Consider the following 111,583-nt stretch of genomic DNA (forward strand, 5'->3'; position numbering starts at 1 on the left):
GCCCGACACCCCAGAAATACCACCAGAAGGGCGGGTGGACCAGATCGACGCCATGGTCGGCGACATTACCCCATTTCGACGAGGTGATCGTGCAGCGCGCAAGCTTTCCATCGACGGTGTCGAGCACCATGAAGATGAAGCCCGCGAGCATGCCTTCCCAATAATGCCCATAGGCGAATAGATAAGTGGCATAGATGCACAGCGCCGCGCCGATCGCCGTCACCATATTGGGCGTCATGCCGATACTCGCCGCGCCGCGTGTCAGCCACAGCGCCAGTTCGGGCCACAGATATTTGGTCAGCGCATCGGTGACGCCCTTATAGGCGCCGAAATAGCTCTTCCGCTCGATCTCGCGCCGTGTCTCGGGCGTCAGTTCCCTGACGAAGGGCTGTTCGAGTTTGCGAAGCTGGCGGTTGTAGAGCTTGCGCCCGTCCGAAAGGTCGATGACCGTCGCCGCCATCGGGTCGCTGCCGGCCGGTACCTGTCCGATCACCGGCGCGCGGCCCCAGGCGAAAACCGTGCCCGGCTGCTCGATCACCCAGCGCAGCAACATCGGGTCGAAGACATAGGCGAGGTTGAAGACCAGCTCGTGTCCCGGCGCGAGCGGCTTGCCGTCCTTTTCCGCCATCCGGCGGCAACGCTCGGCGTTGGTCATGCCCCAAATCGGGGTGGCGTTGTCGCCGAGAAGGCGGATGGGCGCGCTCATCGCGCTGCCCGCGCGAAATCGAGGATGATGTCGGCCTGCCGCGTCGAGGCCGGGATCGGGAACTGGTCGATGGAATCGGTCATGGCGGCTTCCTGAGCATCAACAAAGCCCGGTTGCAAGTCCGCAGCCCGTGCCAGCGCGGCGGGAAGGTCGGCGATGTCTTCGATCACCTGGCCCAGGTGCCAATGCGCAAACGCCGGATCGTCGCGCCATGCGCACCGGTTGAGATTGAGGAAGATGCACGGACGCGGACGCAGCAGGAATTCGTAAACCTGGCTCGACACGTCGCCCAGATAGATATCGGAACTCATCGTATAGCTCATGTCGATCGAATGATGGCTTCCCATGTCGACGCGAATATGTGGCGCGGTGGTCGTGATCGGGGGCGTGCGCTGCGCCAGTTTCGTGTGCGGTGCGATGATGACGTTCCATCCCTCCAGCGCCTCGAGCGCGGCCAGAACATTGGGCCCATGCGCCGGCCATGACGATAGTTTCGTGTCGAAATGCGGATTGTAGAACAGCGTCGGCCATTCATTGTCGAAATAACGTTGCCGCTCGGCGCATATCTCGAACTTGGCATAGCCGCCCACGACGACATTGCCCGGCTCGGACAGCTTTTGCTCGATCATGCGCCGCCGGTCCTTTTCGCCCGCGACGAGGGTCAGGTCGATCAGCGCGTGGCGCCGGCGGTAACCGCCCTCGCGGTCGCCCGCGCCATGTTTGATCACAACAATGCGCGACGAGAAGCCAGGGATGTGTTTGAGCCACGCGCTGGAAATCTCGGTCGTAACCAGCACGGGAAATCGACGGATCGCCGGATAGTTGAGCAGCAAGGTCGCGAGCCGCGAGGGTTGGCGGAACAAGGAGTCGGGGCCGCAGGGCGGGCGGCGCAATAGTATAGGTTCGAACCGTTCCTGGGGATCATAACTGAGCGCCAGATCGAGAATCTGGCGCGACGGCGACAAGATCGAAACCCGGACATCGTCGCGACCCGCCAGCTCAAGCGCCGTCGGAAGCCAGTGATAGAGCTGCTGCGCTTCGGCTATGGCAAGGAAGGCGATGGGGGTCGGCAAGGGGGACTCCAGTGGCGGGGGACTGGGAAAAGGATCGAGCGCATTCAGCTCGGCCCTGTAACGATCTCGAAGTCGAGCGTTTGCCAGCCGTGGTGTGCGGCCAGGCGGGCCAGATGGCGGCTGCGCCCGATCAGCCAGGATTCATTCGCCAGCGCAAAGGTAGGCGCGTCGCTCGGGTGATCCGAATAGGCGCGGATATGCGCCGCGCCGCCGGCCGCGTTCTCATCGAGCCACTTGGTTACGCGCCGCGCCTTTTCCGTCCCGTAGCAATTCTCTCCGTCAAGCAGGGGCAGCCAGTTTCCGTCCGCGTCGCGCCGGTGGCGCGTCGCGACAATGGCGTCGAACTCCAGTGCTTCGGCAATCGCACCGGCATAAAATTCAGGCGCCGCTGTGGCCATCAGCAGGCGATATCCCTCGGCGCGGTCGCGCGCGATGCACGCGGCGGCGCCCGGCGGCACGTCGCGCGGCACACGCCACGCGGCGAAGTCGGAAGCAAGTGCTGTGGCACGCGCCGGGGAAATGCTGTCACCGAGCATCAAGCGGATTGCCGCGGGCTTGAACCGGGCGCGTCCGTAAAGGCGCAGCGCATAACCGAACATCAACGCCGCGAGCGCGGGGAGTAGCAGCAGGCGCCAGGGCGCCGCGCGCCATGCCGCCCACAGCAGGAATAAAGTGAAGGTCGGCGTGCGCAGCACGGTACGATCGAGATCGTAAATCGCAACGCGAACGGGGGGCGGCGTATCGGTCATGTGTTTTCGTGCTCGAACAGCCGCAGCTTGCGGCCGGTCTTGCCCAGCGACATGCGATCAGCGAGCGGCAGCGCAAAGCGTAGCGCAAGCCAGATCGCGGCAACCGCGATCAAGCCGAGCAGGGGCAGCGATACGGCGTCGGGCAGCAGGTCCGCGAACACGGCTGCGGTGCCGGCCACCAGAGTGATCGCTATCCCGCGCAAGGCCACCGCCGGAAATTGCGCATCGAAGGGATGCAGCTTCTCGATCATCGCGAGCTGAAGTGTCGGGATCGCGGCCATCACGACGAGCCCGATCGCTGTCGCGAGCGTCACGCCGGTCAGCGGATCGAGGTGCCCCACGACCAGCCACCCCGCACCCACCGCGACGGCAACGCCGAAGATGCTCGCGGTGAGCTGTTGGCGGAAGGCGGCGACAACCTGCAGCACCGGCGCCGAAATACCTAGCACCGCTTCAGCGGCGCGCGCGAACAGCAGGATGACGAGCGCGGCCTGCGCCGCCTGCGCCTGATGCCCGAACAGGCCGAGCAGCGACGCGCTGCCTGCGGCCAGCACGGCGGCAAGCGGCAGCGCGATCGCCGAGATCAGCCGCGTCGCATAGGCATAAATGTCGGCGACCTGCCGCCGGTCCTCGCGTTCGGCGCTCGCGGCCAGCGGCGCCATCACGTAGGTGAACGCAATTCGCACGAGCTGGACGACGCTCGACAGCTTGCGCGCGATCGTGAACAGGCCGGCAGCCGCTGCGCCAGCCGCGCCGGGAAGCAGCATATTGAGGATGAGCGCGGGCGCGTCGCCGAACAGCCGCGTGATGATGTTCGACGGCAGGATCGAAAGTCCCGCCCAGAAGGTGTTGCGCGTCGTCTCGGTGACCCAAGGCCCGGCCCACAAATCGGCAAAACTATAGTGGCGCGCGAGCAGACGCACGCTGAGCGCCGCGGTGATTGCAAGCGAGCAGAGATGCGCGATGAACAGGCCCTTGAGGCCAAGTCCGCCGGCGAAAAACAGCCCCGCGAACACCAGTCGCAGCATCTGTTCCCACACGATCCGCAGCCGGATTTCGGCACCAAACACCATCCGCGCGCGCAAGGCCGACGTCGCGATCTCGACAAAGGCCCATAGCGGCAGCGCCCAGACGAAGATGCGTATCGCGGGGGTGACGAGCTCGCGGTCATGGTCTGCGACATTGAGCAGAGGCCCGAGGTCGGCGGCAAAAGCGGCTATGATCGCCGCGACGATGATGCATGGTCCGACGCCGAAAATCATCGCAGTACGCAGCGCCGCCGCAGCCTCGGCATTGCCCGCCGATTGCGGCACGGTGCGCTGCATCGCGCTCGTCATACCGAGGTCAAAGACATTTTCGAGCAGATTAACCGCGGCCCACAGCACAGCATAGAGGCCATAGCCCGCAAGGCCGAACATCAGCACATAGAGCGGCTGCGCGACAATCTCGACCACTGCGCCGAGACGCGCCAGCACGGTGGTGCCAAGCCCGCGCGCGACGCTGCGGCTGGTAACGGCGGGTTGGGCGACGTCTTCGCTCATCGTTGCCGCACCTAGCGACTCGTTCGCCGCGCCGCCAGCGGCTTTCGCGCTTTGACTTTCTTCACCCTCTTGTCGACTCTGCCATTCGGGTCTAGGCAGCCCGCAATTGTATAGGGAACCCCGCGATATGGCCCAATTCGTCCTGCCCAAGAACAGCCGCCCGCAAAAGACGGGCAAGGTCCACAAGGCCGAAGGCGCCGCGGCGGTAAAGAAATTCAAAGTCTATCGCTACGACCCCGACAGCGGCCAGAATCCGCGTTTCGATACGTTCGAGATCGACACCGAAAAATGTGGCCCGATGGTGCTCGACGCGCTCATCAAGATGAAGAGCGAGCAGGATTCGTCGCTGACCTTCCGCCGCTCGTGCCGCGAGGGCATTTGCGGCAGCTGTTCGATGAACATGAACGGCAAGAACGGCCTCGCCTGCACGACCGCGATCGAGGATCTGAAGGGCGACATCACGATCACCCCGCTGCCGTCGATGGACGTGATCAAGGACCTCGTCCCCGATTTCACCCATTTCTACGCGCAATATGCGTCGATCGAACCGTGGCTGAAGACCAAGACGACGACGCCGAGCGGCAAGGAACGGCTGCAATCGCCCGAGGAGCGCGAGAAGCTCGACGGCCTCTATGAGTGCATTCTCTGCGCTTGCTGCTCGACCAGCTGCCCGAGCTATTGGTGGAACAGCGACAAGTTCCTCGGCCCCGCGATCCTGCTTCAGGCCTATCGCTGGCTCGCCGACAGCCGCGACGAAATGACCGGCGAGCGGCTCGACGAGCTTGAGGATCCGTTCCGCCTCTATCGCTGCCACACGATCATGAACTGCGCCAACGCCTGCCCCAAGGGCCTCAGCCCGGCGCGCGCGATTGCCGAGATCAAGAAACTGGAAGCCGAGCGGCACGTGTGAACGACGGGATCGAGGAGCCGAAGCGCCGCGAATATTTCAGCGCCGAGGAACTGGACGGCGGCTGGATCAGCTGGGACCTCAAGGACGCGACGCGGTTCAACAGCTTCATCGAACCGCTGGCGGTGCGTGTCGAGGCGCCGACATCAGATGGTCGACCGCGCGCAAGGGTGCGGATGCTGCCCGAACGCAAGCACAGCAACCTCGGCGATAATGTCCATGGCGCGGTGACGCTGGCGCTCGTCGACATCGCGCTGTTTGCCGCGTCGCACCAGTTTGGCTCGCTCAACGCGGGGCATTCGGTCACGCTCGACCTGTCGACGCAATTTGTCGGCGCCGGCCGCGTCGGCGAGCCGCTTGACGCTATGGTCGAACTGGTGCGCGAGACGGGGCGGCTGATCTTCCTGCGCGGGCTGGTCGTGCAGGGGGAGGGCGACAGTCATATCGTGTTGAGCTTTGCCGGGACGATCCGGAAGGCGAGCCAAAAGTGACCAGTGTTCTTGCGGCCTATGACGCGCTCGTCGCGGCGGGCGAACTTCGCCCCGATCCCGAACAGCGTGCTGCGGCCGAGCGGCTGAACCGGTTGCAGGCCGAACTTGAAGCGGTGCCGAAGCGCGGCAGCCTGCTGTGGCGTCTCGCGGGGCGCAAGCCCGAGGCGCTGCGCGGCGTCTATCTGTGGGGTGCGGTCGGGCGCGGCAAGTCGATGCTGATGGACCTGTTCTACGATCAGTTGAATATCCAGCGGAAGCGGCGCGTCCATTTCCATGCCTTCATGCTCGACGTCCATGCCCGGATGCGCGAGGTGCGGAAGAGCGAAAGCGGCGATCCGATCCCGCTCGTCGCCGATGCGCTCGCCGAGAACACGCGCTGCCTTGCGTTCGACGAGATGGTCGTGAACAACAGCGCCGATGCGATGATCCTGTCGCGCCTGTTCACCGCGCTGATCGAGCGCGGGGTGACGATGGTCGCGACGTCGAATCGCCCGCCGAAGGATCTCTACAAGGACGGGCTCAACCGCGAGCATTTCCTGCCCTTCATCGCGCTGGTCGAGGAACGGCTCGACGTGATGGGGCTCAACGGTCCGACCGACTATCGTCGTGATAGGCTGGGCGACGGCGCGCGCTGGTTCGTGCCCGCCGACGATGCCGCGAGCGCCGCGCTGTCGGCCGCCTTCTTTCGCCTTACCGACTATCCGCCCGAGGATCGCGCGAACGTTCCGACGCTCGAACTCGACGTCGGAGGCGGGCGGACGCTGCACGTGCCAAAGGCGCTAAAGGGCGTCGCGGTTTTTTCGTTCAAGCGCTTGTGCGGCGAGGCGCGCGGTGCGGCCGATTATCTGGCCGTCGCGCGGTATTTTCACGCCGTCATCATCGTCGGTATCCCGCGCATGGGCCCCGAGAACCGCAACGAGGCTGCCCGCTTCGTCACGCTGATCGACGCGCTTTACGAATATAAGGTCAAGCTGCTCGCGAGCGCGGCCGCGATGCCCGACCAGCTTTACATCGCAGGCGACGGGGCGTTCGAATTCGAGCGCACGGCAAGCCGTCTCGCCGAAATGCAGTCGGACGATTATCTGGCGCTAGGCCACGGCCAGGAAGACGCCACCTAAAATCTTGCCCCAGCGCGACGAGTTGACCGTCACGGTAATCAGGTCACGGACATAGCGTACCTCATGCGCCAGATGGCCATAGGCCTGTTCGATCGTGCGGCGCAGCGTTCGCAAGGGTTTCGGCGCGGCAACGCCGATCCGTGCCGGGCGCTCGGGCGGCCCGGGCAGGGTGGCAAAGCCGCCGCTGGTTACCCGCGTGTCATCGGCGACGGCGCGGCACAAGGCTTCCATCCGCGAAATCGCCAGGCCATTCGGAACCTCGCGGTCGCGGCTCAGCAATTCGAAACTGTGGCTGAACGCCGAAAACTGGATCGCGCCGCTCGCCGCGCTGTGATCGAGCGCGTCGCGCATTTCCTCTTCGGACATCGCGCATAGCTGCGCGGGGCGAAAGCGGCTCGCGCGGTCCATCAGCCCGCTGACGGGTACCTCGACCACGCCATGGTGGGTGCGCATGCCGAGATTGCCGGCGTCGAGCGAGATGTCGCAGCCATGGCCCTGATACGCGCCGTTGAAGCTGCTGTCGAAGCGGAAGCCCAAGGCGGCCAGCGCGCGTAGCGTGTCGTCGTTGGCGCCGAAATTGCCGGCACGAAAGGCGGTCGGCTTCGGCGCGCCGGCACCGACAAGAATGTCGCGGGCAAGCGCGATCAGCTTCTTCTGCGCGCCAAGCGGGAAATCGCCGATATTGCGGCCGGTGAGCCGCCCGACGGGGTTGAAGCGCGCAAAGGCGAGCCATTCGGTGTGGATATGGACCTGTACCTCATGTCCGCGGGCGACGACCGGCCGGACGATCGCGTCGATCACTTCGGGGCCATAAACCAGCGCGGGCATCGGATCGACGAAGAAGGTCCCGGTCAGCCCGTGGCGCTCCAGCATATCCATCTGGAAAATAATGCCGAAATCGCCGTCGCGGCAGCGCCCGAGGATCGAGCTTTCGAAATTGGCGCGCGCGTTGGCGCCGCGCTGGTAGAGGCCGGCCGACAATTCGGTATCGAAACTGATAATTGCCCGGGTCACACCTCGCGCCTAACAATACTGCGATAAGGGAGAGTTAACCGGCCCCTCCGGGATATCCCGTCCGATGCGACATACCCTAATGTGCTGATATATAGCCACCAGGATAGGGCAACCCCGCCAAATATCCATCTATCCTGACGGACAATCCGGTGTCAGCGTTGCGGAAGCGTCATATCCTGTTTGCGCTTTGCAGTCGTCCATAGGACAGCAGGACGAGCGCTCGCACAGTTTATAGTTATTGCGAACTATTAGCAAAAAAAGCCTGTTTTTCGTCCTTTTGGCGGTTGTTTCCTTAAGGGAATCGGCGTAGGGGCGTCGCCAGTCTTGGGACCGGCAAGGGGCTTTAGCCCGTGCCTCCGCCGGTCTGTGAACCAATGCCGGGCTTGCCACGAAGGAGTGCCGCGCACCATGGGACGCAAGAAGATCGCTTTGATCGGAGCCGGAAATATCGGCGGAACGCTGGCGCTGCTCGCCGCGCAGAAGGAACTGGGCGACGTCGTCCTGTTCGACGTGGTCGAAGGCGTGCCGCAGGGCAAGGCGCTCGACCTGTCGCAGGTCGGCCCGATCGCGGGCTTCGATGCGAAGATCACCGGCTCGAACGACTATGCCGACATTGCCGGCGCTGATGTCATCATCGTCACCGCGGGTGTCGCCCGCAAGCCGGGCATGAGCCGCGACGATCTGCTCGGCATCAATTTGAAGGTGATGAAAGCCGTGGGTGAGGGCATCAAGGCCAATGCTCCGGACGCTTTCGTCATCTGCATCACCAATCCCCTCGATGCCATGGTCTGGGCGCTGCGCGAATTCTCGGGGCTGCCGCACAACAAGGTCGTCGGCATGGCCGGCGTGCTTGATTCGGCGCGCTTCAGCCACTTCATCGCTGACGAATTTGCCGTGTCGGTGAAGGATGTGAACACCTTCGTGCTCGGCGGCCATGGCGACACGATGGTCCCCGTTGTCCGCTACTCGACCGTCAACGGCATCCCCGTTCCCGACCTCGTGAAGATGGGCTTGTCGAGCCAGGACAAGATCGACGCGATCGTCAAGCGCACGCGCGGCGGCGGCGGCGAAATCGTCGCGCTGCTCGGCACCGGCTCGGCTTTCTACGCCCCCGCAGCCTCGGGCATCGCGATGGCCGAAGCCTATCTCGGCGACCAGAAGCGCATCCTGCCCTGCGCCGCTTTTGTCGACGGCCAGTATGGCGTCGACGGCCTGTATGTCGGCGTGCCGGTGATGATCGGTGCGGGCGGCGTTGAAAAGATCGTCGAGATCGAACTCGACGCCGAAGACAAGGCGGGCCTGCAGGTGTCGGTCGATGCGGTCAAGGAACTGCTCGACGCGTGCAAGGCGCTGGATTCCAGCCTCGCCTGATGCGCGGGTTCGTTTCGATCTTTTGTGCGGTCGGCTTCAGCATTGCTGGAGCCGACTCCGCACTTGCCCAGAACGGCGCGATGTGGGTCGATGACAAGGGGCGTACGACAATCCTCGGATATGGCGGTCCCGACACAGGATCGCCGATTTCGGCCAATACCCCGGTCGGAGACATGGTGGATTTATTCGATTCGGTCTGCTTGCCCAAGGCGGGGAAGCCTCATGACGCGGCGACCACGTTGGCGGCGGAAAATCGCCTCGAAGCCCGGCCGTTTATCATTGCCGGTACAAAGAAAGAGCCGCCAATAGAGCTTGCGATCTGGCATGCTCCGGGGGCAGTTCTCGCCGCCACAGATGGCTTTTTTGCAGCGCCTCAAGCGCAGTGCAATGCAGTCTTCTATGTGAATGCTTTGCCTGATCGAGCCGAGCTTGTCTCTGCCATGCAGAGCAAATACGGCGCCCCGGTCAACGCCGATGAGGCGACGGACAAGAACGGCAAGCCCCGAAAATATTACACACCCGAATGGTCGATCACGTCCAACGGCAACGCGCTCATGGTGAGCGCAACCCTGATGGCTGCGAGCAGATCTACGCCTGGCAACCGCGTCCACTTGGCCGCACGACTAAATGGAAACGTTAAATGAGCATCCTCATCGACAAGAATACCAAGGTCATCACGCAGGGGATGACCGGTGCCACCGGCACCTTCCACACCGAACAGGCGCTCGCCTATGGAACGCAGATGGTCGGCGGCGTGACGCCGGGCAAGGGCGGCACGACGCACATCGGCCTACCGATGTTCAACACCGTCGAGGAAGCAAAACATGCGACCGGCGCGACCGCGTCGGTCATCTATGTGCCGCCGCCGTTCGCCGCCGACTCGATCCTCGAAGCGATCGACGCCGAGGTCGAACTGATCGTCGCGATCACCGAAGGCATCCCGGTGCTCGATATGGTCAAGGTGAAGCGTGCTCTCAGCGGTTCGAAATCGCGCCTGATCGGCCCGAACTGCCCCGGCGTGCTGACCCCCGGTGAGTGCAAGATCGGCATCATGCCCGGCAGCATCTTTTCGAAGGGCAGCGTCGGCGTCGTCTCGCGCTCGGGCACGCTGACCTATGAGGCGGTGTTCCAGACCACGAACGTGGGCCTTGGCCAGACGACTGCGGTCGGCATCGGCGGCGACCCGGTCAACGGCACCAACTTCATCGACGTGCTCGAACTGTTCCTCGCCGACGAAGCGACCAAGTCGATCATCATGATCGGCGAAATCGGCGGCGACGCCGAGGAACAGGCAGCGCAGTTCCTGATCGACGAAGCCAAGCGCGGCCGCAAAAAACCGATGGCCGGCTTCATCGCGGGCCGCACCGCGCCTCCGGGCCGCCGGATGGGCCATGCCGGCGCGATCGTGTCGGGCGGCAAGGGCGATGCCGAAAGCAAGATCGCGGCGATGGAAGCCGCGGGCATCAAGGTGTCGGCGAGCCCGTCGGAACTCGGCTCGACCCTCGCCGAAGTGCTGAAGGAACGCGTCTGATCGGACGGCCCGCCGGCGCCCTTTGCCGGCGGGCCTTTGATCCCCATATAAAATCCCACCCCTACCTCCCCGTGGAAAAGCAGATGAACCTCGAACGACAAAGCTTCGACATCGACGAGCCGCAGGCCGGCCCGAGCTGGGCGCCGAAGAACTGGCCCCAGATCGATAGCGACGACCTGACCGCCGCGCTCGACCCGCAGCAGATGCAAGTCGCGGTGAAGGCCGCCGCCGCCAAGGCGGGTGCCGCGCTGTCGAGCGCCGAGGTCGAGCGCGCCGCCGACGATTCGATCCGCGCGATGATGCTGATCCGCACCTATCGCGTGCGCGGCCATCTTGCTGCCAATCTCGATCCGCTCGGCCTCAGCACGCGCGAGCTGCCCGCCGACCTCACGCCGGAATTTCACGGCTTTGTCGGCGCCGATCAGGACCGCCCGGTGTTCATCGGCGGCACGCTCGGCCTCGAGCGCGCGACGGTGCGCGAGATCGTCGCCATCCTGCGCGCCAATTATTGCGGCAATGTCGGCCTTGAATATATGCATATCGCCGATCTGAAGGAGCGCCAGTTCCTCCAGGAACGGATGGAAGGCGCCGACAAGATCATCGAATTTTCGGTCGAGGGCAAACGCGCCATCCTGAACAAGGTGATCGAAGCCGAGGAGTGGGAGAAATTCCTCGCGCGCAAATATGTCGGGACGAAGCGTTTCGGCCTCGACGGCGGCGAAAGCATGATCCCCGCAATGGAAGCGATCATCAAATATGGCGGCCAATATGGCGTGCGCGAAATCGTCTATGGCATGGCGCATCGCGGGCGGCTCAACATGCTCGCGAACGTCATGGCCAAGCCGTATAAGGTGATCTTCCACGAATTCGCCGGCGGATCGGCGAACCCCGACGATGTCGGCGGTTCGGGCGACGTCAAATATCACCTCGGCACCTCGACCGACCGCGAATTCGGCGGTGCGTCGGTGCATATGTCGCTAGTTCCCAACCCGTCGCACCTCGAAGCCGCCGACCCCGTCGTGCTCGGCAAGGTGCGCGCGCAGCAGGTGGTGCGCGACGACCTCGAAAAGCATGAGCAGGTGCTGCCCGTGCTGATCCACGGCGACGCGGCGTTCGCGGGGCAGGGAATCGTATGGGAATGCCTCGGCTTCTCGGGCATCCGCGGTTACAACACCGGCGGCTGCATCCACTTCATCGTGAACAACCAGATCGGCTTCACGACCAGCCCGCAGTTCGCGCGCTCGTCGCCCTATCCGTCGGACGTCGCAAAGGGCGTGATGGCGCCGATCCTGCACGTCAACGGCGACGATCCCGAGGCGGTGACCTTTGCGTGCAAGCTCGCGATCGATTTCCGCCAGCAGTTCAAGCGCGACGTCGTGATCGACATGTGGTGTTATCGCCGCTTTGGCCATAACGAGGGCGACGAGCCTTCGTTCACCCAGCCGCTGATGTATGCCGTCATTCGCCAGCATCCGCCGGTGTCGCAGCTTTGCGCCGCAAAGCTGGAAGCCGAAGGCGTGATCGACGCGGGCTGGGCCGATGCCCACCGCGCCGAGTTCGTCGCACGGCTCGAAGGCGATTTCGAAGCGGCGAAAAGCTACAAGCCGAACAAGGCCGACTGGTTTGCGGGTCGCTGGTCGGGGCTGCACGCCCCCGCCGATCCCGAGAATGCGCGCCGCAACATCTCGACCGGGGTTTCGGACAAATTGTTCGACGCGATCGGCCGCACGCTGACGACGATCCCCGACGACGTCGAGGTGCACAAGACGCTCCGCCGCGTGATCGACGCGCGCGGCGCGATGTTCGCCGACAAGGGCGACGGCGAAGTGTTCGACTGGGCGACCGCCGAAAGCCTCGCTTTCGGGACCCTGCTCAGCGAGGGCTATCAGGTCCGCCTGTCGGGCCAGGATTCGGGGCGCGGCACCTTCAGCCAGCGCCACGCGGTCTGGGTCGACCAGAAGACCGAAGCCAAATATGTGCCGCTGACCACCGTGCCGCACGGCCGGTTCGAGGTGCTCGACAGCCCTCTCAGCGAATATGGCGTGCTCGGCTTCGAATATGGCTATGCGATGGCCGATCCGAAGAGCCTCGTGCTCTGGGAAGCGCAGTTCGGCGACTTCGCCAATGGCGCACAGATCATGATCGACCAGTTCATCGCGTCGGGCGAGGCCAAATGGCTGCGCGCCAACGGCCTCGTGCTGTTGCTGCCGCATGGCTATGAAGGGCAGGGGCCGGAACATAGCTCGGCGCGTCTCGAACGCTTCCTGCAACTCTGCGCCGGCGACAATATCCAGGTGTGCAATATTTCGACCCCGTCGAACTATTTCCACGTCTTGCGCCGCCAAATGCTGCGGCCCTTCCGCAAACCGCTGATCATCATGACGCCGAAATCGCTGCTCCGTCACAAGCTGGCGGTGTCGCAGCGTAGCGACTTCCTCGGCGACGCGCATTTCCGGCGCATCATGTCCGACCGCACCCCGCCCGCCGACAAGGACGTCAAGCGCGTCGTGCTCTGCTCGGGCAAGGTCGGTTACGACCTGATGGAAGCCCGCGACGCGGCAGGCCTGACCGACACGACGGTGGTTCGCATCGAGCAGCTCTATCCCTTCCCCGGCGAGGCGCTCAGCGTTCGGCTGAAGCGGATGCCCAACCTCGAAGAGGTGGTTTGGGCGCAGGAAGAACCGCGCAACAACGGCGCCTGGTTCTTCGTCAACGAACTGATCGAGGATGCGCTGACCGATGCGGGCAAGAAGGGCATGCGGCCGCGCTATGCGGGCCGTGCCGCCGCGGCCTCGCCCGCGACGGGCCTGATGAGCCGTCACCAGACCGAACAGTCGGCGCTCGTCGCCGATGCGCTCGGCCTCAGCGTCCGCGCCGAAATCCGCCGTACCAAGAACAAAGCCTGAGCCCAGAGCCTAATCCCCAAGGAACTGCACCTATGAGCACCGAAGTCAAAGTCCCCACGCTGGGCGAAAGCGTTACTGAAGCCACGATCGGCGAATGGCTGAAGAAGCCCGGCGAGGCGGTTGCGCTCGACGAGCCCATCGCGAGCCTTGAAACCGACAAGGTCGCGGTCGAAGTGCCGTCGCCCGTCGCCGGCGTGATGGGCCAGCAACTCGCCGCGGTCGGCGACACCGTCAACGTCGGCGCGGCGATTGCGACGATCGAGGCCGGCGGTGCGGCGGCTGCTCCGGCACCGGCCGCTGCTGCCCCGGCGTCCGCACCGGCTGCGAAGGCCGAAGCCGCTGCGCCGGCTCCCGCCGCGACCGCAGCGCCGGTCAGCGAGAGCGTCGATACGGTCACTACCATGTCGCCCGCCGTCCGTCGTCTCGTGCTGGAGCATGGCGTCGACCCGACGAAGATCCAGGGTAGCGGCAAGGACGGCCGGCTGACCAAGGAAGATGTGCTCGCGGCCGCGAACAACGCGCCTGCCGCCGCTCCGGCTCCGGCCGCTGTTGCTGCCGCGCCCGTCGCGGGTGGCACGCCGGGCCGCAAGGAAGAGCGCGTCAAGATGACGCGCATGCGTCAGACGATCGCGAAGCGGCTGAAGGCGGCGCAGGACACCGCCGCGATGCTGACGACGTTCAACGATGTCGACATGTCGGCGGTGATGGCCACGCGCGACAAATATCGCGAAAGTTTCGAAAAGAAGCATGGCGTGCGCCTCGGCTTCATGAGCTTCTTCACCAAGGCGGTCGCGCTCGCGGCGCACGATATCCCTGCGGTCAATGCGCGCATCGATGGCGACGAGATCGTCTATCACGACTATCTCGATGTCTCTGTCGCGGTCAGCGCCCCGAACGGCTTGGTCGTGCCCGTCGTGCGCAATGCCGACAGCCTGAGCTTTGCCGACATCGAAAAGGCGATCGCCGACCTCGGCAAGCGCGCCAAGGACGGCACGCTGACGATCGACGACATGACCGGCGGCACCTTCACCATCTCGAACGGCGGCGTGTTCGGCGGCCTGATGTCGACCCCGATCATCAACCCGCCGCAGTCGGCGGTGCTCGGCCTCCACCGCATCGAGGATCGCCCGGTCGTGCGGAACGGCGAGATCGTGATCCGCCCGATGATGTATCTGGCGATGAGCTATGACCACCGCCTGATCGATGGCCGCGAGGCGGTGACCTTCCTCAAGACGATCAAGGAAGCGATCGAGGATCCGACGCGGTTGCTGATCGATCTTTAGCGCTATGCGCTCCTGCGAACGCAGGAGCCCAGGGTGGGACAAGCTGCCATTCGGTCTTCACGGAGAATTGAATGAACAAACCCGGATATATCTGCCTGATGGCCAGTGGCCGCAACGGGACGACATATTTGGGTGTTACCAGTGATCTTCTGACGCGGGCTTGGCAGCACCGCAACGAAGTGATCGACAGCTTCAGCAAGAAATATGGCTGCATGCGGTTGGTCTGGTACGAGGCGTTTGACGATATTCAGCAAGCGCGTCAGCGCGAGCTGCAAATGAAGAAATGGAAGCGGGCGTGGAAAGTTGAACTGATCGAACGCGATAATCCACAATGGCTGGATTTGTTCGACAGGCTATCGCTTTGACACCCTGGGTTCCTGCGTTCGCAGGAACACTTATGGAGTGAGTTATGGCTGATTACGACTACGACGTCCTTGTCATCGGTTCTGGCCCCGGCGGTTATGTCGCGGCGATCCGCGCGGCGCAGCTGGGCCTGAAGACTGCGTGCGCCGAAGGGCGCGAGACGCTGGGCGGCACCTGCCTCAACGTCGGCTGCATCCCGTCGAAGGCAATGCTCCACGCCTCGGAATATTTCGACGCCGCCGCCAATGGCGCGATGGCGAAGATGGGGATCGACGTAACCCCCAAGCTGAACCTGCCCGCGATGCACGGCCAGCGGATCGACGCGGTGAAGGGCCTGACCGGCGGCATCGAATTTCTGTTCAAGAAGAACAAGGTCGACTGGCTGAAAGGCTATGCGAACTTCACCTCCGCCGACACGGTCGAGGTTGCAGGCAAGGCCTATCGCGCGAAGAATATCATCATCGCCACCGGCTCGTCGGTGACGCCGCTTCCGGGTGTCGAAGTCGATAACGACAAGCAGGTCATCGTCGATTCGACCGGCGCGCTCGAACTCGCGAAGGTGCCGGGCCATATGGTCGTCATCGGCGGCGGCGTGATCGGGCTCGAACTAGGCAGCGTGTGGCGCCGCCTGGGTGCGAAAGTGACTTGCGTCGAGTTCCTCGACCAGATCCTGCCCGGCATGGACGGCGACGTCCGCAAGGAAGCGAACAAGATATTCAAGAAGCAGGGCATCGAATTCAAGCTCAAGACCAAGGTCATCAAGGCCGAGGTAAAGGGCAAGAAGGCGGTCCTGACGCTCGAACCCGCCGCTGGCGGCGATGCCGAAACGCTCGAAGCCGATGTCGTGCTCGTCTCGATCGGCCGCCGTCCGAACACCGAAGGGCTCGGCCTCGACAAGGCGGGCCTCGCGGTCAACCAGCGCGGCCAGATCGAAACCGACCATGATTTCGCGACGCAGGTCCCCGGCATCTGGGCGATCGGCGACGTCATTCCGGGCCCCATGCTCGCGCACAAGGCGGAGGACGAAGGCATCGCCTGCGCCGAGAATATCGCCGGGCTGACCGGAATCGTGAATCACGACGTCATCCCGTCGGTCGTCTACACTTGGCCCGAAATCGCCGGCGTCGGCCTGACCGAAGAGCAGGCGAAGGAAAAGGGCGAGGTCAAGGTCGGCAAATTCCCGATGCTCGCAAACAGCCGCGCCAAGACCAACCACGAACCCGACGGCTTCGTAAAGGTGATCGCCGATGCCAAGACCGATCGCGTGCTGGGCGTTTGGTGCATCGCGAGCGTGGCGGGCACGATGATCGCGCAGGCGGCGCAGGCGATGGAATTCGGCGCGACGTCCGAAGACATCGCCTATACCTGCCACGCGCATCCGACGCACAGCGAAGCGATCAAGGAAGCCGCGATGGCGGTGACGGGCAAGCCGATCCACATCTGATACGTGACAAGGGGGGAGAGATTATGGCGAAGCATTGGCTCTGGGCAGCGGCTTCGCTCGCTCTCTCCCTTATCGCGACCGGGGCGCAGGCGGCACCCGACCTCAATACCGCGAATGCGCAGCTGACCGCGCTGCTGGACAAGAACTACCCGGCGCTCGATGCGCTTTATCGCGATCTCCACCAGAATCCCGAACTCGGGCTGCAGGAGGTCCGCACCGCGGGCATCCTCGCCCAGCAACTGCGCAAGGCGGGTTTCGCCGTGACCGAGAAGGTCGGCGGGACCGGCGTCGTCGGCGTGCTCAAAAATGGAGAAGGCCCAACCATCCTTATCCGCGCCGATATGGACGCGCTGCCGATGGAGGAAAAGACCGGGCTTGCCTGGGCGAGCAAGGCGCGCGCAACCTACGAGGGCAAGGATGTGCCCGTCATGCACGGGTGCGGGCACGACACGCATGTCGCCTATCTGGTCGGCGTCGCGCAGGCTTTGAGCGCGATGCGCGATAGCTGGTCGGGGACCGTCGTGTTGATCGGCCAGCCCGCCGAAGAGATTTTGAAGGGCGCGAAGGCGATGCTCGACGATGGGCTGCTGACGCGTTTTCCCAAGCCCGATTATGGCTTCGCCGCGCATGTGCTGAACGGCCCCACGGGAACGGTCGGGATCAAGGCGGGCACCGCTTTCTCGGCTTCCGACAGCTATTCGATCATTTTTCACGGCCGCGGCGGGCATGGCTCGATGCCCTCGATGGCGCTCGACCCGATCCCGATTGCGGCGCGCTTCGTCACCGATGTGCAGACGGTGATCAGCCGCGAAAAAGACCCGGCCGCGTTCGGCGTGCTGACGATCGGCGCAATCAACGCGGGCAGCGCGCCGAACATCATCCCCGACAGCGCGGAAGTGAAGGTCAATATTCGCTCGCTGACCCCCGAAGTGCGCCAGCTGCTGCGCTCGGGCGCCGAACGGTCGGCAAAGGCGGCGGCGATGATGGGCAACGCGCCCGAACCGACGATCACTTATCTGACCGGCACTGCCAGCCTTGTGAACGATGAATCGATGGCGGCGAACGGTTTTGCGACGCTGAAACCCGTGTTTGGCGACCGGCTGCTTTTCGCGCCTGCGAGCGCCGCCCCCGTTTCGGCGAGCGAAGATTATTCGGAGTTCGTCGATGCGGGCATACCGTCGCTCTATTTCGCGATCGGCGGTTACGATCCCGCCATGCTCGCCGACCTGAAGGCGAAGGGCCAGCCGGTGCCGACCAATCACTCGCCTTTCTTCGCGCCCAAGGCCGAGCCAGTGATCCGCAATGCCGTCGCCGCGATCGTTCTCTCGGTCATCGGCGGCGTGCGTCCCGACGCGAAATAGAGCCGAGCTTTGTTCGACATCGACAATGCGCTGATCGTCCGGTTGCTCGACCTTGTCGGCATCGGCGTCTTCGCGCTGTCAGGGGCGCTGATGGCTGTGCGGCTGCGGCAAACTTTGGTGACCGCCGCCTTCTTTGCGCTGGTGACGGGCGTCGGCGGCGGCAGCGTGCGCGACCTGTTGATCGGCGCGCCGGTCTTCTGGATTCAGGACGGCGCGATCGCCGCGGTATGCATCGCGATTGCATTAGTCGTCTGGATCACGCCCGAACGTTGGTGGCAGGGCCAATTGCTCGAATGGGCCGACGCGGTGGGGCTCGCCGCCTACGCCGTCTTTGGCACGGCAAAGGCGATCGCGTGGGGCGTGCCCCCGGCTCCGGCGCTGCTGATGGGCGTGATCACCGGATGCGTGGGCGGCACGATCCGCGACATATTGGCCGGCGTGCCCTCGATTATCGTGCGGCCGGAAGTCTATGTGACCGCGGCGGCACTGGCGTCGGGACTGTTCCTGCTGCTGCAATGGCTTGGCGCGGGGACGCCGGTTGCGGCGGTAACCGGCGCAGTCGCCGGGTTCATCCTTCGTGGCGCCGCGATCCGCTGGTCGCTTGCGCTGCCCGCCTATCGCGATCCCAAAAGCGGATAGGCCAAATCGGCTAGACTTGCCAAATCGCGAAACTCTGTCAGTTTCGCCTTATGAACAGTGATGTCAGCACCATCGCCCAACGGGTGCGCGACCAGGCGCGCGCCTTGCCCGACCTGTTCGGCCGCTTCGATTTCGACAAGGCGCCCGAACGCTGGGCGCCCGAAGCCGATGCGGTGAGCGAGCTCGGCCGTGTCCGCAGCATCGACCGTGCGGCCTATCTGGACGATCCCGACCTGCTTGCGCGGATCCGCGAATATACGATGCTCGGCGACCGGACGGGCGATGCCTATGCCGCGCTGATGCCAAGCCTCGGGTTCCAGCAGACCGTCGCGATGCTCGTCGATGCGTGCGACAAGGGAATCGATGCGGTTGCGGACGCGCCGCCCGAACTCGTGGCTCTCATCCGCGAGATGGAACAGAGGCCCGAATGGCTCGACATGCAATTGGTCGAGGAGGGCGCCGCCTATGAGCGCAACGCGACCGCGAACCTGTCGCCCTTCCTGATCCGCGGCGCATTCATCGCGACCTTCCTCAACAAATATTCGGCGCTGCCGATGGCGCTGACCGGGACGCTCGGCCAGGCGACGGCGGCGCGGCGAGTCAAGGAAACAGCGACCTTCTTTGCCACGACCGCGCTTCCCGGCGCGCTCGCCCGCTATGGACCGGGGTTCAAGGCGGCGGCGATGGTGCGGCTGATGCATTCGATGGTGCGTGTCAATGTGTTGTCGCGGCCGGGCATGTGGGACGCCAAAACCTATGGCATGCCGATCCCGCAGCTCGACCAGATGCCCGCGGGGCTGATCCCGGTTTATTTCCTGTCGCAGGAGGTGCTGGCAAAGGGGCGCACGCGCTTCACCCGGCTCGAACGTGCGCGCGTCGAGCTGGCGCGCTATCGTAGCTATCTGCTCGGGCTGCCCGAGGATTTGCTCGCCGACACACCGGAGGAGATCGTCCGCATCTGGCGCACGCGCAGCGCGACCTTGCGCTACGAATATGACGACCAGGTCTGCGGCGGGCTGCTCCGCGCGACGATGGACGCCGAGCTGTCGAAGGACAGGTCGCCAAAGGGGCAGGTCAAGCGCCGCCTCGAACATTCGGTCAGCCGCGTTTTCTTTGTGAAGGCATTTCTGGCCGGCGACGAGGATCGCGCCGCGAATGTCGGCGTGCCGGTGCGCCGCCGCGACCATCTTGTCTATGGCGCGACGATGCTCGGCATCGCGGGGCGCATGGCGGCGTACCGGGTCGCCTCGCGCCTGCCGGTGATCCGCCATCTCGCCGATCGCCGCCTTGTCTATCGGATCGAGCGCCAGCTCGCCGAATATGGCCGCGCCGAATTCATCTCCAACGCCGCGAATTACAAACCCGCGACGGCCAGCTAGGCTTTTCGAACCAAAGGATTTTCATGCAGACAGACCAGGCGGCCGTGAATGGCATCAGCATCACCTATGAAGACAAGGGGCCAAAGGGCGCGCCCGTCATCCTGTTGGTCATGGGGCTTGGCGGCCAATTGACGTTGTGGCCCGACGAGTTCGTCGATGCGCTGAACGAGCGCGGTTTCCGCACCATCCGCTACGACAATAGGGACGTTGGCCTGTCGACGCGCTTCGACGCCGAGGGCGTACCGAATGTCAAATGGATGATCGTGAAATCGGTGATCGGGCTGCCGATCCGGCCGGCTTACACGCTTGCCGATATGGCGGCGGACGGTATCGGCCTGCTCGATCATCTCGGTATCAAACGCGCGCACATCGTCGGTGTGTCGATGGGCGGCATGATCTCGCAGCATATCGCCGCGCGTTATCCGGAGCGCGTGCTGTCGCTGACCTCGGTGATGTCGACGACGGGCAACCGCCGCCTGCCGCGCGCGCAGAAACAGGCGATGCAGGTGCTCGCGAACCGCCCGATGAACGGCGACAAGGAGGCGCTGATCGCTTATTCGGTGGGCGCCGCACGCGTGATCGGCAGTCCCGGCTATCCGGCGGCCGAGGATCGGCTGCAACGCCGCGTGCGCGCCGATTTTGAACGCGGCTGGTATCCGCAGGGCGTTGCGCGGCAGATGGCGGCGATTGTCGCCGATGGCGACCGGCGTCCGATCCTGAAAGATATCAAGGCCCCGACGCTGGTGATCCACGGCGAGGATGATCCGCTGGTGCCGCTTCCGGGCGGGCGCGACACGGCGGCCAATATCGCGGGCGCACGGCTGCTGACGATCCCCGGCATGGGGCATGACCTGCCGCTCGGCCTGGTCGACACGATGGCGGACGCGATTGCCGAGCATGCGAAAGCGGTTGCGGTGCCAGCTTAGATAAAAGTCATGCGCCGCCGCGAAAGCGGGGGCCCATCTCCGGTCGGTGCTATTTCAAAACGGGCAGGAGATGTATCCCCGCCTTCGCGGGGATAGACAGTGGTCATTTCAGAAATAGCGCCATCGTCGCAAAGAACCCCTTCGCTTCGACCTGACCCGGCCGCGGTATGGCGGGCAGGTAGGCGCGGCAGTCGAGGCATGACGCTTGGATCGACCCCGCTTGGGTCAGCATCGTCAGATCCTGCACCAGCCGCCGCTCGGTGAGCTGGCGGTTCATTGCCGCGATGCCGAACCAGCCGCGCGGAAGCGCTGCGGTTTCTTCCTCGGCGCCCGACCAGCTTGCGAGCATTTTCGAAAATTCGCTCGGTTCGTCCTCGAAATATTTGGCGTGGAAATCGCCGTCGACCTTGGCGAGTTTCGCGGCGGCGGCGAGCGCGTCGGGCAGGCCGCCGAACTGGTCGATCAGGCCGATCTGCCGCGCGGTGCCGCCGGCCCAGACGCGCCCTTCGGCAATCGTGCGGACCTTCTCGATCGGCTGCTTGCGGCTTTTGGCGACAAGCCCGGTGAAGCGGCCATAGATGTCCTCGACGCTTGCCTGCGCCAGCGCGTTGAATTCGTCGTTCACGCCGCCAAACACGTCGGGCTGGCCCGACAGCGGCGTCGTCGCGATACCGTCGGCGTTGACCCCGATCTTGGCGAGCGCCTGGTCGAAGCTGGGCAGGATGCCGAAGACGCCGATCGATCCGGTGATCGTCTCGGGCTCGGCGAAGATGCGGTCGGCGGGGGTCGAAACCCAATAGCCGCCCGATGCCGCGACATTCGCCATCGAAACGACGATCGGCAGCTTCTTCGCCTTGGCGGCGAGCAGCGCCTGCCGGATTTCCTCGGACGCCAGCACCGACCCGCCGGGCGAATCGACGCGCAGCACGATCGCCTTGATGCTGCTGTCGGCGGCGGCGTCGAGGATATGCTGCGCCACGGTTTCGCCGCCCGCGACGCCGTTCGGCGCCTCACCATCGACGATCTCGCCGACGACGGGGACGACCGCGATCGCCGAGCCTTTCGTCGCGGGCGGGTTGGCGGCGACCCAGTTTTCGAGCGGGATCGCATTATATTCCCACGGCTTGCTGTCGTCGGCGGCGCCGCTGATCTCGGCGACGCGGCGGTCGAACGCCATGCGGCTGCCGAGCTTGTCGACAAGGCCGGCGTCGACCGACGCTTTCGACAGGTCGTTGCCCGCCGCTTTTACGGCGCCCGCCGTGTCGGCGATGAAGGCGTCGACCTTGGCCGCAGGGCGGGCCTTTTTGACGTCGGTCAGCCAATTGTCCCACAGCACGCTGGCATAGGCGAGGTCGGCTTCCTTCGCTTCGGGCGACTGGTCGCTGCGCAGATAGGGCTCGACCGCGCTTTTGAAGGTGCCGACGCGGTAGATGTGCGCGGTGATACCGAGGCGGTCCATCAGCCCCTTATAATAGAGGCGCGATCCACCCGGCCCTGCGATCGCGACGCCGCCGATGCTGTCCGCCCAGATTTCGCTGGCATGCGATGCGACCTGATAGCTGTCGGTGGTGTAGGCGGTGGCAAAGGCGAGCACGGGCTTTTTCTTCGCGCGCACCTTGTCGACCGCGGCGCCGATTTCGGCGAGCGACACCTGCCCGCCGCCGAGGAAGCGGTCGAGGTCGAGCACGACCGAGGTCACGCGCTTGTCGTCGGCGGCGACTTCCAGCGCATGGACGACGTCGCGGACGCGGATTTCCTTGAGCTGCGCGCTGCCCGACAGCGCGGCGAGCGTATCGACTTCGGCGGGTTGTTCGCTGACGATCCCGTCGAGTTCGACCAGCAATGCGCCCTCGCTGACCGGCAAGCCGGCATTGGGGCGTCCCGCGAGCAGCCCGAACAGCGCGACGAAAAACAACAGCAGAAAGATCAGCGCGAGCGCGTCCTTGATCCCGACGAGTAGGTTCCAGACCTTGCGCGGGAAGCTGGTCGTCGACTTCGGCTTGTCCTCGCCCGGTAGCGGACGACGGACGGGAATGGCCCAGGGGCCGGCGGGATCGTTGGGCGTGTTAGCGGTGCTATCGGTCATGTCCGCGAACCTAGGGATGCGCCCCGCCCTTGGCAATGCACGCTTCGACAGGCGGGCGGTGGCGCCATACCGGCGACGTCAGAGCCAGCCTTCGCGGCGATACCAGCGCACCGTTTCGGCGAGCGCGTCGTCGGTATCCTGCTCGGGCCGCCAGAGATCGGCGGGCGGGCATGCGCCCTCCGTCGCGACCCAGTCGGGATGCGCAATATAGCGCGCGCGGTCGGGGGTCAGCTTGGCGCGGCTGCGCCGCACGAGCTTGTCGAGCTGGCCGCCGGCCTTGAGGAGGAGGGCGGGGGTGGCGACCGTAGACAGCCGCTGCCGCCCCACGGCGCGCGCGACCGCGCGGGCGAAGCTGCGGTGCGACCAGCCGGTGGGCTTGCCATCGTCGGGTTCGTAAATCCGGCCGATGCTTGCCTCGCGGTCGGTCGCGAGCGTGACGAGCAGCCGCGCGAGTTCGTCGACATAGATTGCCGACATGCGCCCGCTCGGCACCAGCGCGATGCCGCGGCGCGCCATGCGAAACAGGTCGAGCATCTCGGTATCGCCGGGGCCAAAGACCGCGGGCGGGCGGACGATCGTCCAGTCGAGCCCGCTCGCCATGACCACCGCTTCGGCGCGTTCCTTCGACCAGCCATAGTTGGAGAGGTTCGGCTCGCGCGCCGCGAGCGACGACACATGGACGAAGCGCGTGATGCCGGCGCCGCGCGCGGCTTCGACGACATTGGCGGTCGCGGTTGCATTGCCGACCTCGAAGGCCGCCCGCGTGGGTACGTTGACCACGCCCGCGATGTGCATGACGACATCGGCGTCCGCCGCCATCTCGGTCAGGCTGGCGCGGTCGTCGAGTGCGCCCATGATCCATGTCACGCCCTCGCGTTCGGGCTGCAGCCGGCGGGTGAGGGCGCGGACATGCCACCCCGCCGCGACGGCATCGCGCATCGTCGCCCCGCCCACGAAGCCGGTCGCCCCGGTCATCGCGAGCACCCGTGTCATAGAAGGACCATATGGTCGCGGTGGACCATCGCGCTGCGCGGTGCATAGCCGAGCGCGGCTTCCTGGGCATCGCGGCCGAGGCCAACGATGCTGGCGGCGTCGGCGCCGGGATATTCGGAGAGGCCGCGCGCGATGACGCGCCCGTCGGGGCCGGCAATGTCGAGGATGTCGCCGCGCGCGAAACTGCCGCTGACTGCGGTCACGCCCGCGGCGAGCAGGCTCGCGCCGCCTTGCAGCGCCTTGGCGGCGCCTGCGTCGATCTCGATCCGGCCCTTCGCAGTCAAGCCGCCCGCGAGCCACGCCTTGCGCGCGCTCGCGCTCTTGTCGGCGACGAACAGGCTGTGCCGCGCTGCGGTCGACAGCGGCCGGTCGATGCGCCCCGATGCGATCGCGAGGTGCGCCCCCGCGGCATTGGCGATGCGCGCCGCCGCGATCTTCGACACCATGCCGCCCGACCCCATGCCCGATGCCGAGCCGGTGTCGGCCATCGCCTCGATGCTCGCGTCGATGCGCTCGACGCGCGCGATATGGACCGCGCCGTCCTGCGCGGGGTTGCGGTCGTAGAGCCCGTCGATGTCAGAGAGCAGGATGACGCCGCCCGCCGCCGCCGCCTGCGCGACGCGCGCGGCGAGGCGGTCGTTGTCGCCGAAGCGGATTTCCTCGGTCGCGACGCTGTCATTCTCATTGATGATCGGCACGACGCCGAGGCTGAGGAGCCGGTCGAGCGTCGCCGCGGCGTTGAGATAGCGGCGGCGATGCTCAAGATCGTCGAGCGTGACGAGCATCTGCGCTGCGGTCAATCCTTCGGCCCCGAGCACCTCGGCCCAGACCTGGCTCAGCGCGATCTGGCCGGTCGCCGCCGCCGCCTGCGCATCTTCGAGCGTCCCGCGCCCCCCCTTGGCCAGCCCCAGCCGCCGCGCCCCGAGCGCAATCGCGCCCGAGGATACGACCGCGACCTGCTGACCCACGCGTGCGCGTTCGGCGATGTCGGCGGCGATCCCGACGAGCCAGTCGCGCCGCACCGCGCCGTCCGGATCGACGAGCAAGGACGATCCGATCTTGACGATCAACCGGGGACAGGAGGCGGGGGCGAACAACATCCCGCCGCCGATAGCGCGCGGGCGCCGTCGCGCCAATGCTATTACGTTATCGCGCGCCGCCGAAGGTGTAGCTGAGCGCGAGCCCCACCGATGGTTGGTCGCGCGATCCAAGCTCGCGTGTCACCGGCGAGTCCGCGGCATCGCCGACGAGCCGGTCGTAGCGGCCATAGACCGCGACGCCCCAGCGCTTGTCGAGCATGCGGTGATAGCCCGCGGTTAAGCCGACTGACTGGATGCCGCTGCCCGGATCATAAGCGGGAAGGCCCGATGTCAGGGAGGCCGCGGGCGTGACGCCGAAATAAGCGCGCGTGTATTTCGCGTCGCCGAGCGTTACGCGCGGGCCGATCGAGAAAAGCCAGTCGTCGCCCTGCCGCGCGACATAGTCGGCGCTGACTTCGCCGGTCCAGCCCTTGTGACCGCTCAGGCCCTTGCGACCCTCGAGGCGGACGCGGAGGGCGGGGGTCAGATGGACCTGCCCGAACGCGCCGGCTTCGATCGACAAGCCGACCTTGGGAAGGTCGGCGCCGATATCGGCGGCGGTGCGCTTGCCGATGAAGCCGAACGCGGGGCCAAAGGCGAAATTGCCCGCGTGGAGCACCGGCGAACCGATACTCTCGTCGGGCGCCTCGAACGCAAACTCGCTAGCGCGGGTGCGCGAGACGTCGATGTACGGGCCGACCGACAAATCTTTCGCTCCCGGCCATGACGGCGACAGTTGCGGCCCGAGGATAATTCGCGTGCGCCGCTCACCGCCATTCTCCGTCTCCTGTGCATGCACGGGAACCGAGGTCAGAATGAGAAAAGGGGAAGCGTAGAGGAGTAGGTTCGGGGTGTTTCGGCGGTTTGCATCCGGAATTCCTTGTTGTTCCCGGATAAAGCGCTCGCCTTGACCCTTTTGTTCCTAAACCGGCGACCAGTCGGCCGGTTCGTCGTCCCCATCGTCATTCTGGGCGACCTTGCGCTTTTCGGGGCCGATGATCTCGAGCAGCTTGTCGAGCACCGCGGGCACCCCTGCGCCGCTTGCGCCCGACAGTGCCATCACCGGATGCCCGCTTTCCTCGGCAAGCTCGGCCGAGAGCGCCGCGATCAGTTCGTCGTCGAGCGTGTCGATCTTGTTGAGCGCGACGATCACGGGCTTGTCGACAAGGTCGGCGCCATAGGCCTCCAACTCGTCGCGGACGATGCGATAGCTGGTTGCGACATCTTTGTCGTTCGCGTCGACAAGGTGGAGCAGCACGCGGCAGCGTTCGATATGACCGAGAAAGCGGTCGCCGACCCCGGCGCCATCGGCGGCGCCCTCGATCAGGCCGGGAATATCGGCGACGACGAACTCATGCCCCTTGTGGCTGACGACGCCGAGCTGCGGGCGCAGCGTCGTAAAGGCATAGGCGCCGACCTTGGCCTGCGCGTTGGTGACGCCGTTGATGAAGGTCGACTTGCCCGCGTTGGGCAGGCCGACGAGGCCCGCGTCGGCGAGCAGCTTGAGCCGCAGCCACACCCACATTTCCTCGCCCGGCCAGCCGGGACCGTGCTGGCGCGGGGCGCGGTTGGTCGAGGTCTTGTAGCTCGCATTGCCGCGTCCGCCATCGCCGCCGCGCAGGAAGACGAGCCGTTCGCCCTCCTTGGTCAGATCGCCGAGCAGGCTGCGTTCCTCATCGTCGGCGAGAATCTGGGTGCCGATCGGGACCTGGATGACGAGGTCGGGGCCGCCCGCGCCGGTGCGGTCGCGGCCCGCGCCCGGCGTGCCGCGCTTCGCCTTGAAATGCTGGGTGTAGCGAAAGTCGATCAGCGTATTTAGGCCGGCGACGGCTTCGAAGATCAGATCGCCGCCCTTGCCGCCATTGCCACCGTCGGGGCCGCCATATTCGACATATTTCTCGCGCCGGAAACTGACGGCGCCGGGGCCGCCGTCGCCGGACTTGATGAAAATCTTGGCTTGGTCGAGGAAATGCATGGCAGGGCCTTCAGGGGCGGGGAAGCGAAACTAAACCTCTAGACCCGCTCGTGTCGAGCGAAGTCGAGACACCCCGCAGCACAGCGTCAAGCCGAGGGGCATCTCGACTTCGCTCGATGCGAACGGAGAGAGGGGATGCGCGCCCTTAATGGGTGCGACACAAAATTACCAGCCCTTAGCCCTGCGGCTTGCCGCCATGCTCGGCCCAGAATTTGGCAATCCGCCCGGTGATCAGTTCGGTCGCGAGCACGCGCGAGGTGTCGCGCGGCAGGTCGAGTGCCTCCGCCATCGGTCCTCCTAGCTGCGCATCGCCGAGAGCCATCAGCACCAAGGCCAGCGTATCTTCGTGCATTAGGCGCTTTTCGTGCGCATCGGGTGCCATGCCGTCGATCAGCCGATGGATCGCATCGACGATCGGGTCGAGCGCATCGTCGTTGCCCGTCGCCGCCATCCAGGTCGCGAGCGCGCCCGCGCCGCCCTCGTTGAAGGCGTCGAAGGCGAGGTCGACGATCTCGCGTACATTGCGCTCCCCCGGGCCCGACTCAGCCATTTTCCGCCCGATCGTCGCGCACACGGTTTCGGCCTGATAGGCAGCGAGCGCCTTTTGCAGCCCCGCGGCGCTGCCGAAATGGTGGAGCAGGTTGGCATGGGTGCGGTCGATGCGCGCCGCGACGGCCTTCAGCGTCACCGCCGCCGGCCCCATTTCGATCAATATATGGCGCGCCGCCTCAAGTGCCGCCGACCGGCTCTCTTCGGGACTCAGGCGCTTCTTCACTATTGACATATATGTAAGTAAACCCTATTTTCTGGCCCCAGCGACCCTTTTCGACGGTATGAGCCATATGTCCAGTCTTTCGCACACGCCGACCCCGCACGATTTGTCGATCACCCCGCGCGACATGCGCTTTGGCCGCGACGATCGGCAAGGCCGCTGGTGGCTCAATGGCGATCCGATCGCATCGGCCTTCCACACCGCGCTGTCGGTGACCTTTCCGCGCGGGGAGGCGATGTTCATCGAAGCGGTGAAGGCGCACCGCGACGGGGTCGACGAGAAATTGGCGAGCGAAATCCGTGCCTTCACCCAGCAGGAAGTGATCCACAGCCGCGAGCATGTCGTCTTCAACAAGAAGGCGGCGGAGGCGGGCTATGACCTCTCCGAACTCGAAGCCGACGTGAATCAGGTCCTTGACCTGATCAAGACGCGCCCGCAGATCGTCAACCTGATGGCGACGATCGCGCTCGAACATTATACCGCGATGATGGCTGCGGTGATGCTGCGCGACGAGAGCATGTACGCGGGTGCTGAACCCGAATGGGCGGCCTTGTGGAAATGGCATGCGATCGAGGAAATCGAGCATAAGGGCGTCGCCTATGACACCTGGCTCCACGCAACGAAGGGCTGGAGCCGCTTCAGGCGCTGGCGCGCCAAGTCGCTGATGATGCTGCTCGTCACCTCGCGTTTCTGGCCGAAGCGGGTGAAGGGCATGAAGGCGCTGTTGAAGCAGGATGGCCTGACCGGTTGGCGCGTCACAGCGCGCATCTGGTGGTACCTGCTCGGCAAGCCTGGCATATTGCGCCGCAGCTTCCTGCCCTGGCTCAGCTATTTTATGCCGGGGTTCCATCCGTGGAACCATGACGACCGCGGGCTGATCAAGAAATATGAAAGCGATTATGCCGACGCGATCATGCCGACGCACTCGTCGAAGCCCGAACTGTCTGTGGCGGCCGCCTGATCCGCCTAGGCGGAAGGCGCAGTCTGGAACGACCGCAAGCGACCAGAAGTGGCCATTCTACTTCTTACTTCGTCATCCCCGCGAAAGCGGGGACCCAGCGAGCTGACGTCGCAACTGGGTTCCCGCTTTCGCGGGAATGACGAAGTTTGAGATGTCCGCTCACCACCCCAAAACCGACGCCCGATCATGTCCATCGGGCTCTGGACGCCGCGACCCTTGTCCCATATCCCTCAACATGTGGAGGGGACCATGCAACCACATATGACCGCCGCCGAGATCACGCAGTTCGAACTGCAGCTCGCCGGGCTCGACTCCTTGCTCGAATTCGGGTGCGGGGGCAGCACGCTGGTTGCGGCGCGGCAGGTGCGCCGGATCGTCAGCGTCGATAGCGACCCCGTCTGGCTGGGCAAGGTCCAGGCCGACGTCGCGCGCGAGGTGGTTGAATTCAACCCCTTTCACGCCGACATCGGCCCGGTCGCCGAATGGGGCTATCCCGCCGACGAAAGCCGGATGCGCGACTGGCCGCGCTATCACACCCAGATATGGCGCCATGTGAACGGCAGCCCCGACGCGGTGCTGATCGACGGGCGCTTTCGCGTCGCTTGTCTGTTGCAATCGATCATCCACTGCAAACCCGACTGCGTTTTCCTGTTCCACGATTTCCACGACCGGCCGCACTATCATGGCGTGCTTCGCCATGTCGACGTGCTGGCGCGCGTCGATACGCTCGCCGTCATGCGCGCGAAGGGGCAGGTCGACGGCACCGCGGTGCTGCACGACCTGTTCGACCATTATCTGATCCCCGATTGACCCGTTCGTCGGGCTTCGGCACATCGGCACGATGTTTACATCGCCTCCCTTAATCGAAACCGACCGTCTGCGCCTGCGGCCGGGGCGCCTGTCCGACAAGGACGTCCATATCACCATGTGGGCTGATGAACGCGTCACGCGCTTTATCGGCGGCGAACCGCGTGCGCCCGACGTCAGCTGGGGCAAGTTTCTGAGCTCGGCGGGACTGTGGCCCGTGATCGGCTTCGGTTATTGGGTCTTCGCCGACCGGGGGAGCGACGCGCTCGTCGGCATGGGCGGCCTCAGCTATTTCTGCCGCGGCATCGCCGAGCTTGAAGGAATGCCCGAAGCGGGTTGGGCGTTCGATGCCGATCATTGGGGGGCAGGCTATGCAACCGAGGCGATGACCGCAGCGCTCGGCTGGGCCGACGCTAACCTCGATGCCAAAGAAGTGCGCTGCATTATCGACCCCGATAACGACGCGTCGGAACGCGTGTCGGCAAAGCTCGGTTTTCGCCGTATCGGCGAAAGCGACACGCTGGGGCATGTGGTCGCGGTTTATTCGCGGCCCAAGGGTGGCTAGGCCGCCTCGACCACCAACACGCCGCCGTCGGCGCTGACGACCCGAACCTTCGTCCCTTCGGCGACATCGGGCCCGCGCACCGGCCATTCGCCGTCGCCGACCCGGGCGCGGCCGCGCCCGTCCTCGATCGCCCTGGTCACCGTCAGCACCTCGCCGACGAGACGGCCGCCGCGCTGGTTGAGATGCGGGTCGGTTGTCGTGATCGGGTTCGCCTTCAGCCAGCGGCGGGCGCCGTAGAGGAAGATGAAGGACAGCACCGCGAAGATGCCGAGCTGAAGCGGAATCGAGATCGGCGCGATCCATGCAATAGCGCCGGTCGCAATCGCCGCCCCGCCCAGCCAGATGAGGAAGAAGCCCGGCGCGACGATCTCGGCGGCGGCGAGCAGCACGCCGAGCGACAGCCATGCCCAATGCGGCCCCATGCTGGTCAGCCAATCGGGCATGTCAGGCTCCCTTGCGTTCGAAGGCGTCCTTCGCGAGTTCGCCGATGCCGCCCAGCGTACCGATCAACTGCGTCGCCTCGACCGGGAACAGGATCGTCTTGCTGTTCGGGCTGGTTGCGAACTGGCTGACGGCTTCGACATATTTTTGCGCAATGAAGTAATTGATCGCCTGTGAGTTGCCGCCCGCGATCGCGTCGCTGACCATCTGCGTCGCCTTCGCCTCGGCCTCGGCTTCGCGCTCGCGCGCTTCGGCGTCGCGGAAGGCGGCTTCGCGGCGGCCCTCGGCTTGCAGGATCTGGCCCTGCTTTTCGCCCTCGGCGCGCAGGATTTCGGACGCCCGCATGCCTTCGGCTTCGAGGATGTTGGCGCGCTTTTCGCGCTCGGCCTTCATCTGCCGCGCCATCGCGTTCGAGATGTCGGCGGGCGGGCGGATGTCCTTGATCTCGACGCGGGTGATCTTGACCCCCCATGGCGTCGTCGCATCGTCGACCACATGCAGCAGCCGCAGGTTGATCTCGTCGCGCTTCGACAGGGTCTCGTCGAGGTCCATCGAGCCCATGACGGTGCGCAGGTTCGTCGTCGTCAGGTTCATGATCGCCAGATACAGGTCGCTGACCTCATAGGCGGCCTTGGCGGCATCGAGCACCTGGAAAAACACGACGCCGTCGACCGCGACCATCGCATTGTCCTTGGTGATGATTTCCTGACCCGGAATATCGAGCACCTGTTCCATCATGTTCACCTTGCGACCGACGCGGTCGAATATCGGCATGATGAAATTCAGCCCCGGCTGCGCGGTGTGCGTGTAACGGCCGAAACGTTCGATCGTATAGGCATAGCCCTGCCGGACGGGTGTCAGCGCCCAGACAAGGAACACCAGCGCCAAGACAACCAGTGCAAGTGCGAATTCCATCGATCATCCCCTTTTGCAAAATTGCGATTTGCAAACCCGCTTCCTTATTGCGGCAATGGCGGGGTTGCGCCACAGAAAAGCGCATGACCCCAAGTGACTATCCGCCGCGCTCGCTGCTCTATGTCCCCGGTTCGAACGCGCGCGCGCTCGACAAGGCGGCGGGGCTCGCCGCCGACATGCTGATCATCGATCTGGAGGATGCGGTGCCTGCGGATCGCAAGGCCGAGGCACGCGAAGCGATGCGTGCGGCGGTGACGGCGGGCTTTCCGGGCAAACGCGTCGCGGTGCGGGTGAATGCGACGGGCGCGGCCGAACAGGCCGACGATATTGCGGCGCTTTCCGGGCTCGCCATCGACGCCGTGGTGCTGCCCAAGGTCGATGCGCCGCTCGATCTCGATCCGCTGCGCGGGCTTGGCCTGCCGATCTTCGCGATGATCGAGACGCCGACGGCGATCTATACTGCGCGCGATATTGCCGCCGATCCGGCAGTGGCCGGGCTTATCGCCGGGCTCAACGATCTGGCGCACGAATTGAAGCTGCCGGATGGAATGGACCGCGGCGCGATGAGCCATGCCATCCAGGCGATCATGCTCGCCGCGCGCGCAGGCGGCGTCTGGGGTTTTGACGGCGTCTACAATGCGATCGACGATGCCGCGGGTTTCGCGGCCGAGGCTGCCGAAGGCCGGCGGCTGGGTTTCGACGGCAAGACGCTGATCCACCCGTCGCAGGTCGATCCCTGTAACACGGCCTTTGCTCCATCCGAGCGCGAGATCGCCGCCGCCGAGGCACTGGTGACCGCAGCGACTGGCGGAGCACAGCGCCACGACGGCCGGATGATCGAGGATATGCATGTCGCGGCGGCGCGGGCGCTGCTCGAACGGGCTGGGCGTGCCTGATGCCGTCGTTCGTCTTTCGACGAACGCGCCTTGCCGGGCCGCAGCGGAAATGCCATGCGGCGGCGCCATGAAAACCACCCGTTTCCACGCCGCCGTCGCGGCCATCGCCCTTCTTGCCATTGCTCCCGCTGCTTCGGCGGCGGCCGCGAAGGGCGACGCGCCGATCACCGAGGCTCAGCTCGCCGATCATATCAAGATCCTCGCGAGCGATGCGTTCGAAGGCCGCGCGCCGGGGACCGAGGGTGAGGATCGTACCATCGCCTATATCGTCGGCGAATGGGCGAAGGCGGGGCTCGAAGCGGTCCCGGGCAGCACAACGCCCTGGCTCCAGCCGGTGCCATTCGTCGAGACCCAGTCGCTCGGCGGCACCGCAAAGTTCAAGGTGGGCGGCCGCGACTTCGCGCTGGAGGATGACGGGATCATCCTGAGCAGCCGCGATGCATCGATCTCGCTTGCCGATCTTCCGGCCGTCTTCGTCGGCTATGGCCTCGACGGCGCGGGCAAGGTCAATGCCGACGTCAAGGGCAAGCTGGCGATCATGTTGTTTGACAATGCGCCTTTCGGCGACAAGCTGCCGCGCTATCGTGAACGGCGCCAGATGCTCGCCGATGCGGGCGCAACAGCCGTACTCGTCATCGCGACCGACGCCGTACCCTGGAAGGCGCTTCGCGAGAGCGCCGGCGCCAAGTCAGTGCGCCTTGCCAGCGCCAAGCCGGGCGCTCCGGTCAGCGGCTTCCTGTCGCTCGAGGCGGCCGACGCGCTGCTCAAAAGGGCGGGGCAGGATGGCGCCGCGCTTCGCGAAGCCGCGAACTCACCCGATTATAAGGGCGCGGTCTTGCCCGTGACCGCCGACATCACCGCGACATCAAGCACGCGCGCTTTCGCTAGCAATAATGTGATCGCGAAGCTTCCCGGCGCGAAACCCGACGGCAAGGCGGTGCTGTTCCTCGGCCACTGGGATCATCTGGGCATTTGCGCGCCCGAAGGTGCGGCGGACCGCATCTGCAACGGCGCGGTCGACAATGCGAGCGGCATCGCCGTGCTGATCGAGGTCGCGAAGCGGCTGGGTTCGGGCGTTCGCCCCGACCGCGACATCTATTTCATGGCGACGACGGCCGAGGAAAAGGGCCTGCTCGGCGCGCATTATTTCGCCGATCATCCGGTCGTGCCGCTCTCCGACATCACCGTCGCGCTCAACATCGACACGATCGCCATTTCGCCGCGCGGTACGCCGGTCGCGACGCTCGGTCGCGGTAAGCCCGCTTATGACGCGGTGGTGCGCGAGGCGGCGACGAAGCTCGGCCGCAAGGTCGATGAGGATGGCGAGGCCGATGCCTTCATCCAGCGGCAGGACGGCTGGGCGCTGGGCGCCAAGGGCGTCACGTCGCTGATGGTCGGCGGCAGCTTTTCGGACATGAAGCTGCTCGAAGCGTTCCTCGGCAGCGATTATCACAGCGCCGCCGACAATTTCTCCGACAAAATCCCGCTCGGCGGCGCGGCTGAGGATGCCGATCTGCATGTCGCGATCGGCCGGGCATTTGCCGATACGAAGCGTTGGGCGGGCAAATAAAACGCTAGATCGTCATTGCTTCGCTTCGCTCGCAATGACGAAAGTGGCCTTTAAGCGGCCTGCTTCGCCCGCTCCGACATTTCCTGATTGAGCATTTCGGCCAGCAGGAACGCCAGCTCCAGACTCTGCCCCGCGTTCAGGCGCGGATCGCAATGCGTGTGGTAGCGGTCGGCCAGATCCATCTGGGTCACGTCCATCGCACCGCCGGTACATTCGGTGACATTCTGGCCGGTCATTTCGATATGGATGCCGCCGCCATGCGTGCCCTCGGCGCGGTGCACAGCGAAGAAGCCGCGCACTTCGGCGAGGATGCGCTCGAACGGACGCGTCTTGTAGCCGTTGGGCGTCTTGATGACATTGCCGTGCATCGGGTCGCACGACCAGACGACGGGGTGGCCCGATTCCTTCACCGCGCGCACCAGCTTGGGCAGATGCGCCTCGATCTTGTCATGGCCGTAACGGGTGATCAGCGTCATGCGCCCCGCGACATGATTGGGGTTCAGCGTGTCGAGCAGGCGCAGCAACACGTCGGGCTCGAGGCTCGGGCCGCACTTCATGCCGACCGGATTGCCAATGCCGCGCAGATATTCGATATGCGCCGAACCTTCGAAGCGGGTGCGGTCGCCGACCCACAGGAAGTGGCCCGACGTGTCGTACCAACCGCCGGTCAAGCTATCCTGACGGGTGAGGGCCTGCTCATAGGGGAGCAGCAGCGCTTCGTGGCTGGTGTAGAAGCTGGTGCCCTTGATCTGCGGCACCGTCTCGGGGGTGACGCCGCACGCTTCCATGAAGGCGAGCGCTTCGGAAATCCGCGCGGCGGTTTCCTGATATTTCTTCGCCCACGGGCTGCGATCCATGAAGTCGTGCGTCCAGGCGTTGACCTGGCGCAGGTTGGCATAGCCGCCGTTCGCGAAGGCGCGCAGCAGGTTCAGCGTCGCCGCCGACTGGTTATACGCCTTGACCATGCGCTGCGGGTCGGGCTCGCGGCCCGCTTCCTCGAACGCGATGTCGTTGATGATGTCGCCGCGATAGCTCGGCAGCGACACGCCATCGATGTCTTCGAGATCGGCCGAACGCGGCTTGGCGAACTGGCCCGCCATGCGGCCGAGCTTCACCACGGGCATTTTCGACGCGAAGGTCAGCACGACCGCCATCTGGAGCAGCACGCGGAACGTGTCGCGGATGTTGTTCGGATGAAATTCGGCAAAGCTTTCGGCGCAGTCGCCACCCTGCAGCAGGAACGCCTTGCCCTCGGCAACCTTGCCCAGTTCGGCGGTCAGATCGCGCGCCTCGCCGGCAAAAACCAGCGGCGGATAATTGCTGAGCTCGCGCTCCGCCGCTGCGAGCGCGTCGGCGTCGCGATAGGTCGGGAGTTGGCGGGCCTCGTGCGAGCGCCAGCTATGCGGTTGCCAGTTTTTCGTCATCTGCCTGTCTTTTCGGTTCGAATCGAGCGCCACATGGCGCCTATGCCGCGCGGAAGCAATGTTTCCGGCACGACCAAACCCGAAAATTAGCATTATCGTGACATTTGCGCACCTATGCTTTTCTTAAGCGGCAAAAACTGGTAGTTTATTACGCGCTGCGGAAATGCGATTACCCTCGCGCTACCAAGGCTTTTGGCTATCGACAACGTTATACACCCGATGACCTGCGGTTGGGTCTCGACGCGAAGCGACTGGCTATGGCGAATTTCGATTCCGCATGGTTCCTCTATGGAGCTTTGGCGCTCCTGTTGGCGACAAGTTTTGTCGTGCGGATCGACTATGTCCGCATCGGCCTCGCCGCTGCGGCATTGGTTGCCTTGCCGCTGGCTCTATTTCGCGGGCCCGGCGTCGGATATAGTCTGCTCGTGCTCGCGATCCTTGTGGTCAATATCGGCATATTGGCGCGGCTGTGGCTGCGCGGCACGAAGATACGGTTTTCGGCTGAGGACGAGGAATTGCGCCGCCAGCATTTTGCGGGACTGGGCGCCGCGGTCGCGCGCGACCTGATCGATCAGGGGCACTGGATTTCGGCAAAGCGCGGCGAGGTGCTGATCCGCGAAAATCAGGCCGCCCCCAGCCTTTTCTATTTGTCCGAGGGTCAGGCGGCGATTTTGCGTGACGGCGTCGAGGTCGGGCGCCTGTCGGACGGCGCGCTGATCGGCGAGGCGACGGTGCTCGACGGCACGCATGCGACGGGCACGGTTACGCTCGGCAGCAATGCGCGGCTGTGGTTCGTTCCTGCCGCGGCCTTGCGTGCCTATCTGGCGGCCAATCCGGGCGTCGCGGGCACACTCCACGAAGGCTTCGCGCGGGCCTTGCGCGTTAAATTGGCGAGCGCGAATACGCGCATCGCCGACCGGTCGGTAATTTCTTGAACCGACGCGTTCTCGGCCTCGAAACTGCAATCCGCCCCTGCTAGTCCTTGGTCCATGACGATGATTCTTTATGGCATTTCGAACTGCGACACGGTGAAAAAGGCGCGGCGCTGGCTCGACGAGCAGGGTGTCGCCTATCGCTTTCATGACGTGCGCAAGGATGGGCTCGACGCGGCACGGCTCCAGAGCTGGATCGACGCACTCGGTTGGGAAAAGCTTCTCAACAAGGCGGGGACGACCTTTCGCAAATTACCCGACGCAGAGAAGGACGGGCTCGACGCCGCGGCCGCGAAGGCCCTGATGCTCGACCAGCCGGCAATGATCCGCCGCCCGGTCGTCGAAGGTGTGGACGGGGTCAGCGTCGGCTTTTCGGCCGCCGACTGGCAGGCGCGTTTTGCAGCATGATCCGGTCGCTTGTGGCCCTGCTGGCCGTCCTGCTGTCCGCCGGCTGCACGGCTGATCCGGTGACCGCGCAGCCCACTCTCGATGGCAAGCCGCCGATCGTGATCGCGCATCGCGGTGCGTCGGGCGAACGCCCCGAACATACGCTGGCGGGCTACAAGCTCGCGATCGACCTTGGCGCCGACTATATCGAGCCCGACCTGGTGCTGACCAAGGACGGTATCCTCGTCGCGCGGCACGAGAATGAGATTTCGGAAACGACCGACGTCGCCGCGCACCCCGAATTCGCGGGCCGTAAGGCGACGAAGACGATCGACGGGCAAACGGTCACCGGCTGGTTCACCGAGGATTTCACGCTCGCCGAACTCAAGACATTGCGCGCGCGCGAGCGTCTGCCGAAGCTGCGCAGCACTGAATATGACGGCCAGTATGAAATCCCGACCTTCGAGGAAATCCTGACCCTGCTCGCCGAAGTGAACAAGGGGCGGCCGAAGCCCGTCGGCGTCTATCCCGAAACCAAGCACCCGAGCTATTTCGTCTCGATCGGCCTGCCGCACGAGGGGCCCTTGCTCAGGGTGCTCGATCGCTTCGGTTATCGCGGCCGCGCCGCGCCGGTGTTCATCCAGAGCTTCGAGGTCGGCAATCTGATGGACCTGCGCGCCAAGAGCGAGCTGCCTTTGATCCAGCTGATGGATGCCGAGGGCGGCCCTGCCGACCGGCCCGGCGCGAGCTATGCCGCCATGACGTCACCCACGGGGCTGAAGATGGTCGCCGGCTATGCCGACGGCATCGGCCCGAACAAGGCGATGGTGATCCCGCGCGGCGCGCTCGGCCGGCTGGGCAAGCCGACCGACCTGGTACGCGATGCGCATGCCGCGGGGCTGAAAGTTCATCCCTGGACCTTCCGCCGCGAAAATTACTTTCTGCCGCTCGGCGACAAGGGCGGGGTCAATCCCGCGGCGCACGGCGACCTCGCGGGGGAAATCACCGCTTATTTGAAGACGGGCATCGACGGCCTGTTCAGCGACAATCCGCGCGAAGCGGTGGCAACGGTGCGGAAGGAGAGCGGGCAATGACCGAAAGAGCATTGGGGAACAGCGGCCTGTCGATCCGGCCCTTCGTCCTCGGCGGTAATGTCTTTGGCATGACCGCGGGGCGCGAGGCGAGCTTTGCCGTGCTCGACCGCTTCGTCGAGCTTGGCGGCGGGATGATCGACACCGCCGACGTCTATTCGGCGTGGGTTCCGGGGCACAAGGGCGGCGAGTCCGAAAGCGTGATGGGCGCGTGGCTGAAGCAAAGCGGTGCGCGCGGTCAAGTGCTGATCGCAACCAAGGTCGGCATGATGCCAGGGGGCCTCAAGCCCGACCGCATTCGCGAAGCGGCGCAGGGCTCGCTTGACCGGCTCGGCACCGACGTCATCGACCTCTATTTCGCGCACAAGGACGATCCCGATGTGCCGCTCGATGAGGTACTCGGCGCCTTTGCCGAACTGGTCGATGCGGGGCTGGTGCGCGCGATCGGGGCGTCGAACTATTCGGCCGAACGTCTGGCCGAGGCGCTGCGCGTGGCGGACGATAAGGGCCTTCCGCGCTACACTGCGATGCAGCCCGAGCTCAACCTGCTCGACCGCGACCAATATGAAGGCGCGCTGCAGCGGCTTTGCGTCGACGAGGGGTTGGGCGTCGTGACCTATTTCAGCCTCGCCTCGGGTTATCTGTCGGGCAAATATCGGAGTGCCGACGACCTCGGTAAAAGCCCGCGCGGGGCACGCGTCAAACCCTATCTCGACGGGAAAGGCCCGGCGGTGCTCGCGGTGATGGACCGGATCGCGGCCGAAGCCGGCGCCACCCTCTCGCAGATCGCGCTGGCGTGGGTCGCCGCGCAACCGGGTGTGACCGCGCCGATCGCCAGCGCAACGACGGTGGAGCAATTGGACGAGTTGATGGGCAGCTTGGACCTCCGCCTCAGCGACGAACAGCTCGCGGCGCTCAGCGCGGCCTGAAATCCGGCCCAACACCCCCGGGGAGAGGCGTGGGCCGGGCCCGCGCGGCCGCGGCGTGTCAATCCTTGGCGTCGTCCCATTGGAACACGGTCTCGAGCGGTTTGCCGAAGGCGCGCGCGATGCGGAACGCGACCTCGAGCGATGGCGAATATTTGCCCTGCTCGATCGCGGCGATCGTCTGACGCGTGACCCCGACGCGGTCGCCAAGATCGCCCTGCGTCATCTCGCCGGCAAGGAAGCGTAGCGTGCGGATATCGTTGGAGAATGGCGGCTTAGCCATGCCAGTCTCGGCGATAGCGTGTCGCGATGATGCTCATTCGCCGGTCCGATAGGCGGCAACCTGGCTTGCCAGCCGGACCAGTTCGGCAACGACCAGCAACAGGCCCCCCTGCGCCGCAAGCGCGGAAACGCCGCGAAGGCTCCAAGGATAGACCAGCGCATACCAGACAAAGGCGAGGGTGATGACCATGATGGTCAACCAGTCGATTTTCTCGCGAAATGTCATCGTCCGATTCTCTCATGTTCGTTATTGATGACGTAATGTTAAAAATATTGAACATAAAGTAAAACGAAATTGCCATTGTCCTTCTTCGACCTTTCGCTCGAGGCCCTGACGGGCTAGACCCCCGCGCCATGTCCACGACCTCCAAAACGCTCACCTTCGACACCTCGACCAGCCGCGCCAATCCGACGCCGCAGCCGATGAAACGTCTGACGGTGCCGCGTATCCGCCAGCGCAAGGGCGGCGAACCGCTCGTGATGCTCACCGCCTACACCGTCCGCATGGCGCAACTGCTCGACCCGCATTGCGACATGCTGCTCGTCGGCGATTCGCTGGCGCAGGTGATCTACGGGCTGCCGCACACCGTCGGCGTGACGATGGAGATGATGGCGCTGCACGGCGCCGCGGTCGTGCGCGGCAGCTATCACGCCGCGGTGATCGTCGACATGCCGTTCGGCAGCTATGAGGGCAGCCCGCAGCAGGCGTTCGACAATGCGGCACGGCTGCTCAAGGAAACCGGCGCCGCTGCGGTGAAGGTCGAGGGCGGCAAGGTGCTCGCTCCGACGATCGAATTCCTCACCCAGCGCGGCATTCCGGTGATGGGGCATGTCGGGCTGACGCCGCAGGCGGTCAACATCCTTGGCGGCTATGGCGTGCGCGGCAAGAGCGAGGAAGAAGCACGCTCGATCGTCGAAGATGCCGTCGCGGTCGCCCAGGCCGGGGCTTTCTCGATCGTGATCGAGGGCGTGCTCGAATCGATCGCGATCGAAATCACGAACAAGGTCGATTGCCCGACGATCGGGATCGGCGCGTCGGCCCAGTGCGACGGCCAGGTACTCGTCACCGACGACATGCTCGGCATGTTCGACCGTGTCCCGAAATTCGTCAAACGCTATCAGGATATGGCGGGCGTCGTCAGCGGGGCGGTCAAGGACTATGCCGACGAAGTCAGGTCTCGTTCATTCCCGACCGAGGATCAGACCTACGCAGGTTGAAGCTTCGGCGATCCGCCAAAGTGAAACGCTTGGCGTTTTTCAGCGCCGTCGCTAAGGAAGCGGCCGGCGCCGTGCGGAAAGCTCGGGCCAATATTGAGTTTATGGAGGTTTGATTGGCCCTGAGCCCGACGAATGATGCCGCGCTGTTGCAAGAAGTCGACGAAGCCGTCCGCAAGGACCGGCTCGATACGATCATGCAACGCTATGGCCGCTGGATCATCGGCGGCGTCCTCGCCGCCTTGCTGGCGTTCGGCGGCTATCTGTTCTGGAACCACCGGCAGGATGCCGCGCGCGGCGAGCAGGCCGAGGAATTGATTGCGGCATTCGAAAAGCTGAGCACCAACCAGCCCCGCGCCGCGACGACCGACCTGCAAAAGCTCGCGGCCGAAGGCAATCCCGCCTATCGCGCCGTCGCGCAGATGCAGGAAGCGAACATCAAGGCGCAGTCGGGCGACCTGAAGGGCGCCGCCGCCCTGATGGCGAAGGTCGCCGCCGATACCAAGCTCGACCAGGCGCTCCGCGACCTGGCGCTGATCCGCCAGACGGCGTTCGAATATGACACGCTGAAGCCCGAAGTGGTGATTGCGCGGATGAAGCCGCTGGTCGATGCGAAGGATCCGGCGTCGAGCTGGTTCGCGAGCGCCGCCGAGCTCTCCGCGACCGCCTATTATCAGCTGGGCCAGTTCGACCAGGCCGGCGCCTTGTACGGCCGCATCGCCAAATTGCCCGACGTCACCAAGTCGCTGCAATCGCGTTCGGTGCAGATGGCGGGCATGCTCGGCGTTGACGCGGTTGCCGATCGGGCGACCGAAAGCGCCGCGAAAGACCAAAAAGGTAGTGCCGCGCCGAAGGCAGCGGCAGCCGCAAAGACTGAGGAAGCCAATTAATATGCGGAATGCGCGTTTCGGAATTTATGCGGCGCTGATCGCGCTGCCGCTCGCGGGCTGTGGTGTGTTCAAGGGCGACGGTGGGCCGAAGACGCCGACCGTTGGCGACCGCGTGTCGATTCTGTCGAACGACAACAGCGTCAAGGTCGATCCGGCCACCGCGTCGATCGCGGTCGTGCTGCCCGAACCGGCAGTCAACGCGGCGTGGGCGCAGTCGGGAGGCAATGCATCGAAATCGATGGGCCATCCGGCACTCGCAGCAACGCGCACCAAGCTGTGGGAAGCCAATATCGCGGGCAGCACCAACAAGCAACGCATCGCGGCATCGCCGGTCATCGCCGACAACCGCCTGTTCGTCGTCGATACCGATGCCGTGGTCACCGCCTTCGCCGCCGATACGGGTGCAAAGCTGTGGAGCGCGTCCATCGGCAGCACGGGCAAGGATTTCAAGGCGTCGCTGTTCGGCGGCGGTGCCGGGGTCGACGGCAATGTCGTCTATGCAACGAGCGGCGTCGGCGACGTCGCGGCGCTCAATGTCGCCGACGGATCGGTAATCTGGAAGGTGAAGCCGGCAGGCCCACTCCGCGGCGCGCCGACGATCGCGTTCGGCGGCGTCTATGTGATCAGCCAGGACAACCAGATTTTCGCCCTCAACGCCGCCGATGGCGCGGTGCAGTGGCAGGCGACGGCGTCGGCAGAGGCCGGCAGCGTGTTCGGCGCCGCATCGCCCGCGGCGGGGCAGGGGACGATCGTCGCCGGCTTCTCGTCGGGCGAGGTCCAGGCCTATCGTTACGAGAATGGCCGCGACCTTTGGGAAGACGCGCTCGCACGCACTTCGATGGCGTTGTCGGTCTCGACGCTGACCGACGTCGACGCCGATCCGGTGGTCGACCGCGGCCGCGTTTTCGCGCTCGGCCAGGGCGGCCGCATGGCGAGCTATGAGCTCGTCACGGGCCAGCGCAGCTGGGAAATCTCGATCGCCGGCATCTCGACGCCCTATGTGGTGGGCGAGTGGGTCTATGCGATGACCGACGACGGCAAGCTGCTGTGCGTCGCGCGCGGGTCGGGCAAGGTTCGCTGGCTCCAGCAGCTCGCACGCTTCCGCGTCGAAACCGAAAAGAAAAAGAAGGATCCGATTCGCTGGAGTGGACCGATCCTAGCGGGCGGTCGGTTGATTTCCGTCAACAGCGAAGGCGTATTGTCGGAATTCTCGCCGACCGACGGATCGCTTTTGGCTTCGACGGAATTCAAATCGCCGCTGTCGCAGACCCCGGTGGTCGCGAACAATATTTTGTATGTCCTCGCGGACGACGGGCAGATCACGGCCTGGCGCTAACCAGCGTCCGGGCCGGGGCGGTCCGGTGGTAAAATAGGGATAAGTTTCATGTCGCGACTCGCGACGATTGCCATTGTCGGCCGACCCAATGTGGGCAAATCGACGCTATTCAACCGGCTGGTCGGCAAGCGCCTCGCGCTCGTCGATGACCAGCCCGGCGTGACGCGCGACCGGCGCGAAGGCGACGGCCATCTCCTCGGGCTCGATTTCCGCATCGTCGATACTGCGGGATTCGAGGATTATGACGCGGCGACGCTGCCGGGGCGAATGCGCGTGCAGACCGAAAAGGCGGTGCGCGAGGCCGACGCGGCTTTGTTCATGATCGATGGCCGTGCCGGCGTGACACCGCTCGACGAGGAAATCGCGCGCTGGCTGCGCAGCGAAGACACGCCGATCATCCTAGTCGTCAACAAGGCCGAAGGGAAACAGGGCGAAAACGGCCTGATGGAGAGCTATTCGCTCGGCTTCGACAATCCGATCGCGCTCAGCGCCGAGCATGGCGAGGGCATCGTCGACCTGTTCGACGCGCTGCGCCCGATCGTCGACGGCTTCGATGCCGCAGCGTTCGAAGCGGTGCCGCCGCGCGGCAGCCTCGGGGAAGATGGGGGCGACGAAGAGGATGAAGACGCGCCGCTCGGCCCGCTGAAGCTCGCGATCGTCGGCCGCCCCAATGCGGGCAAGTCGACGCTGATCAACCGAATGATCGGCGAAGACCGGCTGATCACCGGGCCCGAAGCCGGCATCACGCGTGATTCGATCCGCGTCGACTGGCAATGGGAGAAGGACGGCGAGGTCCATGAGATCCAGCTGTTCGACACCGCGGGCATGCGCAAGCGCGCCAAGGTGGTCGAAAAGCTGGAAAAACTCTCGGTCGCCGATGCGCTTCACGCGGTCGATTTCGCCGAGGTTGTCGTGCTGCTGCTCGACGCCACCAAGGGCTTGGAGTCGCAGGATCTGCACATCGCCGACCGGGTGTTGCAGGAAGGCCGCGCGCTGATCGTCGCGCTCAACAAATGGGACGTTGCCGAAGATCCCTCGTCGCTGTTCAACGGCGTCCGCGGCGCGCTCGAAGACGGGCTCAGCCAGGTCAAGGGCGTCCCGGTGCTCAGCATTTCGGGCGCGACCGGCAAGGGCATCGACACGCTGGTGCGCGTCGCGTTCGAACAGCGCGCGATCTGGACCAACCGCGTCTCCACCGCAAAGCTCAACCGCTGGTTCGAAAACGCCGTCGAAAACAATCCGCCGCCGGCACCGGGCGGCAAGCGGATCAAGCTGCGCTATATCACGCAGGCGCGGACGCGGCCGCCGACCTTCGTCGTTTTCGGCACCCGCACCGACAGCCTGCCTGGGAGCTACACGCGCTATCTGGTCAACGGCATGCGCAAGGAATTGGGGTTTCAAGGCGTGCCGGTGCGCCTCAATTTCCGCAATTCGCGCAATCCCTATGACGAATGAAGCGTCGACGCTGGTCGTCGATGCCCGCGGCATGCGTTGTCCCTGGCCCGCGCTGCGGCTCGCGCGCGCGATGCGCGAGGCGGCCGATGTGCTGCTGATCGCCGACGATCCGCAAGCCGGGCGCGAGGTGACGGCCATGGCGGGCGAACATGGCTGGTCGGTTGAAACCGACTCTGCCTCCGCCGCCGACGAGGGTCGCTGGCGCGTCCGCCGCTGATCCAAAATGGGGCGCCTTACGCCTCAAGCTCCCTGACACCGTAACCTCTTTTTTACCCAACTTCGGCATGGACGGCTTGGGACCACGACCGAATTTGAACACCAAGGGACGAAAGCATTGGACGAAATCTTGGTCGATTGGGATGAATTTCGCGCGACGCGCACCCAGCTGGGCGCGGCGTTCGTACGGATTCTCGGCTATTTTCGCGAAGACGGCACCAAGTCGGTGGCCGCGATCGAAGAGGCGATGCGCGCCCGCGACGCCCGCGGTCTCGTCATGCCCGCGCACACGCTGAAGAGCGAAGCGCGTCAGTTCGGCGGCGAAAAGCTCGGCGCACTCGCCGAGGATATCGAGGTGTTTGCGCGTCACTGCGTCGAAAGCCAGATCAGCCCCGAAGAATATCTGCCGCGCGTCGTCACCCTGCGCCCGCTGTTCGAAGAGACGCTCGCCGCGCTCGAGCGCGAAGCCAACCCGCTCGTCCAACGCCGTCCTGCGGGGTTCGACCGCGCCGTCGGTTATTGACGCATCATTTGCAGTCGGCCGCGCGCCAGGCTGCGCCATAACCATTCGAGCGGGCCATAGCGAAAGCGGTCGAGCCACGGCTTGGACCAGAGCAGCATGATCGCCCACATGCCGATGCAGAAAAGATAGAGCGTCCAGCGGTCGACATCGCCGAACAGTCCCAACCCATAGCCATAGAAGATCGTCGTCATCACGATGCTGGTGCCGAGATAGTTGGAGAAGGCCATCCGGCCCGTCGCCGCGACGCGTGCGAGCCAAGACGCGCCCGCCGCCGCCTTGATCAACACCATGAGCAAGGCCGCATAGGCGATCGTCATCATCAGCCGCCCGGGGCCCGCCCACCCCATGAAGGCATTGACCGCGACGAGATAGTCGAAGCTCGCCCGCCACTGAATCCAGCCGACGAGCAGCGTCAACAGCACGCCGGGGGGCAGCCATCGCAGCGCCGTCTGCCGATAGTCGGCGGCCGACCATGCGCCCGTCAGGAAGCCGTTCCGGAACAGCGCCATGCCGAGCATCATCAGCGGCAGTGTCTCCAATATCGTCATCAGCACGCCGATGAACGGATTGATTGCGGTATCGAGCCGCGAGCCGAGGATCGGAAGATAGGGGCCGCGATAGAGTGCGAGCTCCTCGCTCACTTCGCCGTCGATCCTGGCATATTCGGCGCGGACCTCGCGCCCGGCCTCGGCCATCGGCGATGCGGGGTTGTCGGCCGCATTCCCCACCGCAAGCTGCGCGCCGAAGAACAGCGAGGTCACGACCACGCCGAGTGTGAAGAGGCCGATCGCCCATTTGATCAGCCGACGCGTTTCCCACGCGCGGAAGCGGAAGGCGATGCAGCCGACGGCGGCATAGAGGAACAATATGTCGCCCCACCAGATGAAGAAATAATGGCAGAGCCCGAAGATCGCGAGCCACGCCATACGGCGATAATGTACCGAGCCCGGATCTTGTCCCGACGCCTCTGCCCGGTCGATGATGAGGAGCATGCTCGCCCCGAACAGGATCGAGAACAGCCCGCGCATCTTGCCGTCGAACAGGATGAAGCCGAGCGCCCAGGCGGCGAGGTCGGCGGCGGTCTCGCCGCCATAGGCCTTGGGTGAGACATAGGCCATTTCGGGCATCGCAAAAGCGACGATGTTCATCGCCAGTATGCCCATCACTGCGAAGCCGCGCAGCGCGTCGAGGGTGACGAGGCGTTCGTTCGGAACTTGTCGATCTTCGCGCACATCGCCCTCCACTGTATTATCGACCTATAACGGCTGGCGCACCAATCCGTCCAGTGCTTTAACCTACTATTGACATCTATGTCAGTAATGCTATCTCGACGTCATCACCTGATTCGAACGAGACCAGCCATGATCCCCACCATCTTCTCCCACCCCGACCGCCAGCCGCAGAAGTTCCGCCCGTTCAAGGCGTTCCAGCACTTCCGCAAGCTGATCGCGGACAAGGAAGACACCGAACAGGTGTTCCACATCTTCGAGAATTTGCCGCGCAAGGGGTTCATGGACGATGCGCGCGCCTTTGTGACAAGCGATTTCGGCCGGAAGCTGATGGAACGCGAACCCTATCTGCCCGACCTGCTCGACGACCATAGCTGGATCGACGCACTGCCCGAAGGCACCGTCGGCCACGCCTATGTCACCTTCATGCGCCGCGAAGGCCTGTCGGCTGCGGGCCTTGTTGCCGAAGCCGACAAGATGGGCCGTCCGAAGTTCGACGACCAGGTGCAATGGTATTCGAACCGCCTTCGCGACACGCACGACCTGTTCCACATCCTCACCGGCTATGGCCGCGACGCGCTCGGCGAACAGTGCGTGCTCGGCTTCACCTATGGCCAGACGGGCAATTACGGCAATTTCTTCATCGCCTATGCCGGCGGCTATGAAGTGAAGCGCGGCGTGAAGGCCGACGCCCCGGTGTTCGGCGCGATCCGTCAGGGTCAGCGCCACGGCAAGGCGTCGAAGGCGATCATCGAACAGGACATCCGCTCGCTGCTCGCCGAACCGCTCGAAGCCGCGCGTGCGCGGCTGGGGATCGGCAAGCCGACGCTCTATGAAGAAGCGCACCGCGCCTACCGCAACCGCGGGATCGATCCTTATAATTTCCTTGCGGCCAAGGCTGCGCTGGCCTGAACCAGATCCTCCCTGTCGCGTAGCGATGGGGAGGGGGACGCCCGCATAGCGGGTGGTGAAGGGGCGCGTTAGAGCCCCTCCGTCAGCGCTTCGCGCTGCCACCTCCCCATGGCTTCGCCACAGGGAGGATCGTCATTCCGCCAGCTTCGCGATCAGCGCCTGCGCTGCTGCCGGGTTGCGAACCTTCGCGCCCGATATGAAGAAGAGATAGACGTCGCGGTCCCCCTCTGCCCAGGCCTTGGCGCGCTTGGCCCAATGGTCGAGCGCTTCGGCGTCATAGCCCGTTTCGACATCCTCCTGGCTGCGCTGAAGCCGCGCATAGGTGAAATCGGCGGTCTGTTCGTCGATGCACGGAAATTCGTCGCTGTCGGCATAGACGATCGCCATGTTCCGTTCGCGCACCATGTCGACAAAGGCGGGATCGCGGAAGCTTTCGTCGCGGACCTCGATCGCGTGGCGCAGCTTCAGCCCGTCCTGCGTCTCGGGAAGCAGATCGAGGAAGCCGGCGAAATCGTCGCGATCGAATTTTTTCGTCGCCATGAACTGCCAGTGGATCGGGCCCAGGCGGTCGCCGAGCCGCGTCAGCCCCTGCGTCAAGAATTTCTCGATCGATCCGGCGCCATCGGCCAGAACCTTGCGATTGGTGGTGAAACGTGACGCCTTGACGCTGAATTTGAAGCCGTCGGGGACCGATGCGGCCCAGTTGGCGAAGGTTTCGGGTTTCTGGCTGCCATAATAGGTGCCGTTGATCTCGATCCCGGTCAGATGCTGGCCGGCATATTCGAGCTCGCGTTTGTGCGCGAGCCCGGCGGGGTAGAACGGGCCGCGCCACGGTTCGAAGGTCCAGCCTCCGACTCCGACATAGATGCTCATCGGCCCCCCTCTTTCACAAAGGCGTCAGGCGAGTGCCGCGTCGGCTCCCATCAGCTTCGGGAAGAAACCCTCATGCGCTTCGCGAAGTTCCGCCAGCGTCACCTGATGGTCGCTGCCCTCCAGTTCGAAGACGATGCGGTCCTTGATCGTGCGGCCCACCGGGTCGACCGGCACGTCGGCGCGCCCCGCGGCGTCGAGGAAGTCGGCGAGGCAGGTGTCGCAGACGGTGACGAGATAAAGGCCCTGATCCTCGCCAAAAAAGCTTTCGGCGACGCCGAAGGGCTGTTCTTCGCTGACCAGCACGCCGATGTTCGATTTCAGCGCCATTTCGGCAAGCGTCACCGCCATGCCGCCGTCGGACACGTCGTGGCAGGCGGTGATCCAGCCGGCGTTGATCGCGCCGCGGATGAAGTCGCCAGTGCGCTTTTCGCAGCGGAGGTTCACCTCGGGCGGCGGGCCTTCTTCGCGGCCGTGGATTTCGCGCAGCCACACCGACTGGCCGAGGTGTCCGGCGCGCTCCCCAACGGCTAATATGATGTCGCCGGTGCGCTTGAAGCCGATGCCGACCGCCTTGTTCCAATCCTCGATCACGCCGACGCCGCCGATCGCGGGGGTCGGCAGGATCGCGCTGCCGCCGCCGGTCGCCTTGCTCTCATTATAGAGGCTGACGTTGCCCGAGACGATCGGATAGTCGAGCGCGATGCAGGCCTGCGCCATGCCGTCAAGGCAGCCGACGATCTGGCCCATGATCTCGGGGCGCTGTGGGTTCGCGAAGTTCAGGCAGTTGGTGATCGCGAGCGGGGTGGCGCCGACCGCGCTGATGTTGCGCCAGGTTTCGGCGACCGCCTGCTTGCCGCCCTCGACCGGGTCGGCGTAGCAATAGCGCGGGGTGCAGTCGGTGCTCATCGCGAGCGCGCGATTGGTGCCGTGAATGCGGACGAGCGCGGCGTCGCCGCCGGTCTGCACCGTGTCGGCGCCGACCTGGCTGTCATATTGCTCCCAGATCCAGCGGCGGCTGGCGATGTCGGGGGTGCCCATCAACGTCTTGAGGTCGGCGGCGACGTCCGTCGTCTCGGGGACGTTGGTCAGTTCGGGCTGCTTCGGGGTCGGAACGTGCGGGCGGTCATAGAGCGGCGCATCGTCGGCGAGCGGGGCGAGCGGGATGTCGCAGACGATCTCACCATGATGCTCCAGCACCATGCGCCCCGTATCGGTGACGGTGCCGATGACCGCGAAGTCGAGTTCCCATTTGTGGAAGATCGCGGCGGCGAAATCCTCGCGGCCGGGCTTCAGCACCATCAGCATGCGTTCCTGCGATTCGGACAGCATCATCTCATAGGCGGACATGCCCGTTTCGCGCTGCGGCACATCGTCCATCTTGAGGTGGAGGCCGACGCCGCCCTTCGACGCCATCTCGACCGACGAGCTGGTGAGGCCCGCGGCGCCCATATCCTGAATCGCAACGATCGCGTCCGACGCCATCAGCTCGAGGCACGCCTCGATCAGCAATTTTTCGGTGAAGGGGTCGCCGACCTGCACCGTCGGGCGTTTTTCCTCGGCATCCTCGCCGAAGTCCGCGCTCGCCATCGTCGCCCCGTGGATGCCGTCGCGGCCGGTTTTCGAGCCGACATAGACGATCGGATTGCCGACGCCCGATGCGGCCGAATAGAAAATCTTGTCCTGCTCGGCAACGCCGACGGTCATCGCATTGACCAGGATATTGCCGTCATAGGCCTTGTGGAAATTGACCTCGCCGCCGACGGTGGGGACGCCGACGCAATTGCCGTAACCGCCGATACCGTGGACGACGCCCGAGATGAGATGCTTCATCTTCGGATGGTCGGGGCGGCCGAAACGCAGCGCGTTCAAATTCGCGACCGGACGCGCCCCCATAGTGAACACGTCGCGCAAAATGCCCCCGACCCCAGTTGCCGCACCCTGATAGGGTTCGATGTAGGAGGGGTGGTTGTGGCTCTCCATCTTGAAGATCGCGGCCAGCTTCTTGCCGTCCGGCCCTTCGCCGATGTCGATGACGCCGGCATTCTCGCCGGGACCGCAGATCACCCACGGCGCCTCGGTCGGGAGCTTCTTCAAATGGAGGCGTGAGCTTTTATAACTGCAATGCTCGGACCACATGACCGAAAAGATGCCGAGTTCGACAAGGTTCGGTTCGCGCCCGAGCGCGGCGAGGACGCGATCATATTCTTCCGGAGACAGGCCGTGTTCGGCGACGATCTCGGGGGTGATGACGGAGGCGGGCGCGGGTGCGGTCTGAGTCATGGCGCGCCTTTAGCCTCACACGCTCAAAACGAACAGACCCCATGATGCGAAAACATCATGGGGTCTGCGGTCGGAGAGCGGGATTAGCGCGAGGCGAGCGTGGCCGTCTCGATCTTGAGCGGCTGGACATCGCGGAGCGCGAAGCTGACCTGCTGCGAGCCAACGGTGCCGCGGACGCGATGCTGGCCGACGCGGAGCGTGAACGGCTTGCCGGTGCGTTCCTCGACGCCGCTGATGACGCGCGTGTGGCCAACCTGCGTGACGGTGTAGCTGTAGGTGCTGCCCTCATGCTCGAAGCGATTGGTGGGCGCATCCTTTGCGAGGGCAACAGACGGCGCCAGCGCGAGCAGGCCGAGGGCGGGGAGAATATATTTTTTCATGATGCAAGTCCTTGTCAGATGAACAAAACTTGCCTTTGAGCCCCTCTCTTCTTGTGCGGTGCAACATGGATGGTGACGCGCGCGCCAGCAATTGCAAAAAGCGGAACCGTGATTGCGCGCGGCAAAGGGGGTCAGGCGTTGCGCGGGACTGCAAGCTGCCGGCTTGCGCCAGCCCACGCGGCGGTGCCGGCGAGCAGGATGTAAGCGAAGAGCATCGTGGCCGGGATGGCGAGCGAATAGGTGGGCTCTTTCGGCCCGAACCAGTCGACCACCTGGGCAAAGACGAGCAGCGCCGCGAGTATCCATAGCCGCCCATTGCCCACGGGTGCTGAAGTTCGCCGCATATAATAGATGAACGCCCCGCCAATCAGCAGGATCTCGAGCGGCATCGCGATCAGCGGATGGTTCCACAGGCCCAATCCGAGCTTCGGCGACATGCCATAGAGGGTGAGGTCGGGGATGTGGACGATCAGGTCGATGAACCAGTGCGACACCACGACCAGCGCCGCGCCGATCGCGGCTTCCTTCCTCTTGGTCGCGAACCAGACGATCGCGCCGAAAATCTTCGCCCAGATCAGCGCGCCGAGCAGGCTGTGTGTATAGGGCATGTGATAAAGGTCCATCGGGTTCATCGCGGTGATGCCGGGCGCGATCCGCATCGCCTCGACCCCCGGGACCAGCAATGCGGCAAAGCCGATGTCGACGAGTTGTGCAGCGACGAACAAGGTTCCGAGCCCGGCGGCCTTCGGGCGCGCTGCGGCGATCAGTGCCGGGGCGAAATGGCCGATGAACATGGCGCGAGGCTATAGGGCAAAATCACCACGTCAAGCTTGACCGGACGGGGGAGAAGGGGCCAAAGCAGGGCCATGACGGATACCCCCGAAACCGCTGCCGCCCCCGCTCTTGCGTCCCTGTCGTTCGAGGCTGCGATGGGCGAGCTCGAAACGATCGTGCGGCGGCTGGAGAGCGGCGACGTCAGCCTCGAGGAATCGGTGGCGCTTTACGAGCGCGGCCACGCGCTGCGCGGCCATTGCGAGGCTCGGCTCGCCGCGGCGCAGGCGCGGATCGAACAGGTCAGCCTGGGCGCCGACGGCCGGCCGGCGGGAACCACCCCCTTCGGTGAAAGCTGAGCCCTTATGGCGTCCGTCGACAGCGAAGTTTCGCGCGGCACACAATTGCTTCTGTCCACGCAGGCCGAGGTTGCCACCGGCATCGACCGTCTGTTCGACCAATTGCTGCCCGTACCCCTCGATCCGCGCGGTCCGCTTTATGAAGCGATGCGCCACGCAGCGATTGCGGGCGGCAAGCGGCTGCGTCCGCTGCTGGTACGCGCCGCGGGCGACCTGTTTCACGTCGACCGCGCGCTGACCCTGCGCGTCGGCGCGGCGGTCGAGGCGATGCACGTCTATTCGCTGATCCACGACGATCTGCCGTGCATGGACGATGACGATATGCGCCGCGGCAAGCCGACGGTGCACAAGGCGTATGACGAAGCGACCGCAGTGCTCGCGGGCGATTCACTCCATGCCCTCGCCTTCGAATGGCTGTGTGACCCGGTGACCAGCGCCGATCCCTTCGTGCGCGGCGAACTCTGCTGCGAACTTGCGCGCGCCGCGGGGCCGGCGGGCATGGCGGGCGGGCAGATGATGGATCTTGCCGCCGAGACGTCGAATTTCGACCTGCCGACAGTGACGCGGCTGCAACAGCTCAAGACCGGGGCACTGATCGCCTTTTCGGTCGAGGCTGGCGCGATCCTCGCGCGTATCCCGCCCGAGGGCCGCGCACCGCTGCGCGCATATTCGCGCGACATCGGGCTCGCGTTCCAGATCGCCGACGACATCATGGACGTCGAGGGCGACGAGGCGCTCGCGGGCAAGGCGCTGCACAAGGACGAGGCCGCGGGCAAGGCGACCTTCGTCACATTGATGGGGATCGAACGCGCGCGCGAACAGGCGACGGCGCTCGTCGATCAGGCGATCGGGCATCTGGCGAGTTATGGCGGCGAGGCGGCGCTGCTGCGTGCGATCGCCCGCTATGTGGTGGAGAGGGACCGTTGATGCGTATTGGGGTTTATCCCGGAACCTTCGACCCGATCACGCTCGGGCATATGGATATCATTCGTCGCGGCGCGAAATTCGTCGACCGGCTGATCATCGGGGTGACCACCAATATCGCGAAATCGCCCCTGTTCGACGACGACGAGCGGATCGCGATGGTCAAGGCCGAGGTTGCGGGGATCGACGGCGACATCGAGGTCGTCGGTTTCAATTCGTTGCTGATGGACTTTGCCGACGCCCAGGGCGCGTCGATCATCGTCCGCGGCATTCGCGGTGTCACCGATTTCGAATATGAGTATCAGCTGACGGGCATGAACCGCCAGCTCAACGACCGCGTCGAAACGGTTTTTTTGATGGCCGACGTCAGCCTTCAGCCGATCGCGTCGCGGCTAGTCAAAGAAATCGCGATCTTCGGCGGCGATATCCACAAATTCGTGACGCCTTCGGTGCGCGACGCCGTCGTGGCTCGCATCGCCGAGCGGGGACTGCTTCAGGGCGAGCGCTGATACCGATCATTGAGCGTTCAGCTTTTTGCGGCTAGGGCCCGCCGACCGGGGCGCAAATTCCGATTTTCTTAACGAGGCCGATCCAGCATGAAATCATCCTTCCGCCCCTTGATACTTATGGCGATGGCGTTCGGTCTCGTAGGCGCGGCCGTCGCGCAGGAGGCGCCGCCCGCGCCGGCGCCGAACCCTGAACAGAGCCAGCCCGCGCCGCCGGTGGAAACGCCCGCCCCCGCGCCGGTCGAAACCCCGACCGCGCCCGCCCCGGCTGCGGAGGCTGCGCCTGCAACGGAAGTCCCCGCGGTGCCCGCGATGACGCCCGACCAATATATCAACAACCCCGAATATATGCTCAACATCGACCTTTCGACGGGTGGGCGGGTCGTTGTCCAGCTCTATCCGAATGTCGCGCCGAACCATGTTGAGCGGCTGAAGCAACTTGCGCGCGCGGGCTTCTATGACGGGATCAAGTTCCACCGCGTGATCGACGGCTTCATGGCGCAGACGGGCGATCCGACCGCGACGGGGCAGGGCGGGTCGCAGCTTCCCGACCTCAAGGCCGAATTCAACCCGACCCCGCACCTGCGCGGCACGCTGTCGATGGCGCGCGCGGAGAGCGAGGACAGCGCGAACAGCCAGTTCTTCATCATGCTCCAGCCGCGTTTCTCGCTCGATCGTCGTTACACCGCCTTCGGCCGCGTCGTCTCGGGCATGCAATATATCGACGCGATCCATAAGGGCGAACCGCCCGAAGTGATGTCGCGCATGGTCCAGGTGTCGGTCGCCGCCGATAACAAGCCGATGCCGCCGCCGTCGATGCTGGTCGAAACGGTGCCGCCGCCGGTGGTGCCGGCCCCGGTCGGCGTCGACGAACTCAACGCCCCGATCAAGCAGTAAGCGCGGAAACGCGCGCGAAGACCATGCGCGTCGACGCCTTCGATTTCGATCTGCCGAACGAGCGTATCGCGCTTCGCCCCGCGCGGCCGCGCGATGCCGCGCGGATGCTCGTCGTCGACGACGGCAAGATCGTCGATGCCGGGGTGCGCGACCTGCCCCAATGGCTGCGTCCGGGCGACTGCCTCGTCTTCAACGACACGCGGGTCATCCCGGCGCAGCTCGAAGGGCGTAGAGGCGACGCGAAAATCGGCGCGACCTTGCACAAGCGGATTGACCTGCGCCGCTGGCAGGCCTTCGTCCGCAATGCGAAGCGGCTCCGCGTCGGCGAGACGGTCGATTTCGGCGCGGGGGTCGAGGCCCTCGCCGAGGAACGGCTCGCCGACGGCAGCTTCATTCTGACCTTTGCGGGCGACGAGCCGGTCGAACTTCTGCTCGAGCGTGCGGGCACGATGCCGCTCCCCCCTTATATCGCGGGCAAGCGCGCGACCGACGAAGACGACCGCAGCGACTATCAGACGATGTTTGCGCGCGAGGACGGCGCGGTCGCAGCGCCGACGGCGGCGTTGCACTTTACGCCCAAACTGCTCGATGCGCTGGCGGCGGCGGACATCGCGACCGAGACATTGACGCTTCACGTCGGCGCCGGAACCTTTCTGCCCGTGAAGGCCGACGACACCGAAGATCATGTCATGCACGCCGAATGGGGGCGGATCGAGGCCGATACCGCGGCGCGGCTCAACGCCGTGCGCGCCGCGGGCGGCCGCGTGATCGCGGTCGGCACCACGAGCCTGCGCCTGCTCGAAAGCGCGGCGCAGGACGACGGCATCATCGCGCCCTTCGCGGGAGACACCGCGATCTTCATCACCCCCGGCTACCGCTTCAGGGCGATCGACGGGCTGATGACCAACTTCCACCTGCCGCGCTCGACATTGTTCATGCTGGTCAGCGCGCTGATGGGGCTGGAGACGATGCAGGCGGCTTATGCGCACGCGATTGCGCAGAGCTATCGATTCTACAGCTATGGCGATGCCAGCCTGTTGCTACCTCGCGCGAAATGACCGGGGTTCCCGGTTAAGTTTGTTTCATTGGCGCCGCCGGCGACCGGACGAATCGTGCGCCGGTCCCGCGGGCCCAAGCAATGAAAATATCTGCAGACACCGCACCGGTCAGGCAGCCATGCGCGCGAATCGCGACGTGATCGACATGCCGTGGCCGCCGCATAGCGGGCGCGCGATCCAATATAAATCTATGTTATAAAAAGGCTTTTCTGAGCCGACTGGGGTCTGTTCGGACGCTAACGACTCGTCGTGCCACTGTTCGATTTCGATACACCTTGGTCAAATCGGGCGTTTTCGGTCGCGTGCGTCGGATCAGGCCGCGCGGTCGGCCCGGCAAGCCGGTCGCGCGCGCCTTCATCCAACCAATAGGGCGCTAAGCTTTTAGAATGTGAGGCTTTACCGAGTTTCCGGAGGAATTTTGGTTGGTAAAATTAACTTTCGATTTAGCCGATTGGGATGGCGCTGCCGCTCAAAATTCTAGAATTTCTGGGCATCCTTAATGTTTTAACCAATCATAAACGGTTGCGCTTCCCGTCCCGTCGTTTAATTAGTTGTTAACCGCAGGGGGCAAGTCGCAGACTGGAAAAGTCTCCTCGGCGGTTGGGGAAGCGAAAAAGGGCGCCGTCGCCGGTGCCCTTCGCTTCAGATGACACGACCAGTCTGTATGAGGGGAATTACCATGAAGAAGCTTTTCGCTTTGGCCGCCATGTCGGCCATGCTTTCGACGCCTGCTTTCGCTGCGGATTCGGATTCGGAATCGTTCGACATTAACGCGAACGTTGCCGAAACCTGCACGATGGAAGGCATCAGCGACATCGAACTCGGCACGCTGTCGATCAACACCACCGCTGGCAGCAACGCGCTGTTCCTCAACGGTGCGTCGGCCGACAACGCCGGTGAGTTCTGGCTGAGCTGCAACGACACCAATCGCATGTCGATCGTCCCGACCCTGGGCAAGCTGAAGAACCAGTCGCGCACGCTGCAGTCGGGTGATGACGCCGGCTTCAAGGACACGATCAACTATTCGGTCGCAGCCCTGAACTATCGCAACGGCTTTCTGCAGCCGTCGTACAACAGCCTGCTTGGCCCGCTGCTCCAGAACCAGAGCCGTGGTGCGATCCATCGCAAGATCGACATGGGCGCTGCTGTGACCCTGCTCGGCAACCTCGACGCCCGCCCGCTGGCTGGTGTCTACAAGGACACCGTGACCGTTACCGTCACGACCATCTGATCCTGATCGCAGGGGAAGGGCGTCGCCCTTCCCCTGTTTGCCTTTCGGGCCGTCTATTCGATCATGATGCGGCCTCCTTTGGGAACATAATCCATGAAAAAGCTCCTTATCGTCTCGCTCGGCGCGATGCTCGCCTCGACGCCTGCCTTCGCCGCTGATTCGGACAGCGAAGCGTTCGACATCAACGCAAGCGTTGCCGAAACCTGCACGATGGAAGGCATCTCCGACGTCGACCTTGGCACGCTGTCGATCAACACGACGGCCGGTTCGGGTGCGCTGCTGATCAACAACACGTCGGCTGACGAAACCAGCCCGTTCTGGGTCAGCTGCAACGAAAGCAACCGCATGCTGATCGACGCCGACCTTGGCGTCCTGAAGAACCAGACGCGCACCTTGGCCTCGGGCGATGACTCGGGCTTCAAGGACACGATCAACTATTCGGTCTATGCGCTGAACTATTTGAACAGCGGTGCGGGTCCGGAACATAATTCGGCTCAAGGTTCGATCGGTCAGAACACGACCCGCGGCGCGATTCATCGCCAGGTTGAACTGCGCGCACGCGTGCGCGCCAACGAAAACCAGGACGCTCGCCCGCTGGCCGGCACCTATGAAGACACTGTTACGGTTACCGTAACGACGATCTGATAGGTTTCGTTAACCAGATGAGGGAGGGGGAGCTTAATGCTCCCCCTTTCAGTCTGTAGCGATGCTATCTTGCAAGAGCGTTTGGGGGAATTGGTCTTGTTCCGGAAATCTTTGATACTGGCGTTCGCCGCCGCAACCTTGGCCGTGGGCGCGAGTCCCGTCGAGGCGGCCCGGGTGACCCCGATGACGGTCGAAATGGCGCCGACTGGTCGCGGATCGACCGCGCGTATCGAAGTCACCAACTCCGAAGACCGCAATTTGCCGGTCGAACTGCGGATGTACCGCGGCGATGTGAACGAGGCGGGCGAACTGACGCTCACCCCGGCCGACGAAAAATTCGTCGTCTTCCCGCCGCAGGTCGTGATCGCACCAAACGCACAGCAGGTTTTCCGGATTCAGTATTTGCCGAGCGAGCCGCTTACCAAGTCCGAAGTTTATTATGCCGCGGTCACCCAGATCCCCGTCGACCTCGATCCGACGATCTCGCGAATCCAAGTGGTGATGCGGTTCAACGTTCTGGTCAATATCGTACCCGAAGGCACCAAGGCTGAACCGGTCGTGACGTCCGCAAAGGCGCTGGTTCGCGAGACGGTAGTGCCGCCCGACGAGCGGCTTCCGGTCGATCAGCAGAAGCCCAAGACGGTGACCGAACGCGGCGTCGAGGTTCGCATCGAAAATCGCGGTACGCGCTTTTTCGCGGCTGGACGCACCGGCTGGACGATCGCCGGTACGCGCGAAGACGGCACCGCTTTTTCAGAATCGCGTACCGCCGGCCGGATGAGCGACGCGATCGGCTTTGGCCTTATTCCGCCCGGGGGGGCTCGCATCTTCTTCGTTCCGGTCGAAGAACCGCTGCGCGAGGAGGGCGTCAGCATCAAGATCGGAGAATGAAGAAGGCGACGCGGGGCATTCAGGGGGTGGTTTAAGGTGATACGCTATTGTTCAAGCATCACATTGGCGTTGGTCGCGCTTCAGTCGCCCCATGCCTATGCTGCGATGCAGGACCAAGGCCCGCCTGCGCCGCCCGCTGCCACGCCGCCTGCCGCTGCAACCGCGCAGCGCTGGACGCAATTGCAATTACCGCTGGTACGCAATGGGCAACTGAGCGGCGATATCATCGCCGAAGTGACGCCCGACGGTCAGGTCCGCTATGAACGGGCCTCGCTGCTTGAGCGACTGACTCCCTATCTTTCGCCGTCGGCGCGTGAAACCTTTGGCGCCTCCTTTGCGCAGGCCGCTTTCCTGACCTCGGCGGAGCTTGAAGCGGCTGGCGTTTTCCTGCGCTACAATCCGGCCCTGCTCGAAGTCGCGATCGAACGCATCGACCCCAATCTTGCCGCTGTGCAAACGCTTGGCCCGGTCATTAACGAAAGCCGGGTGCCCGTGACCCGGCAGCCCGAAGATTTCAGCGCCTATCTGAACGTCGTCGGCGATTTTCGCCTCGAAGATTTCAAAACGTTCGAGGATCCAGGGGTTCTCGTCTTCGGCGCCGCCCGTTTTCGGGGCGTCGTGGTCGAATTCGACGGCGGTTATGACCGGTCGATAACCGGCGGCGAAGGCAGCGGTTTCTATCGCCGCTCGGCGCGCGCGGTCTATGACGAGGTCGACAAGCTGCGTCGCTGGAGCGCGGGCGATCTCCAATTGTCGGGCATTCCCGTCATCTCGGGTGCGTTGCTGGGCGGCGTCGCCGTCGAAAAGGGCCGACGCGTATTTTCGGGCGGCGGTCCCGTCACCCAATTGGGCAGCCAGCAAATCTTGCTCGACCGAGATGCAACGGTCGAGGTGATGGTGGATGGCCAGCAGGTGCAGACCTTGCAGCTTGCGGCCGGGCCGTATGACCTGTCGCAACTGACGTCGCAATATGGCGGTCGCAACGCGCAATTGTTCGTCACCGACGTGACCGGGCGGCGGCAACTGGCCTCGTTCGATCCCTTTTTCGATCCGGTAGACCTGGGGTCGGGCGAGGACGAATATAGTGCGGGCATCGGCTTTGTCGCGCGCGCGTTCGAGGCTTCGCCGAAATATGGCGGGTTGCCCGCTTTTTCCGGCTTTTATCGCCGCGGCATGACCAACCGCCTGTTGCTTGGCGGCGCCTTGCAACTGTCGGAGGATGTGCAGGTTGCGGGCGCCGAAATGGTCGTGTCGCCCAACAAAATTCCGGGCCGCATCGAGTTCTCGGGCGCGATCAGCACCGGCGACGATTTCGGCTACTCGTTGCGCGGCGCCTATAGCCTCCAGGTCGGAACGGGCATGCAGGGGCGGCAATTTTCAATCAGCGCCGATTATCGCAACAAGGGTTTTCAGACGCTGACCGATGCGATCGCCGGGGACCGTTTCGAAACGTTGAACGTCACCGCCAACTACGCGCAAAGCATCGGCGAACAGACGACGCTCGTCGCGGGCGCCAACTGGTTCCAACGGCCGGGATTCAACAGCTCCCATTCGGTCTATGCCGATGTCATCCACCGCACCGAGAAATTTCGCGTCACCGCGGGCGTCGAATATGGCAAGGGCCTCAACGAAAATAATTTCGGCGTCCGGCTGGGCCTGACGGTGCCGCTTGGCCGCCGCACCCGCGCCGAGGCCAATTACAACAGCCGCCGCGAGCAGGCGCGCGCCTTCGTGACGCGCAGCTACGAGGATCGCGTCGGATCCTTCGGTTACGATGTCGGCATCCGCAAGTCGAAGAACGATGCCACCGTCGATGCGATCGCCAACTATGTCGGCAATCGTTTCTATGCGCGCGGATCGGTGACATCCGGCGGCCCGGGTTTCGGCGATATCGACGAACGGCAGCAGGCGCGCCTCCAGCTCGGCACCTCGATCGCCTTTGCCGGCGGCGACGTTGCGATCGGGCGCCCGATCAACGACAGCTTCGTCATCGCAAAGCCGCATGAAAGTGCCGATCCGGGGCAGGTGGTGCTGGGCCGGTCGATCCAGGACAAGCGCTTTGACGCGTTGAGCGGAGCCCTCGGCCCCGCACTTGGCGGCCGTCTGCAATCTTATACGAGGCAGAATGTGATCTATGACCTGATGAACGGTCCGGTCGGCTATGATATCGGCGCGGGTATCGACACCGTGGAGCCGCCCTATCGCAGCGGTTACAAAATTACGGTCGGCAGCGACGCCAATGTGACGGCTTATGGCGTGCTCAAGATTGAGGGCGCGCCAGCGTCGCTGGTCGCCGGGTCGATTTCGTCGACCGACGACGAAGCCTTCACAAGCCAACCGTTCTTTACCAATTCGGTAGGCAGATTTGCTATCATGGGTCTGCGGCCGGGCAAAACTTACCAGGTGCGTCTGACCGAACCTGCGGCGAGCTATACAATCGAAGTGCCGGCGAAATCCGAACCGCTGTACCAGCTTGGCGAGATACTTATCACGCCGCCGACGGCGAAATGACAGGAGTACAGGTAATGCGCGCATATATTGGAACGCCGTTTGCACTGGCGCTGGCGACCTTTGCCACCGCTGCCCAGGCGGAATGCGTGCCGAGCTTTGTGGCGGGCGGCAATTCCGTGACGCTTACGCCCGCGGGAAGCTTTGACGACGGTCGGCTGAACGAGCGTTTCTATGTCCGGCTGCGCAACGACGGCGATACCGTATGCGAACTGCGGCTCGCCGTCGGCAGCGACATTGCAGCCTCCGACGCCGATTTTCCCAGCTATGAGTTGTTCGGACCTAACGGCAGCGTGAAGGTCAACAGCACCGACGCGGCGCGCACGAGCGAACGCTCTGCAGTCGACATCGTCATCCCCGTTCGCGGGGAAACGTCGATCCCCTATGACGTTCGCATGAAACTGGGCTGGGGCTTTGAATCGGGCATTTATGACCAGGCGCTCGAATTTTTCCTGACCGCGCGGACCGGGCAAAGCGAGCTGGCAACCCAGCGCACCCAACTCAGCCTGAATATTCCGGCGGTCGCGCGCATCCGTTTCGCGGGTGCAGGCAATGCGCGAGGATCGACCAGCGTCGAAATGGGTACCTTGTCGCCGAACGCCGTTTCAACGTCGCCGCCCTTCGCCATTCGCGTGCTCAGCACCGCCGGCTATCAGATGGACCTTGAGTCGCAGAATGCAGGCGCGCTGCGCCGCGTCGACGGCCCCGAAATTATTCCCTATCGCATGATGGTGTCGGGCCGCCCGATGAACCTTAAGGGCGGCGGTGACCGGATTCAGGTCGCTAGCCACACGGGATCCACGGGCAATGTGCATCCGGTGTCGGTGGTCGTCGATCCCGATCCGACAATGCATGCGGGCAACTACCGCGATCGCATCACGGTGACCGTTACGCCGATGTAAGCAAAACGGTCCGCGACCGCCTGGGCGACACGGACGTAGTTAACCTTTGGCAGTGGCGCTGCGATCAAGACCGGCCGCGTGGGACAAAAGTCAGAGCGTGGTGATCGTCAGGTTGATCGCAAGCGGCGTGGTCAGCGCGCTGTAGCGGATGCTGATCGGCTTCATGCCGAACTTGGCCCCGGTGCGGTTGGCGACTTGGCTCCATCCGTCATCGCGCAGATAAGTCAGCGACCCGGCATAATTGAATGCGACCGCTTCGTTTGCTTCGAGCGGACGGTGTGATGCGATTACCTGGAAGCCTTCCTGCGTGTTGCAGCTCTCGAAAATCGATCCGCTGGCAAAGCCATTGCCTTCGGACGCCATCAGCGTCGAGGCGTTGACCTCGCAATATTCCGGAACGGTCACCCGGACGTCGAAGGAGCTTTTGCCGCTCTCTGCCGCCATCGCGGTGCTGCCGGCAAAAGCCATCGAAACAAGGGCCACCGCGCCATAGAGCCGAACGTTCTGCATCACATTTCACCCTCTTCTGTTGAGGGTGCTCTACGCCACGCGAGTTAAGGAATGTTTGATGGGGCCGGTCGAAATCGCTGGAGTTTCACCGGTTTCGGGTGATTTCGGGCGCCGCGACAGGCGGTTTACATCTCGATGGTGAGCTTGACATTGTCCGGGCTGACGCCGGCGGCCCTGGCAATTTGCGCCTTCGCCCTGGCGACCAGGTCGGCGAGATTTTCGGTGCCTTCGAAGCCGAGGAGTTCGGAGATTTCGACACCGAGCGCGTCCGACAATGCCTCCATCCGGCCGGCTTTGGGCCGGGCCTTGTCGAGTTCCCAAGCCGAAATCGAGGGCTCGCTGACCCCCAGCCGGCCGGCGAGCTGTCCCTGCGTCAATTGTTTCGTCGTCCGCAGCCGTTGCAAGCGGACGCCGAAGCTTTCCGCGCCGACCGCGGGCTGGTGGTCATCGGGTGCGGGCGTCTCCGGTCCGACGACACTGCGCAGCTGCGCCGCGCTGAGCGTCGCGGGCGAGATCGGCATTTCGAACTGGCATCCGGCCAGGTCGCCGCTGGTCCAGATCACCCTGGTGGCGGTTTTGCCGCTGTGCGGAAGATTGATCTCGATAACTTCGCCGATCTCGAGTGGCGCCTTGCTTTCGACAAGCATGCCCGTGGCCGAAATATTGTGGACCAGCGCCTCGATTTCGGCACCCGTCGCCTTCGACCCGTGGAGCGGCAGCCGCAATTGCCGGCGCGAGGCACGCCCCTTGCCGGTCGATCGCGGGGTGTCGTTCAAATATACGGTCATTGGCATGCGCGCTTCCATCGCGAGCGCTATATTAACATTTTGCTTCGCCGAAAGGTTAATAAGACAAGGCGCCCTAAAGTCACGAAGGGCGCGAGGCCTCTTTGACGGCGGAGCCATGCAACATCCTAAAATAGCACGGTTTCCGGAAAACCCTTAGATATTTACACTATCGCAATCCCTTCGCGGCATAGCGGGCGGCATGTGGGGATCAGGTGAAGAGTTTGTTTGATGGACGGGCCATCGCGGATCGATTCCAGCGACCGCGGGGATGACCAAGCCGACGAGGGCCAGCGTGGCTTTTTCGGTTTGCTCGGCCCGCGTATCGGCAAGCAGCGCGGTGATCCCGCGGCGAACCTGCACACCCACGAAGCGTTGCTGCTGCTTCAGAATTATGAGGAAAGCGGCCAGGGCTGGTTCTGGTCGACCGATGCCAAGGGTCGGCTGACCTATATCACCGATTCGGTGGCGCGATTGATGGGACGAACGGCCGGCCAATTGCTCGGCACGGCTTTCACCGACCTGTTCCTCCCCGTCGACAGCCACGGCGAACGTCAGCGCACCCTGCCATTCCTGCTGACCAAACAATCGAAATTCGACGATCTGCCGCTTCGCAGCGCGTTCGAGGGCGACGACCGCTGGTGGGCGATATCGGGCCGGCCGCAAGTCGACGGTGGCGGCAAATTCACCGGCTATCGCGGCAGCGGCACCGACGTGACCGCGCAGCGTCGCTCGGCCGAAGACGCGTCGCGGCTCGCGCTCTATGACTCGCTGACCGGGCTCGCCAACCGATTCCACATCTCGAAAAAGCTCGACACGACGCTCGCGACCTTTGCGCAGCAGCAGCGATCGTGCGCGATCATGCTGCTCGATCTCGACCGCTTCAAGCAGGTCAACGACACGCTGGGCCACCCGGCGGGCGATGCGCTTCTGAAGCAGGTCGCCGAACGCCTGCTCAAGATCGTCGGCGACAAGGAAATGGTCAGCCGATTGGGCGGCGACGAATTCCAGATCATCCTTCCCGACATCGAGGATCGCGGCAAGCTGGGCGACATGGCGGGCGACATCATCGCCAGCCTGTCGCAACCCTATTCGGTCGAGGGCAGCCGCTGCATCATCGGCGCGTCGGTCGGCGTCGCGATCGCCCCCTTCGACGGGCTGAGCAGCGACGATCTGGTCCGCAACGCCGATCTTGCGCTTTATGCGGCAAAGGGGAACGGCCGCGGGCGGTTCAGCTTTTATTCGAGCGACCTCCACACCGCGGCCGAAGATCGCCGCGCGCTCGAGGACGATCTGCGCGACGCGCTGGTGCGGGGCGAGATGGCGCTGCGATATCAGCCGGTCGTCCATTCCAAATCGAACATGGTGAGAGGGGTCGAGGCACTGATCCGGTGGGCGCACCCCGAACGCGGCACTATCTCTCCGGCGGTATTCATCCCGATCGCCGAGGAAGCCGGCTTGATCTGGGATATTGGCGAATGGGTGCTGCGCACAGCGTGCAAGGATGCGGCGAGCTGGCCGGGCGACATGCGGGTCGCGGTCAACGTCTCGCCGATCCAGTTCGCGAATGAGGCGCTGCCGAAAATCGTGGCCAAGGCGCTTGCGGCGACCGGGCTTGCGCCTGACCGGCTGGAACTGGAAATCACCGAAAGCGTGTTCCTGGGCGATACCGCCGAAACGGCGCTGATGTTCAAGGCACTGAAGGCGCTGGGGGTTCGCCTGGCGCTCGACGATTTCGGGACGGGCTATTCCTCGCTCGCCTATCTGCAATCCGCGCCGTTCGACAAGATCAAGATCGATCAGAGTTTCGTTCGCGATGCGACGATTCCGGGGTCGCGCAACGGCGCGATCATCGCCGCGATCGTCGCGCTCGCCGAGGCGCTCGAGATGGAAACGACCGCCGAAGGCATCGAATCGCTCGACCAGCTCGACCTCATCCGCCAGCTGAACGTCAGCCACGTCCAGGGCTATGTCTATAGCAAGCCCGTCCCACTGGAAGATTTGATCGAACATGCCGAGGCGGGGTCGTGGACGATCAAGCCCGCGGGGCCCGCGCGTCAGCGTAACGACCGTTTCTCGCTGTTCCGCAAGGTCGGCGCAATCCATGACAATCACCGCTATGCGGTCGTGATCCGCAACCTGTCGACCACCGGCGCCTTTATCGAAGGCATATTGGATGTGCCCGTCGGCACCCGCTTCGTGATCGATTTCGGCGAGGGGCAATTGGTCACAGCGACGGTCCGGCGGTCGATGAAGCATCAGCAGGGCGTCGAATTCGAACAGACGATGGTCAGCGACGGCAATGGCGGGCTTTGCACGCGCCACCGCGTTTCGCCCTACCTGATCGCCGCCGCGACTCAATCGACCTCGGCGCTGGCGCTGCCGTCGTTCACCACGACGAGCGACTGGAAGGCGGCCTGAGGCGGAACCGCCTCTACGCTGAGCCGTTCTCTCTCCGACCATCGATGGACGGAGACGAACATGACCGAGACCAAGATTTTTGCGCGGCTGAAAGCCGATCACGACCGCCACCGCAAATTGCTGGACCAGATCGACGAAACGCACGGCGACAGTCCCGACCGCGAAAAGCTGTTCGAGGCGTTTCGCGTCGAGGTGACCGCGCATGCTGCTTCCGAGGAAATGTCGCTCTATGCAACGATGCTCGCCAAGCCCGATCTGCGCGAAGATGCGCAGCATAGCGTGTCGGAACATAAGGAAATCGACGAGTTGCTCACCGAGCTTTACGAGATGGATTTCGCCTCGACGGGTTGGCTGACGCGCTTTCGTACGATGAAGCACCGCTATCTTCACCATATCGACGAGGAAGAGGAAGAGATGTTCCCCGAGGCCGAGGAAGGCCTCTCGGACGCGAAGAAAAAGGAACTCGCCCACATCTTCGAAAAGGAAAAGCCGAAGGAAAAGGCGAAGGCCGCCGCCGATGAACCGTCGAGCGAGGACGAGAAGGAATAGAGGCTCGCCTCGACTTTTGGCGCACTCCTCTGCATAGGCGCGCGCGATGACAAGATTCGCTTTTTCAATCGCCGCGGCCGACGGCGCCGCGCGCACCGGCGTAATCCGGATGCAGCGCGGCGAGATCCGCACCCCCGCCTTCATGCCCGTCGGCACCGCGGCGACGGTTAAGGCGATGCGCCCCGCCGAGGTCCGCGCCACCGGCGCCGACATCATCCTTGGCAACACCTATCATCTGATGCTGCGCCCGACCGCCGAGCGCATGGCGCGGCTGGGCGGCCTTCACAAATTTATGGGCTGGGACCGGCCGATCCTGACCGACAGCGGCGGCTATCAGGTGATGAGCCTGTCGGCGCTGACCAAGCAGAGCGAAGAGGGCGTCGCGTTCCAGAGCCACCTTGACGGCTCGCGGCACATGTTGACCCCCGAACGCTCGATGGAAATCCAGCGCCTGCTCGGCAGCGACATCGTGATGGCATTCGACGAATGCCCGCCGAACGGTGTCGATGCCAAGCGCGCCGAGGCGAGCATGGAGCGTTCGATGCGCTGGGCGGCGCGCAGCCGCGCGGGATTCGATACGGGCGAGGAGCATGCGGAGCGTTCGGCGCTGTTCGGTATCCAGCAGGGTTCGCTCGACGAGACACTGCGCGGACGCTCGGCCGCGGCGCTGACCGATATCGGCTTTGACGGCTATGCGATCGGCGGGCTCGCGGTGGGTGAGGGACAGGAAGCGATGTTCGGCGTGCTCGACTATGCACCCGCGCAGCTTCCTGCCGACAAGCCGCGATACCTGATGGGGGTCGGCAAGCCCGACGATCTGGTCGGTGCGGTCGCGCGCGGAGTCGACATGTTCGATTGCGTGCTGCCGACGCGGTCGGGACGTAACGGTCAGGCGTTCACCCGCGACGGTCCGCTCAATATTCGCAACGCGAAATTCGCCGAGGATGAGGCGCCGCTCGACGCCGATTGCCACTGCCCCGTCTGCACGACCTGGTCGCGCGCCTATCTGCACCACCTCGTCCGTTCGGGCGAAATGCTGGGCGCGATGCTGATGACGCAGCATAATCTGCATTTCTATCAGGATCTGATGCAGGGGATGCGCGATGCGATCGGCGCCGGGACGTTCGCGGTATTTCAGCGCGATTTCGAGGCGCGCTACAAGCGCTGACTCAGTCGAGCTTGCTCAGCAAATCGAGCAGCGACTGCGGAATCGTCTCGTCCACGGTGGATTCATAGGCGCGGCGCAGGGCGCCGTTGACGTCCTGCCCCTTGGGAGAAGCTTTTTTATCCGCGTCCTTTCCGGAGGCCTCGCTGCGTGGCGAACCGGTTTTAGACGACATTATCAAGGTATCCGCTGTACATGGGGCCTTTTGCTAACCGCGCATACACCAAAGAGCAATGCGTGTTTGTTCCTTCGCGATGAAACTATTTTGCGGCTAAATCGTTCCCAAACGTTGAAATATATCGGATGGTGACGGGGAGGCGCGGGCGTTTGTCCCTTTTCCGGACTCGTTCGCCAAAAATCATGCGGCTTATCAGGAGGTAAAATATGTCATTGGGTCAGTCGGTTGCGCCGCATCTTCCCTATTTGCGGCGTTATGGCCGGTCCATTTCCGGAAGCCAGCAAAGCGGCGATGCGCTGGTTGCGCGGCTGCTCGAAACGCTGGTCGCGAACCCAGGTGCGGTCGACACGGGCGGAGATCTGCGCATCCAGCTTTACCGGATGGTGCACGACAATTTCGGCCTGATGGCCGAACAGGCGGCCGCGAACGGTGACGCGGCGCTCACCGATATCGCGATTGCCGATGCCCGTCTTCGCCGCATTCCATCGCTTGCACGGCAGGCGTTGCTGCTCACCTCGGTCGAGGGTTTCAGCTTCGAAGACACCGGGCGGATCATCGGCCGCGATGTCGAGGCGGTGCGCGCGCTGATTTCGGACGCGACCGACGAGATCGACCGCCAGACGCGCGCGCGCATCCTGATCATCGAAGATGAGCCGATTATCGCAATGGACATCGAAATGATCGTGCGCGAGCTCGGTCATGACGTCGTCGGCGTCGCGACGACACACCGCGAGGCGGTCGACGAAGCGCAGAAGCATCAGCCGGGCCTCGTGCTCGCCGACATCCAGCTCGCCGACAATAGCTCGGGGATCGAGGCGGTGCAGGAGATCCTGACCGACCTGAAGGTGCCGGTGATCTTCATCACCGCTTTCCCCGAACGGCTGCTGACCGGCGACCGGCCCGAGCCGGCCTTCCTGCTCACCAAGCCGTACCAGCCCGCGACGCTGCGCGCGGCGATCTCGCAGGTGCTGTTCTTCGACGAAAGCACGATCCCGGCCTGAATTAGCCTTATCGTCATTATGATGAGCCAAAGGCGACGCGGCATCCAGAGTGGCGTAAACCGCTCGGGATTGCTTCGCTTCGCTCGCAATGACGAGGCAGGGGGTTGCGAGCATGTTAGCGCCGGGCGATAGCGCCATTCGATGACACTTATGGACGCTTCCAGCCGCCAGTCGGCGCTCGACCGGCTTACCGCGCATGCGCCCTTTCTTGCGCGGCTTGCCGAGCTTAATCCCGACGACGTCGCGCGCTATCTGAGCGAAGGAACCAATGCGGCGTTGGCAGAGGTCAGCGCGCCGCCGGTGAGCGACGATATCATGCGGACGCTGCGCCAATGGCGCGGGCGGATGGCGCTGCTGCTCGCGCTCGGCGACCTGTCGGGCGAGCATGATGTGGCGACGACGACGCGGCTGCTGTCGGATTTCGCCGATCAGGCGTGCGATGCCGCGCTCGCCGCGGCCTTCGCCGAACGCGTGCCCGATGAAAAACCGCGCGGCCTTTCGGTGATCGCGCTCGGCAAGCTCGGTAGCCACGAACTCAACTACTCGTCGGACATCGACCCGATCCTGATTTTCGATCCCGAAACCTTGCCGCGCCGGTCGCGCGACGATCCGGGCGAGGCGGCGGTGCGGATTGCGCGGCGGATGACCGAAATATTGTCGGCGCGCACGGGCGACGGCCATGTGCTGCGCGTGGACCTCCGCCTCCGCCCGCATCCCGAGGTGACGCCGATCGTTCTGCCCGTCGAGGCGGCGATCTCCTATTATGAGTCCGAGGCGCTGGCATGGGAGCAGGCGGCCTTCATCCGCAGCCGCGCATCGGCGGGCGACCGCGCGCTCGGCGAGCACTTCCTTTCGGCGATTCAGCCCTTCATCTGGCGCCGCAGCCTCGATTTTCGCCAGCTCAAGGAAATCGGGGCGATGAGCGACCGCATCCGCGACCATTTCGCGCAGGGGCAGGCGTTCGGGCCGGGCTTCGACCTCAAGCGCGGGCGCGGCGGCATTCGCGAGATCGAGTTTTTCGCGCAGGTCCACCAGCTGATCTATGGCGGGCGCGATCCGTCGCTGCGTGTTCCCGCGACGGTCGACGCGCTCGCGGCGCTCGCGGTGGCGGGGCGGATCGAGGCGGACGATGCCGACCGCCTCTCGGGTCATTATGCGACGCTGCGCCGCATCGAACACCGGCTTCAGATGATCGAGGACCAGCAGACGCATTGCCTGCCCACGCAGGCGGCGGCGCTCGATTGCGTCGCGCGCCTCGACGGCGAGGCCAACGGCACGGCGCTGCTCGCGATGCTCGAACCCGTCGTGGCGGACGTCGGCAGCTGTTATGACCGGCTCGTCGCCGAGCGCGCGGCGACGACTGGCCTGCCGCGCGATGAGGACAGTCTGGCGGCGCAATTGATCGCGGCGGGATTCGATCCGCCGGGTGCCGCGCTGCGCACGATCGCCGAATGGCGCGGTGGCAAGCTGCGCGCGCTGCGCAGCCCGGCGGCGCTCGATGCGCTCGAAACGATGCTGCCCGAACTGGTCAAGGCGCTGGGTGCGGCGCCCGATCCGCAAGCGACGCTGGTGCGCTTCGACAAGCTGGTGGCAGGGCTGCCGAGCGCGATCAATTTCTTCCACCTGCTCGGCGCGCAGCCGGCCCTGGCGCGGATTGCGACGCGGATATTGTCGCTCGCGCCGACGCTGGCGGATGCGCTCGGTACGCGCGCCCAGCTGATCGAGGGGCTGATCGACCAGCGCGCGTTCGATGCACCCGCGACCAAGGAACAACTGGCGGCCGAATGGGCGCCGGGGCTCGCGGCGCTCGATTATGAGCGGTTGCTCGACCGGGTGCGCGACCATGTCGGCGAACGGCGCTTCGCCTATGGCGCACAGCTGGTCGCGGGGGCGACCGACCCGCTGGCGATCGCATGCGGCTATTCGGAACTGGCAGAGGCGGCGCTGCAGGTGCTTGCCGATGCGACGGTCGCCGAATTCGTCGCCGCGCACGGGCGCGTCCCCGACAGCGAACTCGTCGTCCTCGCGCTCGGGCGGCTCGGGGGCAGGGCGCTGACGCACGCGTCGGACCTCGACCTCATCTATCTCTTCACCGGCGACCATCTCGCCGAATCCGACGGGCCGCGCCCGCTCGGCGCAACGACTTATTACAACCGCCTTGCGCAGCGCGTGACCGGCGCGATGTCGGTGCCGACCGCGGCGGGCAAGCTGTACGACGTCGATACCCGGCTCAGGCCGCAAGGCGCGCAGGGCCCGCTGGTGGTGACGGTCGATAGCTTCGAGCGTTATCAGCGCGAGGAAGCGTGGACGTGGGAACATATGGCGCTGCTCCGTGCGCGGCCCGTCTATGGCTCGGACGCGGCAAAGGCGGAGGTGCAGGGCATCATCGACGATCTGCTCAAGATCCCGCGCGATCCGGCGAAACTCGCGGCCGACGCGGCGGAGATGCGGAGCAAGATCGCAGCGCACAAACCGGCAAGCGGTGCGCTCGACATAAAGGGCGGGCCGGGTGGGCTCGTCGACCTCGAATTCGCGATGCAGGTGACGCAGCTCGTCAGCGGCCAGTGCCACGACCCGAATATCGCGGCGGCGCTCGGCTGCATGAAGGCGGCGGGGCTCGTCCCGCCCGAGGTGGTTGAAGCGCATGGCCTGCTCGCGCGGATGCTCGTGATGCTGCGCCTGACCGCGCCCGAGGGCGAGCCACCGACGGCCGCCGCCCGCCAACTGGTCGCGAGCCAGTGTGGCGAGCCCGGCTGGTCGCAACTGCTTGCCGCGCACGACGCAGCGCGGCAGGAGATCGCGAACTGGTGGGCGTCGATTCGTCCCGGACAGGAGAATGGAAAATGAGCGGTCCCCAAATCGGCGATGCAATTCCCGCGGTGCAATTCCTCGACGCCGATGGCGCGGCGATCGACCTTGCCGCGCTGAAAAGTGCACCTCTGGTGGTCTATTTCTATCCGAAAGCTGATACGCCGGGCTGTACGACCGAAGCGCAGGATTTCACCCGCCTCGCGCCCGAATTTGCAAAACTGAATGCGCAGGTCCTGGCCGTCTCGCGCGATGCGCCCGCGAAACTCTGCAAGTTCCGCGACAAATATGGCCTGACCGTCCGCCTTGCCTCCGACGAGGATGGCGCGGTGTGCGAAGCCTTCGGGACGTGGGTCGAAAAGCAGAATTACGGCCGCACCTATATGGGGATCGAGCGATCGACCTTCCTGTTCGGCGCCGACGGCAAGCTCGCGAAAGAGTGGCGCAAGGTGCGCGTGAAGGGCCATGCCGACGCCGTGCTGGAGGCGGCAAAAGCCCTCTGACATGCTGAGCTTGGGTGAAGCCGCGCGCGCGGTCCTGCTGACGCCGGACCCGCACGACAAGCGTCGTGCGGCGCGCAGCATGGCGCGCGCGTGGCGGCAAGGGAGACTTGCGCATCGCTGCGATGTGGCGATGCCCGATCAGCCGGCGTGGCCCGCCAAGCCCGAACTGCTTGCGCCAAACCGGATGCCAAGGCGCGGTAAGGGCGGATCCGAACGCGGCCGTGTCGCGCTGCTCCACGCGCTCGCGCATATCGAATTCGTCGCGATCGACCTCGCTGTGGACCTGATAGGCCGCTTCGGCGGCGACTTTCCGCGTGCGTTCGTCGACGACTGGATCGGGGTCGCCGCCGATGAGGCGATGCATTTCGCCCTGCTCGACCGCCGTTTGCGCCAGCTCGGCAGCCATTATGGCGCGCTTCCCGCGCACGCCGGATTGTGGGAATCGGCGCAGGACACGGCGGATGACGTGCTCGCACGGCTTGCGATCGTGCCGATGGTGCTCGAGGCGCGCGGGCTCGACGTCACGCCAGCAACGGTCGAACGCTTCCGTGCGGTCGGCGACGAGGCGTCGGCGAATATTTTATCGCGTATTTACAACGATGAAATTCGCCATGTGACTGCGGGCACAGTCTGGTTCCGGCAAAAGTGCGATGAAATGGGATTCAACGTCGTCGAAACGTGGCAGGCCCTAGTAAAATCGCGGTTTCGGGGCAGTTTGAAGCCTCCGTTCAACGACTCGGCGCGCCACGACGCCGGTTTAACGCAAGAATTCTACGCCGTTATTGCTTCGTAAGGATTGGGGCAGCACACAGGCTTCCGCGGGGGATGAGCAATCATCCAAACCTAGAAACACCAGCGCCAAGGCCCATTTCCGGACTTTGACGACATGGCAAATGCGGGGTCGTTGTTTTGATTAACACTTTTCTGGCGCAGAAGTTGCACCAAGCCGCAATAATCTGCGCGGCAGCATGTTTCGGACTGGCCACACCGGCCGCCCACGCTGCCGACACCAGTGCCGACGCTGGCATCACCGTTCCCGACGAGCCCGATGACGACAGCTTCACCGCTGGCGTTCCCTCGGCAAGCGAGGACAGCGAAGCCCGCGCGATTTTCCAGGCATGGAAGCGCCTTGATACCGGCCTGACCGCCTCGATCGGCGTTGCGGTGCCCTCGCGCCGCCCGATCGACCAGATGTCGCTGTCGTCGTCCTACGGCATGCGCGTCCACCCGGTCACCGGTAAGGTCGCGCGCCATAACGGCATCGACATTCCCGCACCGCGCGGTACCCCGATTTACGCGACCGCCGACGGCATCGTCGGCCGTGCCCAGCGCCTTGGCGGTTACGGCAATTATGTCGAAGTCGAGCATGGCAACGCCATCCAGACGCGCTACGGCCATATGTCTTCCTATGTCGTCACCCCCGGCCAGTCGGTCAAAAAGGGCGACATCCTCGGTTATGTCGGCTCGACCGGCCGTTCGACCGGCAACCACCTCCATTATGAAGTCCGCATCGAAGGCGCACCGGTAAACCCGATGCCGTTCGTTCGCTCGGACCAGATGGCGATCGCCGCCATCACCGGCAAGAATGTCGCGATGGGCGGTCCCGAATAACGAACTTTCCTGGGTCGGAGAGGAGGGGCGCCAGGCGGGTCACCGTCGAGGCGCCCTTTTTATTTGAGCATAAGGTGCCTATCTAGCGATCATGGCCACGCAGCTTTCCGAAATCACCCTGTCGCCCGCCGCTGCGGCGCGCGTCCGCTGGATCGCCGACCGCAAGGGCGAGGCGGAGGCCGCGCTGCGCCTCGCGGTCGATGGTGGCGGCTGTTCGGGCTTCACCTATCGCTTCGGCCTCGCCGAAGGCATCGATGCCGACGACATCGTCACCGAAACCGATGGGGTAAAGCTGGTCGTCGATCCGATCAGCATCGACCTCGTGCGCGGCTGCATCGTCGATTTCGTCGATTCGCTCGGCGGATCGTCGTTCAAGGTCGAGAATCCCAATGCGGCTTCGGGCTGCGGCTGCGGATCGAGCTTCTCGATCTGACGCCTTCCCCAGCGGGGCGCTTGCTGGCATAGCGAGCCGATGAAAATCGCGACCTTCAATATCAACGGGATCAAGGCCCGTTTGCCGCGCCTCGTCGAATGGCTCGAGGAAACGCAGCCCGATGTCGCCTGCCTGCAGGAACTGAAATCGAGCGACGAGACGATGCCGACGAAGGAGATCGAGGCAGCGGGATATGGCTTCCTCTATCATGGGCAAAAGGGCTTCAACGGGGTCGCGATCCTAGCGAAGGGCACGCAGCCGGTCGAAATCCAACGTGGGCTGGCGGGCGAAACCGAGGATGAGCAGTCGCGTTATCTGGAGGCTGATGTCCACGGCCTGCGCGTCGGCTGTATCTATCTTCCCAACGGCAACCCGCAGCCGGGGCCGAAATTCGATTACAAGCTGCGCTGGATGTCACGGCTGCGCGAGCGCGCTAAATTTTTGCTCGCGAGCGAAATCCCGACGATCCTGACGGGCGATTATAACGTCATCCCGCACGACGACGATGTGTGGGACCCGCGCGTCATGGCGACCGACGCGCTGATGCGGCCCGAATCGCGCGATGCTTGGTTCCGCCTGCTCGGCGACGGCTGGACCGATGCGGTCCGCAGCCGCCATCCCGCGGGCGGCGTCTGGACCTTCTGGGACTATCAGGCGGGGGGGTGGCAGCGCGATCATGGCTTTCGCATCGATCACCTGCTGCTCAGCCCCGCGCTCGCCGACCGGCTGGTCGATGCCGGCGTCGACAAGGATCATCGCGGCCGCGAAAAGGCGAGCGACCATGCGCCGACCTGGGCGATTCTCGACTAGGCGTCCGGGTACAGCGTCGCCATCACCCGCTTCGGGTCGAGCGCGTAATGATGCGCGACCGCCGTCGCGATCACGCTTTCGAGGTTGCGGGTCGGTTTGAGGTCGCGGCCTTCGTAACGCGCCGTCGGCGATAAGCCGGGCCAGTCGGCCGAAACCTTGCCGCCCGCCTCCAGCCCGCCGCCGAGCAGCATCGCGGTCGATGCGGTGCCATGGTCGGTGCCGCCGGTGCCGTTGACCTCGACGGTGCGGCCGAATTCAGTCGCGACGAGAACCAGCGTGTCGGTCCACGCCGGACCGAGCCCAGTCTGCAACGCGCTGATCAGCTGATCGAGTCCGCGCAATTGCGCCGCCAGCCGACCGCGCTGGCCGCTGTGCGTGTCCCAGCCGCCGGTTTCGACCATCATCACGCGCGCGCCATCGGTGGGTACCATCAGCGACGCGGCGAGCTTGCCGAGCTCGGCGCCGTTGCGGCCGTTGTCACCGCCGATATCGCTCGCCAGCTCCTGCGTCTTCACCGCGCTGCCCCACAGCGGGTGAAGCAGGGGATCGTCGGCATACATCGCGGTAAGCCGCGCGATCAGGTCGGCGTCGGCCTGCGGCAGGCGGCTCGGCGCATAGGTGCCGACCTGCACCGTCCCGCGCAGCGCGAGCGGCACTGCGGGGGCGATGGCGATCGCATCGCGCTCGGCGGCGGGGAGCAGGGTCAGCAGCCGCCCGACCCAGCCCGTGTCGCGCCCATAAGGACGCGACCCGCCACCCTCGAGCATATTCTGTCCGTCGAAATGCGAGCGGTCGCGATAGGCGGTGGCAACGGCATGAGCGAAATGCGCTTGCTTGCCGATGTAGAGACCCGCGGTGGCCGCCATTGCCGGATGCAGTGTGAACATGCCGTCGAGCTTGGCGCCGCCGGCGGTTTCGTCGGCCATCGCGCGGCGGGCGGCGGCAAAGGCCGGATCGCCGGTCGGCGCGACGATCCCCAAACCGTCAGCGGCGCCGCGCTGGATGATGAAGACGAGCCGCTTTGGCGTGCCTGCCGCGGCATAAGCAAAGCCGGGGAGGGCGCCCGCGGCGGCGACGGTGATCCCTGACAGGATGATCGAGCGGCGTGAGAGGATCATCGTCTATCTCCGCAAAAAGGTCGGGCTGGCGAAAAGCATCGCTATGCCTTGGCCCGGACTGTCGGCGCCCGCGATCGCTTGCGCCGTGTCGGGGGTGAGCGCGTCGGCAAGAACGAGCGGCGCGAGCTGGCGCGCGTCGGCGCGATCGCCGATCCGCCCCGCGACGCGGCTGGCGAGTTCGACGCGCTGCATCAGCGCCGCCGACCCGGCCCAAGTCGCGACCTTGTCGTCATAGCCCGCGGGCGATCCCGGCCGCCAAAGCGGCTGGCCGAGCTGGGTGAACATCGCGGCGATATTCTGTTTTTCGCCAAACGCGGGGACCTTGAGCGCGCGCAGCATCGACACGGTCCAGTCCCATGGCGATTTGAACATCGTAGGCGTCGTTGCCCATGGCTCGGGCGAGGCGACGAGGGTGCGATAGAGCGAGGGGAGGTCGCCGCCGGTCTTCAAGAAATCGGCCGCGAGCCGGTCCACGAGCGGGGCGGGCGGCGTGTCGCCGGTGAAATGGCGCGCGAGCTTGCCCGCTATATGTTTTGCGGTCGCCGGATGGATGGCGAGGTCGCGCAGCACCGCGTCGGCCTGGCGTTCGCCCGGCTGGTCGTAACGTCTGCCAAGGATCGTTTGCGCGCCGGGTTCATGCAAGCGCTCGATGAATACCGTTGCACCGGCGCGAGCGTCGGCAGGCATGAGCCGCTGGCCCGCGCCGAGTCCGAGCCCGGCGACAGTAAGGCCGGTGAGCGCCTTGGCAAAGCTAGTCACGTCCGCTTGCGTGTAACCGGTGCGGACGCCCAAAGTGTGCAGCTCCATTATCTCGCGCGCGAGATTCTCGTTGAGCCCCGGCGCTTGCCGTTTGCCTCGATTGCGCACGCGCGTCGCAAAAGGGCTGTCGGGACCAAAGCTCTGCGCCTGGTCGAGATAGAGCAGCATCGCGGGATGGCGCACCGCGGCTACAAGCAGGTCGGAAAATTTGCCCATGATATGCGGCCGGATCGCCTCATTCTCATAATTGCCGGCGAAACCGATCACCGTCTGCTTGTCGGCCGATACTGCGAAATGATTGGCCCAGAAATGGACGAGGCGTTCGGGGAAGGGGGTCGGCGTCGCAACCGCGGCGGACAGGCGCGCGGCGCTCGCATCGACATAATGCCGTCGAATCGCCGACCGCGACAGCCGCCGCATTTCGGGCTCCATCGCCTTTTCCTCGTCGCTCATCGCGGCAGCCTCGCGGCGCATCGTCCGCCGTTCGTCCTGATATTCGACATAGGCGGCGGCAATCGCCTCGCGCCCGGCGAGCGCCGCGATTATGGCGGGCGCGGGATCATAATCGCCAAGCTGCCGCGTCAGCCAGCCTTTCGGGTCATCGATCACCGGATCGTCGAACCTGCGGCCGAGGCCGAAGCGGTTGGCGGCAAGATACTGGACTGCCATGACAAAGCCTTTCCATGCCCCATACGCACGATGGCCGTCATTTGTCGCAAAGCTGTCCCGAAGTCAGAGCAATTTGTCGTAAATCTGGTACACGCGGTTGACTTCGGCTCCGATCGCCTCGGCGACCGCGTTCATTCCCTGATTGTCGTCGAGCACCCAGCCGATATCGCCGCGCTTGGTGCCATAATCGCGCACCGCGTCGCGGCGGATATATTCGATCATCATGAAGGCGAGGGTGCTCGCCATGCGGCTGTTCTGCAATTTCTTGGCGACGCCCATCAACGGGACACGCAGGATATGGCTCTGCGGTTTGCGCAGCCACCAGAGCAGCCGCGCCCAGTTGAAGGGCAGCAGCGATCCGTCCATGTCGATCAGCAACTGATTGATGTTCGGCAGCACGATCATGAAGGCGACCGGCTCGCCGTCGAGCTCTGCGACGCGGATCAGATCCTCGAACACAATGTCCTTCAGCTTCTTGCCGACATAGGCAATTTCGCTGTCGGTCAGCGGGACAAAGCCCCAATTGTCCGACCATGCATCGTTGAGCAGCCCCATGATGAGCTTTGCCTCGGCGTCGAAGCGGCGCTTGTCGACCTTGCGGATGCGGATGCGCGCATTTTTTTCGCCTGCCGCTACGATGCGGTTGACGATCGGCGGAAAACCGTCGTCGATCGCGACGTCGTAATTCAGCAGCTGCTTGACCGGCTGGTAGCCGGCGCCCTCGACCCAGCCGCGATAAAGCGGGCTGTTGTGCCCCATCATCACCGTCGGTCGGTTGTCGAAACCCTCGATCAGCAGGCCGGGTTCGTCCCAGATCGAAATCGACAGCGGGCCCAATGAGCGTTTCATGCCCTGCGTGCGGAGCCAATCCTCGGCGGCGACAAGCAGCGCCTGCGCAGCGCCTTCGTCTTCGGCTTCGAGCAGGCCCCAGTTGCCGGTGCCCGGCCCCATGCCCTGTTCGGCGGGCTGCGCGAGCGCGAGCGCGTCGATATGCGCCGAGATGCGCCCGATCGTCCGGCCGTCGCGGCGCGCGAGGAAGAATTGCGCCTTGCCATGTTCGAACCACGGGTTTTTGCCGGGGGTCAGCAGGCCGTACACCTCGCCCTTCAGCGGCGGCACCCATGCGGGGTCGCCGCGATTGAGGCGGAAGGCGAGCTCGACGAACTCGCGCAAATCATTCTTGTTCTTGACCGGGTGGATGGTGATCTGGCCGTCCGAATGTCCGCTCATACTGGTTTCCTGACAGGGGTGTCCTATATTATTGGCGACGCATTAGGGCATAGAAATGGCGCTGGCGACCCGCATTCGGCCATTTTGCTGCCATGAAATGATGGTGAAGACACCCGCTATGACGACGATCAATCCCCCCGCCGATCGGATCGCGACTCCGTTCGTGAAGTCGGCAACGAAGGTCCCCAAGTCGGCGATAACCGACGACATGGCGATGATCCGCGCGGCTTCGGAGCTGACGCGCGATCTCGTGCAGCCGTCGGCGCGCATCTATTGGACCGATATGCTGGCTTCGGCCTTCATCGGCTATGCCGGCATCGCGGCGGCGATCCTTGCGCCGTCGACGGCGTGGATGCTTGTTGCCGCAGTGATTTCGGTCGTCGCGCTCTATCGCGCGGGCAGTTTCATCCACGAGCTCACGCATATCCGCAAAAATGCGCTGCCGGGCTTTCGCCTTGCGTGGAATATCCTCGTCGGCGTGCCGATGCTGATCCCGTCGTTCATGTATGAGGGGATCCACAGCCTGCACCACAATCGCACCAAATATGGCACGGTCGAGGATCCCGAATATCTGCCGCTCGCGCTGATGAAGCCGTACACGGTGCCGCTGTTCGTGGTCGCCGCGGCGTTCGCGCCAATCGCGTTGCTGTTCCGCTATGCGGTGCTGACCCCGCTGTCCTTCCTGATCCCGCCGCTGCGCCGAATCGTCGTCGAACGCTATTCGGGGATGATCATCAACCCGCTGTTCCGCCGCAAGCCGCCCGAGGGCGAGTTCCGCCGCCAATGGGCATGGCAGGAAGGCGGCGCGTGGGCGTGGTCGAGCCTGCTGATCGCTGCGGGCGTCTTCGGCTGGGTTCCGCTGCGCGCGCTGGTCATTTTTGGCGCGATTGCCGCCGCGACTTTGGTGCTCAATCAGATTCGCACCTTGGTGGCGCATCTGTGGGAAAATGACGGCGCGGTGCTGACCGTGACCGGCCAGTTCCTCGACAGCGTCAACGTCCCGCCGCCGGGGCTGCTGCCCGAATTGTGGGCGCCGGTCGGCCTGCGCTATCACGCGCTGCACCATTTGCTGCCGGGCGTGCCCTATCATGCGCTCGGCGAAGCGCACCGTCGGCTGAAGGACGTGCTGCCCGCGGACTCACAATATCATGGCGCGAATTACGACAGCCTGCCGAAGCTGGTGATGAATCTGGTTGCGGGATCTGCGCGGGGTACTGCGGCCTGAAATAGGGCAAGGTCGCCCTGCGGCGAACTCCCTCCGGCGACTAGCAGGCGCTAACGTCGGAGTGATCGGTAGAGCAGCTTGGGCGTTTTCCTGTTACCGCTGCGCATCCCGATGCGCGAACGATGGCATCCAAATCTTTGACTCTGCCCTTGGGAATGGGGCCAAATTCCATGACGCCCTGGCCGCCTTTCCATTCAGGAAAGCGTGCGACCCCTATTCGCGCCGTCGCTATTTCTTTTGTTAAATCACCGAGGCACGATGAGCTCCCGCTGACGGCAATTCGCCAATGGGTTGCGTTCGGAGTCGGGGGATCACCACATGATGTAAGTATAAGGCCGGACGCCAACACCGCAGCTTGAGCGAAGTTTACGATCGGCTTGCGCGATCCGGACACGCCCTATTCCTCGGTCCTAATCAAAATCATCTCGCCGATCAGCGCAAACAATATGAACGGCCCCCACGCCGCGAGGAAGGGCGAATAGGCGCCGAGATCGCCCATCGCGAGCGCGAAATTGTCGGCGACGAAATAGGCAAAGCCGAGCCCCATGCCGAGGATCGCGCGGATGAAGAGCTTGCCCGAACGCGCAAGGCCGAACGCCGCGACCGCGCCCAAAAGCGGCATCAGGATCGAGGACAAAGGCCCCGAAATCTTGTGCCACAGCACGCCCTTCAGCGCGTCGACCGGCCGGCCGGCCGCTTCGAGATCGGCGATTGCGGCCTTGAGTTTCAGGAAGGGCAGTTCGTCGCCGTCGACCTGCGCCAGCGTGAACTGGTCGGGACGCACATTCTTCGCCGCGACGATCGTGCCGAGCGGTTCGAGCGTGCCCGACCGGCGCATGAAGCGCTTCGCACCCGTCAGTTCCCAACCGCCGGCCGGCAGCGCGCGCGCACTGTCGGCGGTCAGCATCGACGACAGCACGCCGCCGGTTCGCTCATAGATCGTCACATAGCCGAGGGTGATCACCGGACCACTCGTATCGACCGTCGCTGCGTTGATCAGGTCGTCGCCGTCGCGGACCCAGATGTTCGTGCGGATACCGCTGTCCCGGGGGACCTTTTTATACTCGACCTTCTGCCAGGCGCTTAGCGCCGCGGTCGAGCGTGTGACGATGCGTTCGTTGAACGCAAAGCTGATCCCCGCGACGAGCAAGGCGGCTAAGAACAAAGGCGCGAGCACCTGATGCGCCGACATGCCCGCCGCCTTCATCGCGACGACCTCGCTGTTCTGGTTGAGCGTGATCAGCGTGAGGATCGTGCCGAGCAGCACCGAAAAGGGCAGGAAGGTCTCGACGATCTGCGGCAGTCGCATCCCGACATAGCGCCATACGTCCGCGTCGCTGTTGCCCGCGACGCCGAGGATCTTGCCGCTTTCGCCGAGCAGGTCCAGCGTCTGGAGGATTAGCACGAGCGCGAACAGGATCGAGAAGGAGCGGACGAGGAAGAGGCGGCCGACATAGAGCGCCATCGTGCGCGACGGGAAAAAGTGGAGTTGGTGCATTTAGGTCGGGCTCTCCACCAGCCGCGGCTTGCGCTGGAACATCGTCAGCATCGCGCGAATCTTCGCCGCCGCCTTGGCCGCGACGCGCTCGAGCGCGCCGATCGGCTGGCCGCCGGGGACATGCGCGACGACATAATACATCCAGATCGCCAGCGCGGCGAACAGCAGATAGGGCACCCACAGGGCGATGAACGGGTCGACTACGCCGCGCGCGCCCATATCTTCTGCATATTGGTTGATCTTGTGCTGCGTCACCAGCAGGACAATCGACAGGAAGACGCCGAGCGACGAGGTCGATCTCTTGGGCGGGATCGCGAGCGCGATCGCGATCAGCGGGATCAGGAACATCGACATCACTTCGACGATGCGGAAGTGGAAATTGGCGCGCGATTCGAGCCGTGTCTGCACCGACTGGTTCTTGTCCTTGCCCGCCACGAACAGTTCGGGGATCGTCATTTCGCGGTCGGCGCCGCCGCGCAGGCGGAACGCCTCGATCTTGGGCAGCGGGATCGGCAGGTCATGATTGTCGAAGGTCAGCACGCGAGGCACAGCGAATTTGGGCGATTCATGGATCAGCACGCCCTGCGATAGCCTGAGGATGATCGTGTTCGGATCGTCGGTGGCAAGGAACTGCCCGCGCGCCGCGGTCGCCGACACGCGCTGGCCGTCCTTCTGCTCGCCGCGCACGAAAATTCCGCGCAAGGATCGCCCGTCGTTATAGCTTTCCTCGATCCGGAGCGTCATGCGGTCGCCCAATTTCGTGAATTCGCCGACCTTGATCGACGCGCCAAGCGCGCCCGAGCGCAGTTCGAACTGGAGCCCTTCATAGGCGTAGCGCGCGACGGGCTGGATAAAGCCGACGATCGCCAGATTGAGCGCGGCGAGCGCGATCGCATAGGCAAAAGGCACGCGCATCAACCGCCCGAAGCTCATCCCCACGCCCTTAAGCACGTCGAGCTCGCTCGAGGTCGCAAGGCGTCGGAAAGCAAGGAGAATCCCGAGCATCAATCCGATCGGGATGCCAAGCGATAGATATTCTGGGATCAGGTTGGCGAGCATGCGCCACACGACGCTGACCGGGCCGCCCTCGGTGGCGACGAAGTCGAACAGGCGGAGCATTTTTTCGAGCACGAGCAGCATCGCCGACAGGACGAGCGTGCCGAGCATCGGGAAAAAGATGAGCCGCGCGATGTAGCGGTCGATGGCAGGCAGCTTATTCAATCTTTCGTCGCCCCATCACCATGTTTTGGCCGCAGTTGGTCCCGATATGCCGTTTCAAGGGCGACAGGGACCCGTGTCGGCGCGCACTTCGTGCTCGCCGCCATGGCTATAGCCTCTGGAGGATTTGAGGTCATGTCGAAATTTGTATCGGCCCTGCTTGGTGTTGCTTTGCTGAGTTTTGCGGCAACGGCACAGGCGGAAGGCCGTGTCATCTCGAACGATCTGTCCAAGTGCAGAAGCGGTCCGTCGACGCTGATTCAGATCAGTGGCGTCAAGGCGTCGACCGGCAAGATTCGCGTGCAAAGCTATCGCGGCACTGCGGCAGACTGGTTGACCAAGGGGCGTTGGCTCGCCCGCGTCGAGGTGCCGGCGCGCGCCGGGTCGATGACTGTTTGCGTGCCGCTGCCCGAAGCGGGCGTTTATGGCATCGCGGTGCGGCACGACGTCGATGGCAACGGCAAGACCGATATCTCGAAGGATGGCGGCGGGATGTCGAACAATCCCAGCATCAACATCTTCAACCTCGGCAAGCCGAGCTACAAGAAGACGGCTTTTTCGGTTGGTGACGCGCCCAGGACGATCACCATTTCGATGAAATATATGTAACGGACATGGCCAGCGTTGCACTCCTTTCGAATCCACGCTCGACGGGCAACCGTTCGTTGTTGCCGCAGGTTCGCGAATATTGCGCGGCGCACCCCGATATCTTTCACTATGAGGTAGAGGACGTCGACCAGATCGAAAAGGCCATCCGCACGATGGCGATGGTCGGTCCGCGCGTCGTCGTGATCAACGGCGGCGACGGCACGGTCCAGGCCGCGCTGACCGAAATTTACTCGGGCGGCCACTTCGGCGGTTCGCCGCCGCCGGTCGCGGTGCTTCCCAACGGCAAGACCAATTTGATCGCGCTCGACCTTGGCGCCGAGGGCGATCCGATCAAGGCGCTGGAGCGCGTGCTCGAACTCGTCGAAACCGGCCGGCTGGAGGATCATGTGATCCAGCGCCAGCTGATCTCGCTCGACAGCGGCGGCGAAGAGCGGCCGGTGCTCGGCATGTTCCTCGGCGGCGCCTATCTCGCCGATGTCATGCTCTATTGCCGCAATCGCATCTATCCGCTCGGCCTGCCGAACGGAGTTTCGCACTTTCTTGCCGCGATCCTCGGCATGTTCGCGATCATCTTCGGGATCGGCGGCGGCCGCCTGCCGCCCAAGCCCGAGACGATGACCGTGTCGCTGATCCGCCAGGGCGAGTTCAAGGGAAAATTCTCGCTGCTGATCGTCACGACGCTCGAGAAATTGCTGCTCAGCATCCGCACCAGCGAAGCGCATGGCACCAATGGGAACATGAAGATGCTGGCCACCGACAGCAATGTCGGGGCGATGTTTCGCATGTTGGGCGGGGCATGGCGCGGGACGCTGGGACAAAAGCCGCTCGACGGCGTGCATTTCCAGCAGGGCGACGAAATCCGTATCGAGGGCGAGCGGTCGAACGTCATCCTCGACGGCGAAATCTTCCAGGCCAAGCACGGCATGCCGATCATCCTGACCTCGACGCAGCCGGTTCCGTTCCTGCGCCTCGCCGCCTGAGCTCTTCATGTCCTCGCTTTCCGAACTCGTCCGCGAAGAACTCGCGACCCCGGTCGATCCGCGCGTTACCTCGATGGCGCGGGCGATTGCGGCCCAATATCCGGGAAGCGCGCGCGCGGTGCTGTTTTATGGCAGCTGTCTGCGCGAGAGCGAGCTCGACGGGCTGATGCTCGATTTCTACCTGATCGTGTCGGAGTATAGCGATGCCTATCCCAAACGCTGGATGGCGGTCGTAAACCGGCTGATTCCTCCGAACGTCTTTCCGTTCCAGCACGACGGGCTGATCGCCAAATATGCGGTGCTTAGCGAAGCCGATTTCAACCGGCTGAACGGAGCCGAGACGCGGAACGTGTCGGTATGGGCGCGCTTTGCGCAGCCGTCGCGCCTAGTCTGGGCGGTCGACGATACGGCGCGCGATCGCGCTGTCGCCGCGGTGGCGCGCGCCGCGCCGACGCTGCTCGCTGCGGCGGGCCGCGTCGACGGCGAAGCACCGCTCGACTGGTGGCGCCGCGCCTTCTCACTTACTTATTCGGTCGAGCTGCGCGCCGAACGCACGAGCCGCGCGCAGTCGGTGGTCGATGCCGACGCCGACCGCTACGAACGGTTCAGCGCCCCGGCAATCGCCGCGATCCCGGCCAACGCGCGCGCTGGCGGCTGGGCGCGGCGGCGGCTGGAGGGCAAGGCGCTCAGCATCGCGCGGCTTGCCAAGGCCAGCCTGACCTATGCGGGCGGGATCGATTATCTCGCGTGGAAGATCAATCGCCACGCGGGCACGAAAATCGAGATCAAGCCGTGGCAGCGGCGCTGGCCGCTTGTCGCCGCGCTGACGCTGGTGCCGCGTTTGATGAAGAGCGGCGCTATTCGTTAGCTCGCGAGCCGCTGGCCTTCGGTCGGCCGCGGGTGGCCGCTCCGCCGGATCGCCTGGTCGAGCGCGGCGAGGGTGAAGGGTTTGCGCAGCACGTCATGGTCGCCGAAACTGGCAATCTCGCTCGCATCGCCGGCATAGCCCGTCACGAACAACACGGGCAGGTCGGGCCAACGCTGTTTCAGCTGTGCGATCATTTCGGGGCCGGTGAGCTTGGGCATCAACACGTCGGTCAAAATCAGGTCGAAACCGCCCCGTCCCTCGCTCAGCTGTCCTTCGACCAACGTTTCGGCTTCGAGCGGGTTGCCGCACGCGATCGCGGTATGGCCAAGCTCGCCGACCGCCTCGACCGTCGCGGCAAGGACGCGCTGGTCGTCTTCGACCACCAGGATGTTCAGCGAATGATTGGGCAATGCGGCGTGCGCGACGTCGCCAGGTGCTGTATCGGTTGCGGCTTCGATCCCCGACGTGGCCACGGGCAGCAGCATCGCGACGCTCGTGCCTTCGCCTTCGGTCGACGCAATCTGAACCTCGCCCCCCGACTGGCGGCAGAAAGCGAAAACCTGGCTCATGCCGAGCCCGGTGCCCTGGCCCGCTGGCTTGGTCGTATAAAAGGGGTCGAAGACGCGATCGAGCACTTCGGGCGACATGCCGCAGCCGGTGTCGATCACCTGCACCGCGAGCGCCTTGCCGTCGCCGTCGTCGAGCGTCTGGATCGTGAGCGATCCATGACCGTTCATCGCGTCGCGCGCATTGACCGCGAGGTTGAGCAGCGCATTTTCGAATTGCTGTCGGTCGAGCCAGCAGGTGCGGCCCGCGGCTTGCAGGTCGAGAGTCAGCGCGATGCGATCGCCGATCGTACGTTCGATCAGCTCGGCGAAGCTCGCAATGCAATCGTCGACCGTCACCATCTCGGGCCGTGCGGGTTCCGACCGGGCGAAGGTCAGCAGTCGACGGGTCAGGTCGGCGGCGCGATTGGCGCCGTCGAGCGCGTTGGCGAGGTGGCGCGACGCCTTTTCGGGCGCGCGCTGCGCGAGTTCGAGCCCGCCGACGACGACCGCGAGCATATTGTTGAAATCATGCGCGATGCCCCCGGTCAGCTGGCCGACCGCCTCCATCTTTTGGGCCTGGCGCAGTTGGGCCTCGGCAGCTTCGCGCTCGATCATCTCGCTGCGCAGCGCGTCGTACGCGTGTGCGAGTTCGGCGGTTCTTTCTTCGACCGCCGCCTCGAGCTGCATCGCGCGGTCGCTTTCGAACAGCTGTTCGCTCCGCGCGAGCCGCCGTTCGCCTTCGGCGCGAAGCAAAGAGAAGGTCGTGCCGATCGCGATGACCGCCGCGCCCGCGCCGAGCAGCGAGAAGAGCAGGATCGCCTGGTTGAGACTGGCGCGATCGGCGATCGCGATCCGGTTCCGCTCGCGCAGCAAGGTGCGTTCGTTGGCGATGATCGCCGTCAGCAGCTTGTCGATTTGGCTCAGCCCCTGACCTTGCCCGGCGGCATAATATTTGGAGATGGCCGCGACGGTCTGGTTATAGTTGGCGCTGAGCGCGGCGTCGCCGAGCTGCTCGCCGCGGATGTCCATCTCGTGCGTCAGCTGTTCGACCAGTGCCATCTGTTTCGGGTTGTCGCGGACGTTGCGTTGCAATTGCGTCATAAACTGCCGCGCGCGCGCCCACTGATATTCATAGACGCGCCCGTCGGATTTCTGCAGCCCGACCGCAAAGCGGCCGAGCGCAGCCTCCGCGCGCGCGATCGCGGCGTCGACCGAGCGCGTCTGCGAAATGACCTCCATGCTCTGCGTCTGCCAGCCGAGCGAGCGATCATAATTGTCGTTGGCGCGCGCAAGCAGCACGAGCAGCGCCCCGACCACACCGGTCAGGATCGCTCCGAGGACGATCGTCGACCAGAAGCGAATACGCTCCCGCCGGCCGTCATTGTCGCTATCGCCATCCCGCTCGAACACGCGTTTCTCTTACCGGACAAGCGCGGCGCCGCAAAGTGCCGAAGCCGCCGCTATCTTAACACCGCTTCAACTCGCCCCGAAAAGGAATCCGCTGGTCGGCGCGCGGGCTCGGTTTAGCCGATAATCCCGACGCGCTGGCCCGCACGTTCGAACCGGCCGAGGATCTCGCCGACCTGCTCGATCGTGTGCTCCGCGCATAGCGAACAGCGCAGCAAGGTCATGCCTGCGGGGGTCGCGGGCGGACGGGCGAGGTTGACGTAAAGCCCTTCTTCCAAAAGCGCTTCCCACATCATCGCGCCCTTTTCGAGGTCGGGCATGATCACCGCGATGATCGCCGACTGCGGCTCCTCGGTGCCGAGTTGGAAGCCGAGATCACGCAGTCCCTTGTGCAAAACCTTCGAATTCTCCCAGAGGTGCGCGCGCTTGTTCGACCCGTGCATCAGCTTGCGGATGCTCGTCGCCGCGGTCGCGACGACGCTGGGGGGCAGCGAGGCGGTGAAGACGTACGGGCGGCAGACGAGCCGCAAAATCTCGAACTTCGGATGGTTCGACACACAGAAGCCGCCGACGGTGCCGACGCTCTTGCTGAACGTGCCGATGACGAAGTCGACGTCGTCCAGCACGCCCTGCGCCTCGGCGACGCCGCGGCCATTTTCGCCGATGAAACCCATCGAATGCGCTTCGTCGACGAGAACCATCGCGCCGGCTTCCTTCGAGACGCGAATCATTTCCTTCAGCGGCGCGACGTCGCCGAGCATCGAATAGACGCCCTCGAGCACCACCAGCTTGCCCGCTTCGGGAGGCAGGCGCTTCAACCGCTTTTCGAGCGCCTCGACGTCATTGTGGCGGAAGGCGACGATTTCGGCATTGCCCATCGCGCAGCCGTCATAGATCGACGCATGGCTGTCGATGTCGAGGATGACATAGTCGCCCTTGCCCGCGATCGTCGAAATGATACCGAGATTCGCCTGATAGCCGGTCGAGAACACCATGGCATGATCCATGGCGTAAAATTCCTTGAGCGCCTCTTCGCACTCCTTGTGCCCCTGATAGGTGCCGTTGAGCACGCGGCTGCCGGTCGTGCCGCTGCCGAATTTGTCGAGCGCATCCTTGCCCGCGGCGATGACATCCTCGTCGAAGGTCATGCCCATGTAGTTGTAAGTACCGAGCAGGATCGTCTCGCGCCCGTTGCAGATCGCGACGGTCGGCGAGATCACCTTTTCCATCACCAGATTATACGGATCGGTGACCCCGGTCGCGAGCAGTTGTTCGCGCTGCTGGATCAGGGGATCGAATTTAGAAAAGAGGTCGGTCATCGCGGTCAGCCCTGCAGTTTCTCGACCGCGGCGACCAGCTGGCCGACGGTTTCGATTTCGGCCTGCATGTTCATGCTGATGATGATGTCGAACGTGTCTTCGACCTCGGCGACGAAATCCATCACCGTCAGGCTGTCCCATTCAAGGTCGCCGGCAAAGGTCGTCGCATCGGTCAGTTCGACGCCCTTCTTGTTGAAAGGGGCGATCAGCCCGTAAATCTGGTCGGTGAGGGCGGTGCTCATGGGATGCGTCCTATAAAGGAATAAAGTTGCGTGCGGCATGCCGCGAAGCCTTGCGATTGGCAAGCGAATGCGGCGGGAACAGGGCAGCATCTTGCCGCTGGCGGGACTTCATGGCATCGCTGTGGCGGGTCGCTGGCAGGGGCGAAGTCATGGACAGCGAAGAAACAAAGGCAGCGGCGGACCGGCCGGCGATTTCCTTCCCGCCGAACGCGGTGCATCTTGTCCGCACCAACCAGCAGATCACGATGCAATTGTCGCAGATGGCCGACCAAAAGGCGTCGATCCTGATGGGCGCGACCTTTGTCGTCTTCACGCTGGCGATCGGGCAGGCGCGCGCGGGTGGCGGTGCGCTGGCGATGCCGCTCGCGATCCTTGCGACCTTTTCCTTCCTTTCGGCGTTGCTCGCGGTGTCGGCGGTGTTGCCGCGCGTCGGCAAGGCGCCGCCAGTCGTCTACAAGGACGGCAAGGATCATAGCAATATCCTGTTCTTCGGCCGCTTTGCGCAGATGGACGAGGACGAATTCATCGATGCAGTGAAAGCGCGACTGCGCACCGAGGAAGATCTGTACGAGACGATGCTGCGCGACACCTATCAAAATGGCGTCGTGCTCGCGCGGCGCAAATATCGCTATCTCGCCTACGCGTACCGGCTGTTCGTCGTTGGGTTGACGCTGACCTTTGCTGCGTTCGCGGTCGAGATGGTCGGGATGTGGGGCGGGTGAACTGATCGATCCTCCCAGTGCCGAAGGCAAGAGGAGATGGCAGCGCGGAGCACTGGCGGAGGGGCATTGGCGCCGCCGTTGCAGCCCTTCCTTCCCCATGGCTGCGCCACAGGGAGGATCAAATCCGCAGAACGCTGTTGCCTTTCTGCCACCCCTTCCGACAAATAATCCGCTGAGCATCGCCCGGGATTGAACCCCCACATCCCCGCGCCTATCCGGGCCGGCTATGTTGCAGCAGGCTGCCCCCTTGACCGCGGAACCCCCGCAGAACCTTCGCACGGAATTCCGCGCGACGCTGGCGCTCGCCGTGCCGCTCGCGGCGGCGAACCTGCTCCAGATGCTCGTTCATGCGATCGACGTGATTTTTGTCGCGCGGCTCGGTGATGCCGCGCTGGCGGCCTCCTCGCTCGGGGTTGCCATCTTTGGTCTGTTGCTCTGGACCGGCTCCGGCCTCATCGGTGCGTCGGCGCCGCTGATCGCGGCCGAACTCGGCCGGCGTAAGCATGCGGTCCGCGAGGTGCGGCGCACCGTGCGCATGGCACTGTGGCTCGCGGCGTTGATTTCGCTGGTCTTCATGGGCATTTGCGCCGCGGGCGGTCCGATCATGATCGCCACTGGCCAGCCGGCCGAAACCTCGGCGCGTGCAGCCGGTTTCCTGCTGATCCTGATGTGGGGCCTGTTTCCGATGATCGCCGCGGCAGTGCTGCGCATCTTCGTCTCGGCGCTTGGGCGGCCGACGATCGCGACCGCGATCACCTTTGGCGCACTGTTCGTCAACATGCTCGGCAACTGGATGCTGGTGTTCGGCAACCTCGGAATGCCCGCGCTGGGCCTGCACGGTTCGGCGATATCGAGCGTGACGACGAGCGTGCTGATGCTGCTCGCTTATGTTGTCGTGATCCAGACCGACCGGCGGCTGCGCCGCTATCATCCGTTCGGCAATTTGTGGCGACCCGAATGGTCGCGCTTTTTCGATATGCTGCGCATCGGCACGCCGATCAGCCTGACGATCCTGGCCGAGGCGGGGCTGTTCACCGGCGCTGCCTTCCTGATGGGGCGGATCGGCGAGGCCGAGCTTGCGGGGCACACGATCGCCTTGCAGGTTGCGGCGCTGACCTTCCAGATCCCGTTCGGAGTCGCGCAGGCGGCGACAATCCGCGTCGGGCTCGCCTATGGCGCGCGCGATCACCGCGCGATCGGCCACGCGGGTTTTGCGTCGCTCGCGCTCGGCATCGGCTTCATGGGGTTCATGGCGCTGCTGATCTGGCTGTTCCCGTCGCTGGTGCTGTCGATCTATGTCGACGTCGATGCGGCGCGCAACGCCGCGATGGTCGGCTTTGCGATGCAGTTCCTTGTCGTCGCCGCCGCCTTCCAGCTGTTCGACGGCGCGCAGGCGGTCGCCGCGGGCGTGCTGCGCGGATTGCAGGACACGCGCACGCCGATGATCATAGCGATTTGCGGATACTGGATCGCGGGTTATGGCACCGCAATCTACCTCGGCTTCTGGACGCCGCTCGCCGGAGTCGGGGTGTGGATCGGCCTGGCTGTCGGGCTCGTCGTCGTCGCGGCATTGCTGATTATCCGGTGGCGGATGCGCGGCCGTCTCGGCCTACTTCCGGCCTGACGCAAAAACTTCGCACGAATCTTGTAGCGCGGTGCTTGACGCCTATCTGACTCCCACCCATATGGCCGACTGTTAGCACTCGCCACCTGTGAGTGCTAAAACGACATCATTTGCATTTTTGGAGGGATATCCATGCAATTTCGTCCGCTGCACGACCGAGTGCTCGTCCGCCGTATCGAAGCCGAAGAAAAAACGGCTGGCGGCATCATCATCCCCGACACCGCCAAGGAAAAGCCGCAGGAAGGCGAAGTTGTCTCCGTCGGCACCGGCACCCGCGCCGATGACGGCAAGGTGACCCCGCTCGACGTCAAGGCGGGCGACCGCATCCTGTTCGGCAAATGGTCGGGCACCGAAGTCAAGGTCGACGGCGAAGAGCTGTTGATCATGAAGGAATCGGACATCCTCGGCGTCATCGCCTGAGCGATTTGATCGGATCTCGAGTGAAGTTGCGCAGTTTCCTGCGCCTTTGAAAGGAATAAGCACATGGCTGCTAAAGACGTCAAATTCTCGCGCGACGCGCGCGAACGCATCCTCCGCGGTGTCGACACCCTCGCCGACGCGGTGAAGGTGACCCTCGGTCCCAAGGGCCGTAACGTCGTGATCGACAAGAGCTTCGGCGCGCCCCGCATCACCAAGGACGGCGTCACCGTCGCCAAGGAAATCGAACTCAAGGACAAGTTCGAAAACATGGGTGCCCAGATGCTGCGCGAAGTCGCATCGAAGGCGAACGACAAGGCCGGCGACGGCACCACCACCGCGACCGTTCTCGCCCAGGCGATCGTGCGCGAAGGCATGAAGTCGGTTGCCGCGGGCATGAACCCGATGGACCTGAAGCGCGGCATCGACCTCGCGGTCACCAAGGTCGTCGAAACGATCAAGGCACAGTCGAAGCCCGTTTCGGGCACGGCTGAAATCGCCCAGGTCGGCATCATTTCGGCCAATGGCGACACCGAAGTCGGCGAAAAGATTGCCGAAGCGATGGAAAAGGTCGGCAAGGAAGGCGTGATCACCGTCGAGGAAGCCAAGGGTCTCGATTTCGAGCTCGACGTCGTCGAAGGCATGCAGTTCGACCGCGGCTACCTGTCGCCCTACTTCATCACCAACCCGGAAAAGATGCTCGTCGAGCTGACCGATCCGTACATCCTGATCTTCGAAAAGAAGCTGTCGAACCTCCAGTCGATGCTTCCGATCCTCGAAGCCGTGGTGCAGTCGGGCCGTCCGCTGCTGATCATCGCCGAGGATATCGAAGGCGAAGCGCTCGCAACGCTGGTGGTCAACCGCCTGCGCGGCGGCCTGAAGGTCGCGGCCGTCAAGGCACCGGGCTTCGGCGATCGTCGCAAGGCGATGCTGCAGGACATCGCGATCCTCACCGCCGGTGAAATGATCAGCGAAGACCTGGGCATCAAGCTTGAGTCGGTCACGCTGAACATGCTCGGCCAGGCCAAGCGCGTCACGATCGACAAGGACAACACCACCATCGTCGATGGTGCTGGCGACCATGATACGATCAAGGGCCGCGTCGAACAGATCCGTGCGCAGATCGAAACGACCACGTCGGATTACGACAAGGAAAAGCTGCAGGAACGTCTGGCGAAGCTCGCCGGCGGTGTTGCCGTGATCAAGGTCGGCGGCGCGTCGGAAGTCGAAGTGAAGGAACGCAAGGATCGCGTCGACGACGCCCTCCACGCAACCCGCGCTGCGGTCGAAGAAGGCATCGTTCCCGGCGGCGGTACGGCGCTTCTGTACGCCACCAAGGCCCTCGAAGGCATGTCGGGCATCAACGAAGACCAGACCCGCGGCATCGACATCATCCGTCGTGCGCTGCAGGCTCCGGTTCGTCAGATCGCCGAAAACGCGGGCTTTGACGGCGGCGTCGTCGCCGGCAAGCTGTTCGACCAGAAGGACAGCAACTTCGGCTTCAACGCTTCGACCGACGTCTATGAAGACCTGGTCAAGGCCGGTGTCATCGACCCGACCAAGGTTGTGCGCATCGCGCTTCAGGACGCTGCCTCGGTTGCCGGTCTCTTGATCACCACCGAAGCCGGCATCGCCGAAACGCCCGACGACAAGCCCGCCATGCCCATGGGCGGCGGCGGCATGGGCGGCATGGGCGGCATGGACTTCTGACGACCCCAACAGGTCGTCACCCCGGCGAAGGCCGGGGTCGCATGCCGACTTGCCGAACGGCAAAGTCACAGAAGGGGCCGGGGGAAAAATCCTCCGGCCCTTTTTTGTGCATTCCGTGCCCCTGCGAAGGCAGGGGCCCACCCCCGAAAGGCGCGTCTCCAGGGCAACCGGCGGTTGAAAAGGCGAGGGCAGGAGATAGGCCCCTGCCTTCGCAGGGGCACGGCGGTTCCGTCATTGCCAGTTCAGGCGATGCGGCATAGCTAGGGGCGGTGATGATGTTCCTTCTCGCCGTCGCGCTGTTCGCCGACCCCGCAGTCGCCACGCCTCCGCCGGCGCCGATCGAGCGTTGCGGTTATCGGATCGTTCAGACCTTCCCGCACGATGCGACGAGCTTCACGCAGGGCCTCTTCTGGGACGACGGGCATCTCTACGAGGCCACTGGCCAATATGGCCAATCGCGGATCGCGCGGCTCGACCTTCAAACCGGCAAGGCGCTGGCTGAGACAAAGCTGCCGGCGGACCAGTTCGGCGAAGGCATCACGCGCTGGGGAAACCAGATCATCGGCGTGACGTGGCAGGGCGGGATCGGCAATCGCTGGTCGATCAAGGATTTGAAGCGCGTCGGCACTTTCAAATATGAAGGCGAGGGATGGGGTCTGACGATGGTCGGAGACAGCCTGGTGCTGAGCGACGGGACACCCGAGCTGCGCTTTCTCGACCCCGCGACGATGAAGGAGCAGAAGCGCGTTACGGTGCGCTTCGGCGAGCGGCCGATCGCGATGATCAACGAGCTCGAGACGATCAACGGGCAGATTTGGGCGAATGTGTGGATGACCGATTTCATCCTGCGCATTGATCCCGTCACCGGCAAAGTCGTCTCGCTTGTCGACCTGTCGACGCTCAAGGCCGACGCCGGCGTCAGCGGGACCGACAGCGTGCTCAACGGCATCGCATGGGATGCGAAGAAGAAGCGCCTGTTCGTCACCGGCAAGAACTGGCCGAAACTCTACGAAATCGCGCTCGCCGACTGCCGCTAGGCGCTCGACAGCGCCGCCTCCATTCGCGCCGCGGCGGCGTCATACACATGCTCTTTCAATCCCGCGGTGATCGCCTTGGGCGCGCGGTCGGGATGGCCGCCGGGGAAGGGCGGGGCGGGATCATATTCGATCGCGAGTTGGATCGCCTGCGCGACCGCGTCGCCGCGCAGCCGGGCAATCAGGGTCAGCGCGAAATCGAGCCCCGACGTGACGCCGCCGCTGGTCACGACATTGCCGTCCTCGACGACGCGCCCTTTCACCGGTTCGGCCCCGACCAAGGGCAGCAAATGGGTATAGGCCCAATGCGTCGTCGCGCGCTTGCCCGCGAGCAGCCCGGCGCGGCCGAGCAGGAAGGCGCCGGTGCAGACGCTCGTCACCCATAGCGCGTTTTCCGATTGCCGTGCGATGAAATCGATCGTTGCGGTGTCGCCCAGCGCGTCGGCGACACCGTGACCTCCTGGGACGCAGAGGATATCGGCTTGCGGTGCGCTCGCAAAATCATGCGTCGGTACGATGGCAAAGCCGCTGTCGGTCGGGATCGGATCGAGGGCCGCGGCGACCCCGGCAATCACCGCGCCGGGCATGCGCGAAAGCGCCTGCGCCGGGGCGGTGAAGTCGAGCTGGGTGATGCCCGAAAACAGCAGGAAGACGACGTGGGTGGTGGGCGTATCGGTCATGCGGATGTCCCCTCGCTGGCAGTGGATCACCCAGGCGCGCGGCTCGCGACGGCCTGGCGGCCGGCCCCGCTCCCCGATGGGGTCCCATCTTTAGCGCCAATCGCGGGGCGCGCTCAACCTAGGCCTTCGAAGCGATGAGGGGAAGGCGTTATTTGCCGGCTTTAGCCGCGTCGTCCGCCGGTTCCGCCGCAGGCGGGCTGTCGCGGCTTTCGAGCATTTCGGCGGCATCGTCGAGCGCCTTCGCCTCGCTGACGGTCACACCGCCGGGGCCGGGCTCATTGTCGGTGCGGCTGCACCCCGTCGTCAGGATCAGCATCGCGAGCGCGGTGCCCGCCGTCCGAAGGTCGATCATTCATGCGCTCCCACGAAAAAGGGCTCCATCCGACGTGGATGGAGCCCCAATATCAGCCCGAAGGCGAACCGACGACTTACTTCTTGTCGTTGGCTTCGGCCTTCTTGGTTTCTTCGGCGATGTTGTCGCCAGCCTTGTCGACCGCTTCGCCAGCGGCGTTTACGGTGCCTTCGACGGCGTTGCCAGCGTCCTTGGCGGCATCGGCGGTCGCATCGGCGGCTTCGTCGGCGGCAGCAGCCGTCGCGTCGGCAGCGCCAGCAGCGGCGTCGGCAGCGGCATCGCCAGCAGCGGCAGCGTCGTCGCCCATGGAATCGGCGGTCTCGCTAGCGGCGTCCTGGGTCTTTTCCGAGCAGGCGGCGAGGCTGAAGGCCGCGGCGGCCATCGAGGCGATAATGATCTTGCGCATAATATTCCTTTCGAAAACAATGACCGGGCGGCCGGTCATGGTGGCTGAGAGTTAACGGCGGATCAGGGGCTTGGCAACCGCGCCGGTTGATACCTGTTCCGAATGAAAAAAGGAGCCACCGGCGAACCGGCGGCCCCTCTTGTCTTTGACATTTCTTCGGCCCGAAAAGCCGAAAAATGCTTACTTCTTGGCTTCTTCCATCGCGCCCTTGGCGGCGTCGGCAGCTTCCTTGGCCGCACCGGCAGCTTCGGTCGCCTTGTCGGCGGCGACAGCGGCGTCGCCCGAGGCGGCGGCATCGCCAGCGGCGTCGGCAGCAGCGCCGGCTTCGCCAGCAGCAGCGGCGGTCGCGTCGGCAGCGCCTTCGGCCGCTTCCATCGCGCCATCAGCAGCGCCTTCGACGGTCGCCGCTGCGTCTTCGGTTGCAGCAGCCGTGTCGTCGGCAGCCTTTTCGGCGCAAGCAGCAAGGCCCATCGAGGCGGCGAGGACGAGCGACAGAGTGATCGATTTCTTCATTTGGGAATACCCCTCTCGGTTTGAACTGACCGATCGGCACAGGAACTGATCGATCCCGAAATTTGCCAATCGCGCGCAGAATTACCCCCTCGCGGAATCGCGTGCAACGCCCTTTTTGCGCGAGGCTTGGTGTTTCGTCCGAATTCGGTCTCGGAGGGTGGGCGCGCGGCGGAAATTGTGGTGCGGCGCTTGGTTGACCGGATATAAAGAAACCTTTATATGTGCGGCCGTGAGCGAGTTGATCGACATTTTCCGTGCCCTGGCGGACCCGACGCGACTACGAGTCGTGGCGCTTTTGCGCGAAATGGAGCTGGCTATCGGTGAATTGGCGGTCGTGCTCGACCAGAGCCAGCCGCGCGTGTCGCGCCATGTTCGAATCCTGGTCGAGGCCGGGATCGTCGAACGGCGTCGCGAAGGAAGCTGGGTTTTCCTGCGGATTGCGGAAAACGGGCCGATCGCCGAGATTATCGGGCAGGCCGAAAAATGGCCCTTTTCCGCGCGCGAGGCGCTGGTCATCACGCATGACGCGCGGCGCCTGACCGCGGTGCGCGATGAACGTGCCGCCGCGGCCGAACGTTATTTCGCCGAACATGCCGACGAGTGGGACGCGATCCGCTCGCGCCATATCGCCGAGAGCGAGGTCGAGGCGGCGATGCTGGCGATGATGCACAACCGCCGGCTCGGCCACCTGCTCGACATCGGCACCGGTACGGGCCGGATGGCGGAAATTTTCGCGCCCACCGCGCGCCGCATCACCGCGCTCGATCGCAGCCCCGAAATGCTGCGCATCGCGCGTTCCAAGCTCGCGGGGCAATCGGTTCCCGTCGACCTGCTCCAGGGCGACTTCCTGAATCTGCCGGTCGCCGATGCGAGCGTCGACAGCATCGTCATCCATCAGGCGCTTCACTTCGCGCACGAACCCGACCGGGTGATCGCCGAAGCGAGCCGCGTGCTGCGCGGCGGCGGCCATTTGCTCGTCGTCGACTTTGCGCCGCACGAGGATGAAGAGCTGCGCAATTTTGCCGCGCACGCGCGCCTCGGCTTTTCGGATGCGCAGATCCGCGGCTGGTTCGCCTCGGCAGGGCTGCTGCTGGAAAATACACAGACGCTGGAAGGCGGGGAGCTGGCCGTGAAGCTGTGGCTCGGCCGCCGTCGCAGCGATGAAGATCAACCCCCCGTCACCGGCGACGGACAAAGTAAAAGGCTTGCGGCATGACGTCGAATTTGAACTCGCTGGCGGAGGCGCGCCGCGCCGCGGCATCGCCGCTGTTCGCCAATCTCGAAGGCGATATCGGCGTCAGCTTCGAATTTTTCCCGCCGAAGACCGAGAAGATGGAAGCGCAGCTGTGGGACACGTTCCGCACGCTCGAGCCGTTGGGTCCGAGCTTCGTTTCGGTCACCTATGGCGCGGGCGGGTCGACGCGCGAACGGACCCACGCGACCGTCGCGCGGATCGCCGCCGAAAGCGCGGTGCCGCCGGCCGCGCACTTGACCTGCGTCGAGGCCTCGCGCGCCGAGATCAATGAGGTGGCAGAGGCTTATTGGGAAGCGGGGGTGCGTCATATCGTCGCGCTGCGCGGCGACGTTCCGGGCGGCGAGCCGTATCGCGCACACCCCGACGGCTACGCCAATGCGATCGAACTGGTCGCCGGGCTGAAGGCGATTGCGCCGTTCGACATTTCGGTCGCCGCCTATCCCGAAACGCATCCCGATGCGGATTGCGCCGAGTCCGACCTCGACAACCTCAAGCGCAAGCTCGACGCTGGCGCGACGCGGGCGATCACGCAATTCTTCTTCTCGCCCGACAGCTTTCTGCGCTTTCGCGATACTGCCGCCGCGGCGGGGATCGACGCGCCGATCATTCCCGGCATCCTGCCCGTGTCGAACGTTTCGCAGACGCGCCGCATGGCCGACATGTGCGGCACCGCGATCCCGGCGTGGATGGTGTCGCTGTTCGACGGGCTCGACGATCACCCCGCGGCGCGCCAGCTCGTCGCGGCGACGATCGCCGCCGAAATGTGCCGTCGCCTCTATGCGGGAGGCGTCCGCGATTTCCATTTCTACACCCTCAACCGCGCCGAGCTCAGCTATGCCATCTGTCATCTGCTGGGCCTGCGGCCGGTCTTGACCGCAAAGGATCAGGCAGCATGAGCGCCAATTTGAAAATGGGGGCACGCGAAGCATTGCAGGCGGCGGCGAAGGAACGCATCCTGCTGACCGATGGCGGCTGGGGCACGCAGATTCAGCTCCGCAAGCTGGTCGAGGCCGACTATGCGGGCAATCTTGGCCTGACGCACGATCAGAAGGGGAATAACGACATCCTCGCGCTGACGCGGCCCGACGTCGTCACCGCGATCGGTGAGGCCTATCTCGAGGCGGGGTCGGACATCGTGTCGACCAATACGTTCAGCGCCAACACGATCAGCCAGGCCGATTATGGCGCCGAACATCTCGTCGCCGATATCAACCATCAAAGCGCGCGGCTGGGCCGCGAAGCCGCCGACCGCTATCAGGAGCGCGACGGTCGCCGCCGCTTCATCGCGGGCGCGGTCGGGCCGACGAACAAGACGCTGTCGCTGTCGCCCGACGTCAACAATCCGGGCTATCGCGAGATCGATTTCGACGAGCTGAAGAAGGTCTATCTCGATCAGGTGGTGGCATTGGCCGAGGGGGGCGCCGATTTCATCCTGATCGAGACGATCTTCGACACGCTCAACGCCAAGGCGGGGATCGCCGCGACGCTCGAGGCCGAGGCGAAGGTCGGGCGCGAACTGCCATTGATGATCTCGATGACGCTGACCGACCTGTCGGGGCGCAACCTGTCGGGGCACACGGTCGAGGCTTTCTGGTACGCCGTACGCCACGCCAAGCCGCTGACGATCGGGCTCAACTGCTCATTTGGTGCGTCGCAGCTTCGTCCGCATGTGCGGGTGTTGTCGGATATCGCCGACGCGCTGGTGATGGTGTATCCGAACGCCGGCTTGCCCAACGAACTCGGCGAGTATGACGAGATGCCCGACACCACCGCGGGCCTCGTGCGCGAATGGGCCGAGCATGGTCAGGTGAATATCCTCGGCGGTTGCTGCGGTTCGACGCCCGCGCATATCGCCGCCATGGCGAAGGCGATCGCGGGATTGCCTGCGCGGCAGATCCCGCAAGTGCCGGTGCGGACGCGGCTTGCCGGGCTGGAGCCGTTCACGATGGCGGCTTAGTCCCCCTCCCGCATGCGGGAGGGATTAGGGGAGGGCCTGTTCCTTCCCGCGCCGACCGAATATTTGCCAGACCCTCCCCCGACCCCTCCCGCAAGCGGGAGGGGAGAAGAAGAGCCCAATGACCGAAACAACCGCCGCCTCCTCCAGCTTCGTCAACATCGGCGAGCGCACGAACGTCACCGGATCGGCAGCGTTCAAGAAGCTGATCCTCGCCGACGACTATACCGCGGCGGTCGAGGTCGCGCGGCAGCAGGTCGAGAATGGCGCGCAGGTCATCGACGTCAACATGGACGAAGGCCTGCTCGACGCCGAATATGCGATGACGACCTTCCTGAAGCTCATCGCCGCCGAACCCGACATCGCGCGCATCCCGGTGATGATCGACAGCTCGAAATGGAGCGTGATCGAGGCGGGGCTTAAATGCGTGCCGGGCAAGCCGATCGTCAATTCGATCAGCATGAAGGAAGGCGAGGAGCCCTTCCTCGAACATGCGCGCAAATGCATGGCCTATGGCGCGGCGGTCGTGGTGATGGCGTTCGACGAGGTCGGGCAGGCCGACACCAAGGAGCGCAAGATCGAGATTTGCGAGCGCGCCTACAAGCTGCTCACCGGCATCGGCTTCCCGCCCGAGGATATCATCTTTGACCCCAATGTCTTCGCGGTCGCGACGGGGCTCGAAGAGCATGACAATTATGCCGTCGATTTCATCGAGGCGGTGAAGGAAATCCGCGTGCGCTGTCCGCACGTCCATTTCTCGGGCGGCCTGTCGAACCTGTCCTTCGGTTTTCGCGGCAACGAGGTCGTGCGCCGTGCGATGCACAGCGTCTTCCTTTATTATGCGATCCCTGCCGGGCTCGACATGGCGATCGTCAATGCGGGGCAGCTCGACGTCTATGACACGATCGACCCGGAACTGCGGCAAGCGGTCGAGGATGTCGTGCTCAACCGCAAGGTCGAAGGCGAGGCGGAGAGCCCGACTGAGCGGCTGATCGCGCTCGCCGAACGCTATAAGGGCAGCAACCCCGCCCAGGAAAAGGCCGCCGAGGAATGGCGCGGCTGGCCGGTCGCCAAGCGGCTCGAACATGCGCTGGTCAAGGGCATCGACGCCTATGTCGTCGACGATACCGAAGAGATGCGCCTGCTGCTGCCGCGCCCGATCGAGGTCATCGAAGGGCCGCTGATGGACGGAATGAACGTCGTCGGCGACCTGTTCGGGTCGGGCAAGATGTTCCTGCCGCAGGTCGTCAAATCGGCGCGCGTGATGAAAAAGGCGGTCGCGCACCTGCTGCCCTTTATCGAGGCGGCGAAGGAACCCGGTGCCAAGGGCAAGGGCAAGGTCGTGATGGCAACCGTGAAGGGTGACGTCCACGATATCGGCAAGAATATCGTCGGCGTGGTGCTCCAGTGCAACGGGTTCGAGATCGTCGACCTCGGCGTGATGGTGCCGTGGAGCAAGATCCTCGAGGCGGCGAACGAGAATGACGCCGACATGATCGGCCTCTCGGGGCTGATCACACCGTCGCTCGACGAGATGGTGACGGTTGCCGAGGAAATGCAGCGCGCCGGCATGACGATGCCGCTGCTGATCGGCGGCGCGACGACGTCGAAGGTCCACACCGCGCTCCGCATCGATCCCGCCTATCAGGGGCCGGTTCTGCATGTGCTCGACGCCAGCCGCGCGGTCGGCGTCGCGACGTCGCTCGTCAGCGACACCGGGCGCGAAGCCTATGTGAAAGGCTATAAGGACGATTATGCCCATGTCCGCGACGTGCGCGCGGGCAAGGGGCAGAGCGTCCTCCACACCCTCGAAGAAGCGCGCGCAAATTTTTACGACGCCTATCTCAGCGACAAGCCCGCGCCGCCGCTGCAGCCCGGACTGCATCGGTTCGACGACTGGTCGCTCGAAGATTTGCGCGAATGCATCGACTGGACGCCCTTTTTTCGCGCGTGGGAATTGCACGGCACCTGGCCGTCGATCATGGAAGACGAGGTGGTCGGCGAAACGGCGCAGGCATTGAAGGCCGACGCCGACGCGATGCTCGACAAGCTGATCGCCGAAAAATGGCTGACAGCGCGGGGCGTTTGCGCCCTCTGGCCGTGCGCGCGCGATGGCGACAGTGTCACCATCCATCTGGCCGACGAAGAACGCCATGTGACGCTGCCCTTCCTGCGCCAGCAGATCAAGAAAAGCCGCGACCGCGCCAATATGTGCCTCGCCGACTTCATCGATCCGGCGGGTGACTGGATGGGCGGCTTCGCGGTCGGCATCCACGGCATCGAGCCGCATTCGGAACGCTTCCGCGCCGACAAGGATGATTATTCGGATATCCTGCTGAAGGCGCTCGCCGATCGCTTTGCCGAGGCGTTCGCCGAGCGGCTGCACCAGCATGTCCGCACCACGCTATGGGGCTATGCGCCGGGCGAACAGCTCACCAACGAGGCGCTGATCAAGGAGGAATATCGCGGTATCCGTCCGGCTCCCGGCTATCCCGCCTGTCCCGACCACAGCCTGAAGCCGATCCTGTTCGATCTGCTCGCGGCGGGCGACAATGCCGGACTGGTGCTGACCGAAAGCTTTGCGATGCTGCCCACCGCGGCCGTCAGCGGCTTCTATTTCGGGCATCCGGAAAGCCAGTATTTCGGCGTCGCGCGGATCGGCAGCGACCAGCTCGAAGATTATGCGGCGCGGCGCGGCGTTGATATCGAAACCGCGACGCGCTGGCTGCGCCCGAACCTCGATTAACCCGCATCGGCGCGCCTGTCCGATAAGGGGACAGGCGTGCGGTTAACCAGCTTCGCGAACGACGGGCGCGCCAAAAGCCGCTATGGGCGGCGCATGTTCATGGCAATTCTCCGTCGGCCCATGTTGCCGCTGCTCGCCCTTCCGCTGCTCCTCGCGCCGGCGCCGCTGCCCGCGCAGACCGGCGCTGCACCGTACAGCGTCGACGGCCGTGGCTTTAACCGGCTTCAGGAAGCGGTCGACGCGATCGGCGACGGCGAGGGGACGATCCGCGTCGCGCCCGGCTATCACCGCGACTGCGCGGTGCAGACGGCGGGGCGCATCGCCTTCGCCGCCGCCGAGCCGGGCCGTGCGATCTTCGACGGCGTGACCTGCGAGGGCAAGGCGACCTTGGTGCTGCGCGGCAACGGCGCAAAGGTCGACGGAATCGTTTTCCAGAATTTGCGCGTGCCCGACGGCAATGGCGCAGGCATCCGCCTCGAACGCAGCAATCTCGATATCGTCAACAGCATGTTCCGCAACAGCGAGGAGGGAATTCTCACCGGCGACGATGCCGCGGCGACGTTGACGATCTCCCGTTCGACCTTCTCGCGCCTCGGCCGCTGCGACCGTGGGCTCAGCTGCGCGCACAGCGTCTACACCGGCGCCTATGGCCGTGTAATCGTCACGAACACACGCTTCGAAAAAGGCAGCGGCGGCCATTATCTCAAGACGCGTTCGCCGCAGGTCGAGATCAGCGACAACAGCTTCGATGACACGCAGGGCAAGGGAACCAATTATCTGATCGACCTGCCCGCGGGATCGGTCGGCCGCGTCACGAACAACCTGCTTATCCAGGGCCGCGACAAGGAAAATTATGCAGTGCTGATCGCGGTCGCCGCCGAGGCGCGCGACAATTCGTCACGCGGACTGGTTATCACCGGCAATCGCGCCAGCGTGCCGCAAGGCCTGGACCGCAAGACGATCTTCGTCGCGGACTGGAGCGGCGAGCCGCTTGCGATCGGGCCGAACGAGATCGGCCCGGGACTGACGCGCTTTGAAAAAATCTCGGATTAGGCTTCGCCGCGCGTTTCGATGAGCGAGGCCGCGAGCGCCTCGGCAGGCGATTTGCCGCCCCACAGCACGAACTGGAACACCGGGTAAAAGCGCTCGCACTCGTCGATCGCGCTTTCGATCAGCGTTTCGGTCATGTCGAGCGGCAGCGACGCGTCGGCACCGAGCAGCATGCCGTGGCGGAACAGGATCGTGCCGCTGTTCGACCACAGCTCGAAATGGCCGAGCCACAATTGCTCGTTGATCAGCGCCAGCGCCTCGTGCGCGGCGGCGCGCTTGTCCTCGACGACGCGAATGTCGGGGAAGGCAAGAAGCTGGATCACGCCGTCGTCGGCGCGCCACACCGCGCGCAGTTCATAGGTCGTCCAGCTGCCCTGCGCGGTCGCGACGATCTCATCCTCGCCGACCATCTCGTGCGGCCAGTCGTGCGCGGCAAAGTAAGATGCCAGCATCTCCATCGGTGCAGCGTCCTGGCCGTCGTCGTCGTCGTAAATATCGTCACTCATGCGCGCGCCTTAACCCGGATGGTGCGGCGACGCGAGTCCGCTACCCTCACCATCCGGGGAATATATTGTGCGTAACCTGCCAAAAGCGCGCCCGCGCGCCTTAGCTCTTCGGCTTGCGCGCCGCAGGCTTGGCAGCGGGTTTAGCGGCTTGCTTCGCAGCGACCGGCTTTGCCGCAGCCTTTGGCGCCGCAGCGGTCTTGGGAGCAGCCGCGGGCTTCGCCACGCCTTCCAGCTTGTCGAGCCGCGCCTTCAGCGCTTCGGCTTCGGCACGCGCCGTGGCGGCCATTTTCTTCACCGCCTCGAATTCCTCGCGGCTGACGAAATCCATGCGGCCGACCCATTCCTTGGCGCGGTCGCGCATCGCGGACTCGGCTTCGCGGCCGGCGCCAGCAACGGTTCCGGCAATGCCGTTCACCATCTTGGCGAGGTCGTCGAAAAAGCGGTTTTCGCTCTGCATGTCTCAATTCCTCCGTCGGGGTCTGTCCCCTTGCCACTATCTTATTTGGGTGCTGGCGGCGGCGGGGACAAGGGTTTCGGCATCGGGATTGCGCTGATCGATCTGGAAATTGAGGATCGCGGCAAAGCTGAGCCAGATCATATAAGGGACGAGCAGCCACGCCGCGGCCTTGCGGATCGGCGCAAAGGCAAAGGCGGTGGCAACCGTCACCATCAGGATGAAGATGATCACATAGAGCGCGGTCGTCACCTGATGCTGCCCGAAGAACAGCGGCGACCAGGCGAAATTGGCGATCAGCTGGACGAAGAAGAGCACCAGCGCAAAACCGCGCCCCTTCGCGCCGCGCGCGTGCAGGATCATCGCCAGCGAAAGGCCGAGCATGATGTAGAGGATCGGCCAGACCACCGCGAACACCCAGCCCGGCGGCGTGATCGACGGCAGGTCGAGCGCCGCGAACCAGCGATTGTCATAACCGCTGTTCGATAGCACGCCCATCAGGCTGCCGATCAGGACGATCGCCGGCACGGTGACGAGCGCCCAGCGCATATAGGACATGCGAAGCTGCCCCGGCGTTGCTATTTCGGTCATGCCCGCATTATCCCCCACACGCGAATCCGTTGCATCGGTGTCGCGATTGTGCGGCGCAGCGTCAAGCGGCTCGCTTCACCGCAGCGATCAGAAATTCCACATTTCCTTCGGGGCCGGTGATTGGGCTCTCGACAAGGTCGATAATGTCCCAGCCTTCGCCGGTCAGCCAGCCTCGCACTTCGGCGCAAACACGGGCGTGCACTGCTGCATCGCGCACAACGCCTTTCTTGCCGACCTCGTGGCGTTCGGCCTCGAACTGCGGCTTGATCAGCGCAACCATGCGCGCGCCGTCTTTCGCGAATGACATCGGCACGGGCAGAACCTTCGAGAGAGCGATGAAGCTCGCGTCGCAGACGATCAGGTCGATCGGTTCGGGAATATGTGCGGGCGTCAGGATGCGCGCGCTCGTTTGTTCGTGGACGATGACGCGTTCGTCCTGCCGCAGCTTCCACGCGAGCTGGTTGGTGCCCGAATCCACCGCGTAGATGCGCACCGCACCGCGGCTGAGCAGCACGTCGGTAAAGCCGCCCGTCGACGATCCGACGTCGATCGCGACCGCGCCCGTCACATCCCAGCCGAGGTGCGACAGGGCATGGTCGAGCTTGATGCCCCCGCGCGAGACCCAAGGATGGTCGCGGCCCTTGACGCTGATCTCGGCATCTGCCGCGACCTGCTGCCCCGCCTTGTCGATCTTGCGATCGCCGACGAAGGCGAGACCGGCAAGAATCAGCGCCTGCGCGCGCGTCCGGCTTTCGGCGAGACCGCGGTCGACGAGCAGCTGGTCGGCACGCTGCTTTGCCATCAGGGCTTGGCCTTGTCGGTAAGCAGGCCGGGGGTGAGGATCTGTGGCAGGATTTCTGGCTTCGCGGCGCCCGGCGCATACCAGAGATAGAGCGGCACGCTGTTGCGGCCATGCTCGGCAAGTGTGCGGGTGATGACCGGATCGCCGTTGGTCCAATCGCCGACGAGTGTTACGACGCCCGCCTTGTCGAATGCGGCCTGCACCGCCTCACGGTTGATCGCGCCTGCCTCGTTCGCCTTGCACGACAGGCACCAGTCGGCGGTGAAATAGACGAAGACGGGCTTGCCGGTGGCGCGTGCTTTGGCGAGCGCGTCGAGGGAGAAGGTCGATCCGGTGGCGTCGGCGGTGCGTTCTGTCTCGGCGACTTCGGTCACTGTGCTCGCGAGGCTGGCTATGAAGAGAAAGCCGGAGACGACGAGCGGCCACGATCGACGGTCGCCTCGCTGAATTGCGCCATAATGGGTGAGCAGGACGAGTGCCATCGCGGCTGCGAAGATCGGCGAGAGAAGCTGTTCTCCGCTGCCGAGTTGCCGCCACAGCAGCCACGCCAGCGCAAGCGTGGTGAGCCCCATCGGAAGGGCCATCCACTTGCGGAAGCGGTCCATCCACGGTCCCGGCTTCGGAAGCCGATTGCGCAGCGCGGGCACAAAGCCGATCGCGAGGAAGGGCAGCGCGAGCCCCAACCCGAGCCCGCCGAAGATCGGCAGCGCCGCCCACGCTGGCAGCACCAGCGTCGCGCCAAGCGCTGCGCCCAACAGGGGGCCGCTGCACGGTGTTGCGACAAAGGCTGCGAGCGCGCCGGTCCAGAAGCCGCCCGCCGCACCGCCCTTGTCGGCCAGCGCCTGTCCGCCGCCGAACGATGGCAATTCGTAAGCGCCGAGCAGGTTCAATGTGATCGCGAGCGCGAGGATCAGCAGCGCGAGGACGCTCAACGGATGCTGGAGCTGGAATGCCCAACCGACCTGCTGGCCAACGGCGCGGAGCGCGAGCAGCGCCCCGCCGAGGAGCAGCGCGGTGACGATGGCGCCGGCGGTATAGGCGAGCGCTTCCACTTTAGCGCTTCGCGCATCGCCACCCGACCTCGCGAGGCTGAGCGCCTTAAGGCTCAGGATCGGGAAGACGCACGGCATCAAGTTTAGGATCAGCCCACCGAGGATCGCGCCACCGAGCGCGGTCCAGAACAGCTCCATATCGATGCCACCCGCTTTCCCGGCGACCGCCTCGCCTGCGGCCGGAACTGTGCCGGGGTTGAGTGTCAACGACAGCCCGCGCCCACTGCCGAGCTTCAGCAGCGCAGAAACCGGACCCTCTTTTTCGCCCTTCACGCGCGTTTCGACGATGATGTAGTCGCCGTTGCGGCTGAAACTTTGCGGCGCGGCATAGTCGACGACATTCTGCGTCTCGACGAACAGATGCGGCGCGTCGATCAAGGTGCTGGCGGGAAGCGGGATGGCAAAGCGCACCATGTCGCCTTTGCGTTCCCATGTGCCGTGGCGGTCGAGCGGCTGCGGAAGCAGCGCGCGCCAGCCGTCGAAGCGGGTGCGCTCCGCCGGCGCGATCTTGCCGTCGCCGGCCTTCAGCGTGACCGAAATCACCGCTTTTTCGGGGACGCATACCTTGTCGGTGCAGGCGAGCCAGTTCGCGACGCCCGACAAGGTTAGGTCGGTGCCCGGCGCGACGCTTTTGTCGACCTGCACCTCGGCAAGCAGAGCATAGGGATGCTCATAAACATGGTTCATCATGCCAAAGAGGATCAGCGCATCGGGCACCGGATAGCGGAAGGGGGCAATCGTCACCCCATCGGGCGCGTTCCATTCGACCGACAGGCCGAATCCAGCATCGCCGCCATTGGCCCAATAGCCATGCCATGTTTTTTCTGGCGCCATTGTCAGCGCGACCGTCGTGCCGCTGCCGGGCGCTGGCGCCGCCGACTCGGCGACCAGTTTCGGCTGGATATGCGTCGATTGTGCGTGCGCCGGACTCATGGTGACGAGCGCCAGGGCCAGCAAAGCCAGCACGGCGCGCCATCCGCGTGTCACAAAAGCCTCACTCTGCAAATTCATGGCTATGTCCGCGCCCGTTCGTCTTTCGAAGGCTTGCCATATAGGCGGCTTTCGACGAGAGGACAGCCCGCGCTGACACCCTTAGGTTGGAGAAGCCGTCCGTGAAGCTGAAATATCTGTCTACCGCCCTTGCTACCGCGCTTTGTGTTGCCGCTGCCGGAACCGGCCTTGCGCAAAATTCGGCGCCGCCGGTGCAAAAAGTTACCGCCGCGACCCCGGCGCCGAAGCTCGTCGTGATGATCGCGGTCGATCAGTTTTCAGCCGATCTCTTCGCCGAATATCGCGGCCATTTCACCGGCGGTCTTGCGCGGCTCGCGTCCGGCGTCGTTTTCCCTTCGGGCTATCAGGCGCATGGCGCGACCGAAACCTGCCCCGGCCATTCGACGATCCTGACCGGCAACCACCCGACGCACACCGGGATCATCGCCAATAATTATTTCGATCCGTCGACCGCGCGCGCCGACAAGCGCGTCTATTGCGCCGAGGATGAGACGGTCGCGGGGACGACATCGAAAAACGGCGAATATGCGCCGTCGGTGAACCATCTGCTCGTCCCGACGCTCGGCGACCTGATGAAGGCGCGCGATCCGAAGGCTCAAGTCGTATCGGTATCGGGCAAGGACCGCGCCTCGATCATGATGGGCGGGCGGCAGGCCGACGAACTCATGTGGCTCGCACCCACCGGCCTCACCAGCTATCGCGGCACGACATTGTCGCCGACCGCGCAGCAGGCCAGCACCGCGATCGCCGCCGCGATCAACCAGCCGCGCGCCGCGCTCGTGCTTCCCGCCGATTGCACGACGCATGATATCGCGATTCCGCTCGAAAAGGGCGGCTCGGTTGGCACCGGCCGCATGGCGCGCGATGCCGGCGACTTCCGCCGCTTCTTGGCCTCGCCCGAGGCCGATGGCGCGGTTCTCGCCACAGCTGCGGCGCTGCGTCAGGCGCGCAAGATGGGCGAGGGCGACAGCACCGACTTGCTCATCGTCGGCCTGTCGGCGACCGACTATATCGGCCACAGCACCGGCACCGAAGGCAGCGAAATGTGCATCCAGATGGCGGCACTCGACCGCGAACTCGGCGATTTCTTCGCGCGCCTAGATGCGACGGGCATCGACTATGTCGTTGCGCTGACCGCCGACCATGGCGGCCATGACCTGCCCGAACGCAACCGCCAGAACGCCTGGCCCGATGCGCAGCGGATCGACAAGGCGCTGAACCCCGGCGCGATCGGCAAGGAAGTCGCCGAGAAGCTAGGGCTGCCGCAGCCCATTCTCTATGGCGACGGCGACGATTATTATTTCGCGAAAACGCTGACCGCGGCGCAGCGCAAAGCCGTGCTTGCCGAGATATTGCCGCGCCTGCGCGCGCATCCGCAGGTCGAGGCGGTAGTGACGCGCGACCAGCTCGACGCGCATCCCATCTCGAAGCGTGCTCCCGATACGTGGAGCCTGCTCGACAAGCTGCGCGCCTCCTATAATCCGCAGCGGTCGGGCGATTTCATCATCGCGCTGAAGCCGCGGGTCACGCCGATTCCCGAGTCGGGCATCGGCTATGTCGCGACGCACGGGTCGGTGTGGGATTATGACCGCCGCGTGCCGATCCTCTTCTGGCGCAAGGGGCTCGCCGGTTTCGAACAGCCGAATGCGGTGATGACGGTGGATATCATGCCGACGCTCGCGTCGCTCATCAGTCTGCCCGTCGATGCGAACAAGATTGACGGCCGCTGCCTCGACCTGTTGTCGGGGCCCGAAAGCAGCTGTCGATAAAGAAGAAAAGTAGGACTTATGACGAAAGCATTGCGGAATTTCACCGGCCGGCTCCTGCTCGTGGGCTGCGGCAATATGGCGGGCGCAATGCTCGATCGCTGGCTGGCGGCGGGTCTCGACCCGGCGCTGGTCGCGATCGTCGACCCCTATGCGGCGGCGCGCGCGGGCATCGTTCCGCATGCATCGCTCGATGAATGGCAGGCCGCGGGCGGCAGCGCCGACTGGATCATGCTGGGTATGAAGCCACAGCAACTCGGCGATGTCGCGGAGATACTGGCACCGCTCGCGACGGGTGACGTTCACTTGCTGTCGATCCTCGCGGGTGTTTCGATTGCCGATCTCGCGGCACGCTTTCCCGACGCCAGGGCGCAGGTCCGCATTCTTCCCAACCTCGCCGCGCGTATCGGCGCGGGCGTGTCGGCGGTCGCAACATCGGGCCGCTCCGACGACGCGGCGATTACCGCTCTGCTCGATCCGCTCGGCCATAGAGTGACGCTTGCGGACGATTCGACGATGGATCTCGTCACCGCCTTCACCGGCAGCGGCCCCGCCTTCGTCTTCCGCCTGATCGAATCCTATGCTGCGGCTGGCGAACGGCTCGGCCTGTCGGCGGAAGACGCGTTGGCACTGGCTACCGCGACGTTCGGCGGCGCGACTGCGCTGCTCGCCGACAGCGGCGAAAAGCCCGGTGTGCTGATCGCCCAGGTCGCGAGCAAGGGCGGCACGACGCAGGCGGGGCTCGATGTGCTCGACGGCGACGGCCAGCTTGCCGCGCTGCTTACCAATGTGTTGCGCGCGGCACGTGACCGCGGGCGAGAATTGGCGGACATCGCGCGCGGCGAGGGCTAACCGGCCTCTTTGCCCAGCATCGCTATCCGGCCCCGCTCGCGCGCCGGGATCAGCGCCTCGCTGACCTGCCAAAATCCGGTCACCGCCTGTTGCCCGGCATGGGTGTAGGCGCGGCTCATCGTGTCGCGGAGCATCGTGAAGATCGCGCTCTCGGCCGCGCGGCCGGCGTCGGTCAGGCGCAGCTCCTTTGCGCGCCGGTCGCGGTTGCCGGGCCGCGTCGCCAGATAGTCGCGCGCTTCCAATTCCTTCACCACCCTGCCCAGCGACTGTTTGGTAATCCCAAGCAAGGCGAGCAAGTCTGAGATCGTCAGCCCAGGCTGCCGCGCAATGAAATAGAGCGCACGGTAATGCGCACGGCCCAGTTCCTTTTCGGCGAGCCGCGCATCGATCGCGCGCCACAGCGAAGCATGGGCGAAAAAGAGGAATTCGATGCCGCGGCGCACTTCGTCTTCGCGCAAGAAAAGAGCAGAGGCGGCGGGTACTTGTGAAAGAAAATTCTCATCCGGCATAGTCGCTACCGTTGCGCGCCGCGCCGGTCTTTGGCAAGAGGCGCGCTCCACAAACCAGCAAACACAGGTGTTTTCGCATGTCCGTTCCCGCCTTCATCCATCTGCCGCACCCCAATCTGATCGCGGACGATGTACGGGCGGCGGCGATTGCCGACCCCGTGTTCGGGCGCGTCTTCACCGATCATATGGTGTCGATCCGCTATACCGAGGGGCAGGGCTGGCACGATGCCCAGGTGATGCCGCGCGGGCCGCTGTCGCTTGATCCCGCGACCGCGGTGCTCCATTATGCGCAGGAAATCTTCGAAGGGTTAAAGGCGTATCGCCTTGACGACGGCTCGATGGCGCTGTTCCGCGTCGAGGCCAATGCCGCGCGCTTCAACGCCAGCGCGCGCCGCATGGCGATGGCCGAACTGCCCGAAGATCTGTTCATCGCGGCGGTGAAGGAAGCCGTCGCTGCCGATGCGCACTGGTTCCCGCCGGTCGACGGCGGCGCGCTGTACCTTCGCCCCTTCATGTTCGCGAGCGAGGTGTTCCTGGGTGTGAAGCCGGCCGCCGAATATCAGTTCCTCGTCATCACCTCGCCGGTCGGCAATTATTTCAAGTCGGGCGCCCCCGCGATCTCGCTATGGGTGTCGGAGGACTATACCCGCGCCGCGCCCGGCGGCACCGGCGCCGCCAAATGCGGCGGTAATTATGCTTCCAGCCTCGTCGCGCAGCGCGAAGCGATCGCCAATGGCCACGACCAGGTCGTCTTCCTCGACGCCGCAGAGCATCGCTGGATCGAGGAACTGGGCGGCATGAACATGTTCTTCGTCTTCGACGACGGCAGCATCGTGACCCCGCCGCTGACCGGCACGATCCTGCCGGGCATCACGCGCGATACGATCATCACGCTGGCGCGCGACGCCGGGCTGACGGTGCGCGAGGAGCCCTATGCGATCGACCAGTGGCAGGCCGATGCGGAAAGCGGCAAGCTGACCGAAAGCTTCGCGTGCGGTACCGCCGCGGTGGTGACCCCGGTAGGCAAGGTGACACGCGGCGAGAGCAGCTTCACGATCGGCGCGGGCGGCCCGGGGCAGGTGACGACCAAGCTCAAGGACAAGCTCGTCGACATCCAGCGCGGCCGCGCCGCCGATCCGCACGGCTGGGTGACGCGCCTCTAAGGCTGCCTTGCAATAACCGGCGGCGCGCTATAGAGCGCGCCTCGCACCGGCCCGTTGGGGCGTCGCCAAGTGGTAAGGCAGCGGCTTTTGATGCCGCCATTCGCAGGTTCGAATCCTGCCGCCCCAGCCAGCCGGTGTTATCTCCTGCAGTCATGCTGAGGGCGCGGGGTCGCCTTGGATGCGTGCCGCGCGCCCGCTGGTCCTCCATTTTTTACCAACAAGCGAATGGGGCGGCCGTTGCACCGATTGCCGTATTTCTTTCCGGCGCGCGGCCAGCGCTGTTCACTTTGCCGGCAACTCTAGCCGAATGGGTCGCAATGGCTAGAAGCTGGAGGGACCTTTGGGGAACAGTGTCGCCCCGCGTATCGTTTCCCTTTCTTCTCTCAGCGCCATTGCAGGATCAATGAACGAACAACCCTTCTTCGGTTTGAGCAGCTATCATCTGGGGATGGCGCTTGTCGGCGCTGGCATCATCGCCGCATTCTGGCTCCCCCGCTTTCTCTCCGGGCGCGAGCCCGCGGCGTCGGCGCTGTTGATCCTGTTCGGCATCGCGATGCATTGGATACTTCCCGACGTATCGCAGGCGCTGGACCCGCGCGATGCGCCGCTGTTTTGGGAGCTGGCCAGCGAGCTCGCGGTTATAGTTGCGCTGTTCGGTACGGGCATCCGGATCGACAATGTGACCGATTATCGGCGGTGGCGGCCGACGATCAGGCTTCTGGCGATCGCGATGCCGCTCACTATCGCCGCTGTCGCCTTCATGGGGTTCGCCTTTGCCGGGATGACCCTCGCCGGTGCGCTGGTTCTCGGCGCGGTGCTGGCGCCGACCGACCCGGTGCTCGCGGGCGAAGTGCAGGTCGGGCCGCCGACCGAAGGCGGCGAGCATCCAGTGCGCTTTGCACTCACCACCGAAGCGGGCCTGAACGATGGCCTTGCATTCCCCTTCGTCTATCTGGGGCTGCTCGCCGGCACGTCGGGTTTTTCGGCCGCGATGCTCGGCGAATGGCTGCTTCTCGATGTTCTTTATCGCATCACCATCGGCTGC

At 64.5% G+C, this 111,583-nt stretch carries 110 protein-coding genes, 1 tRNA gene and 1 riboswitch (2 of these 112 only partly in view); of the genes, 69 read left to right on the plus strand and 42 right to left on the minus strand.

Annotated elements, in window-relative coordinates:
* The 4 genes in view from SKP52_RS03195 to SKP52_RS03210 are tightly spaced (at most 44 nt apart) and all read right to left on the minus strand, a layout consistent with a single transcriptional unit that may run on beyond the window.
* On the minus strand, positions 1-706 hold the 5' portion of the coding sequence (locus SKP52_RS03195) for a CDP-alcohol phosphatidyltransferase family protein (RefSeq protein ID WP_039571685.1). It extends 353 nt beyond the left edge of the window; 706 of the gene's 1,059 nt are visible here — the first part of the coding sequence; its start codon is at positions 704-706; its stop codon lies beyond the left edge, outside the window.
* Positions 703-1,779, minus strand: coding sequence for a glycosyl transferase (locus SKP52_RS03200; RefSeq protein ID WP_039571688.1), 1,077 nt, complete (start codon positions 1,777-1,779; stop codon positions 703-705). The genes SKP52_RS03195 and SKP52_RS03200 overlap by 4 nt, the downstream gene beginning before the upstream one ends.
* Before the next feature lie 44 nt (positions 1,780-1,823).
* A complete protein-coding gene (locus tag SKP52_RS03205) occupies positions 1,824-2,528 on the minus strand; it encodes an HAD-IB family phosphatase (protein ID WP_039571690.1) in 705 nt (234 codons plus the stop codon).
* The gene (locus SKP52_RS03210) at positions 2,525-4,069 is read right to left on the minus strand and encodes a lipopolysaccharide biosynthesis protein (RefSeq protein ID WP_039571692.1); all 1,545 of its coding nucleotides are present in this window, start codon (positions 4,067-4,069) and stop codon (positions 2,525-2,527) included. The genes SKP52_RS03205 and SKP52_RS03210 overlap by 4 nt, the downstream gene beginning before the upstream one ends.
* Before the next feature lie 127 nt (positions 4,070-4,196).
* Between SKP52_RS03210 and SKP52_RS03215 the strand changes: the two genes are divergently transcribed.
* From SKP52_RS03215 to zapE, 3 genes are read left to right on the plus strand one after another with little or no spacing between them, the layout of a single operon-like run.
* Positions 4,197-4,979 carry a succinate dehydrogenase iron-sulfur subunit gene (locus SKP52_RS03215; RefSeq protein WP_039571695.1) on the plus strand — a complete coding sequence of 261 codons (783 nt, stop codon included), beginning with the start codon at positions 4,197-4,199 and terminating at the stop codon, positions 4,977-4,979.
* Positions 4,976-5,467: a PaaI family thioesterase gene (locus SKP52_RS03220; RefSeq protein ID WP_167702727.1), complete on the plus strand. Its 492-nt coding sequence runs from the start codon at positions 4,976-4,978 to the stop codon at positions 5,465-5,467. The genes SKP52_RS03215 and SKP52_RS03220 overlap by 4 nt, the downstream gene beginning before the upstream one ends.
* Positions 5,464-6,585 (plus strand): cell division protein ZapE, encoded by a 1,122-nt coding sequence (gene zapE, locus SKP52_RS03225; protein WP_039571698.1) that lies wholly within the window; start codon positions 5,464-5,466, stop codon positions 6,583-6,585. Before SKP52_RS03220 ends, zapE begins: the two co-directional genes overlap by 4 nt.
* On the opposite strand, the gene SKP52_RS03230 is transcribed toward zapE, so the two are convergent.
* Positions 6,556-7,599, minus strand: a complete 1,044-nt coding sequence (locus SKP52_RS03230; protein WP_039571701.1) for a polysaccharide deacetylase family protein — start codon at positions 7,597-7,599, stop codon at positions 6,556-6,558. The genes zapE and SKP52_RS03230 overlap by 30 nt on opposite strands.
* Before the next feature lie 408 nt (positions 7,600-8,007).
* Here SKP52_RS03230 and mdh point away from each other — a divergent pair, with 408 nt between their 5' ends.
* The 11 genes from mdh to SKP52_RS03285 all read left to right on the plus strand — a co-directional run bounded on the left by mdh (position 8,008) and on the right by SKP52_RS03285 (position 20,802).
* Positions 8,008-8,970, plus strand: coding sequence for a malate dehydrogenase (gene mdh / locus SKP52_RS03235; RefSeq protein WP_039571703.1), 963 nt, complete (start codon positions 8,008-8,010; stop codon positions 8,968-8,970).
* Positions 8,970-9,614 (plus strand): hypothetical protein, encoded by a 645-nt coding sequence (locus SKP52_RS03240; protein WP_039571706.1) that lies wholly within the window; start codon positions 8,970-8,972, stop codon positions 9,612-9,614. Before mdh ends, SKP52_RS03240 begins: the two co-directional genes overlap by 1 nt.
* Positions 9,611-10,501 (plus strand): succinate--CoA ligase subunit alpha, encoded by an 891-nt coding sequence (gene sucD, locus SKP52_RS03245; protein ID WP_039571707.1) that lies wholly within the window; start codon positions 9,611-9,613, stop codon positions 10,499-10,501. The genes SKP52_RS03240 and sucD overlap by 4 nt, the downstream gene beginning before the upstream one ends.
* A gap of 83 nt (positions 10,502-10,584) precedes the next feature.
* Positions 10,585-13,407, plus strand: coding sequence for a 2-oxoglutarate dehydrogenase E1 component (locus SKP52_RS03250; protein WP_039579566.1), 2,823 nt, complete (start codon positions 10,585-10,587; stop codon positions 13,405-13,407).
* Positions 13,408-13,439: 32 nt separating this feature from the next.
* Complete coding sequence (gene odhB / locus SKP52_RS03255; RefSeq protein ID WP_039571710.1) at positions 13,440-14,690, plus strand: 2-oxoglutarate dehydrogenase complex dihydrolipoyllysine-residue succinyltransferase; 1,251 nt, start codon at positions 13,440-13,442, stop codon at positions 14,688-14,690.
* A 71-nt stretch (positions 14,691-14,761) separates the two neighbouring features.
* Positions 14,762-15,055, plus strand: a complete 294-nt coding sequence (locus tag SKP52_RS03260; RefSeq protein ID WP_228383805.1) for a GIY-YIG nuclease family protein — start codon at positions 14,762-14,764, stop codon at positions 15,053-15,055.
* 44 nt (positions 15,056-15,099) lie between these two features.
* Complete coding sequence (gene lpdA, locus SKP52_RS03265; protein WP_039571713.1) at positions 15,100-16,497, plus strand: dihydrolipoyl dehydrogenase; 1,398 nt, start codon at positions 15,100-15,102, stop codon at positions 16,495-16,497.
* Positions 16,498-16,520: 23 nt separating this feature from the next.
* Positions 16,521-17,858: an amidohydrolase gene (locus SKP52_RS03270; protein ID WP_039571716.1), complete on the plus strand. Its 1,338-nt coding sequence runs from the start codon at positions 16,521-16,523 to the stop codon at positions 17,856-17,858.
* 90 nt (positions 17,859-17,948) lie between these two features.
* Entirely contained in the window at positions 17,949-18,497 is a 549-nt protein-coding gene (locus SKP52_RS03275) for a trimeric intracellular cation channel family protein (protein ID WP_407695100.1), read from the plus strand.
* 50 nt (positions 18,498-18,547) lie between these two features.
* Complete coding sequence (locus tag SKP52_RS03280) at positions 18,548-19,876, plus strand: oxygenase MpaB family protein (protein ID WP_039571719.1); 1,329 nt, start codon at positions 18,548-18,550, stop codon at positions 19,874-19,876.
* Positions 19,877-19,899: 23 nt separating this feature from the next.
* A complete protein-coding gene (locus SKP52_RS03285) occupies positions 19,900-20,802 on the plus strand; it encodes an alpha/beta fold hydrolase (RefSeq protein WP_039571722.1) in 903 nt (300 codons plus the stop codon).
* Positions 20,803-20,905: 103 nt separating this feature from the next.
* On the opposite strand, the gene sppA is transcribed toward SKP52_RS03285, so the two are convergent.
* The 6 genes from sppA to SKP52_RS03315 form a co-directional block, all read right to left on the minus strand.
* Positions 20,906-22,888: a signal peptide peptidase SppA gene (gene sppA / locus SKP52_RS03290; protein WP_039571725.1), complete on the minus strand. Its 1,983-nt coding sequence runs from the start codon at positions 22,886-22,888 to the stop codon at positions 20,906-20,908.
* Positions 22,889-22,966: 78 nt separating this feature from the next.
* Entirely contained in the window at positions 22,967-23,863 is an 897-nt protein-coding gene (locus SKP52_RS03295; protein ID WP_039579576.1) for an NAD-dependent epimerase/dehydratase family protein, read from the minus strand.
* A 14-nt stretch (positions 23,864-23,877) separates the two neighbouring features.
* Positions 23,878-24,981 (minus strand): glutamate 5-kinase, encoded by a 1,104-nt coding sequence (gene proB, locus SKP52_RS03300; RefSeq protein WP_039571728.1) that lies wholly within the window; start codon positions 24,979-24,981, stop codon positions 23,878-23,880.
* Between the two features lie 46 nt (positions 24,982-25,027).
* Positions 25,028-25,666, minus strand: coding sequence for a MipA/OmpV family protein (locus tag SKP52_RS03305; RefSeq protein WP_052207761.1), 639 nt, complete (start codon positions 25,664-25,666; stop codon positions 25,028-25,030).
* Between the two features lie 216 nt (positions 25,667-25,882).
* The gene (gene obgE, locus SKP52_RS03310) at positions 25,883-26,935 is read right to left on the minus strand and encodes a GTPase ObgE (RefSeq protein ID WP_039571731.1); all 1,053 of its coding nucleotides are present in this window, start codon (positions 26,933-26,935) and stop codon (positions 25,883-25,885) included.
* Positions 26,936-27,110: 175 nt separating this feature from the next.
* Complete coding sequence (locus SKP52_RS03315; RefSeq protein ID WP_039571733.1) at positions 27,111-27,719, minus strand: TetR/AcrR family transcriptional regulator; 609 nt, start codon at positions 27,717-27,719, stop codon at positions 27,111-27,113.
* 58 nt (positions 27,720-27,777) lie between these two features.
* Here SKP52_RS03315 and SKP52_RS03320 point away from each other — a divergent pair, with 58 nt between their 5' ends.
* From SKP52_RS03320 to SKP52_RS03330, 3 genes are all read left to right on the plus strand, one after another.
* Positions 27,778-28,668 (plus strand): metal-dependent hydrolase, encoded by an 891-nt coding sequence (locus tag SKP52_RS03320; RefSeq protein ID WP_039579584.1) that lies wholly within the window; start codon positions 27,778-27,780, stop codon positions 28,666-28,668.
* 249 nt (positions 28,669-28,917) lie between these two features.
* Positions 28,918-29,478 (plus strand): hypothetical protein, encoded by a 561-nt coding sequence (locus SKP52_RS03325; protein WP_039571736.1) that lies wholly within the window; start codon positions 28,918-28,920, stop codon positions 29,476-29,478.
* A gap of 31 nt (positions 29,479-29,509) precedes the next feature.
* Positions 29,510-30,040 carry a GNAT family N-acetyltransferase gene (locus SKP52_RS03330; protein WP_039571737.1) on the plus strand — a complete coding sequence of 177 codons (531 nt, stop codon included), beginning with the start codon at positions 29,510-29,512 and terminating at the stop codon, positions 30,038-30,040.
* On the opposite strand, the gene SKP52_RS03335 is transcribed toward SKP52_RS03330, so the two are convergent.
* Both SKP52_RS03335 and SKP52_RS03340 read right to left on the minus strand, forming a co-directional pair.
* On the minus strand, positions 30,037-30,483 hold the full coding sequence (locus tag SKP52_RS03335; protein WP_039571740.1) for an NfeD family protein: 447 nt from the start codon (positions 30,481-30,483) through the stop codon (positions 30,037-30,039). The genes SKP52_RS03330 and SKP52_RS03335 overlap by 4 nt on opposite strands.
* Position 30,484: 1 nt before the next feature.
* A complete protein-coding gene (locus SKP52_RS03340) occupies positions 30,485-31,396 on the minus strand; it encodes an SPFH domain-containing protein (RefSeq protein WP_039571743.1) in 912 nt (303 codons plus the stop codon).
* An 83-nt stretch (positions 31,397-31,479) separates the two neighbouring features.
* Here SKP52_RS03340 and SKP52_RS03345 point away from each other — a divergent pair, with 83 nt between their 5' ends.
* Entirely contained in the window at positions 31,480-32,292 is an 813-nt protein-coding gene (locus SKP52_RS03345) for an HpcH/HpaI aldolase/citrate lyase family protein (RefSeq protein WP_039571746.1), read from the plus strand.
* Positions 32,293-32,359: 67 nt separating this feature from the next.
* Positions 32,360-33,862, plus strand: a complete 1,503-nt coding sequence (locus SKP52_RS03350) for a M28 family peptidase (RefSeq protein WP_228383806.1) — start codon at positions 32,360-32,362, stop codon at positions 33,860-33,862.
* 50 nt (positions 33,863-33,912) lie between these two features.
* Here SKP52_RS03350 and SKP52_RS03355 read toward each other — a convergent pair whose 3' ends face one another.
* Positions 33,913-35,286 carry a class II 3-deoxy-7-phosphoheptulonate synthase gene (locus tag SKP52_RS03355; RefSeq protein ID WP_039579593.1) on the minus strand — a complete coding sequence of 458 codons (1,374 nt, stop codon included), beginning with the start codon at positions 35,284-35,286 and terminating at the stop codon, positions 33,913-33,915.
* Between the two features lie 257 nt (positions 35,287-35,543).
* On the opposite strand from SKP52_RS03355, the gene SKP52_RS03360 reads away from it, so the two are divergent.
* The 4 genes from SKP52_RS03360 to SKP52_RS03375 are packed head-to-tail and all read left to right on the plus strand — an operon-like array spanning position 35,544 to position 38,625.
* Complete coding sequence (locus SKP52_RS03360; RefSeq protein WP_039579596.1) at positions 35,544-36,221, plus strand: Crp/Fnr family transcriptional regulator; 678 nt, start codon at positions 35,544-35,546, stop codon at positions 36,219-36,221.
* 54 nt (positions 36,222-36,275) lie between these two features.
* Positions 36,276-36,626 (plus strand): ArsC family reductase, encoded by a 351-nt coding sequence (locus SKP52_RS03365; protein ID WP_187337277.1) that lies wholly within the window; start codon positions 36,276-36,278, stop codon positions 36,624-36,626.
* Positions 36,623-37,699, plus strand: a complete 1,077-nt coding sequence (locus SKP52_RS03370) for a glycerophosphodiester phosphodiesterase (protein WP_039571748.1) — start codon at positions 36,623-36,625, stop codon at positions 37,697-37,699. Before SKP52_RS03365 ends, SKP52_RS03370 begins: the two co-directional genes overlap by 4 nt.
* Entirely contained in the window at positions 37,696-38,625 is a 930-nt protein-coding gene (locus SKP52_RS03375; RefSeq protein ID WP_039571750.1) for an aldo/keto reductase, read from the plus strand. Before SKP52_RS03370 ends, SKP52_RS03375 begins: the two co-directional genes overlap by 4 nt.
* Positions 38,626-38,683: 58 nt before the next feature.
* Here the strand turns inward: SKP52_RS03375 and SKP52_RS03380 are convergent, their stop codons facing one another.
* Both SKP52_RS03380 and SKP52_RS03385 read right to left on the minus strand, forming a co-directional pair.
* The gene (locus SKP52_RS03380; protein ID WP_039571751.1) at positions 38,684-38,905 is read right to left on the minus strand and encodes a helix-turn-helix transcriptional regulator; all 222 of its coding nucleotides are present in this window, start codon (positions 38,903-38,905) and stop codon (positions 38,684-38,686) included.
* 33 nt (positions 38,906-38,938) lie between these two features.
* Complete coding sequence (locus SKP52_RS03385) at positions 38,939-39,130, minus strand: hypothetical protein (protein WP_039571752.1); 192 nt, start codon at positions 39,128-39,130, stop codon at positions 38,939-38,941.
* 128 nt (positions 39,131-39,258) lie between these two features.
* Between SKP52_RS03385 and panB the strand changes: the two genes are divergently transcribed.
* From panB to SKP52_RS03415, 6 genes are all read left to right on the plus strand, one after another.
* Complete coding sequence (gene panB / locus SKP52_RS03390; RefSeq protein ID WP_039571754.1) at positions 39,259-40,122, plus strand: 3-methyl-2-oxobutanoate hydroxymethyltransferase; 864 nt, start codon at positions 39,259-39,261, stop codon at positions 40,120-40,122.
* A 113-nt stretch (positions 40,123-40,235) separates the two neighbouring features.
* Positions 40,236-41,009 carry a tetratricopeptide repeat protein gene (locus SKP52_RS03395; RefSeq protein WP_039571755.1) on the plus strand — a complete coding sequence of 258 codons (774 nt, stop codon included), beginning with the start codon at positions 40,236-40,238 and terminating at the stop codon, positions 41,007-41,009.
* Between the two features lies 1 nt (position 41,010).
* A complete protein-coding gene (locus tag SKP52_RS03400) occupies positions 41,011-42,345 on the plus strand; it encodes an outer membrane protein assembly factor BamB family protein (protein WP_039571760.1) in 1,335 nt (444 codons plus the stop codon).
* Between the two features lie 48 nt (positions 42,346-42,393).
* Entirely contained in the window at positions 42,394-43,800 is a 1,407-nt protein-coding gene (gene der, locus SKP52_RS03405; protein ID WP_039571763.1) for a ribosome biogenesis GTPase Der, read from the plus strand.
* Positions 43,790-44,017 (plus strand): sulfurtransferase TusA family protein, encoded by a 228-nt coding sequence (locus tag SKP52_RS03410; protein ID WP_039571766.1) that lies wholly within the window; start codon positions 43,790-43,792, stop codon positions 44,015-44,017. Before der ends, SKP52_RS03410 begins: the two co-directional genes overlap by 11 nt.
* Before the next feature lie 117 nt (positions 44,018-44,134).
* Positions 44,135-44,539 (plus strand): Hpt domain-containing protein, encoded by a 405-nt coding sequence (locus SKP52_RS03415; protein ID WP_187337278.1) that lies wholly within the window; start codon positions 44,135-44,137, stop codon positions 44,537-44,539.
* On the opposite strand, the gene SKP52_RS03420 is transcribed toward SKP52_RS03415, so the two are convergent.
* Positions 44,533-45,771, minus strand: coding sequence for a DUF418 domain-containing protein (locus SKP52_RS03420; protein WP_039579605.1), 1,239 nt, complete (start codon positions 45,769-45,771; stop codon positions 44,533-44,535). The genes SKP52_RS03415 and SKP52_RS03420 overlap by 7 nt on opposite strands.
* Before the next feature lie 129 nt (positions 45,772-45,900).
* On the opposite strand from SKP52_RS03420, the gene SKP52_RS03425 reads away from it, so the two are divergent.
* On the plus strand, positions 45,901-46,680 hold the full coding sequence (locus tag SKP52_RS03425; protein WP_039571769.1) for a Coq4 family protein: 780 nt from the start codon (positions 45,901-45,903) through the stop codon (positions 46,678-46,680).
* A 132-nt stretch (positions 46,681-46,812) separates the two neighbouring features.
* Here SKP52_RS03425 and SKP52_RS03430 read toward each other — a convergent pair whose 3' ends face one another.
* The 4 genes from SKP52_RS03430 to SKP52_RS03445 all read right to left on the minus strand — a co-directional run bounded on the left by SKP52_RS03430 (position 46,813) and on the right by SKP52_RS03445 (position 51,007).
* A complete protein-coding gene (locus tag SKP52_RS03430) occupies positions 46,813-47,553 on the minus strand; it encodes a DUF72 domain-containing protein (RefSeq protein WP_039571772.1) in 741 nt (246 codons plus the stop codon).
* A gap of 24 nt (positions 47,554-47,577) precedes the next feature.
* Positions 47,578-49,833: a phosphoribosylformylglycinamidine synthase subunit PurL gene (gene purL, locus SKP52_RS03435; protein ID WP_039571774.1), complete on the minus strand. Its 2,256-nt coding sequence runs from the start codon at positions 49,831-49,833 to the stop codon at positions 47,578-47,580.
* A gap of 83 nt (positions 49,834-49,916) precedes the next feature.
* Complete coding sequence (locus SKP52_RS03440) at positions 49,917-50,213, minus strand: hypothetical protein (RefSeq protein WP_039571775.1); 297 nt, start codon at positions 50,211-50,213, stop codon at positions 49,917-49,919.
* Positions 50,214-50,344: 131 nt separating this feature from the next.
* Positions 50,345-51,007 (minus strand): hypothetical protein, encoded by a 663-nt coding sequence (locus tag SKP52_RS03445; RefSeq protein ID WP_039571777.1) that lies wholly within the window; start codon positions 51,005-51,007, stop codon positions 50,345-50,347.
* Positions 51,008-51,079: 72 nt separating this feature from the next.
* Between SKP52_RS03445 and SKP52_RS03450 the strand changes: the two genes are divergently transcribed.
* From SKP52_RS03450 to SKP52_RS03495, 10 genes are all read left to right on the plus strand, one after another.
* On the plus strand, positions 51,080-51,343 hold the full coding sequence (locus SKP52_RS03450; RefSeq protein ID WP_039571780.1) for an exodeoxyribonuclease VII small subunit: 264 nt from the start codon (positions 51,080-51,082) through the stop codon (positions 51,341-51,343).
* A 6-nt stretch (positions 51,344-51,349) separates the two neighbouring features.
* Positions 51,350-52,270 (plus strand): polyprenyl synthetase family protein, encoded by a 921-nt coding sequence (locus SKP52_RS03455; RefSeq protein ID WP_052207762.1) that lies wholly within the window; start codon positions 51,350-51,352, stop codon positions 52,268-52,270.
* Positions 52,270-52,776, plus strand: a complete 507-nt coding sequence (gene coaD / locus SKP52_RS03460; RefSeq protein ID WP_039571783.1) for a pantetheine-phosphate adenylyltransferase — start codon at positions 52,270-52,272, stop codon at positions 52,774-52,776. The genes SKP52_RS03455 and coaD overlap by 1 nt, the downstream gene beginning before the upstream one ends.
* A 123-nt stretch (positions 52,777-52,899) precedes the next feature.
* Positions 52,900-53,670, plus strand: a complete 771-nt coding sequence (locus tag SKP52_RS03465) for a peptidylprolyl isomerase (RefSeq protein ID WP_228383807.1) — start codon at positions 52,900-52,902, stop codon at positions 53,668-53,670.
* A 23-nt stretch (positions 53,671-53,693) separates the two neighbouring features.
* On the plus strand, positions 53,694-54,728 hold the full coding sequence (queA, locus tag SKP52_RS03470; RefSeq protein ID WP_039571787.1) for a tRNA preQ1(34) S-adenosylmethionine ribosyltransferase-isomerase QueA: 1,035 nt from the start codon (positions 53,694-53,696) through the stop codon (positions 54,726-54,728).
* 679 nt (positions 54,729-55,407) lie between these two features.
* Complete coding sequence (locus SKP52_RS03475) at positions 55,408-55,959, plus strand: spore coat protein U domain-containing protein (protein ID WP_039571789.1); 552 nt, start codon at positions 55,408-55,410, stop codon at positions 55,957-55,959.
* 93 nt (positions 55,960-56,052) lie between these two features.
* Positions 56,053-56,604 carry a spore coat protein U domain-containing protein gene (locus tag SKP52_RS03480; protein WP_039571794.1) on the plus strand — a complete coding sequence of 184 codons (552 nt, stop codon included), beginning with the start codon at positions 56,053-56,055 and terminating at the stop codon, positions 56,602-56,604.
* Positions 56,605-56,700: 96 nt separating this feature from the next.
* Positions 56,701-57,495: a fimbrial biogenesis chaperone gene (locus SKP52_RS03485; RefSeq protein ID WP_160292358.1), complete on the plus strand. Its 795-nt coding sequence runs from the start codon at positions 56,701-56,703 to the stop codon at positions 57,493-57,495.
* Between the two features lie 105 nt (positions 57,496-57,600).
* Positions 57,601-60,006 (plus strand): fimbria/pilus outer membrane usher protein, encoded by a 2,406-nt coding sequence (locus tag SKP52_RS03490; protein ID WP_148309021.1) that lies wholly within the window; start codon positions 57,601-57,603, stop codon positions 60,004-60,006.
* 14 nt (positions 60,007-60,020) lie between these two features.
* Complete coding sequence (locus SKP52_RS03495; RefSeq protein WP_039571809.1) at positions 60,021-60,905, plus strand: hypothetical protein; 885 nt, start codon at positions 60,021-60,023, stop codon at positions 60,903-60,905.
* A 90-nt stretch (positions 60,906-60,995) separates the two neighbouring features.
* On the opposite strand, the gene SKP52_RS03500 is transcribed toward SKP52_RS03495, so the two are convergent.
* The gene (locus SKP52_RS03500) at positions 60,996-61,418 is read right to left on the minus strand and encodes a hypothetical protein (RefSeq protein WP_148309022.1); all 423 of its coding nucleotides are present in this window, start codon (positions 61,416-61,418) and stop codon (positions 60,996-60,998) included.
* Between the two features lie 122 nt (positions 61,419-61,540).
* Positions 61,541-62,203 (minus strand): helix-turn-helix domain-containing protein, encoded by a 663-nt coding sequence (locus SKP52_RS03505; RefSeq protein ID WP_228383808.1) that lies wholly within the window; start codon positions 62,201-62,203, stop codon positions 61,541-61,543.
* A 228-nt stretch (positions 62,204-62,431) separates the two neighbouring features.
* Here SKP52_RS03505 and SKP52_RS03510 point away from each other — a divergent pair, with 228 nt between their 5' ends.
* The 3 genes from SKP52_RS03510 to tgt are packed head-to-tail and all read left to right on the plus strand — an operon-like array spanning position 62,432 to position 66,338.
* Positions 62,432-64,621 (plus strand): EAL domain-containing protein, encoded by a 2,190-nt coding sequence (locus SKP52_RS03510; RefSeq protein ID WP_039571814.1) that lies wholly within the window; start codon positions 62,432-62,434, stop codon positions 64,619-64,621.
* 60 nt (positions 64,622-64,681) lie between these two features.
* Positions 64,682-65,170 carry a hemerythrin domain-containing protein gene (locus tag SKP52_RS03515; protein ID WP_039571817.1) on the plus strand — a complete coding sequence of 163 codons (489 nt, stop codon included), beginning with the start codon at positions 64,682-64,684 and terminating at the stop codon, positions 65,168-65,170.
* Positions 65,171-65,216: 46 nt separating this feature from the next.
* Positions 65,217-66,338, plus strand: a complete 1,122-nt coding sequence (gene tgt, locus SKP52_RS03520) for a tRNA guanosine(34) transglycosylase Tgt (RefSeq protein ID WP_039571819.1) — start codon at positions 65,217-65,219, stop codon at positions 66,336-66,338.
* 1 nt (position 66,339) lies between these two features.
* Here the strand turns inward: tgt and SKP52_RS26460 are convergent, their stop codons facing one another.
* On the minus strand, positions 66,340-66,510 hold the full coding sequence (locus SKP52_RS26460) for a NepR family anti-sigma factor (protein WP_160292360.1): 171 nt from the start codon (positions 66,508-66,510) through the stop codon (positions 66,340-66,342).
* 209 nt (positions 66,511-66,719) lie between these two features.
* Between SKP52_RS26460 and SKP52_RS03525 the strand changes: the two genes are divergently transcribed.
* The 7 genes from SKP52_RS03525 to xth all read left to right on the plus strand — a co-directional run bounded on the left by SKP52_RS03525 (position 66,720) and on the right by xth (position 73,679).
* Positions 66,720-67,514, plus strand: a complete 795-nt coding sequence (locus SKP52_RS03525) for a response regulator (protein WP_039571821.1) — start codon at positions 66,720-66,722, stop codon at positions 67,512-67,514.
* A 141-nt stretch (positions 67,515-67,655) separates the two neighbouring features.
* Positions 67,656-70,361 (plus strand): bifunctional [glutamine synthetase] adenylyltransferase/[glutamine synthetase]-adenylyl-L-tyrosine phosphorylase, encoded by a 2,706-nt coding sequence (locus SKP52_RS03530; RefSeq protein WP_039571824.1) that lies wholly within the window; start codon positions 67,656-67,658, stop codon positions 70,359-70,361.
* The gene (locus tag SKP52_RS03535) at positions 70,358-70,825 is read left to right on the plus strand and encodes a peroxiredoxin (protein WP_039571827.1); all 468 of its coding nucleotides are present in this window, start codon (positions 70,358-70,360) and stop codon (positions 70,823-70,825) included. The genes SKP52_RS03530 and SKP52_RS03535 overlap by 4 nt, the downstream gene beginning before the upstream one ends.
* Before the next feature lies 1 nt (position 70,826).
* The gene (locus SKP52_RS03540) at positions 70,827-71,618 is read left to right on the plus strand and encodes a ferritin-like domain-containing protein (RefSeq protein ID WP_039571828.1); all 792 of its coding nucleotides are present in this window, start codon (positions 70,827-70,829) and stop codon (positions 71,616-71,618) included.
* Between the two features lie 116 nt (positions 71,619-71,734).
* On the plus strand, positions 71,735-72,436 hold the full coding sequence (locus SKP52_RS03545) for a M23 family metallopeptidase (protein WP_039571831.1): 702 nt from the start codon (positions 71,735-71,737) through the stop codon (positions 72,434-72,436).
* A gap of 91 nt (positions 72,437-72,527) precedes the next feature.
* A complete protein-coding gene (erpA, locus tag SKP52_RS03550) occupies positions 72,528-72,869 on the plus strand; it encodes an iron-sulfur cluster insertion protein ErpA (RefSeq protein ID WP_039571832.1) in 342 nt (113 codons plus the stop codon).
* Between the two features lie 39 nt (positions 72,870-72,908).
* Entirely contained in the window at positions 72,909-73,679 is a 771-nt protein-coding gene (xth, locus tag SKP52_RS03555; RefSeq protein WP_039571835.1) for an exodeoxyribonuclease III, read from the plus strand.
* On the opposite strand, the gene SKP52_RS03560 is transcribed toward xth, so the two are convergent.
* From SKP52_RS03560 to SKP52_RS03570, 3 genes are all read right to left on the minus strand, one after another.
* Positions 73,676-74,797, minus strand: coding sequence for a DUF1501 domain-containing protein (locus SKP52_RS03560; protein ID WP_039571838.1), 1,122 nt, complete (start codon positions 74,795-74,797; stop codon positions 73,676-73,678). The two genes, xth and SKP52_RS03560, sit on opposite strands and share 4 nt — an antisense overlap.
* A 3-nt stretch (positions 74,798-74,800) precedes the next feature.
* On the minus strand, positions 74,801-76,225 hold the full coding sequence (locus SKP52_RS03565) for a DUF1800 domain-containing protein (protein WP_039571842.1): 1,425 nt from the start codon (positions 76,223-76,225) through the stop codon (positions 74,801-74,803).
* A 63-nt stretch (positions 76,226-76,288) separates the two neighbouring features.
* Positions 76,289-77,455: a hypothetical protein gene (locus SKP52_RS03570; protein ID WP_039571845.1), complete on the minus strand. Its 1,167-nt coding sequence runs from the start codon at positions 77,453-77,455 to the stop codon at positions 76,289-76,291.
* Between the two features lie 118 nt (positions 77,456-77,573).
* On the opposite strand from SKP52_RS03570, the gene SKP52_RS03575 reads away from it, so the two are divergent.
* The gene (locus tag SKP52_RS03575) at positions 77,574-78,680 is read left to right on the plus strand and encodes a fatty acid desaturase family protein (RefSeq protein WP_039571847.1); all 1,107 of its coding nucleotides are present in this window, start codon (positions 77,574-77,576) and stop codon (positions 78,678-78,680) included.
* A 397-nt stretch (positions 78,681-79,077) separates the two neighbouring features.
* On the opposite strand, the gene lptG is transcribed toward SKP52_RS03575, so the two are convergent.
* Entirely contained in the window at positions 79,078-80,178 is a 1,101-nt protein-coding gene (gene lptG / locus SKP52_RS03580) for an LPS export ABC transporter permease LptG (protein WP_039571849.1), read from the minus strand.
* Positions 80,179-81,345, minus strand: coding sequence for an LPS export ABC transporter permease LptF (gene lptF / locus SKP52_RS03585; protein WP_052208837.1), 1,167 nt, complete (start codon positions 81,343-81,345; stop codon positions 80,179-80,181). It lies immediately after the preceding gene.
* A 186-nt stretch (positions 81,346-81,531) separates the two neighbouring features.
* On the opposite strand from lptF, the gene SKP52_RS03590 reads away from it, so the two are divergent.
* Genes SKP52_RS03590 through SKP52_RS03600 form a run of 3 tightly spaced genes read left to right on the plus strand, consistent with a single transcriptional unit; the run spans position 81,532 to position 83,853 of the window.
* Positions 81,532-82,005, plus strand: a complete 474-nt coding sequence (locus SKP52_RS03590) for a DUF2141 domain-containing protein (protein WP_039571851.1) — start codon at positions 81,532-81,534, stop codon at positions 82,003-82,005.
* Positions 82,006-82,010: 5 nt separating this feature from the next.
* Positions 82,011-82,985, plus strand: coding sequence for a diacylglycerol/lipid kinase family protein (locus SKP52_RS03595; protein WP_039571854.1), 975 nt, complete (start codon positions 82,011-82,013; stop codon positions 82,983-82,985).
* Between the two features lie 7 nt (positions 82,986-82,992).
* Positions 82,993-83,853, plus strand: a complete 861-nt coding sequence (locus SKP52_RS03600; RefSeq protein ID WP_039571856.1) for a hypothetical protein — start codon at positions 82,993-82,995, stop codon at positions 83,851-83,853.
* On the opposite strand, the gene SKP52_RS03605 is transcribed toward SKP52_RS03600, so the two are convergent.
* The 3 genes from SKP52_RS03605 to SKP52_RS03615 all read right to left on the minus strand — a co-directional run bounded on the left by SKP52_RS03605 (position 83,850) and on the right by SKP52_RS03615 (position 87,369).
* Positions 83,850-85,811, minus strand: coding sequence for an ATP-binding protein (locus tag SKP52_RS03605; RefSeq protein WP_052207765.1), 1,962 nt, complete (start codon positions 85,809-85,811; stop codon positions 83,850-83,852). The genes SKP52_RS03600 and SKP52_RS03605 overlap by 4 nt on opposite strands.
* Before the next feature lie 113 nt (positions 85,812-85,924).
* On the minus strand, positions 85,925-87,127 hold the full coding sequence (spt, locus tag SKP52_RS03610) for a serine palmitoyltransferase (RefSeq protein ID WP_037514466.1): 1,203 nt from the start codon (positions 87,125-87,127) through the stop codon (positions 85,925-85,927).
* A 5-nt stretch (positions 87,128-87,132) separates the two neighbouring features.
* A complete protein-coding gene (locus SKP52_RS03615; RefSeq protein ID WP_039571860.1) occupies positions 87,133-87,369 on the minus strand; it encodes an acyl carrier protein in 237 nt (78 codons plus the stop codon).
* Positions 87,370-87,518: 149 nt separating this feature from the next.
* Here SKP52_RS03615 and SKP52_RS03620 point away from each other — a divergent pair, with 149 nt between their 5' ends.
* From SKP52_RS03620 to SKP52_RS03640, 5 genes are all read left to right on the plus strand, one after another.
* Positions 87,519-88,091: a Pycsar system effector family protein gene (locus SKP52_RS03620; protein ID WP_052208839.1), complete on the plus strand. Its 573-nt coding sequence runs from the start codon at positions 87,519-87,521 to the stop codon at positions 88,089-88,091.
* Between the two features lie 226 nt (positions 88,092-88,317).
* Complete coding sequence (locus SKP52_RS03625; RefSeq protein ID WP_052207767.1) at positions 88,318-89,715, plus strand: MATE family efflux transporter; 1,398 nt, start codon at positions 88,318-88,320, stop codon at positions 89,713-89,715.
* Between the two features lie 132 nt (positions 89,716-89,847).
* Complete coding sequence (groES, locus tag SKP52_RS03630; RefSeq protein WP_037514464.1) at positions 89,848-90,135, plus strand: co-chaperone GroES; 288 nt, start codon at positions 89,848-89,850, stop codon at positions 90,133-90,135.
* A 63-nt stretch (positions 90,136-90,198) separates the two neighbouring features.
* Entirely contained in the window at positions 90,199-91,842 is a 1,644-nt protein-coding gene (gene groL, locus SKP52_RS03635) for a chaperonin GroEL (protein WP_039571862.1), read from the plus strand.
* Between the two features lie 272 nt (positions 91,843-92,114).
* Complete coding sequence (locus SKP52_RS03640) at positions 92,115-92,879, plus strand: glutaminyl-peptide cyclotransferase (protein ID WP_081997189.1); 765 nt, start codon at positions 92,115-92,117, stop codon at positions 92,877-92,879.
* Here SKP52_RS03640 and SKP52_RS03645 read toward each other — a convergent pair.
* From SKP52_RS03645 to SKP52_RS03660, 4 genes are all read right to left on the minus strand, one after another.
* On the minus strand, positions 92,876-93,556 hold the full coding sequence (locus tag SKP52_RS03645) for a DJ-1/PfpI family protein (RefSeq protein ID WP_039571868.1): 681 nt from the start codon (positions 93,554-93,556) through the stop codon (positions 92,876-92,878). The genes SKP52_RS03640 and SKP52_RS03645 overlap by 4 nt on opposite strands.
* 21 nt (positions 93,557-93,577) lie before the next feature.
* A riboswitch (ZMP/ZTP riboswitch) is annotated at positions 93,578-93,670 on the minus strand.
* A gap of 34 nt (positions 93,671-93,704) precedes the next feature.
* The gene (locus SKP52_RS03650) at positions 93,705-93,908 is read right to left on the minus strand and encodes a hypothetical protein (protein WP_039571871.1); all 204 of its coding nucleotides are present in this window, start codon (positions 93,906-93,908) and stop codon (positions 93,705-93,707) included.
* A gap of 76 nt (positions 93,909-93,984) precedes the next feature.
* On the minus strand, positions 93,985-94,314 hold the full coding sequence (locus SKP52_RS03655) for a hypothetical protein (protein WP_039579634.1): 330 nt from the start codon (positions 94,312-94,314) through the stop codon (positions 93,985-93,987).
* Positions 94,315-94,494: 180 nt separating this feature from the next.
* Positions 94,495-94,827, minus strand: coding sequence for a hypothetical protein (locus tag SKP52_RS03660; protein WP_039571874.1), 333 nt, complete (start codon positions 94,825-94,827; stop codon positions 94,495-94,497).
* A 229-nt stretch (positions 94,828-95,056) separates the two neighbouring features.
* Between SKP52_RS03660 and SKP52_RS03665 the strand changes: the two genes are divergently transcribed.
* The 5 genes from SKP52_RS03665 to SKP52_RS03685 all read left to right on the plus strand — a co-directional run bounded on the left by SKP52_RS03665 (position 95,057) and on the right by SKP52_RS03685 (position 101,835).
* Complete coding sequence (locus SKP52_RS03665) at positions 95,057-96,043, plus strand: ArsR/SmtB family transcription factor (protein WP_039579637.1); 987 nt, start codon at positions 95,057-95,059, stop codon at positions 96,041-96,043.
* Complete coding sequence (metF, locus tag SKP52_RS03670; RefSeq protein WP_039571879.1) at positions 96,040-96,978, plus strand: methylenetetrahydrofolate reductase; 939 nt, start codon at positions 96,040-96,042, stop codon at positions 96,976-96,978. The genes SKP52_RS03665 and metF overlap by 4 nt, the downstream gene beginning before the upstream one ends.
* 14 nt (positions 96,979-96,992) lie before the next feature.
* The gene (locus tag SKP52_RS03675) at positions 96,993-98,039 is read left to right on the plus strand and encodes a homocysteine S-methyltransferase family protein (protein ID WP_039579640.1); all 1,047 of its coding nucleotides are present in this window, start codon (positions 96,993-96,995) and stop codon (positions 98,037-98,039) included.
* 118 nt (positions 98,040-98,157) lie between these two features.
* Positions 98,158-100,782 carry a methionine synthase gene (gene metH / locus SKP52_RS03680; RefSeq protein ID WP_039571883.1) on the plus strand — a complete coding sequence of 875 codons (2,625 nt, stop codon included), beginning with the start codon at positions 98,158-98,160 and terminating at the stop codon, positions 100,780-100,782.
* A gap of 93 nt (positions 100,783-100,875) precedes the next feature.
* A complete protein-coding gene (locus tag SKP52_RS03685) occupies positions 100,876-101,835 on the plus strand; it encodes a right-handed parallel beta-helix repeat-containing protein (RefSeq protein ID WP_081997190.1) in 960 nt (319 codons plus the stop codon).
* Here the strand turns inward: SKP52_RS03685 and SKP52_RS03690 are convergent.
* From SKP52_RS03690 to SKP52_RS03710, 5 genes are all read right to left on the minus strand, one after another.
* Complete coding sequence (locus tag SKP52_RS03690) at positions 101,832-102,338, minus strand: type III secretion system chaperone family protein (RefSeq protein ID WP_039571887.1); 507 nt, start codon at positions 102,336-102,338, stop codon at positions 101,832-101,834. The genes SKP52_RS03685 and SKP52_RS03690 overlap by 4 nt on opposite strands.
* 100 nt (positions 102,339-102,438) lie before the next feature.
* Complete coding sequence (locus SKP52_RS03695; RefSeq protein WP_039571888.1) at positions 102,439-102,795, minus strand: accessory factor UbiK family protein; 357 nt, start codon at positions 102,793-102,795, stop codon at positions 102,439-102,441.
* Between the two features lie 36 nt (positions 102,796-102,831).
* Positions 102,832-103,383, minus strand: a complete 552-nt coding sequence (locus tag SKP52_RS03700) for a TspO/MBR family protein (protein WP_039571890.1) — start codon at positions 103,381-103,383, stop codon at positions 102,832-102,834.
* 61 nt (positions 103,384-103,444) lie between these two features.
* The gene (locus SKP52_RS03705) at positions 103,445-104,185 is read right to left on the minus strand and encodes a TlyA family RNA methyltransferase (RefSeq protein ID WP_039571892.1); all 741 of its coding nucleotides are present in this window, start codon (positions 104,183-104,185) and stop codon (positions 103,445-103,447) included.
* Complete coding sequence (locus SKP52_RS03710; protein ID WP_039571895.1) at positions 104,185-106,248, minus strand: protein-disulfide reductase DsbD family protein; 2,064 nt, start codon at positions 106,246-106,248, stop codon at positions 104,185-104,187. The genes SKP52_RS03705 and SKP52_RS03710 overlap by 1 nt, the downstream gene beginning before the upstream one ends.
* A 101-nt stretch (positions 106,249-106,349) precedes the next feature.
* Between SKP52_RS03710 and SKP52_RS03715 the strand changes: the two genes are divergently transcribed.
* Positions 106,350-108,017, plus strand: coding sequence for an alkaline phosphatase family protein (locus tag SKP52_RS03715; RefSeq protein WP_228383810.1), 1,668 nt, complete (start codon positions 106,350-106,352; stop codon positions 108,015-108,017).
* 18 nt (positions 108,018-108,035) lie between these two features.
* A complete protein-coding gene (locus tag SKP52_RS03720) occupies positions 108,036-108,866 on the plus strand; it encodes a pyrroline-5-carboxylate reductase family protein (RefSeq protein WP_039571898.1) in 831 nt (276 codons plus the stop codon).
* On the opposite strand, the gene SKP52_RS03725 is transcribed toward SKP52_RS03720, so the two are convergent.
* On the minus strand, positions 108,863-109,375 hold the full coding sequence (locus SKP52_RS03725; RefSeq protein WP_039571902.1) for a MarR family winged helix-turn-helix transcriptional regulator: 513 nt from the start codon (positions 109,373-109,375) through the stop codon (positions 108,863-108,865). The genes SKP52_RS03720 and SKP52_RS03725 overlap by 4 nt on opposite strands.
* Positions 109,376-109,452: 77 nt before the next feature.
* Here SKP52_RS03725 and SKP52_RS03730 point away from each other — a divergent pair, with 77 nt between their 5' ends.
* The 3 genes from SKP52_RS03730 to SKP52_RS03740 form a co-directional block, all read left to right on the plus strand.
* Positions 109,453-110,538: a branched-chain amino acid aminotransferase gene (locus SKP52_RS03730; protein WP_039571907.1), complete on the plus strand. Its 1,086-nt coding sequence runs from the start codon at positions 109,453-109,455 to the stop codon at positions 110,536-110,538.
* A 55-nt stretch (positions 110,539-110,593) separates the two neighbouring features.
* Positions 110,594-110,668, plus strand: a tRNA-Gln gene (locus SKP52_RS03735).
* A gap of 273 nt (positions 110,669-110,941) precedes the next feature.
* Positions 110,942-111,583, plus strand: partial view of a cation:proton antiporter gene (locus SKP52_RS03740; RefSeq protein ID WP_039571910.1) — the 5' portion only. 624 nt of this gene lie beyond the right edge of the window; 642 of the gene's 1,266 nt are visible here — the first part of the coding sequence; the start codon lies at positions 110,942-110,944; its stop codon lies off the right edge, out of view.

Source organism: Sphingopyxis fribergensis (assembly GCF_000803645.1).
Classification (GTDB): Bacteria; Pseudomonadota; Alphaproteobacteria; order Sphingomonadales; family Sphingomonadaceae; genus Sphingopyxis; species Sphingopyxis fribergensis.

Excerpts from the sequence above, each read along its gene's own strand:
- SKP52_RS03205 (WP_039571690.1), bottom strand. The coding sequence starts at position 2,528 with ATGACCGATACGCCGCCCCCCGTTCGCGTTGCGATTTACGATCTCGAT.
- SKP52_RS03210 (WP_039571692.1), bottom strand. The coding sequence starts at position 4,069 with ATGAGCGAAGACGTCGCCCAACCCGCCGTTACCAGCCGCAGCGTCGCG.
- SKP52_RS03215 (WP_039571695.1), top strand. The coding sequence starts at position 4,197 with ATGGCCCAATTCGTCCTGCCCAAGAACAGCCGCCCGCAAAAGACGGGC.
- mdh (WP_039571703.1), top strand. The coding sequence starts at position 8,008 with ATGGGACGCAAGAAGATCGCTTTGATCGGAGCCGGAAATATCGGCGGA.
- SKP52_RS03240 (WP_039571706.1), top strand. The coding sequence starts at position 8,970 with ATGCGCGGGTTCGTTTCGATCTTTTGTGCGGTCGGCTTCAGCATTGCT.
- sucD (WP_039571707.1), top strand. The coding sequence starts at position 9,611 with ATGAGCATCCTCATCGACAAGAATACCAAGGTCATCACGCAGGGGATG.
- SKP52_RS03250 (WP_039579566.1), top strand. The coding sequence starts at position 10,585 with ATGAACCTCGAACGACAAAGCTTCGACATCGACGAGCCGCAGGCCGGC.
- odhB (WP_039571710.1), top strand. The coding sequence starts at position 13,440 with ATGAGCACCGAAGTCAAAGTCCCCACGCTGGGCGAAAGCGTTACTGAA.
- SKP52_RS03260 (WP_228383805.1), top strand. The coding sequence starts at position 14,762 with ATGAACAAACCCGGATATATCTGCCTGATGGCCAGTGGCCGCAACGGG.
- lpdA (WP_039571713.1), top strand. The coding sequence starts at position 15,100 with ATGGCTGATTACGACTACGACGTCCTTGTCATCGGTTCTGGCCCCGGC.
- SKP52_RS03270 (WP_039571716.1), top strand. The coding sequence starts at position 16,521 with ATGGCGAAGCATTGGCTCTGGGCAGCGGCTTCGCTCGCTCTCTCCCTT.
- SKP52_RS03275 (WP_407695100.1), top strand. The coding sequence starts at position 17,949 with ATGGCTGTGCGGCTGCGGCAAACTTTGGTGACCGCCGCCTTCTTTGCG.
- SKP52_RS03280 (WP_039571719.1), top strand. The coding sequence starts at position 18,548 with ATGAACAGTGATGTCAGCACCATCGCCCAACGGGTGCGCGACCAGGCG.
- SKP52_RS03285 (WP_039571722.1), top strand. The coding sequence starts at position 19,900 with ATGCAGACAGACCAGGCGGCCGTGAATGGCATCAGCATCACCTATGAA.
- sppA (WP_039571725.1), bottom strand. The coding sequence starts at position 22,888 with ATGACCGATAGCACCGCTAACACGCCCAACGATCCCGCCGGCCCCTGG.
- SKP52_RS03295 (WP_039579576.1), bottom strand. The coding sequence starts at position 23,863 with ATGACCGGGGCGACCGGCTTCGTGGGCGGGGCGACGATGCGCGATGCC.
- proB (WP_039571728.1), bottom strand. The coding sequence starts at position 24,981 with ATGTTGTTCGCCCCCGCCTCCTGTCCCCGGTTGATCGTCAAGATCGGA.
- obgE (WP_039571731.1), bottom strand. The coding sequence starts at position 26,935 with ATGCATTTCCTCGACCAAGCCAAGATTTTCATCAAGTCCGGCGACGGC.
- SKP52_RS03315 (WP_039571733.1), bottom strand. The coding sequence starts at position 27,719 with ATGTCAATAGTGAAGAAGCGCCTGAGTCCCGAAGAGAGCCGGTCGGCG.
- SKP52_RS03320 (WP_039579584.1), top strand. The coding sequence starts at position 27,778 with ATGTCCAGTCTTTCGCACACGCCGACCCCGCACGATTTGTCGATCACC.
- SKP52_RS03325 (WP_039571736.1), top strand. The coding sequence starts at position 28,918 with ATGCAACCACATATGACCGCCGCCGAGATCACGCAGTTCGAACTGCAG.
- SKP52_RS03330 (WP_039571737.1), top strand. The coding sequence starts at position 29,510 with ATGTTTACATCGCCTCCCTTAATCGAAACCGACCGTCTGCGCCTGCGG.
- SKP52_RS03335 (WP_039571740.1), bottom strand. The coding sequence starts at position 30,483 with ATGCCCGATTGGCTGACCAGCATGGGGCCGCATTGGGCATGGCTGTCG.
- SKP52_RS03340 (WP_039571743.1), bottom strand. The coding sequence starts at position 31,396 with ATGGAATTCGCACTTGCACTGGTTGTCTTGGCGCTGGTGTTCCTTGTC.
- SKP52_RS03345 (WP_039571746.1), top strand. The coding sequence starts at position 31,480 with ATGACCCCAAGTGACTATCCGCCGCGCTCGCTGCTCTATGTCCCCGGT.
- SKP52_RS03350 (WP_228383806.1), top strand. The coding sequence starts at position 32,360 with ATGAAAACCACCCGTTTCCACGCCGCCGTCGCGGCCATCGCCCTTCTT.
- SKP52_RS03355 (WP_039579593.1), bottom strand. The coding sequence starts at position 35,286 with ATGACGAAAAACTGGCAACCGCATAGCTGGCGCTCGCACGAGGCCCGC.
- SKP52_RS03360 (WP_039579596.1), top strand. The coding sequence starts at position 35,544 with ATGGCGAATTTCGATTCCGCATGGTTCCTCTATGGAGCTTTGGCGCTC.
- SKP52_RS03365 (WP_187337277.1), top strand. The coding sequence starts at position 36,276 with ATGACGATGATTCTTTATGGCATTTCGAACTGCGACACGGTGAAAAAG.
- SKP52_RS03370 (WP_039571748.1), top strand. The coding sequence starts at position 36,623 with ATGATCCGGTCGCTTGTGGCCCTGCTGGCCGTCCTGCTGTCCGCCGGC.
- SKP52_RS03375 (WP_039571750.1), top strand. The coding sequence starts at position 37,696 with ATGACCGAAAGAGCATTGGGGAACAGCGGCCTGTCGATCCGGCCCTTC.
- SKP52_RS03380 (WP_039571751.1), bottom strand. The coding sequence starts at position 38,905 with ATGGCTAAGCCGCCATTCTCCAACGATATCCGCACGCTACGCTTCCTT.
- SKP52_RS03385 (WP_039571752.1), bottom strand. The coding sequence starts at position 39,130 with ATGACATTTCGCGAGAAAATCGACTGGTTGACCATCATGGTCATCACC.
- panB (WP_039571754.1), top strand. The coding sequence starts at position 39,259 with ATGTCCACGACCTCCAAAACGCTCACCTTCGACACCTCGACCAGCCGC.
- SKP52_RS03400 (WP_039571760.1), top strand. The coding sequence starts at position 41,011 with ATGCGGAATGCGCGTTTCGGAATTTATGCGGCGCTGATCGCGCTGCCG.
- der (WP_039571763.1), top strand. The coding sequence starts at position 42,394 with ATGTCGCGACTCGCGACGATTGCCATTGTCGGCCGACCCAATGTGGGC.
- SKP52_RS03410 (WP_039571766.1), top strand. The coding sequence starts at position 43,790 with ATGACGAATGAAGCGTCGACGCTGGTCGTCGATGCCCGCGGCATGCGT.
- SKP52_RS03425 (WP_039571769.1), top strand. The coding sequence starts at position 45,901 with ATGATCCCCACCATCTTCTCCCACCCCGACCGCCAGCCGCAGAAGTTC.
- SKP52_RS03430 (WP_039571772.1), bottom strand. The coding sequence starts at position 47,553 with ATGAGCATCTATGTCGGAGTCGGAGGCTGGACCTTCGAACCGTGGCGC.
- purL (WP_039571774.1), bottom strand. The coding sequence starts at position 49,833 with ATGACTCAGACCGCACCCGCGCCCGCCTCCGTCATCACCCCCGAGATC.
- SKP52_RS03440 (WP_039571775.1), bottom strand. The coding sequence starts at position 50,213 with ATGAAAAAATATATTCTCCCCGCCCTCGGCCTGCTCGCGCTGGCGCCG.
- SKP52_RS03445 (WP_039571777.1), bottom strand. The coding sequence starts at position 51,007 with ATGTTCATCGGCCATTTCGCCCCGGCACTGATCGCCGCAGCGCGCCCG.
- SKP52_RS03450 (WP_039571780.1), top strand. The coding sequence starts at position 51,080 with ATGACGGATACCCCCGAAACCGCTGCCGCCCCCGCTCTTGCGTCCCTG.
- SKP52_RS03455 (WP_052207762.1), top strand. The coding sequence starts at position 51,350 with ATGGCGTCCGTCGACAGCGAAGTTTCGCGCGGCACACAATTGCTTCTG.
- coaD (WP_039571783.1), top strand. The coding sequence starts at position 52,270 with ATGCGTATTGGGGTTTATCCCGGAACCTTCGACCCGATCACGCTCGGG.
- SKP52_RS03465 (WP_228383807.1), top strand. The coding sequence starts at position 52,900 with ATGGCGTTCGGTCTCGTAGGCGCGGCCGTCGCGCAGGAGGCGCCGCCC.
- queA (WP_039571787.1), top strand. The coding sequence starts at position 53,694 with ATGCGCGTCGACGCCTTCGATTTCGATCTGCCGAACGAGCGTATCGCG.
- SKP52_RS03475 (WP_039571789.1), top strand. The coding sequence starts at position 55,408 with ATGAAGAAGCTTTTCGCTTTGGCCGCCATGTCGGCCATGCTTTCGACG.
- SKP52_RS03480 (WP_039571794.1), top strand. The coding sequence starts at position 56,053 with ATGAAAAAGCTCCTTATCGTCTCGCTCGGCGCGATGCTCGCCTCGACG.
- SKP52_RS03490 (WP_148309021.1), top strand. The coding sequence starts at position 57,601 with ATGCAGGACCAAGGCCCGCCTGCGCCGCCCGCTGCCACGCCGCCTGCC.
- SKP52_RS03495 (WP_039571809.1), top strand. The coding sequence starts at position 60,021 with ATGCGCGCATATATTGGAACGCCGTTTGCACTGGCGCTGGCGACCTTT.
- SKP52_RS03505 (WP_228383808.1), bottom strand. The coding sequence starts at position 62,203 with ATGACCGTATATTTGAACGACACCCCGCGATCGACCGGCAAGGGGCGT.
- SKP52_RS03510 (WP_039571814.1), top strand. The coding sequence starts at position 62,432 with ATGGACGGGCCATCGCGGATCGATTCCAGCGACCGCGGGGATGACCAA.
- SKP52_RS03515 (WP_039571817.1), top strand. The coding sequence starts at position 64,682 with ATGACCGAGACCAAGATTTTTGCGCGGCTGAAAGCCGATCACGACCGC.
- tgt (WP_039571819.1), top strand. The coding sequence starts at position 65,217 with ATGACAAGATTCGCTTTTTCAATCGCCGCGGCCGACGGCGCCGCGCGC.
- SKP52_RS26460 (WP_160292360.1), bottom strand. The coding sequence starts at position 66,510 with ATGTCGTCTAAAACCGGTTCGCCACGCAGCGAGGCCTCCGGAAAGGAC.
- SKP52_RS03525 (WP_039571821.1), top strand. The coding sequence starts at position 66,720 with ATGTCATTGGGTCAGTCGGTTGCGCCGCATCTTCCCTATTTGCGGCGT.
- SKP52_RS03530 (WP_039571824.1), top strand. The coding sequence starts at position 67,656 with ATGACACTTATGGACGCTTCCAGCCGCCAGTCGGCGCTCGACCGGCTT.
- SKP52_RS03535 (WP_039571827.1), top strand. The coding sequence starts at position 70,358 with ATGAGCGGTCCCCAAATCGGCGATGCAATTCCCGCGGTGCAATTCCTC.
- SKP52_RS03540 (WP_039571828.1), top strand. The coding sequence starts at position 70,827 with ATGCTGAGCTTGGGTGAAGCCGCGCGCGCGGTCCTGCTGACGCCGGAC.
- erpA (WP_039571832.1), top strand. The coding sequence starts at position 72,528 with ATGGCCACGCAGCTTTCCGAAATCACCCTGTCGCCCGCCGCTGCGGCG.
- xth (WP_039571835.1), top strand. The coding sequence starts at position 72,909 with ATGAAAATCGCGACCTTCAATATCAACGGGATCAAGGCCCGTTTGCCG.
- SKP52_RS03560 (WP_039571838.1), bottom strand. The coding sequence starts at position 74,797 with ATGATCCTCTCACGCCGCTCGATCATCCTGTCAGGGATCACCGTCGCC.
- SKP52_RS03565 (WP_039571842.1), bottom strand. The coding sequence starts at position 76,225 with ATGGCAGTCCAGTATCTTGCCGCCAACCGCTTCGGCCTCGGCCGCAGG.
- SKP52_RS03570 (WP_039571845.1), bottom strand. The coding sequence starts at position 77,455 with ATGAGCGGACATTCGGACGGCCAGATCACCATCCACCCGGTCAAGAAC.
- SKP52_RS03575 (WP_039571847.1), top strand. The coding sequence starts at position 77,574 with ATGACGACGATCAATCCCCCCGCCGATCGGATCGCGACTCCGTTCGTG.
- lptG (WP_039571849.1), bottom strand. The coding sequence starts at position 80,178 with ATGCACCAACTCCACTTTTTCCCGTCGCGCACGATGGCGCTCTATGTC.
- lptF (WP_052208837.1), bottom strand. The coding sequence starts at position 81,345 with ATGCTCGGCACGCTCGTCCTGTCGGCGATGCTGCTCGTGCTCGAAAAA.
- SKP52_RS03590 (WP_039571851.1), top strand. The coding sequence starts at position 81,532 with ATGTCGAAATTTGTATCGGCCCTGCTTGGTGTTGCTTTGCTGAGTTTT.
- SKP52_RS03595 (WP_039571854.1), top strand. The coding sequence starts at position 82,011 with ATGGCCAGCGTTGCACTCCTTTCGAATCCACGCTCGACGGGCAACCGT.
- SKP52_RS03600 (WP_039571856.1), top strand. The coding sequence starts at position 82,993 with ATGTCCTCGCTTTCCGAACTCGTCCGCGAAGAACTCGCGACCCCGGTC.
- spt (WP_037514466.1), bottom strand. The coding sequence starts at position 87,127 with ATGACCGACCTCTTTTCTAAATTCGATCCCCTGATCCAGCAGCGCGAA.
- SKP52_RS03615 (WP_039571860.1), bottom strand. The coding sequence starts at position 87,369 with ATGAGCACCGCCCTCACCGACCAGATTTACGGGCTGATCGCCCCTTTC.
- SKP52_RS03620 (WP_052208839.1), top strand. The coding sequence starts at position 87,519 with ATGGACAGCGAAGAAACAAAGGCAGCGGCGGACCGGCCGGCGATTTCC.
- SKP52_RS03625 (WP_052207767.1), top strand. The coding sequence starts at position 88,318 with ATGTTGCAGCAGGCTGCCCCCTTGACCGCGGAACCCCCGCAGAACCTT.
- groES (WP_037514464.1), top strand. The coding sequence starts at position 89,848 with ATGCAATTTCGTCCGCTGCACGACCGAGTGCTCGTCCGCCGTATCGAA.
- groL (WP_039571862.1), top strand. The coding sequence starts at position 90,199 with ATGGCTGCTAAAGACGTCAAATTCTCGCGCGACGCGCGCGAACGCATC.
- SKP52_RS03640 (WP_081997189.1), top strand. The coding sequence starts at position 92,115 with ATGATGTTCCTTCTCGCCGTCGCGCTGTTCGCCGACCCCGCAGTCGCC.
- SKP52_RS03645 (WP_039571868.1), bottom strand. The coding sequence starts at position 93,556 with ATGACCGATACGCCCACCACCCACGTCGTCTTCCTGCTGTTTTCGGGC.
- SKP52_RS03650 (WP_039571871.1), bottom strand. The coding sequence starts at position 93,908 with ATGATCGACCTTCGGACGGCGGGCACCGCGCTCGCGATGCTGATCCTG.
- SKP52_RS03655 (WP_039579634.1), bottom strand. The coding sequence starts at position 94,314 with ATGCGCAAGATCATTATCGCCTCGATGGCCGCCGCGGCCTTCAGCCTC.
- SKP52_RS03660 (WP_039571874.1), bottom strand. The coding sequence starts at position 94,827 with ATGAAGAAATCGATCACTCTGTCGCTCGTCCTCGCCGCCTCGATGGGC.
- metF (WP_039571879.1), top strand. The coding sequence starts at position 96,040 with ATGACGTCGAATTTGAACTCGCTGGCGGAGGCGCGCCGCGCCGCGGCA.
- SKP52_RS03675 (WP_039579640.1), top strand. The coding sequence starts at position 96,993 with ATGGGGGCACGCGAAGCATTGCAGGCGGCGGCGAAGGAACGCATCCTG.
- metH (WP_039571883.1), top strand. The coding sequence starts at position 98,158 with ATGACCGAAACAACCGCCGCCTCCTCCAGCTTCGTCAACATCGGCGAG.
- SKP52_RS03685 (WP_081997190.1), top strand. The coding sequence starts at position 100,876 with ATGTTCATGGCAATTCTCCGTCGGCCCATGTTGCCGCTGCTCGCCCTT.
- SKP52_RS03690 (WP_039571887.1), bottom strand. The coding sequence starts at position 102,338 with ATGAGTGACGATATTTACGACGACGACGACGGCCAGGACGCTGCACCG.
- SKP52_RS03695 (WP_039571888.1), bottom strand. The coding sequence starts at position 102,795 with ATGCAGAGCGAAAACCGCTTTTTCGACGACCTCGCCAAGATGGTGAAC.
- SKP52_RS03700 (WP_039571890.1), bottom strand. The coding sequence starts at position 103,383 with ATGACCGAAATAGCAACGCCGGGGCAGCTTCGCATGTCCTATATGCGC.
- SKP52_RS03705 (WP_039571892.1), bottom strand. The coding sequence starts at position 104,185 with ATGGCAAAGCAGCGTGCCGACCAGCTGCTCGTCGACCGCGGTCTCGCC.
- SKP52_RS03710 (WP_039571895.1), bottom strand. The coding sequence starts at position 106,248 with ATGAATTTGCAGAGTGAGGCTTTTGTGACACGCGGATGGCGCGCCGTG.
- SKP52_RS03720 (WP_039571898.1), top strand. The coding sequence starts at position 108,036 with ATGACGAAAGCATTGCGGAATTTCACCGGCCGGCTCCTGCTCGTGGGC.
- SKP52_RS03725 (WP_039571902.1), bottom strand. The coding sequence starts at position 109,375 with ATGCCGGATGAGAATTTTCTTTCACAAGTACCCGCCGCCTCTGCTCTT.
- SKP52_RS03730 (WP_039571907.1), top strand. The coding sequence starts at position 109,453 with ATGTCCGTTCCCGCCTTCATCCATCTGCCGCACCCCAATCTGATCGCG.